The sequence below is a fragment of the Polynucleobacter campilacus genome (assembly GCF_002206625.1).
Taxonomy (GTDB): Bacteria; Pseudomonadota; Gammaproteobacteria; order Burkholderiales; family Burkholderiaceae; genus Polynucleobacter; species Polynucleobacter campilacus.
In genome coordinates, this window is sequence record NZ_NGUP01000001.1 from 1 (window position 1) to 114,308 (window position 114,308).

At 43.7% G+C, this 114,308-nt stretch carries 120 protein-coding genes, 2 tRNA genes and 1 pseudogene (1 of these 123 running past the window's edge); 82 read left to right on the forward strand and 41 right to left on the reverse strand.

The features are described 5' to 3' along the window. Positions 1–265: 265 nt before the first annotated feature. From CBI31_RS00005 to CBI31_RS00035, 7 genes are all read left to right on the forward strand, one after another. On the forward strand, positions 266–1,750 hold the full coding sequence (locus CBI31_RS00005; protein WP_088524388.1) for a mannose-1-phosphate guanylyltransferase/mannose-6-phosphate isomerase: 1,485 nt from the start codon (positions 266–268) through the stop codon (positions 1,748–1,750). A gap of 27 nt (positions 1,751–1,777) precedes the next feature. Further along, positions 1,778–2,920 carry a GDP-mannose 4,6-dehydratase gene (gmd, locus tag CBI31_RS00010; protein WP_088524389.1) on the forward strand — a complete coding sequence of 381 codons (1,143 nt, stop codon included), beginning with the start codon at positions 1,778–1,780 and terminating at the stop codon, positions 2,918–2,920. 23 nt (positions 2,921–2,943) lie between these two features. After that, positions 2,944–3,924, forward strand: a complete 981-nt coding sequence (gene fcl / locus CBI31_RS00015) for a GDP-L-fucose synthase (RefSeq protein WP_088524390.1) — start codon at positions 2,944–2,946, stop codon at positions 3,922–3,924. 96 nt (positions 3,925–4,020) lie between these two features. Next, complete coding sequence (locus tag CBI31_RS00020; RefSeq protein ID WP_088524391.1) at positions 4,021–5,448, forward strand: hypothetical protein; 1,428 nt, start codon at positions 4,021–4,023, stop codon at positions 5,446–5,448. A gap of 56 nt (positions 5,449–5,504) precedes the next feature. Continuing rightward, on the forward strand, positions 5,505–6,782 hold the full coding sequence (locus tag CBI31_RS00025) for a flippase (RefSeq protein ID WP_161491164.1): 1,278 nt from the start codon (positions 5,505–5,507) through the stop codon (positions 6,780–6,782). Between the two features lie 5 nt (positions 6,783–6,787). Then, a complete protein-coding gene (locus CBI31_RS00030; RefSeq protein ID WP_088524393.1) occupies positions 6,788–7,696 on the forward strand; it encodes a glycosyltransferase family protein in 909 nt (302 codons plus the stop codon). After that, positions 7,693–8,493, forward strand: coding sequence for a class I SAM-dependent methyltransferase (locus CBI31_RS00035; RefSeq protein WP_088524394.1), 801 nt, complete (start codon positions 7,693–7,695; stop codon positions 8,491–8,493). Before CBI31_RS00030 ends, CBI31_RS00035 begins: the two co-directional genes overlap by 4 nt. Before the next feature lie 19 nt (positions 8,494–8,512). Here CBI31_RS00035 and CBI31_RS00040 read toward each other — a convergent pair whose 3' ends face one another. Continuing rightward, positions 8,513–9,274 carry a WecB/TagA/CpsF family glycosyltransferase gene (locus CBI31_RS00040; protein WP_088524395.1) on the reverse strand — a complete coding sequence of 254 codons (762 nt, stop codon included), beginning with the start codon at positions 9,272–9,274 and terminating at the stop codon, positions 8,513–8,515. A 209-nt stretch (positions 9,275–9,483) separates the two neighbouring features. Here CBI31_RS00040 and CBI31_RS00045 point away from each other — a divergent pair, with 209 nt between their 5' ends. Further along, positions 9,484–10,356 (forward strand): hypothetical protein, encoded by an 873-nt coding sequence (locus CBI31_RS00045; RefSeq protein WP_088524396.1) that lies wholly within the window; start codon positions 9,484–9,486, stop codon positions 10,354–10,356. A gap of 17 nt (positions 10,357–10,373) precedes the next feature. On the opposite strand, the gene CBI31_RS00050 is transcribed toward CBI31_RS00045, so the two are convergent. Together CBI31_RS00050 and CBI31_RS00055 are read right to left on the reverse strand one after the other, a co-directional pair. Then, a complete protein-coding gene (locus tag CBI31_RS00050) occupies positions 10,374–11,741 on the reverse strand; it encodes an undecaprenyl-phosphate glucose phosphotransferase (RefSeq protein ID WP_088524397.1) in 1,368 nt (455 codons plus the stop codon). A 61-nt stretch (positions 11,742–11,802) separates the two neighbouring features. Next, a complete protein-coding gene (locus CBI31_RS00055) occupies positions 11,803–12,798 on the reverse strand; it encodes a hypothetical protein (RefSeq protein WP_133062472.1) in 996 nt (331 codons plus the stop codon). A 482-nt stretch (positions 12,799–13,280) separates the two neighbouring features. Here CBI31_RS00055 and CBI31_RS00060 point away from each other — a divergent pair, with 482 nt between their 5' ends. From CBI31_RS00060 to CBI31_RS00115, 12 genes are all read left to right on the forward strand, one after another. Then, positions 13,281–14,480, forward strand: coding sequence for a hypothetical protein (locus CBI31_RS00060; protein WP_088524399.1), 1,200 nt, complete (start codon positions 13,281–13,283; stop codon positions 14,478–14,480). 542 nt (positions 14,481–15,022) lie between these two features. Continuing rightward, positions 15,023–15,883, forward strand: coding sequence for a class I SAM-dependent methyltransferase (locus CBI31_RS00065; RefSeq protein WP_161491165.1), 861 nt, complete (start codon positions 15,023–15,025; stop codon positions 15,881–15,883). 30 nt (positions 15,884–15,913) lie between these two features. Next, positions 15,914–17,125 (forward strand): O-antigen ligase family protein, encoded by a 1,212-nt coding sequence (locus tag CBI31_RS00070; RefSeq protein WP_088524401.1) that lies wholly within the window; start codon positions 15,914–15,916, stop codon positions 17,123–17,125. A 1-nt stretch (position 17,126) separates the two neighbouring features. Further along, entirely contained in the window at positions 17,127–18,389 is a 1,263-nt protein-coding gene (locus CBI31_RS00075) for an oligosaccharide flippase family protein (protein ID WP_161491166.1), read from the forward strand. A 5-nt stretch (positions 18,390–18,394) separates the two neighbouring features. Continuing rightward, the gene (locus CBI31_RS00080; RefSeq protein ID WP_088524403.1) at positions 18,395–19,261 is read left to right on the forward strand and encodes a glycosyltransferase; all 867 of its coding nucleotides are present in this window, start codon (positions 18,395–18,397) and stop codon (positions 19,259–19,261) included. Then, complete coding sequence (locus tag CBI31_RS00085; RefSeq protein WP_133062473.1) at positions 19,258–20,214, forward strand: hypothetical protein; 957 nt, start codon at positions 19,258–19,260, stop codon at positions 20,212–20,214. Before CBI31_RS00080 ends, CBI31_RS00085 begins: the two co-directional genes overlap by 4 nt. After that, a complete protein-coding gene (locus CBI31_RS00090) occupies positions 20,215–21,054 on the forward strand; it encodes a class I SAM-dependent methyltransferase (protein ID WP_088524405.1) in 840 nt (279 codons plus the stop codon). Between the two features lie 3 nt (positions 21,055–21,057). Beyond that, positions 21,058–22,260, forward strand: coding sequence for a glycosyltransferase family 4 protein (locus CBI31_RS00095; RefSeq protein ID WP_088524406.1), 1,203 nt, complete (start codon positions 21,058–21,060; stop codon positions 22,258–22,260). 17 nt (positions 22,261–22,277) lie between these two features. Continuing rightward, entirely contained in the window at positions 22,278–23,210 is a 933-nt protein-coding gene (locus CBI31_RS00100) for an NAD-dependent epimerase/dehydratase family protein (protein WP_088524407.1), read from the forward strand. A gap of 1 nt (position 23,211) precedes the next feature. Then, positions 23,212–24,408 (forward strand): non-hydrolyzing UDP-N-acetylglucosamine 2-epimerase, encoded by a 1,197-nt coding sequence (gene wecB / locus CBI31_RS00105; RefSeq protein ID WP_276207115.1) that lies wholly within the window; start codon positions 23,212–23,214, stop codon positions 24,406–24,408. Next, positions 24,395–25,498 carry an NAD-dependent epimerase/dehydratase family protein gene (locus CBI31_RS00110; protein ID WP_088524408.1) on the forward strand — a complete coding sequence of 368 codons (1,104 nt, stop codon included), beginning with the start codon at positions 24,395–24,397 and terminating at the stop codon, positions 25,496–25,498. The genes wecB and CBI31_RS00110 overlap by 14 nt, the downstream gene beginning before the upstream one ends. Before the next feature lie 30 nt (positions 25,499–25,528). Next, positions 25,529–26,533, forward strand: coding sequence for an NAD-dependent epimerase/dehydratase family protein (locus CBI31_RS00115; RefSeq protein ID WP_088524409.1), 1,005 nt, complete (start codon positions 25,529–25,531; stop codon positions 26,531–26,533). A gap of 488 nt (positions 26,534–27,021) precedes the next feature. On the opposite strand, the gene CBI31_RS10270 is transcribed toward CBI31_RS00115, so the two are convergent. Together CBI31_RS10270 and CBI31_RS00120 are read right to left on the reverse strand one after the other, a co-directional pair. Continuing rightward, positions 27,022–27,312, reverse strand: coding sequence for a hypothetical protein (locus CBI31_RS10270; RefSeq protein WP_133062474.1), 291 nt, complete (start codon positions 27,310–27,312; stop codon positions 27,022–27,024). 573 nt (positions 27,313–27,885) lie between these two features. Then, positions 27,886–28,956 (reverse strand): MraY family glycosyltransferase, encoded by a 1,071-nt coding sequence (locus CBI31_RS00120; RefSeq protein ID WP_088524410.1) that lies wholly within the window; start codon positions 28,954–28,956, stop codon positions 27,886–27,888. 205 nt (positions 28,957–29,161) lie between these two features. Between CBI31_RS00120 and CBI31_RS00125 the strand changes: the two genes are divergently transcribed. From CBI31_RS00125 to CBI31_RS00150, 6 genes are all read left to right on the forward strand, one after another. Beyond that, the gene (locus tag CBI31_RS00125) at positions 29,162–29,986 is read left to right on the forward strand and encodes a DUF3108 domain-containing protein (RefSeq protein WP_088524411.1); all 825 of its coding nucleotides are present in this window, start codon (positions 29,162–29,164) and stop codon (positions 29,984–29,986) included. A gap of 27 nt (positions 29,987–30,013) precedes the next feature. Further along, positions 30,014–30,247, forward strand: coding sequence for a hypothetical protein (locus tag CBI31_RS00130; protein WP_088524412.1), 234 nt, complete (start codon positions 30,014–30,016; stop codon positions 30,245–30,247). 225 nt (positions 30,248–30,472) lie between these two features. Next, on the forward strand, positions 30,473–31,762 hold the full coding sequence (locus tag CBI31_RS00135; protein WP_088524413.1) for a serine hydrolase domain-containing protein: 1,290 nt from the start codon (positions 30,473–30,475) through the stop codon (positions 31,760–31,762). Between the two features lie 146 nt (positions 31,763–31,908). Beyond that, on the forward strand, positions 31,909–32,223 hold the full coding sequence (locus CBI31_RS00140) for a hypothetical protein (RefSeq protein WP_088524414.1): 315 nt from the start codon (positions 31,909–31,911) through the stop codon (positions 32,221–32,223). Positions 32,224–32,305: 82 nt separating this feature from the next. Beyond that, a complete protein-coding gene (locus tag CBI31_RS00145) occupies positions 32,306–32,788 on the forward strand; it encodes a helix-turn-helix domain-containing protein (RefSeq protein ID WP_088524415.1) in 483 nt (160 codons plus the stop codon). Further along, the gene (locus CBI31_RS00150) at positions 32,781–33,482 is read left to right on the forward strand and encodes a nucleotidyl transferase AbiEii/AbiGii toxin family protein (protein WP_088524416.1); all 702 of its coding nucleotides are present in this window, start codon (positions 32,781–32,783) and stop codon (positions 33,480–33,482) included. Before CBI31_RS00145 ends, CBI31_RS00150 begins: the two co-directional genes overlap by 8 nt. A gap of 13 nt (positions 33,483–33,495) precedes the next feature. Here CBI31_RS00150 and CBI31_RS00155 read toward each other — a convergent pair whose 3' ends face one another. From CBI31_RS00155 to CBI31_RS00170, 4 genes are all read right to left on the reverse strand, one after another. Then, the gene (locus CBI31_RS00155; protein ID WP_088524417.1) at positions 33,496–33,867 is read right to left on the reverse strand and encodes a hypothetical protein; all 372 of its coding nucleotides are present in this window, start codon (positions 33,865–33,867) and stop codon (positions 33,496–33,498) included. 16 nt (positions 33,868–33,883) lie between these two features. Further along, entirely contained in the window at positions 33,884–34,108 is a 225-nt protein-coding gene (locus CBI31_RS00160) for a hypothetical protein (protein WP_088524418.1), read from the reverse strand. A gap of 64 nt (positions 34,109–34,172) precedes the next feature. Continuing rightward, complete coding sequence (locus CBI31_RS00165; RefSeq protein WP_088524419.1) at positions 34,173–35,084, reverse strand: amidohydrolase family protein; 912 nt, start codon at positions 35,082–35,084, stop codon at positions 34,173–34,175. Between the two features lie 18 nt (positions 35,085–35,102). Next, positions 35,103–36,113, reverse strand: a complete 1,011-nt coding sequence (locus CBI31_RS00170; RefSeq protein ID WP_088524420.1) for a Bug family tripartite tricarboxylate transporter substrate binding protein — start codon at positions 36,111–36,113, stop codon at positions 35,103–35,105. Positions 36,114–36,220: 107 nt separating this feature from the next. Between CBI31_RS00170 and pcaD the strand changes: the two genes are divergently transcribed. From pcaD to CBI31_RS00200, 6 genes are all read left to right on the forward strand, one after another. Further along, complete coding sequence (pcaD, locus tag CBI31_RS00175) at positions 36,221–37,039, forward strand: 3-oxoadipate enol-lactonase (RefSeq protein ID WP_088524421.1); 819 nt, start codon at positions 36,221–36,223, stop codon at positions 37,037–37,039. Positions 37,040–37,077: 38 nt separating this feature from the next. Next, positions 37,078–37,257 (forward strand): hypothetical protein, encoded by a 180-nt coding sequence (locus CBI31_RS00180; protein ID WP_088524422.1) that lies wholly within the window; start codon positions 37,078–37,080, stop codon positions 37,255–37,257. Positions 37,258–37,275: 18 nt separating this feature from the next. Next, the gene (locus CBI31_RS00185) at positions 37,276–39,441 is read left to right on the forward strand and encodes a TonB-dependent receptor (protein ID WP_088524423.1); all 2,166 of its coding nucleotides are present in this window, start codon (positions 37,276–37,278) and stop codon (positions 39,439–39,441) included. A 114-nt stretch (positions 39,442–39,555) separates the two neighbouring features. Then, positions 39,556–40,830: a PQQ-dependent sugar dehydrogenase gene (locus CBI31_RS00190; protein WP_240553603.1), complete on the forward strand. Its 1,275-nt coding sequence runs from the start codon at positions 39,556–39,558 to the stop codon at positions 40,828–40,830. Positions 40,831–40,935: 105 nt separating this feature from the next. Further along, the gene (locus tag CBI31_RS00195; RefSeq protein WP_240553605.1) at positions 40,936–41,436 is read left to right on the forward strand and encodes a c-type cytochrome; all 501 of its coding nucleotides are present in this window, start codon (positions 40,936–40,938) and stop codon (positions 41,434–41,436) included. Positions 41,437–41,480: 44 nt separating this feature from the next. Further along, positions 41,481–42,524, forward strand: coding sequence for an acyltransferase family protein (locus tag CBI31_RS00200; RefSeq protein ID WP_088524918.1), 1,044 nt, complete (start codon positions 41,481–41,483; stop codon positions 42,522–42,524). 193 nt (positions 42,525–42,717) lie between these two features. On the opposite strand, the gene yjgA is transcribed toward CBI31_RS00200, so the two are convergent. The 3 genes from yjgA to CBI31_RS00215 are packed head-to-tail and all read right to left on the reverse strand — an operon-like array spanning position 42,718 to position 43,937. Beyond that, entirely contained in the window at positions 42,718–43,245 is a 528-nt protein-coding gene (yjgA, locus tag CBI31_RS00205) for a ribosome biogenesis factor YjgA (protein WP_088524425.1), read from the reverse strand. Positions 43,246–43,276: 31 nt separating this feature from the next. After that, the gene (locus CBI31_RS00210) at positions 43,277–43,594 is read right to left on the reverse strand and encodes a helix-turn-helix domain-containing protein (protein WP_088524426.1); all 318 of its coding nucleotides are present in this window, start codon (positions 43,592–43,594) and stop codon (positions 43,277–43,279) included. 40 nt (positions 43,595–43,634) lie between these two features. After that, the gene (locus tag CBI31_RS00215) at positions 43,635–43,937 is read right to left on the reverse strand and encodes a type II toxin-antitoxin system RelE/ParE family toxin (RefSeq protein WP_088524427.1); all 303 of its coding nucleotides are present in this window, start codon (positions 43,935–43,937) and stop codon (positions 43,635–43,637) included. A gap of 98 nt (positions 43,938–44,035) precedes the next feature. Between CBI31_RS00215 and CBI31_RS00220 the strand changes: the two genes are divergently transcribed. Both CBI31_RS00220 and CBI31_RS00225 read left to right on the forward strand, forming a co-directional pair. Then, positions 44,036–45,661, forward strand: a complete 1,626-nt coding sequence (locus CBI31_RS00220) for a GMC family oxidoreductase (protein WP_088524428.1) — start codon at positions 44,036–44,038, stop codon at positions 45,659–45,661. Then, entirely contained in the window at positions 45,654–46,556 is a 903-nt protein-coding gene (locus CBI31_RS00225) for an EamA family transporter (RefSeq protein WP_276207116.1), read from the forward strand. Before CBI31_RS00220 ends, CBI31_RS00225 begins: the two co-directional genes overlap by 8 nt. 9 nt (positions 46,557–46,565) lie before the next feature. Here CBI31_RS00225 and CBI31_RS00230 read toward each other — a convergent pair whose 3' ends face one another. From CBI31_RS00230 to CBI31_RS00245, 4 genes are read right to left on the reverse strand one after another with little or no spacing between them, the layout of a single operon-like run. Continuing rightward, a complete protein-coding gene (locus CBI31_RS00230) occupies positions 46,566–46,997 on the reverse strand; it encodes a hypothetical protein (protein ID WP_088524430.1) in 432 nt (143 codons plus the stop codon). Further along, positions 46,994–47,815 carry an FAD:protein FMN transferase gene (locus CBI31_RS00235; protein WP_240553607.1) on the reverse strand — a complete coding sequence of 274 codons (822 nt, stop codon included), beginning with the start codon at positions 47,813–47,815 and terminating at the stop codon, positions 46,994–46,996. The genes CBI31_RS00230 and CBI31_RS00235 overlap by 4 nt, the downstream gene beginning before the upstream one ends. Then, positions 47,812–48,345, reverse strand: a complete 534-nt coding sequence (locus tag CBI31_RS00240) for an FMN-binding protein (protein WP_088524432.1) — start codon at positions 48,343–48,345, stop codon at positions 47,812–47,814. The genes CBI31_RS00235 and CBI31_RS00240 overlap by 4 nt, the downstream gene beginning before the upstream one ends. Positions 48,346–48,353: 8 nt before the next feature. Next, on the reverse strand, positions 48,354–49,268 hold the full coding sequence (locus CBI31_RS00245) for a DUF6662 family protein (protein WP_088524433.1): 915 nt from the start codon (positions 49,266–49,268) through the stop codon (positions 48,354–48,356). Between the two features lie 154 nt (positions 49,269–49,422). Here CBI31_RS00245 and CBI31_RS00250 point away from each other — a divergent pair, with 154 nt between their 5' ends. Beyond that, positions 49,423–49,665, forward strand: coding sequence for a DUF3820 family protein (locus CBI31_RS00250; protein WP_088524434.1), 243 nt, complete (start codon positions 49,423–49,425; stop codon positions 49,663–49,665). Here the strand turns inward: CBI31_RS00250 and CBI31_RS00255 are convergent. Further along, on the reverse strand, positions 49,657–50,682 hold the full coding sequence (locus CBI31_RS00255) for a DNA/RNA non-specific endonuclease (protein ID WP_088524435.1): 1,026 nt from the start codon (positions 50,680–50,682) through the stop codon (positions 49,657–49,659). The genes CBI31_RS00250 and CBI31_RS00255 overlap by 9 nt on opposite strands. A 506-nt stretch (positions 50,683–51,188) precedes the next feature. On the opposite strand from CBI31_RS00255, the gene CBI31_RS00260 reads away from it, so the two are divergent. Then, on the forward strand, positions 51,189–52,178 hold the full coding sequence (locus CBI31_RS00260) for a transglycosylase SLT domain-containing protein (RefSeq protein WP_088524436.1): 990 nt from the start codon (positions 51,189–51,191) through the stop codon (positions 52,176–52,178). Positions 52,179–52,269: 91 nt separating this feature from the next. Here CBI31_RS00260 and CBI31_RS00265 read toward each other — a convergent pair whose 3' ends face one another. Continuing rightward, on the reverse strand, positions 52,270–52,617 hold the full coding sequence (locus CBI31_RS00265) for an FKBP-type peptidyl-prolyl cis-trans isomerase (RefSeq protein ID WP_088524437.1): 348 nt from the start codon (positions 52,615–52,617) through the stop codon (positions 52,270–52,272). A gap of 88 nt (positions 52,618–52,705) precedes the next feature. Here CBI31_RS00265 and CBI31_RS00270 point away from each other — a divergent pair, with 88 nt between their 5' ends. Continuing rightward, positions 52,706–53,722, forward strand: a complete 1,017-nt coding sequence (locus tag CBI31_RS00270) for a DUF6352 family protein (protein WP_088524438.1) — start codon at positions 52,706–52,708, stop codon at positions 53,720–53,722. Here the strand turns inward: CBI31_RS00270 and CBI31_RS00275 are convergent. Then, positions 53,719–54,921, reverse strand: coding sequence for an MFS transporter (locus CBI31_RS00275; protein WP_088524439.1), 1,203 nt, complete (start codon positions 54,919–54,921; stop codon positions 53,719–53,721). The two genes, CBI31_RS00270 and CBI31_RS00275, sit on opposite strands and share 4 nt — an antisense overlap. 235 nt (positions 54,922–55,156) lie before the next feature. Between CBI31_RS00275 and CBI31_RS00280 the strand changes: the two genes are divergently transcribed. The 4 genes from CBI31_RS00280 (at position 55,157) to CBI31_RS00295 (ending at position 60,250) form a co-directional block, all read left to right on the forward strand. Next, entirely contained in the window at positions 55,157–57,391 is a 2,235-nt protein-coding gene (locus CBI31_RS00280; protein ID WP_088524440.1) for an NADP-dependent isocitrate dehydrogenase, read from the forward strand. Between the two features lie 147 nt (positions 57,392–57,538). Then, a complete protein-coding gene (gene msrP / locus CBI31_RS00285; RefSeq protein WP_088524441.1) occupies positions 57,539–58,501 on the forward strand; it encodes a protein-methionine-sulfoxide reductase catalytic subunit MsrP in 963 nt (320 codons plus the stop codon). A 33-nt stretch (positions 58,502–58,534) separates the two neighbouring features. Beyond that, on the forward strand, positions 58,535–59,458 hold the full coding sequence (locus CBI31_RS00290; protein ID WP_240553609.1) for an MBL fold metallo-hydrolase: 924 nt from the start codon (positions 58,535–58,537) through the stop codon (positions 59,456–59,458). Between the two features lie 21 nt (positions 59,459–59,479). Beyond that, positions 59,480–60,250, forward strand: a complete 771-nt coding sequence (locus tag CBI31_RS00295; RefSeq protein ID WP_088524442.1) for an SDR family NAD(P)-dependent oxidoreductase — start codon at positions 59,480–59,482, stop codon at positions 60,248–60,250. Between the two features lie 15 nt (positions 60,251–60,265). Here the strand turns inward: CBI31_RS00295 and CBI31_RS00300 are convergent, their stop codons facing one another. After that, positions 60,266–60,799: a DUF2889 domain-containing protein gene (locus CBI31_RS00300; protein ID WP_088524443.1), complete on the reverse strand. Its 534-nt coding sequence runs from the start codon at positions 60,797–60,799 to the stop codon at positions 60,266–60,268. Between the two features lie 103 nt (positions 60,800–60,902). Here CBI31_RS00300 and CBI31_RS00305 point away from each other — a divergent pair, with 103 nt between their 5' ends. Both CBI31_RS00305 and CBI31_RS00310 read left to right on the forward strand, forming a co-directional pair. Next, on the forward strand, positions 60,903–61,646 hold the full coding sequence (locus CBI31_RS00305; protein ID WP_088524444.1) for a pseudouridine synthase: 744 nt from the start codon (positions 60,903–60,905) through the stop codon (positions 61,644–61,646). Next, positions 61,643–61,936, forward strand: coding sequence for a 4a-hydroxytetrahydrobiopterin dehydratase (locus tag CBI31_RS00310; protein ID WP_088524445.1), 294 nt, complete (start codon positions 61,643–61,645; stop codon positions 61,934–61,936). Before CBI31_RS00305 ends, CBI31_RS00310 begins: the two co-directional genes overlap by 4 nt. 7 nt (positions 61,937–61,943) lie before the next feature. Here CBI31_RS00310 and CBI31_RS00315 read toward each other — a convergent pair whose 3' ends face one another. Further along, entirely contained in the window at positions 61,944–62,159 is a 216-nt protein-coding gene (locus tag CBI31_RS00315; RefSeq protein WP_088524446.1) for a hypothetical protein, read from the reverse strand. A 137-nt stretch (positions 62,160–62,296) separates the two neighbouring features. On the opposite strand from CBI31_RS00315, the gene CBI31_RS00320 reads away from it, so the two are divergent. The 3 genes from CBI31_RS00320 (at position 62,297) to CBI31_RS00330 (ending at position 65,686) form a co-directional block, all read left to right on the forward strand. Then, positions 62,297–62,794, forward strand: a complete 498-nt coding sequence (locus CBI31_RS00320) for a (2Fe-2S)-binding protein (protein ID WP_088524447.1) — start codon at positions 62,297–62,299, stop codon at positions 62,792–62,794. 10 nt (positions 62,795–62,804) lie between these two features. Continuing rightward, positions 62,805–65,033: a xanthine dehydrogenase family protein molybdopterin-binding subunit gene (locus CBI31_RS00325; RefSeq protein ID WP_206075421.1), complete on the forward strand. Its 2,229-nt coding sequence runs from the start codon at positions 62,805–62,807 to the stop codon at positions 65,031–65,033. 65 nt (positions 65,034–65,098) lie between these two features. Beyond that, the gene (locus tag CBI31_RS00330) at positions 65,099–65,686 is read left to right on the forward strand and encodes a protein-methionine-sulfoxide reductase heme-binding subunit MsrQ (protein ID WP_088524448.1); all 588 of its coding nucleotides are present in this window, start codon (positions 65,099–65,101) and stop codon (positions 65,684–65,686) included. A gap of 86 nt (positions 65,687–65,772) precedes the next feature. On the opposite strand, the gene CBI31_RS00335 is transcribed toward CBI31_RS00330, so the two are convergent. Continuing rightward, entirely contained in the window at positions 65,773–66,471 is a 699-nt protein-coding gene (locus CBI31_RS00335; protein WP_133062475.1) for a transporter, read from the reverse strand. A 171-nt stretch (positions 66,472–66,642) separates the two neighbouring features. Here CBI31_RS00335 and CBI31_RS00340 point away from each other — a divergent pair, with 171 nt between their 5' ends. Beyond that, a complete protein-coding gene (locus tag CBI31_RS00340; protein WP_088524450.1) occupies positions 66,643–66,963 on the forward strand; it encodes a hypothetical protein in 321 nt (106 codons plus the stop codon). 50 nt (positions 66,964–67,013) lie between these two features. Further along, on the forward strand, positions 67,014–67,856 hold the full coding sequence (locus tag CBI31_RS00345; RefSeq protein WP_088524451.1) for a peptidylprolyl isomerase: 843 nt from the start codon (positions 67,014–67,016) through the stop codon (positions 67,854–67,856). Between the two features lie 68 nt (positions 67,857–67,924). On the opposite strand, the gene CBI31_RS00350 is transcribed toward CBI31_RS00345, so the two are convergent. Genes CBI31_RS00350 through fdxA form a run of 4 tightly spaced genes read right to left on the reverse strand, consistent with a single transcriptional unit; the run spans position 67,925 to position 70,657 of the window. After that, entirely contained in the window at positions 67,925–68,413 is a 489-nt protein-coding gene (locus CBI31_RS00350) for a dihydrofolate reductase (RefSeq protein ID WP_088524452.1), read from the reverse strand. A gap of 17 nt (positions 68,414–68,430) precedes the next feature. Further along, complete coding sequence (locus tag CBI31_RS00355; RefSeq protein WP_088524453.1) at positions 68,431–69,225, reverse strand: thymidylate synthase; 795 nt, start codon at positions 69,223–69,225, stop codon at positions 68,431–68,433. 35 nt (positions 69,226–69,260) lie between these two features. Next, positions 69,261–70,307, reverse strand: a complete 1,047-nt coding sequence (locus CBI31_RS00360; protein ID WP_088524454.1) for an NAD(P)/FAD-dependent oxidoreductase — start codon at positions 70,305–70,307, stop codon at positions 69,261–69,263. Positions 70,308–70,333: 26 nt separating this feature from the next. Next, positions 70,334–70,657 (reverse strand): ferredoxin FdxA, encoded by a 324-nt coding sequence (gene fdxA, locus CBI31_RS00365; RefSeq protein WP_088524455.1) that lies wholly within the window; start codon positions 70,655–70,657, stop codon positions 70,334–70,336. Between the two features lie 184 nt (positions 70,658–70,841). Between fdxA and CBI31_RS00370 the strand changes: the two genes are divergently transcribed. Then, positions 70,842–71,378: a hypothetical protein gene (locus CBI31_RS00370; protein ID WP_088524456.1), complete on the forward strand. Its 537-nt coding sequence runs from the start codon at positions 70,842–70,844 to the stop codon at positions 71,376–71,378. A 72-nt stretch (positions 71,379–71,450) separates the two neighbouring features. On the opposite strand, the gene CBI31_RS00375 is transcribed toward CBI31_RS00370, so the two are convergent. From CBI31_RS00375 to CBI31_RS00385, 3 genes are all read right to left on the reverse strand, one after another. After that, entirely contained in the window at positions 71,451–73,331 is a 1,881-nt protein-coding gene (locus CBI31_RS00375; RefSeq protein ID WP_088524457.1) for a TRAP transporter large permease, read from the reverse strand. Then, the gene (locus CBI31_RS00380; RefSeq protein ID WP_088524458.1) at positions 73,324–73,992 is read right to left on the reverse strand and encodes a TRAP transporter small permease subunit; all 669 of its coding nucleotides are present in this window, start codon (positions 73,990–73,992) and stop codon (positions 73,324–73,326) included. Before CBI31_RS00380 ends, CBI31_RS00375 begins: the two co-directional genes overlap by 8 nt. Before the next feature lie 126 nt (positions 73,993–74,118). Continuing rightward, complete coding sequence (locus CBI31_RS00385) at positions 74,119–75,234, reverse strand: TRAP transporter substrate-binding protein (RefSeq protein ID WP_088524459.1); 1,116 nt, start codon at positions 75,232–75,234, stop codon at positions 74,119–74,121. A gap of 209 nt (positions 75,235–75,443) precedes the next feature. Between CBI31_RS00385 and CBI31_RS00390 the strand changes: the two genes are divergently transcribed. Both CBI31_RS00390 and CBI31_RS00395 read left to right on the forward strand, forming a co-directional pair. Next, entirely contained in the window at positions 75,444–76,118 is a 675-nt protein-coding gene (locus CBI31_RS00390; RefSeq protein ID WP_240553611.1) for a DsbA family oxidoreductase, read from the forward strand. 61 nt (positions 76,119–76,179) lie between these two features. Beyond that, positions 76,180–77,166, forward strand: coding sequence for a 2-hydroxyacid dehydrogenase (locus CBI31_RS00395; RefSeq protein WP_088524460.1), 987 nt, complete (start codon positions 76,180–76,182; stop codon positions 77,164–77,166). Positions 77,167–77,255: 89 nt separating this feature from the next. On the opposite strand, the gene CBI31_RS00400 is transcribed toward CBI31_RS00395, so the two are convergent. The 5 genes from CBI31_RS00400 to CBI31_RS00420 all read right to left on the reverse strand — a co-directional run bounded on the left by CBI31_RS00400 (position 77,256) and on the right by CBI31_RS00420 (position 83,326). Beyond that, positions 77,256–77,549, reverse strand: coding sequence for a hypothetical protein (locus CBI31_RS00400; protein WP_072583151.1), 294 nt, complete (start codon positions 77,547–77,549; stop codon positions 77,256–77,258). A gap of 12 nt (positions 77,550–77,561) precedes the next feature. Beyond that, a complete protein-coding gene (gene moeA, locus CBI31_RS00405) occupies positions 77,562–78,878 on the reverse strand; it encodes a molybdopterin molybdotransferase MoeA (protein ID WP_088524461.1) in 1,317 nt (438 codons plus the stop codon). Then, positions 78,875–79,480 (reverse strand): molybdenum cofactor guanylyltransferase MobA, encoded by a 606-nt coding sequence (mobA, locus tag CBI31_RS00410; protein WP_088524462.1) that lies wholly within the window; start codon positions 79,478–79,480, stop codon positions 78,875–78,877. The genes moeA and mobA overlap by 4 nt, the downstream gene beginning before the upstream one ends. Beyond that, a complete protein-coding gene (moaA, locus tag CBI31_RS00415) occupies positions 79,480–80,607 on the reverse strand; it encodes a GTP 3',8-cyclase MoaA (RefSeq protein ID WP_088524463.1) in 1,128 nt (375 codons plus the stop codon). Before moaA ends, mobA begins: the two co-directional genes overlap by 1 nt. Positions 80,608–80,701: 94 nt before the next feature. Next, a complete protein-coding gene (locus tag CBI31_RS00420) occupies positions 80,702–83,326 on the reverse strand; it encodes an Rne/Rng family ribonuclease (protein WP_088524464.1) in 2,625 nt (874 codons plus the stop codon). A 462-nt stretch (positions 83,327–83,788) separates the two neighbouring features. On the opposite strand from CBI31_RS00420, the gene CBI31_RS00425 reads away from it, so the two are divergent. The 3 genes from CBI31_RS00425 to sppA are packed head-to-tail and all read left to right on the forward strand — an operon-like array spanning position 83,789 to position 86,477. Then, the gene (locus CBI31_RS00425) at positions 83,789–84,793 is read left to right on the forward strand and encodes an RluA family pseudouridine synthase (RefSeq protein WP_088524465.1); all 1,005 of its coding nucleotides are present in this window, start codon (positions 83,789–83,791) and stop codon (positions 84,791–84,793) included. Between the two features lie 33 nt (positions 84,794–84,826). After that, entirely contained in the window at positions 84,827–85,501 is a 675-nt protein-coding gene (locus tag CBI31_RS00430; protein ID WP_088524466.1) for an HAD-IA family hydrolase, read from the forward strand. Positions 85,502–85,529: 28 nt separating this feature from the next. Further along, positions 85,530–86,477: a signal peptide peptidase SppA gene (sppA, locus tag CBI31_RS00435; protein WP_088524467.1), complete on the forward strand. Its 948-nt coding sequence runs from the start codon at positions 85,530–85,532 to the stop codon at positions 86,475–86,477. A 34-nt stretch (positions 86,478–86,511) separates the two neighbouring features. On the opposite strand, the gene CBI31_RS00440 is transcribed toward sppA, so the two are convergent. Then, positions 86,512–87,282 (reverse strand): SAM-dependent methyltransferase, encoded by a 771-nt coding sequence (locus tag CBI31_RS00440; protein WP_088524468.1) that lies wholly within the window; start codon positions 87,280–87,282, stop codon positions 86,512–86,514. A gap of 21 nt (positions 87,283–87,303) precedes the next feature. Then, positions 87,304–87,900 carry a Maf family nucleotide pyrophosphatase gene (locus CBI31_RS00445; RefSeq protein ID WP_088524469.1) on the reverse strand — a complete coding sequence of 199 codons (597 nt, stop codon included), beginning with the start codon at positions 87,898–87,900 and terminating at the stop codon, positions 87,304–87,306. 53 nt (positions 87,901–87,953) lie between these two features. On the opposite strand from CBI31_RS00445, the gene CBI31_RS00450 reads away from it, so the two are divergent. The 17 genes from CBI31_RS00450 to nagZ all read left to right on the forward strand — a co-directional run bounded on the left by CBI31_RS00450 (position 87,954) and on the right by nagZ (position 103,251). Then, positions 87,954–88,532 (forward strand): YceD family protein, encoded by a 579-nt coding sequence (locus tag CBI31_RS00450; RefSeq protein ID WP_088524470.1) that lies wholly within the window; start codon positions 87,954–87,956, stop codon positions 88,530–88,532. A 102-nt stretch (positions 88,533–88,634) separates the two neighbouring features. Then, positions 88,635–88,814, forward strand: coding sequence for a 50S ribosomal protein L32 (rpmF, locus tag CBI31_RS00455; RefSeq protein WP_011902241.1), 180 nt, complete (start codon positions 88,635–88,637; stop codon positions 88,812–88,814). Positions 88,815–88,897: 83 nt separating this feature from the next. Continuing rightward, a complete protein-coding gene (plsX, locus tag CBI31_RS00460) occupies positions 88,898–89,911 on the forward strand; it encodes a phosphate acyltransferase PlsX (RefSeq protein WP_088524471.1) in 1,014 nt (337 codons plus the stop codon). Then, the gene (locus tag CBI31_RS00465) at positions 89,908–90,894 is read left to right on the forward strand and encodes a beta-ketoacyl-ACP synthase III (RefSeq protein ID WP_088524472.1); all 987 of its coding nucleotides are present in this window, start codon (positions 89,908–89,910) and stop codon (positions 90,892–90,894) included. The genes plsX and CBI31_RS00465 overlap by 4 nt, the downstream gene beginning before the upstream one ends. A 34-nt stretch (positions 90,895–90,928) precedes the next feature. After that, entirely contained in the window at positions 90,929–91,864 is a 936-nt protein-coding gene (fabD, locus tag CBI31_RS00470) for an ACP S-malonyltransferase (protein WP_088524473.1), read from the forward strand. 41 nt (positions 91,865–91,905) lie between these two features. Then, the gene (gene fabG, locus CBI31_RS00475; protein WP_088524474.1) at positions 91,906–92,649 is read left to right on the forward strand and encodes a 3-oxoacyl-ACP reductase FabG; all 744 of its coding nucleotides are present in this window, start codon (positions 91,906–91,908) and stop codon (positions 92,647–92,649) included. Between the two features lie 102 nt (positions 92,650–92,751). Then, positions 92,752–92,991: an acyl carrier protein gene (gene acpP, locus CBI31_RS00480; RefSeq protein ID WP_071464736.1), complete on the forward strand. Its 240-nt coding sequence runs from the start codon at positions 92,752–92,754 to the stop codon at positions 92,989–92,991. Positions 92,992–93,012: 21 nt separating this feature from the next. Continuing rightward, a complete protein-coding gene (gene fabF / locus CBI31_RS00485) occupies positions 93,013–94,260 on the forward strand; it encodes a beta-ketoacyl-ACP synthase II (RefSeq protein WP_088524475.1) in 1,248 nt (415 codons plus the stop codon). A gap of 51 nt (positions 94,261–94,311) precedes the next feature. Continuing rightward, positions 94,312–95,760: a DegQ family serine endoprotease gene (locus CBI31_RS00490; RefSeq protein ID WP_088524476.1), complete on the forward strand. Its 1,449-nt coding sequence runs from the start codon at positions 94,312–94,314 to the stop codon at positions 95,758–95,760. Between the two features lie 136 nt (positions 95,761–95,896). Further along, positions 95,897–97,702 carry a translation elongation factor 4 gene (lepA, locus tag CBI31_RS00495; protein WP_088524477.1) on the forward strand — a complete coding sequence of 602 codons (1,806 nt, stop codon included), beginning with the start codon at positions 95,897–95,899 and terminating at the stop codon, positions 97,700–97,702. Next, complete coding sequence (gene lepB / locus CBI31_RS00500) at positions 97,702–98,505, forward strand: signal peptidase I (protein WP_088524478.1); 804 nt, start codon at positions 97,702–97,704, stop codon at positions 98,503–98,505. The genes lepA and lepB overlap by 1 nt, the downstream gene beginning before the upstream one ends. A gap of 5 nt (positions 98,506–98,510) precedes the next feature. Continuing rightward, on the forward strand, positions 98,511–99,302 hold the full coding sequence (gene rnc / locus CBI31_RS00505; RefSeq protein ID WP_088524479.1) for a ribonuclease III: 792 nt from the start codon (positions 98,511–98,513) through the stop codon (positions 99,300–99,302). A 2-nt stretch (positions 99,303–99,304) separates the two neighbouring features. Continuing rightward, positions 99,305–100,240 carry a GTPase Era gene (era, locus tag CBI31_RS00510; protein ID WP_088524480.1) on the forward strand — a complete coding sequence of 312 codons (936 nt, stop codon included), beginning with the start codon at positions 99,305–99,307 and terminating at the stop codon, positions 100,238–100,240. Positions 100,241–100,246: 6 nt separating this feature from the next. After that, positions 100,247–100,981 (forward strand): DNA repair protein RecO, encoded by a 735-nt coding sequence (gene recO, locus CBI31_RS00515; protein ID WP_088524481.1) that lies wholly within the window; start codon positions 100,247–100,249, stop codon positions 100,979–100,981. Positions 100,982–100,993: 12 nt separating this feature from the next. Further along, entirely contained in the window at positions 100,994–101,734 is a 741-nt protein-coding gene (gene pdxJ / locus CBI31_RS00520; RefSeq protein ID WP_088524482.1) for a pyridoxine 5'-phosphate synthase, read from the forward strand. Between the two features lie 15 nt (positions 101,735–101,749). Beyond that, on the forward strand, positions 101,750–102,142 hold the full coding sequence (gene acpS, locus CBI31_RS00525) for a holo-ACP synthase (protein WP_088524483.1): 393 nt from the start codon (positions 101,750–101,752) through the stop codon (positions 102,140–102,142). 32 nt (positions 102,143–102,174) lie between these two features. Beyond that, positions 102,175–103,251, forward strand: coding sequence for a beta-N-acetylhexosaminidase (gene nagZ / locus CBI31_RS00530; RefSeq protein ID WP_088524484.1), 1,077 nt, complete (start codon positions 102,175–102,177; stop codon positions 103,249–103,251). 80 nt (positions 103,252–103,331) lie between these two features. Here nagZ and efp read toward each other — a convergent pair whose 3' ends face one another. After that, entirely contained in the window at positions 103,332–103,892 is a 561-nt protein-coding gene (gene efp, locus CBI31_RS00535) for an elongation factor P (RefSeq protein WP_088524485.1), read from the reverse strand. A gap of 86 nt (positions 103,893–103,978) precedes the next feature. Continuing rightward, complete coding sequence (gene earP / locus CBI31_RS00540) at positions 103,979–105,049, reverse strand: elongation factor P maturation arginine rhamnosyltransferase EarP (RefSeq protein ID WP_088524486.1); 1,071 nt, start codon at positions 105,047–105,049, stop codon at positions 103,979–103,981. On the opposite strand from earP, the pseudogene uvrC reads away from it, so the two are divergent. The 5 genes and pseudogenes from uvrC (at position 105,048) to CBI31_RS00565 (ending at position 108,407) form a co-directional block, all read left to right on the forward strand. After that, a pseudogene (uvrC, locus tag CBI31_RS00545) lies at positions 105,048–106,969 on the forward strand (excinuclease ABC subunit UvrC). The gene earP and the pseudogene uvrC overlap by 2 nt on opposite strands. A gap of 34 nt (positions 106,970–107,003) precedes the next feature. Further along, a complete protein-coding gene (gene pgsA, locus CBI31_RS00550) occupies positions 107,004–107,579 on the forward strand; it encodes a CDP-diacylglycerol--glycerol-3-phosphate 3-phosphatidyltransferase (RefSeq protein WP_088524487.1) in 576 nt (191 codons plus the stop codon). A gap of 82 nt (positions 107,580–107,661) precedes the next feature. Beyond that, a tRNA-Gly gene (locus CBI31_RS00555) sits at positions 107,662–107,737 on the forward strand. A gap of 49 nt (positions 107,738–107,786) precedes the next feature. Then, positions 107,787–107,860 (forward strand) — tRNA-Cys (locus CBI31_RS00560). Positions 107,861–107,945: 85 nt separating this feature from the next. Continuing rightward, positions 107,946–108,407, forward strand: a complete 462-nt coding sequence (locus tag CBI31_RS00565) for a hypothetical protein (protein WP_088524488.1) — start codon at positions 107,946–107,948, stop codon at positions 108,405–108,407. 59 nt (positions 108,408–108,466) lie between these two features. Here CBI31_RS00565 and lexA read toward each other — a convergent pair whose 3' ends face one another. After that, positions 108,467–109,186 carry a transcriptional repressor LexA gene (lexA, locus tag CBI31_RS00570; protein ID WP_088524489.1) on the reverse strand — a complete coding sequence of 240 codons (720 nt, stop codon included), beginning with the start codon at positions 109,184–109,186 and terminating at the stop codon, positions 108,467–108,469. A 59-nt stretch (positions 109,187–109,245) separates the two neighbouring features. On the opposite strand from lexA, the gene CBI31_RS00575 reads away from it, so the two are divergent. From CBI31_RS00575 to dnaB, 6 genes are all read left to right on the forward strand, one after another. Then, the gene (locus CBI31_RS00575; RefSeq protein ID WP_088524490.1) at positions 109,246–110,295 is read left to right on the forward strand and encodes an asparaginase; all 1,050 of its coding nucleotides are present in this window, start codon (positions 109,246–109,248) and stop codon (positions 110,293–110,295) included. A 134-nt stretch (positions 110,296–110,429) separates the two neighbouring features. Further along, on the forward strand, positions 110,430–110,804 hold the full coding sequence (gene rpsF, locus CBI31_RS00580; protein ID WP_088524491.1) for a 30S ribosomal protein S6: 375 nt from the start codon (positions 110,430–110,432) through the stop codon (positions 110,802–110,804). 59 nt (positions 110,805–110,863) lie between these two features. Then, positions 110,864–111,157, forward strand: coding sequence for a primosomal replication protein N (priB, locus tag CBI31_RS00585; RefSeq protein WP_088524492.1), 294 nt, complete (start codon positions 110,864–110,866; stop codon positions 111,155–111,157). 13 nt (positions 111,158–111,170) lie between these two features. After that, entirely contained in the window at positions 111,171–111,443 is a 273-nt protein-coding gene (gene rpsR, locus CBI31_RS00590) for a 30S ribosomal protein S18 (protein ID WP_028819198.1), read from the forward strand. A 13-nt stretch (positions 111,444–111,456) separates the two neighbouring features. Continuing rightward, positions 111,457–111,909 carry a 50S ribosomal protein L9 gene (rplI, locus tag CBI31_RS00595; protein WP_088524493.1) on the forward strand — a complete coding sequence of 151 codons (453 nt, stop codon included), beginning with the start codon at positions 111,457–111,459 and terminating at the stop codon, positions 111,907–111,909. A gap of 37 nt (positions 111,910–111,946) precedes the next feature. Next, entirely contained in the window at positions 111,947–113,386 is a 1,440-nt protein-coding gene (dnaB, locus tag CBI31_RS00600) for a replicative DNA helicase (RefSeq protein ID WP_420812052.1), read from the forward strand. 78 nt (positions 113,387–113,464) lie between these two features. Here dnaB and CBI31_RS00605 read toward each other — a convergent pair whose 3' ends face one another. Together CBI31_RS00605 and CBI31_RS00610 are read right to left on the reverse strand one after the other, a co-directional pair. Next, positions 113,465–113,728 carry a hypothetical protein gene (locus tag CBI31_RS00605; protein WP_088524494.1) on the reverse strand — a complete coding sequence of 88 codons (264 nt, stop codon included), beginning with the start codon at positions 113,726–113,728 and terminating at the stop codon, positions 113,465–113,467. 112 nt (positions 113,729–113,840) lie between these two features. Further along, on the reverse strand, positions 113,841–114,308 hold the 3' portion of the coding sequence (locus CBI31_RS00610; RefSeq protein ID WP_338047320.1) for a C40 family peptidase. The gene runs 111 nt beyond the window's last position; 468 of the gene's 579 nt are visible here — the last part of the coding sequence; its start codon lies off the right edge, out of view; it ends in the stop codon at positions 113,841–113,843.

Here is a 114,308-nt window from a genome sequence, read left to right on the forward strand (position 1 = left end):
AGAAATTGAGTGGCTTTTTTATTGGGCATACCCAAACTAGCGGTGATCAAAACGATACACTCCAAAATGCTGTAACTCTGATATTTGTCCGCATTCTCTTTATCAGGGATTGGACTATTTTGGGAAAAATCAGCGCTTTATTGCGCTTTTGCTACTAAAAGCCATTTTGTAAGTATTCGGACGCATATAAAGCGATAAAATCTAGGGTTAATTGATATAAAACCGTAAAATTGCACAATACATTCAAAAGGTTAGCTATTTGTCTATGACGCAAGTTTTACCCGTAATTCTGTGTGGGGGGTCTGGAACTCGTCTCTGGCCGCTTTCCCGATCTGGATTTCCCAAGCAGTTTTTGGTGCTCTCAGGTGACGGCTCAAACCAAAGCCTCTTTCAGCAGGCGATTAGTCGAATTCATACAGTAGCTAATCAAGAGATTGGCTTGGGTAAAACACTCATTGTGACTAACGAAGAGCATCGCTTTTTAGCACTTGATCAATTGCGAGAACTAAGGAGTGGCTCCAAAAAGATGGATGCCACTTTATTACTGGAGCCGTCTGGCAGAAATACCGCACCTGCACTAACCCTGGCCGCGCTTTATGCACAGCAATTGGGCGCAGATAACAATAGCGATCCAATTTTGGTGGTAACGCCGGCCGATCAAACGGTTACCAATCCTGCTGCCTTTACCAAGGCACTTCAAAACAGTATCCAAATTGCACAAGAAGGTGCTATCGCCATTTTAGGTATTACACCTACAGCTCCAGAAACAGGTTATGGCTATATCAAGGTGCAAGGTCAAGTTGCTCATCAGGGTTTTACAGTGGAGCGCTTTGTAGAAAAACCAAATGAGGCAACTGCTAAGCAATACTTAGCTGAAGGTGGATACTTTTGGAATGGCGGTATGTTCGTACTCAAAGCCAGCGTTTGGTTGTCTGCCTTAAAAGAATATCGCCCCGATATTTTGGCAGCCACTGAAAAAGCCTGGCAAGCAAAAACAACGGACACCTCTGGTGATGCTGATTTTATTCGTCCGGCAAAAGAACTATTTAATGCTATTCCCAGTGAGTCAGTTGACTATGCAGTCATTGAAAAGTGCCCTGGCTCCCAATACCCCATCAAGATGGTTGAGTTAGACGCCGGCTGGAATGACTTAGGCGCATGGGATGCAGTGTGGCAAGTAGGCAAGCAAGATCACGCTGGAAATGTGACTAGTGGCGATACCTTACTAACTAACTCTAAAAACTCATTAGTGCACGCTAGCAGTCGCTTGGTGAGTGCGGTGGGCGTTGAGAATCTCATCATTGTTGAGACGGCTGATGCGGTTTTGGTAGCGGATCGTAAAAATAGCCAAGATGTGAAAAATATCGTAAGTCAATTAGAGACACAAAAGCGCGAAGAGAAAAACCTTCACCGCAAGGTATCCCGCCCTTGGGGTTGGTACGACAGCGTCGATGAGGGTGAGCGTTTTAAGGTAAAGCGTATTCAGGTTAAGCCAGGTGCTAGCTTGTCTTTACAAATGCATCACCATCGTGCTGAGCACTGGATTGTGGTCAAGGGTACTGCAGAGATTACCAATGGCGATCAAGTATTGCTGCTCACCGAGAATCAAAGTACCTACATTCCGCAGGGTCAGACACATCGCCTTGCAAATCCGGGAAAAACCCCTTTAGAGATTATTGAAGTGCAATCAGGCAGTTATTTGGGTGAAGACGACATCGTACGTTTTGAAGATACTTACGGTAGAAGTTAATTTATAAAAATATAAAGAGTTAAATATATGACAAGCAATAAAACCAATACACAAAAAGTCGCGTTAATCACCGGCATCACCGGCCAAGACGGTTCTTACCTTGCTGAGTTCCTTTTGGAAAAAGGCTACATCGTGCATGGTATTAAGCGCCGCGCATCTTCCTTTAATACTGAGCGTATTGATCATATCTACCAAGATCCGCATATCAATCACCCAGACTTAATCCTTCACTACGGTGATTTAACTGATACCAGTAATCTGGTTCGCATCATCAAGCAGTGCCAGCCTGACGAGATTTACAACCTGGGCGCGCAAAGTCATGTGGCAGTTTCTTTTGAGTCCCCTGAATACACCGCCGATGTGGATGCCATGGGTCCACTCAGAATGCTTGAGGCCATTCGCATTTTGGGTCTGGAGAAGAAAACCCGTTTCTACCAAGCCTCTACTTCTGAGCTCTACGGTTTAGTGCAAGAGATTCCACAAAAAGAAACTACTCCGTTTTATCCACGTAGTCCGTATGCAGTTGCCAAGATGTATGCCTACTGGATTACTGTGAACTACCGTGAAGCTTATGGCATTTATGCTTGCAACGGCATTTTGTTCAATCATGAGTCCAAGCGCCGTGGCGAAACCTTTGTTACCCGCAAAGTGACTCGCGGTCTTGCCAATATTGCTCAAGGCCTAGAGAAGTGTCTGTATATGGGCAATATCGATGCCCTGCGTGACTGGGGTCATGCTAAAGACTATGTGCGCATGCAGTGGCTCATGCTCCAGCAAGATACGCCAGAAGATTTTGTGATTGCTACTGGTGTGCAGTTCACCGTGCGTGAATTTATTATCCGCAGCGCTAAGCAATTAGGTATTACCTTGAAGTTTGAGGGATCTGCTGAGAATGAAAAGGCGATCGTAGCAAGCATTGATGGCGACAAAGCCCCAGCACTAAAAGTAGGCGATGTAGTGGTGCAAATCGATCCGCGTTACTATCGTCCTACTGAAGTGGAAACGCTGCTAGGCGATCCTGCTAAAGCAAAAACAAAGCTCGGTTGGGTTCCAGAAATCACGCTCGATCAAATGATTGTTGAGATGGTGGCCAATGACTTAGATCAAGCTAAGCAACATGCCCTTTTGCAAAAGCATGGCTTCTCAGTAGCGGTTGGTAAAGAAAATTAAAGAAAACTAAAAAGCACGATTTAATGCCTTCAGATTTGAACCAAAAGATTTATGTTGCAGGCCACCGCGGTATGGTGGGTTCTGCCATTGTGCGTAACCTGCAGGCAAAAGGCTATACGAATACTGTTACTCGTACACATGCTCAGATGGATTTAACAGATCAAGCAGCAGTCAAAGCATTTTTTGAGCAAGAGAAGCCAGATCAAGTCTATTTAGCTGCAGCAAAGGTCGGCGGCATTTATGCCAACAATACCTTTCCAGCAGAATTTATCTATGACAACTTGATGGTGCAGAACAATGTGATCCATCAGGCTTTTTTAAATGGCGTTAAAAAACTCCTATTTCTTGGGTCAAGCTGTATCTATCCCAGACAGGCTCCGCAGCCTATGAGTGAAGATGCGCTCTTAACCGGTAAGCTAGAGCCAACCAATGAGCCTTATGCAATTGCCAAAATTGCAGGCATAAAAATGTGTGAGAGCTATAACCGTCAGTACGGTCAATCTCATGGTGTGGATTACCGCTCAGTCATGCCAACCAATTTATATGGCCCTGGTGATAATTACCACCCAGAGAATAGTCATGTGATCCCAGCATTGATTAGAAGATTTCATGAGGCAAAGGTTTCCAATGCGCCTGAAGTTGTCATTTGGGGTACCGGCACGCCTAAGCGTGAATTTTTATACGTTGACGATATGGCTGCTGCATCGATATTCGTGATGCAACTCGATAAGACTGCTTATGATGCGCAAACCGAGCCAATGCAAAGCCACATCAATGTGGGCTTCGGTTCGGATGTGACAATTGCGGAATTGGCAGCTTCTGTTGCAAAGGCGACGGGTTATGAAGGCAAGATTAGTTTTGATACTTCAAAGCCAGATGGTGCTCCTCGCAAGTGGATGGACTCAGGCCGGCTAAATCATTTGGGTTGGGGCCCTAAGGTGCAATTACAGCAAGGACTCAAAGTTGCCTATGAAGAGTTTTTGCAAGAAGGCGTTCGCAGTTAAGCTTGCACACTCATGAGCATAAATTTAGTGAAAATATATTTATTGCTTATCTGTAATAGTGATGTCGACTTCCCTAGGTCAATCTAGAGCTACGCTATGCAGGCTATTTCCAATACAACGCTCCCCAATTTAAATACTCGCTGGATAAGTTGCTTAGGCTTAGTGTTAATTTTGATTAGTAGCGTGCTCTTGGGAATATGGGCTGTAAAAGATACGATCGCTCTGCGAAATATATTGTTAGTGTTGGGTACGCTGATCTCCCTTGTCTTTTTGTATCAATATTTTCAAATTAATAGTATTCGGGCTATTGGCCTCACTGGCTTGCCTTTTGTCTGCATCGTGATTGCCCTTATCTGGGTGCTGTTTCACTACTATTTTTTTTCCCTCAATCCTGAAGTACAGTTGCGTGAGTTAAAGTCAATTTGGCTCAGATCTGCTTTAGCTAGCATTCTCGGATTAGCCACTGGTATTGCGCTGATGAAGCAACCGCGTGCAATTACCCTGTTTTGGCTCGCAATCTTGCTGGGCTTTTTTGTTTTATTCGCACAATATCTGCCGCTAGCCTTGCAATCAGGAAAATTAATTGTTCCTCTCGATCACACCGACTTTAGGCGCTACCTTTTTATTGGAAAAATCAATCCAATGTACTTGGGTGTGCTGCTGATTGCTGGCTCTACGGGCTTATTGCTAGATGCAGTGAATGCCGGTCAAAAAAGTTGGTTACGTATTGCCTGTATTTTTTGGCTTATATGTTTATTAACGGCGATGTATGCCTTTGCCTTTATTGTGAACACACGCTCTGGTATCTTATTAGGGTCTTTGCCAGTGATTGCCTGGTCACTATATGGATTGGTGTATTTATTTATACATCGCCAAGGGCTCTCTATTTTAAGGTCCGCTGCAGCTCGACGTTATATCTACATGCTGGCTCTAGCCTTAGTGCTCACGGGTATATTTGCTTACCAGCAAATCCAGCGGGATTCTGGTTGGCTGCAAATCATTGAAGATGTGAAGATTGGCTATCAGGTCGAGAAGTATCCCAACTGGCAGAACGTAGATTTATATGGATTTCCTAAGAATGAGAGCGGCAATGTTGTTGCTTACAATACTTATGAGCGCGTAGCATGGGCTACCGCTGGAATTAAATCGATTCCCAATCATCCTTATGGTGTTGGTATTCTGATTTTGCCGTTAGGCCTAGCTGCTAAAGAATTATTCCCTGGAGTAACACCAATCTCTACCCATAGTGGTTGGGTAGATTTAACCCTAGCATTTGGAATCCCGTTCATTTGCTTGATGTGGTTAGCCAATGCGAGTATTGCGTATCGCGCAATTAGACAACAATCCCCCTTTAAATACACCTTGATTACGCTATCAATTATTCTGTTTGGCTTATTTTTAGTGGGGGAGCTTAGCAATGGGCATAACCTCGAGATGCTGTTTTATTTCTTTGCATTAATGGCTGGGATGCAGGTTGCTCAGAAGATCACAAGCTTTACTCACTCAGAGTTATCAGCTAAATAATGCGATCCTCAAGTAACCCCCTGTGGTTAAGGTTTCTCCCGGCAGGTATTCGAAACTTGTTAGAGGGAAAAGAGGGTTTGCATGCTGCTATTCATAATAGTGGCTGGATATTTTTTGACAAAATATTGCGGGCACTGCTGGGTGTTCTAGTTGGCGCTTGGGTAGCCCGTTACTTAGGCCCTTCGCAATTTGGTGAACTTGCCTATTGCATTGCGTTTATCGGTATTTTTCAATCGGTTACTAATCTTGGCTTAGATGGGATTGTTGTTCGAGAAATTGCCAATCATCCCCGTCGAGCCAATATTATCTTGGGCACCACCTTTCAGTTGCGATTATTGATCGGGACAGCATCTTGGGCTGTAGCGCTACTCATCTATGGGTTTACCAATAGTTTTGCGGATCAAGGTATTTGGATTATTGCGCTAGTAGGAGCTGGTATGATTTTCCAGGTAGCCGATACTGTTGATCTGTGGTTCCAGGGTAATAGCCAAAGCAAAAGAACGGTATTAGCTAAGGTATCGGCCTATCTTATTTCTAATGCAATTCGGGTAGCGCTAATCTTGTTTGAGGCCCCATTGATGGCCTTTGCAATCGTGATCGCACTAGAAGGAGCCTTGACTGCAATTGCCCTCCATTTTTCATATAAGCGATTTCCTTGTAATGGAATGTGGCAAAAGCATTACCCGGAAGCAAAAAAGCTCTTACAAGAGTCTTGGCCTTATTTGATTTCTGGTTTATCGATCATGCTGTACATGCGTATTGATCAGATCATGATAAAGAGCATGCTGGGCGAACGTGAGCTGGGAATTTTTGCTGCGATTATTCCTATTTCGAGTTTGTGGAATATGATCCCAGTCGCTATTTGCGCCAGCATTGCCCCTATGTTCGCCAGAAAAAGATCCGAAGGTATCGTGATCTTTAATGCAGCAATGGTTAATATGTTTCGCTTGTTTTGGGTGCTTTGCTTGCTGGTCATCGCAGTGACCTGGCTTCTCTCGGGCTTGGTTGTTCAATTAATGTATGGGCAGGCTTATATAGAAGCAATTCCTGTGCTCAATATCTATGTTCTGACTTGTATTCCCGTCTTTATGGGTGTTGGGCAGGGGCTGTGGTTGCTGAATGAGCGTAAGTCTTACTTGTCTCCTATCCAAACTGTCACTGGAGCAGTAGTATCGATCATTACTAATCTTATGTTTATTCCATTGTGGGGGATTGAGGGAGCAGCGGTTGCCGCCGTAATAGCTCAGCTAAGCTCATGTTTTTTAATAAATAGTATTTTTGCAAGAAATCTATTTGTAATACAAATGGGTTTTCATCCAAGAGTAACTGAGTAATTGATATGCTTAGCCCTATTCTTTTCTTAGTCTTTAATCGGCCAGATGTAACGCAGCGGGTATTTGATGCTATCCGCCAGGCAAGACCACCTAAGTTATATATCGCAGCAGATGGCCCGCGTAAAAATAAAGTAGGCGAAGTTGAGCGTTGTGCACTTGTTCAAGAAATTGTTTCTCAAGTAGATTGGCCCTGTGAAGTTAGTAAGTTAATTCGACAAGATAACTTAGGTTGCAAAATTGCTGTATCAAGCGCAATTGATTGGTTTTTCTCGAAAGAACCAGAAGGAATTATTCTGGAAGATGATTGCTTACCGCATCCTGATTTTTTCCCGTATTGCGATGAATTGCTGGAGAGATATCGCAATGATGAACGGGTAGGCATGATTTCTGGCGATAATTTTCAAAAAGGGATCAAGCGCGGAGATGGGGATTACTACTTTAGTCAGTTCTGCCATATCTGGGGCTGGGCATCTTGGGCGAGGGCTTGGAAACAATATGATGCAGATCTTGCTCAGTGGCCAAAGTTAAAAGCCAAAGATTGGCTGGGATCATTAGGTTTTTCGGAGACCGAAACGACATATTGGCAAAAGACATTTAATCGAGTCTATTCTGGGCAGCAAGATACCTGGGACTATCAGTGGATATTTGCTTGCTGGTTTCATAATATGCTGGCAGTGATGCCTAATAGTAATTTAATCAGTAATATTGGCTTTGGGCATCAAGCTACCCATACGACAGCAGAAAGTATCTATGCCAATATGGCAACCAAACCAATCAATTTTCCATTACACCATCCAAGCCAAGTGACTCAAAATATCGACGCTGATCACTATACGTCTAAGCATATGTTTGCCAGATCACTTTGGCGCCGTATTTTTGGAAAGTTGCAAGCACGCTTAGGAATTCGGCTATGAAAGATTGCCCAATTTGTCATTCTGCAATGAGCCCAGCTTTTAAAGAGACAATTTTGTATAAGTATCCAGTGCAATATTTCTTCTGCAAACCTTGTGGGTTTCTCCAAACCGAAAAGCCCTATTGGCTTGAGGAGGCATATGGAGATGCTATAGCCAGTAACGATACTGGTTTAGTGCAAAGAAATTTGCTCTTAGCCTCTAAGCTTGCGGCTTATCTATTTTTGAATTTAAAGCCAAGAGCATCTTACCTAGATATAGCAGGTGGTTATGGCATGTTAACGAGATTGATGCGTGATTTTGGATTTAACTATTTTTGGAGTGATCCGTACTGCAAGAATTTACATGCAGTAGGCTTTGAAAAGTCAGATAGTCAAGAAAAATTTCTGGCGATTAGTGCATTTGAAGTGCTCGAGCACGTAGAAGATCCGGTTCAATTTATTGCAAATCACTTAAAAAGTAATGATTGCAAAACCATCATTTTGAGTACAGATCTATTTGCGGGAGATCAGCCACCTTCATCGCAGTGGGATTACTACTCTTTCTCATCGGGGCAGCACATCTCATTTTTCAGTCTAAAGGCTCTTGAGAAAATAGCAAAGATACTGAATCTAAACTTGTATTCGTTTAATAAACTACATGTTCTTAGTGATCAGCCGCTTAGATTTGGCCTACTTACCAGAATATTGACCAAGAGTTACATTGCCCCCATTGCGGCGATGCTGATTCGTGCTCGATTGGGCACTAAGACTTATTCTGATTCTGAAATCAATATTCAGAGAAATAAGCCCATTGCTTAATTCGCTTTATTGAATCAATTTACTTGCGTTTTACAAGATCAAGAAATGAGTAGTAGATAAAGGCGGTATTGCTTGTGAAGTAGCGCTTCCAAAGTCTTCTGGGCTCAGAGAGTAGGCGATAAAGCCACTCCAAGCCTGATTGCTGAACCCATAGTGGTGGCCGTTTTTTAGTGCCCGCATGAAAATCAAATGCAGCACCCACGCCGATGGCAACAGCATTTAATTGTGGAGCATGATTAGCGCACCAATACTCTTGCTTTGGACAGCCTAAGCCAACAAAGAGAATGCTAGCGCCAGATTGGTTAATGCGCTCTACCAAATCTTCATTAAGCTTGGGTTTTTCTGGCAGCGCTGCTGGTGAATGGGTGCCAACAATCTTTAAATTGGAAAAGCGCTGCAATAGATTTTCAGACAACAATTCGAGAGTCCTTGGGCTTGCACCCAGCAAAAATACTGACAGATTATCTTTTTCAGCAAGTTTGCATAAGTGCAGCATTAGATCTGGTCCACTAACGCGCTGCGCATGAGCAAACCCCTTCTTCTTTTGCGTCCAAACTAAGGGCATACCATCGGGCACAACGAGAGAGGCATTTTTGAGCACTTCACTAAAATGAGGGTCAGCCTTAGCAATGGTGAGCATGTGCGCATTAGCAACGCAAACATAGGCATTTTTTGCTGCTTTTTTGGCGATCCCCACAATGTGATCACCAAGACTCGTAATGCTTCCCACATCGACATCGATGCCGATGACTTGCGAGAGTTGTCGATGGATTAGGGGCATGCGTGGCTAAAGTGATAATAATGGGAGCGCTCTTAGTTTACACGCTCACTATCCTTATAAATTCGACTCGCAGCCCTAAAACTAGCAAAGTAGACCTGTCCAATCCTATAAGCGAGTCTTCTAAGGATTGGGACAGTAAAATAGCATAAGTAAATATGAAATATGAGCGCAAAGACCTCAAGGCGATGACATTAAACAAGGCAGAATAATTGGCTAATAAGCAAAAATCAGAGAGCAATTTTTTGGTGGTTGGGGTCGTTCGCAACTGCGCAAACCAAGTGCAATCTGATGTCAGGAAGATTGAGGATGCTTTAGTGGGCGCTAAAAGTATTAGTTACCTACTGGTTGAGTCTGATAGTAATGATGCGACTTTAGAAGTCTTGGAGCAATTAAAAAATGACATTCCTCGTTTCGATTATTTGACTAAGGGCAGTCTTCGCGGACAGAGGCCAATCCGAACGGATCGACTTGCGTATTGCCGTAATAGCTATTTAGATGCTATACGTACTGATGAAAAATATCGTGATATTGATTACGTTCTAGTTTCTGATTTTGATGGCATGAATACCCACCTAACACCAGCCTCAATCGATAGTTGCTGGGAGCGTGATGATTGGGATGTGTGCACCGCCAATCAAGATGGACCTTACTATGATGTATGGACTATTCGCCATCCCCAATGGTCACCCAATGATTGTTTTGAGCAATATCACACCATGTTAAGTAATCAGGTCAGTGCTTTTAAGGCCTACTACCAGGCGGTATATGCTCGCATGATTACCATACCCTTAGATGCAGATTGGATAGAGATTGATGCAGGGTTTGGTGGTCTGGGGCTCTATAAAAAAGAAGCTTTAATTTGCTCACACTATGCTGGGGTAATTGAGGGTGGTAAAGAAATTTGTGAGCATGTCGTATTAAGCCAAGGCATCAAAAAAGTGGGCTTTAAGATCTTCTTAAACCCGCGATTAATTAATACCAAGCGCTCTGAGCATATCAATAAAGCGATAAAAACGATCATAGCTCTTTTCTTTTTAGGTCACGCAGGACTAGAGCGCCTCAAAAAGATCACAAAGGGATAAAGATCCAACTTTCAGGCTTAATAGACTGTCTTGCCAGTAAAACCGTTGATGATGGTCATAAAGATGATTTTGAGATCAAACCAAATAGACCAATGGTTGATGTAGTAAAGGTCGTAATCAATTCTAGATTTCATCTTGTCTAAGGTATCAGTTTCACCTCTCAGGCCATTGACCTGAGCCCAGCCTGTAATACCGGGTTTGACTTTATGCCTAAGCATATAGCCCTCAATGAGTTGCCGATACTCTTCATTGTGTGCAATTGCATGAGGCCGTGGCCCAACAATAGACATGGTTCCTTGCAATACATTCCAGAACTGAGGCAATTCATCTAAAGAGGTTTTTCGCAAAAAGCGCCCTAATGGTGTGATGCGTGGATCATCTTTGGAAGCCTGAACCACCACTAAGCCATCATCCATGGTTCTCATGGTTCTAAATTTGAGCACTTGGATCACTTCTCCATTGAGACCATAGCGACGTTGTTTAAATAAAACAGGGCCCTTAGAGCCAAACTTCACCGCGATGGCAATCAGCAACATGAGGGGAAGTGCGATGAGAAAAATGATACTGCCCAGTATTAAATCTTCTAGCTTCTTTAGGAGCCAATAACTTCCATAGAACGGGTGATCATTGACGGTAATCATCGGAGTATTGCCGAGTGTTACCCAACCCGCATCAAAGGCGTTATACAGAAAAAGCTGGGGAACAATATAAACCGAGGCAGTAGAGTCAGATAGTCCTGCAATGACCTTGCGGGTGATCTCCGTATTATTTTCTGCATTGGCAATGAATACGTAATCAATGTGCTTTTCATTGATGCGCTCTACTAGCGCATCGTAATTCTCAGTAGTACCCGTATGGGTCAGTCCAGTCCAAGGAGTTTGATTAATTTTCTGCTGGAGCAAGTGACCATTTTCAATGCTGCCAAAAATGATGTAAGTTCTGGCATTCGCTCCTTGCGCCCGCATGATGCGAAGCCCCAGATAAACTACCAGGCGCTCCGTGATCAAAAGGGCGGGAACAATCACTAGCCAGCTAGCAATAATGACTCGAGAAAATACACTGGATGATTTTGTTAAAAACGCTAGAGCAATTAATAGAAAGGCAACGATCAGCCAAGAGCCAATAATTTTTCCTGCGATTTGCAGGTAGCCTTCTAATCTGGCAGAGCGATAAACAGAACGAAACTCAGCTACCAATAAAAATAGAGCAGCACTAATAGCGGAAAGGTTTTGATATAAATCTGCCTGTGCGGGATCAATCGGATAAATCTGACATAAAATTCTCAGACTAAGCCAAATAAGCGCAGCATCTAGAATGCGATTGAGCGAGGACAGTTCACCGCTAAATTGCCGAATCCGCCCTGACTGACCAGATGATGTATTCATAAGAGCCAATTATCACAAATATTAAATGGCGACACGATTTAAATAGGGCCCAAGCAAGTATTTAGGTGTTCACAATATCGTGTTTTGCTACTGGATCGCTATGTGGGGATTTAGATGAGCCTCTATGACGCCCTAGGATGACTTCAGAAATTGCCCCGATCGCTAGTAACAATAGGAATGGTTGCCTTTCGGCTTCTGGCACAACTGAGGTATTCATGATCAAAAAGCAAGGAATCGCGATTGCCATCAAGAATAGGCCCACTCTGCGATCAACCTTAATTAAATAGAGCAGTCTTATAAAGATGTAAGTAACCAGAACTACTGCAGCAAGCAGGGCCCAGAAACCAGAAAGTCTATGGATATCAGCAAAGAAATTATGAAACCATTCTAGATGGGCGTACTGAGAAGGTCCCACCTCAATTCGTTGAAAGGGATTAGCAATAACACGCTCAAACCAATATTGAAGCATCTGAAAACGAGCATCATTAAAAAGAGTTTGATCTAGAGGCCTATGAAGAAAGTGCATTCCCATTACTTGATCTAGCCATCTCAAGAGGGGGTAACTCATCAGTAATATGCAAAGAGCAATGAAGGCGCGCCAAGACCGCAGCAATAGCAAAAAGATGGCTACCAATAAAGGCGCAATAAAAAGTACCACAACAAAATAAGATCGCTGCCCAAGGGCAATACCAGCAATCAATGAGAGCGTAAATCCTAAAATACCAAGCGTCCAAAACCACCGCGGCCGTTGATCAGGTTTTAGTAAAAGGGCGGCTAGAAACGCCATGGGGAATAGGCACAACAAGTTTGCAATACCTGGGGTATTGATAAATTTTTGAATGCCAAAGGGTAGGTAGCGGATGTCAATGATGGATGCGTAAAATGGGGGTTTTTGCAGCCACATAGCAAGAGCAACAGTGGCAAGACAAAACAGTAAGCTACCAAAACACAATAGCCAAATAAAACCAATCAGGTCACCGTCTTTTTCAAATAAGGCCACCCAGAGCAAAGTAAACAGGCATAAACCAAATAAAACCCGAAAATAGGACCAGGGCATGATGAGTATTTCGGGATGGTAGGGCAGATAAAACCCTCTGTAGCAGGCAAAAAAGAGGCCTAAAAGAGTCAAAAAGAGTAAAAAACCTGGCGCAAGCACAGTTTTTTGAAGATTTTTGACAAAAGAGCGCGGTCCAATCCAAAAAATCCCAAAAAGCGCCATAACTAGGGCTGGGATCAAGAGAGGGTAGACCCCAAAACCCAGGGTAAGTGGGATGAAGCCCAAAAGCCCAATCTTGAAGGGCGATAACTCTATTTGAGGGTTTTGAGTAAGAGTCAAGGGCGTTTAGTTTGTAGCCTAGTAAATTAACAAGAATGTCTCAAGTATTTCTAGGGCTTAGATGGGGGCTAAATTCCCTAAATTAGTGCGAGATATCGATATAATTTCTATTATCAATGCTAACGGCGAAAATTAAAAAAACTCTTTCAGACAATTCTAGAAAGATCATTCGTTTAGGCTAGCTTAATCAATAAAGGACGCATGTGTCATATCCAATCGATAACGATTTAACCCAGCGGGAAGCCGAAATCTCCCTATTAGACATCGTCAATTTTGTACAAGAGTCCTGGAAAAAGCTGGCTATCGCCGCCATTGTTGGTGCAGTTCTAGGTTTATCGGGCTGGTTTTTCTTAGGTAGCTACCAGGCCGAGTATGTTTTACTAAATAATAATAATAATAATAATAATAATAATAGCTACGCCCTTGACCTCGTTTCCTGGAAAGCCATCCAAAAGAGCCTGCCCAATTTAGCTGCGCAAATTGAAGATGAGGGCAAAGCACCTGAGGGGCAAGGCTCACTCTATAAGGCTTTGGAAAATGAACAGTGGTGGCAAAAAAATGTAATCCCAAGCTACGCGCTCTCTAAAGCGGACACTAAAGACCTAGCCGCCATTAGTAAAGACTTGGATTTAGCCTCAACCACCATCTTGAGTCTAACCATCAAGGCAGATGGCTCTTCCAAAGAGAAGTCTATCGAGAACGTGCGCGCCGCCGCTAAGTTCTTGCGCACCGGCAGCGCCTACCTGCAACTGCGCAATATTCTTAATGGCTACGAGACCGAGACCATCTCTACCGTAGCCGATTTGCAAAAGCGCATTACCACCACCGAAATTGAGATGGGTTACCAAGTGCAGCGTGCCAAAGCACTAGAAGACTTGCATAAACGCTTCCCGGGGGGTAACAACGTAAGTAATCAAGTGGTTGATCCCAAAGATTCGGGGGCTAAGTATTTACCGCTAGCCACTCAAATCATCGCAGTCAATAACGATATTAATCTGTCGAAAGAAGCTTTGCAGCGCTATAAGGATCGCCTGGCGCAAATCACACAGTTAAAAATATTCTTAGATGAAGCCATGCCTCTAACTGAAAAAACATTTGATGGAATTGTCCTAGGCGATGAGCTCTTAGCAGTTGAGACAAAGATGCGCGCCAAAATGCCTAAAGACGACATCAAGCAGCAAGAAGTCTTGGATCAATTGCGCACTCAACTCCTCTCTGTAAAAAGTCGCTTTACCAAAAGCCTGGATGCCAATACTGCGCCAACCAGCAGTAAAAAGGGCATGATCAAAACGACTGCAGGTGGCTTGGCGGGTGCGTTTTTCTTAATGTTGCTGGTACTCTTGGGCCAAAGAGTTTGGGAAGGCATTAAGGATACACAAAAGGGCAGTAATGTTAGGCTGTGATCAAAACTAAGCAAGCTGTTCGGGACTGGACCTAAGCGATGTTAATTTATAAATAAGAATTTTGGAACTTAAAATTATACTTAATTATATAAATGCACTAGCATCTTTTTGGGGATGAGTATTGAACTTGGGTCTAGCTGGATTCGGGATCATACCTATTTAACTTGCCTTACTAACTTGTGTAGAAAAAATAAATAAAATCAACCCTTATGCAATAAAGGTATGGAGATCGCAGGTAATTTATTAATTATGTAGCTTAGGAAAAAATTAGTAAAAAATATTTAATTAAATAAAATATTTTGAGAGTTCTAGTTAAAAGATTTGTTCCATAATATTTTCACTTAAGAAAGTGTATGGTCTTAACCGTATAAAATTAAAATTAATCAACTTTTGGACTAAAGCAATGGAAAATATTTTGGGCGCTCTATCAAAAGAAAAATTAATAATTTAAAAATAATTGGATCAGCAAACTATTAAATATGAAAAATTCTTGCAGAGTATGTAATAAGAACGCAGATAATCAGGTATTCAGAATACAGGAAATGATGTTTAAATCCGAGAAATTCTATGATTATTTTTTATGCAAGACATGCAATACATTACAAATTATTAGTAATAATAATGAAGACAATAGCACATACCCAAATGATTACTATTCATACAAAAAAACAGATAATAGAATCAAAAATTTTTTGATTCATCAACGTGATAGCTATTTAATGTTTGGTAAAAATATTTTAGGATTTTTTATCCAATATTTTGCAAAAGGACCAGATATCATCGCTCTTGCAAGCATAACTTCAGACAAAAATGCAGGAATACTTGATATAGGTTGCGGTTCAGGTGCCTTTATTAAAAGGCTAAATTCACTCGGTTTTAATAACTGCGTTGGGGTTGACCCATTCATAGATAAAGATATATATGATGCTTCAGGTAAATTAATTGTTAAAAAGGATAATTTATACAGCATAAATGAGATTTATGATGTGATTACATTTAACCATTCTTTTGAGCATATACCTGATTTCCAAGGAACTTTATTACATGCTAATAAAATTCTAGTTGAAAAAGGAGTATGCATAATTAGAATACCAATTTTTCCGTCATTTGCGTGGAAAAAATATAAAGAAAATTGGGTGCAAATAGATGCTCCAAGACATATTAATATATTTTCAATACAAGCGATCGCCAAAATTAGTGAAGAAAGCAATTTTATCATTGAACATATCTATGATGACTCCAATTATTTTCAATTCCTAGGCTCTGAAAAAAGGAATAATTCTGTAGGGATTTCTAAATTAAAATTAATCATAGATAGAGTGTATTGGAATATTAAAGCTTCTAAGCTCAATAGAATTGGACAAGGGGATCAAAAAGTTTTTGTATTACGAAAAAATAATTAACAATCTAAGAAAATTGGCAAGATTATAAGCATGCAAGCATTCAATGCCTTTAATTTATTATTGGGGATGTCCTTGCTAGTCTTCCCCGCTAGGATCTTAGGAGAAATCTCATTATTAACATTAAAAGTACCAGATTTTGTAGGTGAATTCGGTACTGTTTACCCAATTTATTCATTAATAGATTTACTTGCAAGTATATACTTAGTTATTGTATTAATACTTCTTAATATTGAAAAAAATATAAACAGAAAATTATATACAAAATTCGTATTACTTTCATTCATCTCAATTATATTTATAACGTCAAAATTTTTAATCATTAATAGTAATTTGTATTTAGATGGTCTTATTTTTTTGATAAGGACAGTCATTATTTACAACGTATGGATATTATTGCCAAATAATTATAGATACCTTGGAATTTTATTTAGTATTTTAATAGGGGGATTGGTTGCACTTGTTGCGGTGGGGACTAGCACATTTCAAAACGAAAGAATCAACATACCAGGATTTGAAATAACATCATCATCATATGCCTTGGGGGTAATGATTTTATTGGCAACTTCGTATCTAAAGGGACCTCTTAGAGGTGTAGTTATAGTATTGGGTATTTTAATGATGATAGTAACGGCAAGTAGGATAGCATTATTGCTTTTAATGGGAATTTTAATAATACAGTATATTAATTCAATCAAGGGATATAAAAAAATTCTAGTAATGCTAATAGCGCTATCGTTATTTTTTGGTGCAATTGAAATAATTTTTTTGATGAGAGCTGATGATAATAATTATAGTTTCTTAAATATTTACGAATCATTAAGCCAAATTTTAGATTCATATAGCCCATATGAAAAGGAGATAAATCAACAATTCAGCTATGTAAGCGCCTTAAATGGCCGGTTAATTGCAATTTTATCTGGGATTGATTTGGTGCAGGTAAATTTTCCATGGCCTTTGGGGAGTGACTGGGCAGTTCAAGAGGGTCTTCAGCAAAGAGGATTTCCATCCCATACTCATAGTGGCTTTTTGCAATTGTTATTAAAAAATGGGGTTTTAGCGTTACCAATATTTCTAGCAATAATTCAAACCATAAGAACCCAATTTCAATGTAAAAATATATGCAGATGGGCAACTCTATATATTTCAATCAGCTTGTTTTTTGACTACATTTTTTTTGTACCAAGCATAATGGCTATTTTTTTACTATTATGCTCAAGTTCAAATGAGCCAGATAAATTCTAAATTGAATAAAAAAATTACTATTTTTGAGGGGATATTAAGAAGTTACATCATTAGTGCTGTTGGCCTGTCAATACCACTATTAATATCTATAATTTCTATTCCTATAATAATAAGAAGTTTAGGTTTATATGAATTTGGTATATTGTCGATAAATTTAGCAGTAGCAGGATTTATTGTTTTATTCGATTTTGGAATATGTAAAACATTTGTAAACTTGTCATATAGAAGTAAAGATAATAATAAATTAACAAATAAATTGTTTATTAATAGTATATATACTTTACTAATATTAGGGTTTATATTTATATTAATATTTTTAATTATAGAAACAATATCTAATTTATTATCACATGGGACAAATAGCGTAAATTTTCATATTTATATTGAAATATTATTAATATCTCCTATCATTTTAATTTCACAATTTTCAAAAAATTATTTCGAATCAAAATTTGAGTTCGCAAAAGCAACTATGGTTCAAGTTATTAATACTTCGTCAATGTTTATCGGTCCTATAGTGGCAATACATTGTGGTTTCTTAGATATAAAGCACATAATAATTTCTATTGGTTTTTTTAAATTCATTTCTATTATGATTAGCTTTATTTTAATCGCAAATGAAAAAATAAAAAATGAGTTATCATTTTCAGTAAAAATAATTAAAGATCTTACTATTAACTACAAAGCTATGACTATTAATGGAATATCATCTCCTTTTTTAATATCTGCTGACAGAGTTCTTCTAGGATTGCTAAGTGGACCTATAAGTGTTGGAACATTTTCTGCGGCTTCAGAATTTATATCAAGGGTATTTGGCGGACTTGGATCAATAACAAATATCTTATTTCCATACTATTCTGCTATTAATAGTGATAATCACAAAAATGGAATTCTCTTTTACAAAAAAACTTTTTATTTATACTTATTGACGTGTTGTGTTTTATTTTCCATATTATTAATAATAAGTGATCATATAAATATATATCTTTTTAATGAAAGCCGGGATGAGAAGAGTATACAAGTTATTTATATATTAATAGTAGGATTTTTTTTCAACTGTGTTGCTCAGCTACCATGCAGCTATATATATGCAACAAATAAAATTACATTATGGTCTAAAGTTCAAATAGTAGAAGCAATAGTTTACATTCCATTTTTAATTTGTATGATTGAAGAAAAGGGTCTAGTTGGCGCTGCAATTAGTTTAACGATAAGACTTTTTATAGATCTTCTATTATCTATATTTATATCTTTTAAGAAATAGAACAAATGCATAATAGTTATTTACTAATTGTAGTAGTTACATACAAAAGGCCAAATGATGTACTCAAATTAATTGAATCGCTACAATATCAAAGAAATTGTGAACTAAAAATTATAGTAATTGACACATCAGTATCGCAAGAAGACTCCTTTTTTTTAGAGAAGAGAATTCAAAAGAATGAATCATTAATGTACATTGTAGCTAGCTCAAATTTAGGATATGCAAAAGGAAATAATTTTGGTGTGAGGAAGGCCGTAAAAGTCTGGGGTGAACCTCTTTTCGTTATTATATCTAACGATGATATAGAAATAACTGATAATTATCTTTTACATGATTTATCTAGTCTAATGTTGAATAATATTTTCATCGACTGTTTGCAACCAAAAATTAATATGACTAATGGATTTATTCAAGGACCTTATAATAAGGCCAATATTTATATTGAATCATTACAATATTTATTCCCTTTTTATTGGTATATAAATAGATTTATAAAGCAATATAAACTTCATAATATAAAAAAACTCACAAAGTTTTATAGGATCATGGGGGCTTTCTTCATTATTAAATATAAGACTTTTGAAGAAGTAGGAATGTTTGATGAGGCTACCTTTTTAGGAAGGGAGGAAGATATTTTAGCCGGTAAGTTGAATAAAGCTCGTTACAAAACATTTTATTACCCATTAAAAATCGTAAAACATTTGCAACTATCAAAAGAGATACAATGTGTTGATAGTTTTAATGATTCTGATTTATATTATTGGTTACATATTGAAAAGGTAAATATTTTTTCACTTAAATTTTATCTATTCTCAAAATATGTATTTAATAATTTGTACGCTAAATTTTTTAAGTTTAAAATAAAAAAATGAAATTTAAATTATTGTTACTTTGTGAAAGTAAAAGTCCAGGCCTTCATTCACATATTAAATCAATATCGTTATATTTTTCTAATAAGCAATCAGTTAAAATTATTTATAAAATATCAAACACAGGAAGCTTAAAGTTCTTTCTTAGTTCATTGGAATATATTTTTAAAGAGAAATGTGTTGTAATGATTTATTCGATCGGTTTTTTTTCAATTATAATTTTAATTATATCTAAAATTGCAAATATTAAAACATATTATTATTGTCATGAGCCTGGAGATTTTAAATATTATAATTTTAGAAACTCTTGGTTTAAATCTATTATATTATTATCTTTAAATTATATTCTTATCAAGATTTGTAAAGAAGTTGTTATTCCAAATAAAAATTATAAATCGCTATACGGTAAAACTACTTTGTATTGCCCCTTACAATCAAATATAGTTGATTTTGTTAGTGTTATAAATGGTAGCAAAGTATATGATATTGGATACCTTGGTACTATTTCTAAAGAGAGGGGCCTATCAAGCTCTAATTTCCTTTCATATTCAATTGGAGTTTTAAGCAATCAAAAATTTAATTACAAACTACCATCAAATGTAGAGATACTTTCACAACTTAAATTTTCTGATGCTAAAAAAAATCATTTTCTTAAATCTTGTTCAGTTATTTTTAATCTCCGAGATCAGCCGTATAATCAGTCTGGTGTAACAATGGAATGTTTAATGTCAGGAGTTCCTGTTCTTACAACTACTTTTGATTATTATGTATCTACATACTTTAGTGATTTATTACCTCAAATATTACCAGCAGAAATTAACAATATTAGCGATGAAATTATTAAGCAATTAGTTGAAATGGATAGTGAATTAAAAATTCAAATTGCTTTGAGGGCTAAAAGTATTTTTTATAATTACCCTTCAAATTTCTTTATTAATTTATTGGAAAATAATTAAATGTTACCTTTAGAATGCCAAGGCTGTCATTCCCCTATTATTCAGTTTAATAGTGTTAACTTGCAACCATTATTTTCTAGATATTTAACTAAAAAGGATTTAATTAATAATTGGCATCAATGTCAAAATTGCTTATCTGTTTTCCGCAGTTGTTCAAAAACTTCTGATTATAAATATTCAGATAGTGAAATTTATATTCAGAAGGAATTTAGCAAGAGACTTTCTAACATATCTAGAATTACTGAATCAATTGATATTAATAGCATTATTTTTGATCTTGGAAGTGGTCCAGGAATTATTTCTAAAATTCTTTCTGATATGGGTTATCAGGTAATACAGGTTGAGCCAAGTCGAGATTCATTTTTTAAATCTATTCCTCAACTTAAAATTGACATTCAAACTTTTATAAACCAGGAAATTTGGAAGCAGTATCTTAAGCCAATGCAGAAAGCTTCAATCTTATTGATTGATGTTTTAGAGCATCTACCCTTTAGCATTGACATTTTTAAGTTAAACAGTGATTCAAACCTTTCCACTGTTTATATTGAGACAGGTTGTGTCGATTATGCTTTTCCTTCTTTGAATAGATGGTATTATTTGGACTATTCTGATCATATATTCGTTCCCTCGATCAATTCAATTTATTCATCTTTCAATAATAATAATATTTCAATAGAGAGAATTTCAAATTCACTCAATAATTATAGTAAATTAAATAATTATTTTAGAAAGATAATTTATTATATTAATAAATTATCTTATTTAATATTTAATCGTGACATATTTTTAGTCCCAATTCGATCTATGCATGATCATATATCCATAACTATAAAGCCCTAGTTAATGAAAACTCTACTATTTATTTCTGAAGTTTTCTATCCTAGTGAATCTGCTACTAGTGTTTATATGGCTAAGATAGCACTTAAAATGACTTGTACTTTTAATGTTAAAGCTATTTGTATAGATTTTGAAAATAATCTTCCAAGGTTTGAAAATTTTAATGATATAAAAATTGAAAGAATAAATATACGTAAATTCAAAATTAATAACAAATTCATACGTATTATTCGTGGCCTTTATTCATCCTTCCTTCTTTTATGTAAAGCTCTTATAAATATCAGAAAAGATGATATTGTTTTTGTAGTAACAAACCCACCGCTCATCCCTGGTTTTATTGCGTTAATTTGTAAACTTAAAAAAGCAAAATGTATTATCAGAGTTGATGATGTATACCCGGAAGCTTTAATTATTTCGGGGGTCATTTCAAAAACTAGTTTTTTTTTACCAATATTACATTTTCTTTTCCGAGGCTTTTATTTTTTAGCCGACAAAGTAATAGTACTTGGTTCTGATATGGAGCACGTCATAAAATCAGGGCAAGTCAGTACACATTTAAATACTCAGGTTATAAGAAATTGGGGTGATTCTGTTTCAGTTTTCCCATCTTCAAAATTTGAAAATGCAATTTTGAATTCACTTGGTATTTGTGATAAATTTGTTATTTTGATAGCAGGTACTGTTGGATATGTTCAGGGTGTTGATACAATTATTGAATCAGCAAAAATTTTGCAAAAAAAACATCCTGATATATTATTTCTTTTTGTTGGTGGTGGATCTCAAGCTCAGTGGGTAAAAAGTCAAGTTATCGATTTTAGTCTTGATAATGTTATTTTTTTTGGAACATTACCAAAAGCTGAACAAAATATATTTTTAAATGCCTGCGATGTTTCTTTGCTTGCATTGAAAAAAGATATGTTTGGAATTGGAGTGCCTAGTAGATTTTATAATTATCTTGCTGCAGGCAAACCTGTTATTGCATCGGTCGACATTGATTCTGAAATTGCAGTAACCATCTTGGAAAACAATATTGGGTTTGTATCAAGCGCTGGTGATGCTCAAGCTCTAGTTGACGCTATTTTATGCGCCCTTAATCTTTCATCTGATGATTTAAAGTTGATGTCTCAAGCTGCAAGATCTTTGCTGATGAGGAAATATTCTGAAGATGTGATTGTTAATCAGTACAAAAATCTTTTTTTAAACACTTAAACTTTATATTGGATTTTATGAAAAAAATTTTAGTTACCGGTGGTGCGGGGTCGATTGGGACTAATTTGTGCAATGAATTACGTTCAAGGGGTCACACGGTCATTGCATGTGATTTGCTTAATAATGAGAGAAATGATTATATGCGTTGTGATGTTAGGCATATAAGACAGATTGAAATTCTTTTTGATCGGTATGGCCCATTTGATTTTGTTTATCACCTAGCTGCGGAGTATGGTCGTTGGAATGGAGAGGCTTATTTTGAAAATCTTTGGGAAACAAATCTCATAGGCACAAAAAATATTTTAAGAATGCAAGAACGTTTGGGTTTTAAGTTAATTTTTTTCTCATCCGCAGAAGTCTACGGCGACTATAGTGGGGTGATGAATGAGTCAGTTATGGTTGAGAACCCAATTTCCGATACTTACCAGATGAACGACTATGCCATTACAAAATGGGCCGGTGAATTAATGTGCATGAATTCAGCGTCAATGTTTGACTCTGAAATAGTGCGTGTTAGGCCTGTAAATTGTTATGGTCCCCATGAGGAATACACACCTTTTAGAGGCTTTATTCCTAAATTTATTTTTCATGCCCTTAACGACAAGCGGATAACTGTACACAGCGGACATAAACGTATCATTGATTACGTTGGCGATACATGTAGAACTGTAGCAAATATCACTGATAATTTTTTACCTGGAAAGGCTTACAACGTAGGTGGTAAAACTGAATGGGAAAGAAGCATTGAAGATTATGCCCAAATAGTTATTGAGGCGACTGGTGCAAGCAAGTCATTATTGGATATCAAGGACCCTGAAAGATTTACCACGGAGGTTAAAACAATTGATTTTTCTGAATCCATTAAAGATTTAGATCATCAGCCTATTGTAGCCCCTGAGGAGGGTATAGCTAAGACTGTTCACTGGATGAAGAAACATTACGGTATCTAAATTGGTTAAAAAATTTCATGTTTTAATTGTTTTTGGTACAAGGCCAGAGGCTATTAAAATGGTACCCGTCATCAAAGCGCTAAAAGCTGTGCCTACCTTAGAAATAAAGGTTTGTGTAACTGGACAGCATAGGCAAATGCTGGATCAGGTATTAAATTTGTTTGATATAAAGCCAGATATTGATTTAAATATCATGAAGCCTTCCCAAACTCTTTCAGACATTACGGCCTCTATATTGCTTGGGCTTAACGCTGTATTTGCGGATCATCGCCCCGATCTTCTGTTGGTTCATGGGGATACTACAAGTGCTTGTGCTGCAGCATTGGCTGCATATTACTTTCAAATACCAGTTGGACATGTAGAGGCTGGTTTGAGGACCGGCGATATCAATTCACCCTGGCCTGAAGAGGGGAGCAGGCAAATTATCGGACGACTAAGTTCCTTGCATTTTGCCCCTACCAAAAGCTGTAAGGCAAACTTGATGAATGAAGGTATTTCGGAGTCAAAGATTTATGTAACCGGCAATACGGTAATAGATAGCTTATTAATTACTTTAAATGGTTTAAATAAGTCTAAGGAACAGTTATCTAACATTAAAAGTGAGTTGGAAAAAATTTCTCCTGAAGTATTGGAGCGATCTGATGATTGGAAAAGCGGTAAACGTAAATTAATTCTTATAACAGGTCATCGTAGAGAAAATTTTGGAGATGGCGTTTTAAATTTGTGTTCCGCATTAACTCAGCTTACAGCTGCTCATGAGGATATTGATTTTGTTTATCCAGTACATATGAATCCAAATATCCACAAGGTTGTTAACAGCGAACTCCATGGAGTCGGCAATATTTTCTTGATTCCCCCTTTGGATTATTTAATTTTTGTGTATCTTATGTCTCTATCCCACATTATCATAACTGATAGCGGTGGAATACAAGAGGAGGCCCCAAGTTTAGGCAAGCCCGTTTTGGTAATGCGGGATTCAACAGAGAGACCAGAGGCAATTGAAGCTGGCACTGCTAAATTGATCGGGATGCGAGCAGCTAATATTGTGTCGGCTGTTAAAGAATTGCTGGTATATCCAGATAGTTACTCTACTATGTCGAATGCTAGTAATCCATATGGTGACGGTACAACTGGCAAACAAATTGCAGAAATCATTGCAAATTACGCACTTAAAAAGGAAGAAAATGAATTCAAATAATAAGCGACTAGTATGGGTTGAGGAATATTTAACAAAAGCAAATTTTGATCCTGAGTTAAAAAATTACTATTCAGGTAAATCAATCCTTATAACTGGTGGAGCGGGAGGAATTGGAAGTAATTTACTGATAGCTCTTTCTAGTTTGGTTGGCGATGATGGAAAAATTACAGTTTTAGATAATCTATCATCAATTAAGATAAAAAATCCATGGAATGTTTTGCCCTTAAAAAATGTTCAATTTGTCTTAGGCGATATTAGGTCTGATATAGATCTAAAAAGAGTTTTTAAAAATCCTCCAACTATAATTTTTCACCTAGCAGCTTTTTTTGCAAATCAAAATTCTGTTGACTATCCAGAAATTTCTGCAGAAGTAGACATAATAGGACACATCAAGCTATTAGAGTATGCTCAACTTAGTAAAGTAGAGAGGTTTGTTTATGCGTCTTCGGGTTGTGCGATATATGGGAGCTATCCACAAATGCCCTTAAAGGAAGACTTTATTTCAATGCATCTTACAACTCCTTATCAGATAAACAAAATGACGGGTGAAATGTATTGTAATTATTACGCTCACAATTTTGGAATGAATATTGTTAATTGCCGTTTCTTTAATTCATATGGCCCAGGAGAGGTGCCGGGTCAGTACCGAAATGTAATTCCTAATTTTATTTATTGGGCCATGAAGGGACAGCCATTACCCATTACTGGAACGGGTGAAGAAACTAGAGACTTTACTTATGTCTTAGATCTTGTTCAGGGCTTGGTTAGGGCGGGTTTCTATAAGGAGGCTATTGGTCAAAACTTCAACTTAGCCGCTGGCCGCGAAATAAATATTAAGAATATGGCTGAATTAGTTAATGAAGTCACTGGAAATAAATCACCAATTGAATTTATCCCTAGAAGAAAATGGGACACTAAACCACGCTTACTTGCATCTATTGATAAGGCCAAGGATCTACTTGGATATATGCCAATTGCAAATTTTGATGAGGGTTTTCAAGAGAATCTTGAATGGTTTTCTGATAATTGGGAGATGATTCAGGAATACGCTGATTTTCCACCAGGAATTTCAAGTGCACTTAAGGGATGATTATAAATTTGATAATTTTCTGGTCAATCTATGCATAGTGCATCTGTAGCAATCATCGGAGGCAGTGGTTTTATTGGCACTCGATTAGCGTTGCGTTTGCAAGACTCAATTGGTGAAAGTCAGTTTTCTATAATTGATAAAACTGAAAGTAGACAATTTCCAATTCAATTTCGGTATGCTGATGTTAGATCCTTAGTAGATTTAAAAAAGGCTTTTTCAAGCGAACAATGCCTGATAAATCTTGCTGCTGAGCATCGAGATGATGTAAGTCCTAAATCTTTATATTCGGATGTAAATGTTTTTGGTGCAAAAAATGTCTGTGAATTAGCGCGTATAAATGGAATTACTACTATTGTCTTTACAAGCACTGTAGCAGTATATGGTTTTGCTCCCCTTGGAACTAATGAGTCTGGAAAGATTGCCCCTTTTAATGACTATGGTTCTACAAAGTGGGAGGCTGAGCAAGTTTACAAGGAATGGCAGTCTGAAAATCCCCAAAGGCGGACCTTGGTTATCATCCGTCCGACAGTAGTTTTCGGCGAAAGCAATAGGGGCAATGTTTATAATTTACTGAAGCAAATTGCCTCTGGTAAGTTTGTGATGGTTGGCGATGGCTCAAACCGAAAATCAATAGCTTATGTTGAGAATGTTGCTGCATTTTTAGAGCATGCATTAACTTTCAAGCCAGGTGCTTATATCTATAACTATATTGATAAGCCTGATTTCACAATGAATACTTTGGTTGTGCATGTCAATAAGTTATTGGGCAGGTCTACTGCTATTAAATTAAGACTGCCATTCTCTTTTGGTCTTTTAATTGGAGCCTGTTTTGATTTGGTAGTAAAAATTACTGGTAAAAAATTTCCTATTAGCGCAATTAGAGTTAAAAAGTTTTGTGCTAATTCAGTATATGAGTCGGCAGTTGATTCAACGGGTTTCATTCCGCCTGTTCCTTTAATGGATGCAATTGAAAAGACAGTTCGCTTCGAGTTTATTGAAGACCATAAAAACGAACAGGTTTTCTATTCTGAATAGTGATTTTATATATTAGTTCTATCTAAATTTTTTATGTAAATAGACTTAAGCCATAGGATTCCCTTTCTCCACATATCTCATGACTGTATCAGTCTTTGACCATCTTCCGCGCTACATAATGATTGGCATGCTTGCTCTAGAATTGAGTAAATCTTGAGCTGCGCCTACTCGCATCGAGTGACCACTTATCCCCTAAATCTCCAACTCATTTAATCCAGCGTTTCTAGTAATCTTCTTGTAGATGCGATTAATCTGACCTGCCCCAATTTGTTAGCTTATATCTAGGGACCTGTTTAGTCCACAAAAAAGTATTTCCTGCTCTGCTGGAAGTTCTTTCATCCACTCAAGCAAAACTAGGTGAGCCCTTTGACTTAGGTGTAGCCATCTTCCTATGGAGTCTTGATCGGTCTTGCTTTTTCTCAAGAGAATAGATGAGGTCTCAATACCATTTTTAATATTGATTTTGACATCCTTGACTTGAAGCGATATTAGTTCACTACGCCTGCATAAGTATCATATGCAACTAGTAATAGAGCTCTATCTCGAATGGCTCTAATGGAGTCATCGGTAGCTAGTAACATCTTATCTAGATTATAGGCATTGATACTGCCGGCCTGGCTACAGGAGCGTCCTAGTTTCCTATGCATCCTTCGCATCTCAAGCACCACACCTGGATCTTTCGTAGGATCCACAAAACGGATCAGTTTATGAATAGTTGCTAGTTCAGCAATTGATCTGCGAATGCTTGAGGATGATCTACCCTCAACAAATTGACTCAATAAACTTAGTTAAAGTTATTAGGCTGGCAGGTAGAGGATATTGCGCATGCAAAATACAAAAATTTATAAATTCATTAAAGTCGGCCTTATAAGCTCTGATACTAGAGGGGGCATAAGCTCCTTCAATTTTTGAAAGCGTGACAGCCAACATTTCTCTGGGATTTGTCATGACACTTCAGAGCAAATCCGTGCGGCACGTCAAATGATTCGAATGACGGCAGAGTGATTGGCTGTAATTTCGGGTGTAGGGGTAGCCACAATTCGCACGTATGAGCTGATGTTCGTCGTTCCAGCTTGCAATGCCCGATCTGTGTAGGCTGTTCAGAATGCTTTGGAAGAGGCTGGCATTGAATTTGTTGGGACTCCAGAGGATCGTTCAGGCGTCAGACTTCGGAATAAATAAGCGTTATTAGGTAAGTCTTGGTGAGGGCGGCTAGCTCACCTTAAAACGGGGTTGGTGCCACTCACATTCATAACTATATGAATATAATAAACTTCTTTCTGTTTAGACTTTAGGCAATTAATTGGCTTTCTAAATACATATATCAACCTCTGGCTATTCTCTGGTAATGATTACAGATGCATCCAACGTGGCGTCTTAAATTTCACAATCCTCGTGTAAATCCACAGATAAGAAATGATAAATAGTGCGCATGCAGCTATCAGGATAGAAGTTGATTTCCACCATAGCACTGCTGGTGTAATTGATAGCCCTGCTAGGAGCCACAAATAGGGAGCTGTTCTGGCGTTTGCTGACAGTGCACTATCAAAATGCTTGGCTTGCAAGATTCGGCGATAGATCAGTGTATGAAAGTGAATCCCATCAGGCATGCCAGGGCTTTTACCTTGATGAATTCTTCTTCTATAGATGGTAAATAGGGTTTCCATAATGGGATAGCCATTAATCAATAGGGCAAACCAGGGCGATACTTCAGGATGCCTGGCGCATAGCCAGATGCTCAAGGCTGCAATCCAAAAGCCAATCAGATAGGCGCCGCCATCTCCTAAAAAAATGAGGCCTAGCGGATAGTTCCAAATAAAAAATCCTAAGATTGCACCGGCCATCACCAGACTTAGAAAAATAATGGTGGTATCACCCAATACGTAGCCAATATAAGCAATGGCTAATAAGGTGATGATGCCCACCATGCTCGAGAGTCCATTAAAGCCATCAATAATATTGTAGGCATTCGCTAGGCCTGTGATGGCGACAATGGTGAAGACGATGCCAAAAAATGGAATGGCAAATAAGAAATCTAAAAAAGGGATTCCCAAGGAAGTGATCTCTATTCCTAGAAGATATATTGCGCAGGCTGCCGAGACAGCGGTAAACAAAAGACGTTGCCTAACACTAATTTTTTTAGTGAGATCTTCAGTTAGGCCAATTGCAAAAGTAGGGATGGCGCAAAGCAAGAGAATGAGCTCTGTATTGCCTATCCCTAAGTCAAGAGTCTTAATGAGGATGGCGGCAAAAAGACCAGCAGCAATACTCATTCCACCAATTCTGGGGACAACTGTTTTATGAAACTTCTGGGGTCCGAAAAGATCTGAGTCTGCGGTAAAGTGCAGATGTAAATGCTTAAAACGAATAATCAATAGTGTCATCGCAAACGACGTGAGAAAGGCGGCTATTAATCCAGACATATATTTATTATAGAATTAATTAGTATTATTTTTTGTGAATTTCTCCCCCCCCCCGATATTTCAAAAAATACTCTTTTATGAAGGTTTTAGCTAGTTTTCACTATGAAAATGTGTGCCTAAGGGTGTACAGGCAATGCATTAGATGATGGCCCAACAAAGAAAATGCTCTTGGCATTGCCCTGGGACCTTAATTTAAAATACCAATATGAAAATCACTCAATTAATGCTTTATGGTCGCAGTACATTTCTGGCGCTATTGTCCCTCTTGGCGCTACCCGCATTATTTTGTGTCAATGCATCCGCCCAAACCCTTCAATTCGAATACGACCTCAAAATCACTGCTGATCCTGCTAAACGCGCAGCGTACCTAAAGCAGTCTGGTGAGGCGCCTAGTCCTTATGAGCAGGTATTGAGCTTGGTGAAGGGCTCGATGTCAGTGGCTACTGTTGTGGATAAAGTGGATCTTCGTAAAGATCAGTACCACATCAACTCTACTGGCACTTTAGGCACTGTTCTTTCTACAGTACTTGCCGACCAAAAGTTATTACGTGATTCTGTTGGCGCTATTACTAAAGAAGGCTTTGTTAGCAATACCTATCAAGAAAAACGTGGCAATACTGAGTTACTGATTGCCAAAGTAGAAAAGAGTGCTTTGAACTTTTACAAAGTCTCCTCGCGAACACCGCCTGTAGGTAGTACTCCGTTTACTGGTCGTCTCTATGACATGCTCACAGTAGGCTACCAGTTCATTGGCCGTGATTTACCCGGTAAATCGATTACCTTGCCAGTGACAGATGGCCGCTCGCTAAAGACCTATACCCTGATTCGTGGTGAGCCGTGGGAGTTTCCTTTTGATGGAGGTAAGGTCAAGGCAATACGCTACTACAAGACCACATCAAAAGATGACCCCGCTACTTTTGAAGTATGGTTCTCTGAAAAGGAGCACATTCCGCTGCGCTCAGTGATTGGCTTAAACGCCCAATATGGCGCTACTATTCAGATTGATTTGAAAAAAATTCCTAAGATGTAATTTGAATTCCTGATCTAGGCCTATATTTTGCGATCAATCTTAATCACTATCATTGCTATCACCTTAATTGGATTTATATTGTTTCAGGGTGCTGTCAGCTTACTTTGCGAGCCCCAGAAGGCCAATTCAGTTGCTGCGGTGATGTCCAATGTGATTCCTTCGGGTGAGCCTGCAAAGGAATCACATAAGCCAGATCCGCTCTCATGGGATCCGGTACTTCATCGTTTGCTCAATTTCTTTTCAAAGGCATGCCCACATTAATTGCCTTTACTAAAAACCTTGCTGGCATTAGCTTGGGGTGCCAAGCTTAAGAACAGGCCTAGAGCATGCAATATTGCTATCAATGCCCAATGCTCAAAATTCGTTTCCATATAAACTTTAGCTATAAAGAGATTGAAGGTCCGTCCAGAACTCAAAAGTCTGCTTCAATAGCTTTGAGGGGTAATCAAGCCCCATAGAACAAAAAATAGAAAACTCGGAGAGATTATGAAGAAATTACAGGCTATTGGCCTCATTGTTGCCCTTGGAGCTGGCTTATTGACTAGCTCAGCTCTTTTTGCAGCAGATGCTGCTAAACCTCCCTTACCCCTAAGTAGCACTCCAGGCCAAGGCTTTACACCAGATGGTCTCAAAAGAATTGATGCATTCTTTGCCGATCAAATTGCAGGAAATAATATGTCTGGCGCAGTATTGGCTGTCGCTAAAAATGGCAAGTTGTCAATCTACAAGCCATATGGTTATTTAGATAAAGCCAATAATAAGCCGATGACTACTGATGCCATTTTTAATCTGGCATCGATGACCAAAGTGATGGCAACAGTTGGTGGCCTCACCTTTTATGAAGAAGGTAAATTACCTCTTAATGCGCCAATCTCAAATTGGCTTCCTCAATTTAAGGATATGAAAGTAGGGCAGGTAGATGCTGACGGTAATCTCAAATTAGTGCCTGCAAAAAATCAGATCACCATACAAGATCTGATGCGCCACACCAATGGCTTAACTTATGGTGGCCGTGGTGCTACACCGGTGCATAAGTTATATCCAGCCGGCTCTGCGCCAGCGGCTGTTCAATACAACGCTCAAGAATTTATTGATAAGTTATCAAGTGCGCCATTGCTCTATGAGCCAGGGACCGTATGGGATTATGGCTTTGGCTTAGATGTACTTGGCATCATCGAAGAGAAGATTGCTGGCAAGCCGCTGGATGCAGTATTAAAGGAGCGTATTTGGAGTAAGGTCGGAATGCCCAACACTTCTTTTGAGCTGGCAGACAAAGATCGTCCGCGCCTAGCCCAACCTTTACCAATAGATCCGCTGACAGGTAAGCCACAGAAGGTCGATATTCTGACGCAGAAAGTGAAATTTGATTGTGGCGGGTCTTGCGCCTATTCCACTGCAGGGGACTACATTCGTTTTGGTCAAATGTTGCTCAACGGTGGCAGCCTTGAGGGCAAGCGCGTATTAGGTCCACAGACCTTAGCTTTTATGACTTCTAACCACCTCAATAAAGATATTAAAAATAATGTGGGTGCTACGGAGCCAGGCCGCGTAGGTTATGGATTTGGTTTGGGCGTAGCTGTGCGAACAGACAGAGGTTTATCTTCCATCAACGGTAACGTTGGCGACTTCACTTGGAATGGCGCTTATGGCACTGTATTTTGGGCAGACCCTAAAGAGCAAATGGTAGTGGTCATGATGGGCGTTGCCCCAGGAGAAATCCGCAAGGTACATCGTGAACAGCTTAATGCTGTGATTTATGGAGCGCTGGAAAAATAGTTATGTGAGTACTCATTGTTAGAGTGTGGTTTTATAGCTCTTTAAAATAAACGCAGTCAATAAACATGACTGCGTTTTTTATTGTTCAAATTTTTTCGAAGGATCGACATGATGTAACTAATTAATCAAAGTATGAGGAGTTTGTGATGTCGAGAACTTTTAGACGTAAAAATCAACGGCATGAATATGTCTGGGTATTAAAAAACTGGGATGTATTTTTTAATGGCGGGACAACCATTCGTCATATCCCTAATTCTGACGCTGGAAGAAAGGCAATTGCCGTCTTTCATTCAGATGCACAAGTAACCATGGGTAGCTCGGCACCTCGGTGGTACCGTAAGGCTTTTGAGCATCGTCGCCGCACAAGAAATAATAGGGTAATGAGGCTTTGGCTTCAGGGGCTGGGCGATCCTATTTTTGAGGCACGTCATAGACATGATGCAAATTGGTCATGGTGGTGATTTAAGGGGGTTAATAGGTATTATGTGAATAATGTTTCTTATAGTTTACAAAATTAAGTATTTGTATATAATAAGAAACATTATGAACAAAAAAGCCAATTTACCACCAACCAAAGACCTGCCTTCATTGGCTCGTTTGGGCGCTCAAATTACGGCCAGAAGAAAGGTTTTGAGAATCCGTGCGCAGATTTGTGCTGAGATGGCCGGCATCTCAAGGGTGACCTTACATCGAATTGAAAAAGGCGAGCCCACAGTGAGCATCGGTGCGTATCTTCAGGTTTGTGAAGCTTTGGGTTTGTATTTCGCTCTACTGCCTTTAGTTGGCCAAGAGGCGGATATCAAATTGCATGATCCTGAAATGCCCCACATTCGTATAAAGGACTATGCACAATTAAAAGCACTGGCATGGCAGCTAAAAGATGATGAGTATTTAACAGACGCAGAGGCAATGGCAATTTATGAGAGGAATAAGCGTTTTTTGGACTTAACCCATCTCGATGAGCGCGAGAGAAATCTGATGCAAAGATTGATAGACACAAGAGGAATGGAGCAATTACTTGTTTAGGCGAAAACACCATCAGTTGATTGGTAGCATCCTGCAGCAACTTAATGGTGATCTACTAAGAGAGCGCCATTGTTACTTTGGCGGCGGGACAGCGATAGCCCTGTTGCAAAATGAATATCGAGAATCTGTTGATATTGATTTTCTTGTCTCAAACAAAGAGCACTATCGTGAATTGCGTAATTTATTGACAGATACAGCTGGCATTTATGCAATTGCTAAAGAGGGTGCTAAGTTGGTGTTGGCCCGTGATATTAGGGCAGATCAGTATGGCATCCGCACAATGCTCCAGTCGGGAGATGTGGCTGTTAAATTTGAAATTGTCTTAGAGGGCCGCATTGAGTTTGATAGCCCAGGCCCAACTAATTCTATTAAGGGCATTACCACACTAACAAGATTAGATTTATTAGCGAGCAAGTTATTGGCCAACTCAGATCGTTGGAACGATACAGCTATTTATAGCAGGGATGTTATCGATTTTGTGATGTTAAACCCAAGCAAAATTGAATTGAAAGCAGCTCTGACTAAAGCCCATTCGGCTTATGGAGATAGCATACATAAAGATCTTCATAAGGCTATCAATGCATTACTTATTCGCGATGAACGGCTTGAGGTGTGTATGAAAATGCTGAAAATCGAAATTCCAAAAGCGCTCTTGTGGCAGGGCTTAAGAGATTTATTAGGTAAGCTTGAGTAAAGCTCGTAATAGCCTAAAACCGAAATTCCCGATAGTGCCTATACAAATTGGCAATCGATGCAAAGCCCAGAACAACAATCAAGATTGCAAAGACATAATCAATCGTTAAATAAGTAAAGATGCCAAGCTGAATGAGGATTGCTGCTCCAACAAAGGCTGCCATCGATCCAAAGGCCACTAGCTTGAAGTTGGGAATAAAGGCGCCCAGGGTAATGGCAATAAAGACAATGTAAAGATCTGATACCAGTTGATCAGCAGTTACAAAAATAGCATTCGTAAATTGCGGACTGGTAAATTTACCAACAACCGCAAACGCCAGAATGCTGGCCAAAATTGCAAAATTGAGTTTTGCTTTGCTAATAATTTCTCTGAGCTGATCATTCATGATGAGTTACTCTGTTTTAAGAACCATTGCCACTAAATACGAGGGTCATGCAAATCCAAAGCAGGATGAAGGCAACCAAAATAGTAAAGCCAATTTTCTTGAGAAAATATTCCAAGCTATCCATATAGGCTTCATCGTTACGACCAAACCAGCCATCAAAACGTTTCCAAACTAGGCGTCCTACCACTAGCGGTAGGAGCATGCCAACAATGCCGAGAACAACGGTGAGGGTGGTATCCATTGGTTGATTTCTTTCTTACTCAATACTGTTTGTACTGCTTATGTGCTGTTTAATGAGCGCTTACTTATGAATTTAGTGCCGCAAAGTCATATAGGATACAGGGGTTATCGACCAGGATGGATTTTCTGAGATTTTCATCTAGAACCCAGGAACCCAATAGATCGCACAGATCAGCATCGTGGGGCATTTGCTTTTTGACCATGACATGGGGCCAATCCGTACCCCAAACCAGCCTATTGGGGTTTGCCTTGATCACCGCATCATTCAATGGCCGCATATCGGCATATGGAAGATCACCATCGCAAATCCGATAGGGTCCGGTCATCTTGACCCAGGCTTGTTCATTCTTCAGAAGCTCTAATAGTCCCTGAAAGCCTTCATTCTTGACCCCATGTTTTGCATAGGAATAACCAAAATGCCCAAAGACTAAATCTACCGGAAAGTTTTCAAACACTTTGTCTAAGTTTGGATATTCATTCACATGCATAAGCAACTCTAAATGCCAGCCAAAAGGTTTAATGCGGTTTGCTAAATCTTTTAGGTTTTGGATTGGTAGTCCAGCAGAGGGATCGGCAACATCAACAATATTGCAGCGGATACCGCGCACACCAGCTTGATGTAGTTGCTCTAATTGAGCATCGTCAATCGCATTGACCTCATTTGGAATGACTGCCACCCCTCGTAATTGCTTTGGATGGGCTTTGAGTGCAGATAGCATCGCGCGATTATCGGTGCCATAAACACTAGGCTGCACCAGTACTGCCCGATCCACTCTGAGCATCCTCAGTAAAGCTTGGTAATGCTCTAGCGTGGCATCAGGTGGTGTGTAGATGCGCTCTTGCGCATACGGAAATTGACTAGCTGGCCCACAAACGTGCGCATGGCAATCAACCGCCCCAGATGGAAATACGATTTTGGGAGATCTGATTTCTGGATCTGGGGCTTGGCACAGCGGTGCTGATGGATGGCTAGTCAATGGTTTTAGTGCGTCACTTTATTGCGGTTCGATATTCGCTTCTTTGGCAATCTTTTGGTACTTGGCCATTTCATCACGAACAAACTTAGCAAATTCAGCAGGACTCATGGGAGTTGCTTTAATCCCTTTAGTTTCATAAGCAGTTTTAACTTCCGGATCTTGCATTGATTGATTGATATCAGCATTGATCTTTTTAATTACGGCAGCTGGAGTAGCTGCGGGAGCCCACACACCAAACCAAAGTCCAATTTCAAAAGTGGGATAGCCTTGCTCAGCAATACTCGGAATGTCAGGCACAACCGCATTACGGATTTTGCTCGTAACGCCTAAGCCTCGTAACTTTCCACCTTTGAGTTGACCAATCGCTGTATCAAGTGGCGCCATATAAAAAGCAGTGCGACCAGACATCGTGTCAGAGATGGCCTCTGGAGATCCTTTGTAGGGAACATGAATGAGTTTGATGCCCATGACCTGATTGAAGTACTCAGCAGCCAAGTGAGAAGAGCTACCAACACCAGCTGAGGCAAAGGTGATTTCACCAGGCTTGGATTTTGCCGCAATCACCAAATCTCGAATACTTTGATAAGGACCATCTGCTGCAGTAATCATCACATAGGGAGTTTGCCCAAGAATAGCCACATCGACCAAACTTTTGAGTGGGTCATAAGGCAACTTTTTATAGATTGCTGGATTAGCTGCATACGATGCTGATTGCACGAGCAAGGTATAGCCATCGGGTTCAGAGTTGACAACCACACCAGTGCCAATGAGTCCCCCAGCACCAGGGCGATTTTCAATAATGACCGATTGCTTCCAGGTTTCTGTAAGACTCTTGGCAACCAAGCGACCAGCGATATCAGCGCCAGATCCGGTTGTTAATGGCACCACCATTTTGACGGTACGGTTAGGGTAACTTTGTGCGTGACCTTGGGTATAGGTCAGACTTGCCAGAGCAAGAAAGCTTAAGGCGAGCAATGACTTTCCAAGTTTGAGAGCGCGCTGGCGCTGATTGCGTAATCTTAACATCATGTCTCCTGAGTGTTTTAATCATTTTTTATAGTTTCATCGGATAATCTAACATGCTCTAGTCAATAGATAAATAGCAGCACTTAGAAATCAAGAAAAGGTAGAGACAAATGACACAAATGCACGATGCCCAGACCGCAAAGGTGAATGGGGTAGATATTGCCTACCGATTTGATGGCCCCAAAGACGGACGTGTTTTATTGGTCGCCAACAGCTTAATGGCCAATGGCAGTATGTGGGACTGGAATGTGCCGGCATTGGCTGATCGCTATCGTGTATTGCGCTACGACAAAAGAGGGCATGGACAGTCTGGCGTTATTCCTGGGCCTTACACCATTGCCCAATTAGCTGATGATGCAGTTGGATTATTGGATGCACTCGGAATTGCCAAAGTCCACTTTATGGGTTTATCTATTGGCGGCATGATTGGTCAGCAATTAGGTGCCCGTTACCCTGAGCGCGTTTACTCTTTATCACTTTGTAATACCGCTTCTGAAATGCCGCCACGCAGTTTGTGGCAAGAGCGTTTTGACATTGCCAGCACACAAGGCATTGCTGGGTTAGTCGATGGCACGATCAAGCGTTGGTTCACTGCACCTTTTATTGAGCGCAGTCCAGACGATATTGAAAAAGTACGCCAAATGATTTTGGCTACCAATGTAGATGGCTATATGGGCTGCGGTAGTGCAGTACGTGATATGGCGCAAAGCACGATGCTACTCAAGATCAAAACACCCACGCTGGTACTTTCAGGAGAACACGATCCTGCCTGCACGGTTGATCAAGGCACTGTTTTACATCGACTGATTGATGGATCTAAGATGGTGGTACTGAAGGATGCAGCGCACTTATCTAATATTGAGCAGCCCGCTGCATTTAATCGCACAGTACGCGAATTTATCGACTCTGTTGATAGTCAGTTGAAGTAATTAAGCTATAAAGGCCATCAGCACAGAAAGAATTTCGTATGTCAATGAAAAAAACCGACCTGTACAAGAACTTAGCTCTTACGACTGCTCAGCGCATGAAGAATGCTGCTAAGACTCCTAAGCTTGGGGTTGCTGAAGCAAGGGCGAAAACTAAAAAAGAGCTAGCAGAGGCAAACCCAATGCTAGCTTCTTTAATGGGTAAAAAGAAAACGAAGTAGTGCGCTTAGATTAAATGTATGAATCACAGATTGATTTTTAGTCGGCATGCTATTGCACTCTGCCTTGTATCTCAAGCAGTAATGACTTGGGCGCAAATTGCGCCACCACCAAACTACGATCAAAAGCTTGGCGATGTAGTGGTCAATGCAACCCGTTCAGATACTCCTCTAGATCAAATGTCGCTCAATACAACCATTCTGACTAAAGAAGTGTTGGAATCATCGCCTGAGCAAACTATTGATCAAGTACTCAAAAATGTACCGGGTGTCTTTTTAAATGATGTGCCTTACTATCAAAAAGATCCAACGGGTCAAAGTATTAACGTTCGTGGTTTAGGCTACGGCCGCACTCTGGTGCTGATCGATGGCTTGCCAGCCAATGATGCCTTCTATGGAACAGTCCAATGGAATTTGGTTCCCATGTCTTCCATTGAGTCAGTAGAGTTTGTGCGGGGTGGCGTTTCGAGTTTGTATGGCAACTATGGCATGGGCGGTGTCATTAATATCAACACAAAGACACCCAAAAATAGCTCGCAAGAAGTATCTGCCAGTACCGGATCTTTCTCCACAGGTAATGTGGCTGCTTCAAAAGATCTGATTGTTTCAGATTCAATGCAAATGCGCTTTTCTGCCGACTACTTCTCCAGCGAAGGGTTTCAGAACTACGCAACGATTTCTCCAGCATCACCTAGCAATATCAAAAATGGCATGGGTACCGATGCGGTTAAGAATTCCAATGTTCGTCTCCAAAATTATTTTAAGCCTACCCAAGATACCAATGCATTCTTTCGCGTGGGTTACAGCACAATGGCAGACCTCAGTAATAACTACGCCATTGCCCCCAATTTGATTCAGACGGCAGATGTAGCGGGTGGATCTACTACTAATTTAGACGTCAATAAAAAAGTGCAGGTGAACGTCTATTATCAGAACACCAACTTTTATAAGCAAACTGCCAATAATTTGACTGCAGCACCCTATAAGCCTTATATCAATGCTAATTACACTGACCCCTATTCCACTACTGGGGCATCGGCCCAATACACACATGATTTGAAAGTCGCTGGAGTAGATCAATACATTATTGGCATCGATGCCAGAAACATCTCCGCATCCAATAAAACGAATAATCTAAGTACTGCAGGGGCTGTGAGCTCTGTGAGTTATGCACAAGGCCAGCAAAATTTTTATGGTCTTCTAGGTCAAATCAAATCGAGCGCTAGCGCTATTCCGCTTGAAGCTACTCTGGGTGCTCGGGTGGATGCTTGGAATAGTCAAACTCCAAACTCTTATAACGCCGGCGCCAATGGATCAAATCCAGTCTATCAAGGCATTCCAAATCAGAATAAAACCCAGCTCAGCCCAACTTTAGGCTTGTTATATAAAGCAAATAAAAATTGGGATTTGCGGAGCGCTGCTTATCAAGCCTTTCATGCACCTAGTATGAATAACACTTTACGAAGTTACGGTAATTCTGTAAGTGGCTACTCTTTAGCGAATCCTAATTTAACGCCAGAAACTATGACAGGTTATGAAGTGGGAACAGACTACCGCTGGAAGAGTGGCTTTGCGCAGTTAACTGCTTTTAATAACTATATTCAGAATGCAATTGCTAGTTACAAAATTACCACTGCCAATTGGGCTACTGCCAGCAGCCTTTGTAGTACGTCCGGCTTGTCAGGTTGCTCTGCAACGAGTTCAACTTCTGGATACACCAATGTCAGTTACTTTACTAACCAACAAAATCTACAGAGTCGCGGAATTGAGTTGCAATACCACCATGATCTGAATGCACAATGGGCTGTAGACGGCGGTTACTCCTATACACGTACTGTGCTGACTTGGACTGCAACCACTGACCCTATTAATACCCAAGTAGGCGGCGTTCCGATGAATATGGCAAATGCTGCTATTACTTATTACCCAGTACCGCAGGCAAGCCTGACAACAACCGTGCGTTATGTGGGCAACTCTTGGATGGCTACTGGCACATTGCCTGTACCTGCTTACGCAGTAATTGGCTTAAAAGCTAATTATCAAGTGACGCCTCAAGCTGCGGTGTTTGCTTCTGTGGTGAACTTATTGAATCGACAATACGTCACCTTCAATATCGCTTCACAGGCAACGGCTTATCAGGCAGGTATGCCACAGGCGATCACGGTTGGCGCCCGAATTACCTTTTAAACACACCCAATATAGGGCATTACCCTAATTAAATGGTCTAGCTCCCTGGGCAAAAGAATGATTAAATAAGCGTTGAAGTCAAAATAAATACTATGAAATACGGGAGAAATTGAAATGAAAGCCATGAATCAGCCGGTGATGAATAAGCTCATCCCATTGGCCACTGCATTATTAGCATGCTTAGTAATGGGTTTGCAGGGTTGCTCTACTGCGACAACTCCTGTTGCTGAGGCTCCTAAGCCAGCAGCAGCACCAGCGCCAGCACCTGCTTGGAAGCAAGGCATGGGCGCAGATATGTCGACCTCGAAGTTAGCGCCGATACCAGGTAAGTTGACTGTCACTCCAGCTAATGAAATTCCGCTGAACACTTTGAAATTACCTCCTGGTTTTAAGATTGAAGTCTATGCAAGTGGTATCCCAGGTGCACGCGAAATGGCGATGGGCGATAACGGCAAGATTTATATCGGTACCCGTGCAATTGGCCGTGTTTATGAAGTGAGTGACAACGGCAAAGAGCGTACTAGTCGCGTAGTGGTTGATAAATTAGTTCAACCTGCTGGCGTCGCTTACAAAAATGGATCTCTGTATGTCATGGCGATTGATAAAGTCTTGCGCTACGACGGCATTAGCAAAAATCCCAATGTGGCACCTGTAGATATGACCTCTAAGTTCAATCTGCCACCAGAGCAACACCATAACTGGAAATATCTTGCCTTTGGTCCTGATGGCAAGTTGTATGTGCCTTTTGGAGCGCCTTGCAATATTTGCGAACTTCCAACTCCTGAATATGCTCAGCTTCGTCGCTACAACTCAGATGGTTCAGGAATGGAAGTCTTAGCAACCGGCATTCGAAATACACTAGGCTTTGACTGGCATCCAGTGACTAAGCAAATCTGGTTTACAAATCATGGGCGTGACTGGATGGGTGATGACAAGCCTAATGACACTCTGAACATCCTCACCAAAAAAGGTGAAAACTTTGGCTTTCCTTATTGCCATGAAGGCAATATGCCTGATGACAAGATCACCAAGGCAAATCCTTGTGAGGGCGTGACCAAGCCGATTGCTTTATTGGGTCCTCATGCTGCTGCAATGGGTCTCACGTTTTATACCGGCAATATGTTCCCAGCGGAATATAAAAACGTGGCTTTCATAGCACGTAAAGGCTCATGGAATCGCAATATCAAGACAGGTTATGACGTGGTTACTGTGAAAGCAGATGCAAATGGCAAAAATGCCAAGATCACTCCTTTCATAACCGGTTTTATGAACTCTGCTGATCAATCATTCTGGGGACGTCCTACCTACTTTATGCAAATGCCTGATGGATCGATGTTGCTTACAGATGAACAGTTGGGCGCAATCTACAGAATTACTTACAAGAAATAAGTATTGGTATAGCAAGCATTGGCTTTAATGAGATTGGTAAAAATAGCGGCGTTACTCTCGGGTATTTGTTTCTCGATAGTTGCGCCGCTTTCTTATGCTCAGGACATGAGCGCCAAATTAGTAGTTTGTGGTGCTTGCCACGGTTCCGATGGCAATTCAAGTATGGCGGGTTCACCCTCTTTAGCAGGGCAACCTAAAATATTTCTTGAAAACAATCTGATTATGATTCGCGAAGGTATTCGGGATATTCCAGTCATGAAGGGTCAGCTAGATGGATTGAGTGACCCACAAATCATTGCTTTGGCAAAGTTTTACTCTGCACAGGCTTTAAAGCCAGCAACTGGCAAGCGGGATGAAGTGCTTTATGAGAGAGGGCAACTGCTTTCAAAACAAGCACTCTGTGGAACCTGTCACTTGCCTGATTATGTGGGTCGTGAGCAAATGCCTAGGCTAGCTGGGCAGCGTGAGGATTACTTACTCCATAGCATGCGTCAATTTAGAAATAATCAAGCCACTGGGCGCGATACGATTATGGCAGCCTCTTTATATGGTATGAATGATGATGATCTGAGGGCTATCGCGCAGTACTTATCCCAATTAAAATAAGGTTTTAATAGAGCACTTCATTGCAAGCAAAAAACCAATTTTTAATGATTGATTCTTTAAAGGTCTTTGCAGCCCTTTTAATTATTCTTCACCATTTATCTAGCTACGGGCAAATTGCGCAGGACGCAGGCACAGTATTACCAAGACTCATGACTTGGCTCTTTGAGTATGGTCGTTATGCAGTACAAATCTTTTTGGTGATGGCGGGTTATTTGGCTGCCCAGTCATTGACGCGCTATGCCAATGTGAAATTTAGCGCTAATGGGCTGCTTAAAGTCATCCTCAATCGTTATTTGCGTCTCTTTGCTCCCTATACCGCCGCATTAATCTTGACAATCGCTTGTGCTTACATAGCCCGGTTTTGGGTCAATGATGAATTTGTTGGGGAAACGGAGACTCTCTCACAATTTTTAGCCCATCTCTTTTTTATTCAGGGGATCTTGGGGTTAGATTCTATTTCGGCAGGCGCTTGGTATATCGCCATTGATTGGCAGCTGTATTCTGTCTTAGCAATCTTGCTCATTTCTTTTCCAGGATATCAAGCAGTGATCTGGGTGATCAGCGCCTTAGCAGTAGCTTCACTCTTATTCTTTAATCGCTCAGGACTTTATGAGGCTTACTTCATTTATTTCATTGGCTCTTATGGTTTAGGTGTCTTAGCCTACTTAGGCAAGTGCTTTGATAACCAGAGTGTGAACCGCTTGGCCAAGATTGCACTAGTACTGATCGGACTCATCATTGCTATTTCTTCGTTTCAGGAAATCTGGCTCAGAAACTTCTTAGCTTGGTTTGTGGCGATCGCATTGCTATTGTGGGGACATAAAACATATCCCCTGATGGAGGGTAGTGGGAACAGTCCAATGCTTAAAGTCATTGCTTGGGGAAGTCAGCGTTCTTATTGTGCGTTTCTGATTCACTTTGCATTGATCTTGCTCGCCAACACACTGTACATTGCAACTGGCATGCACGCACATGAAAGCGGGGTGCTGGCAATTGCTTTAATGCTAGGAGTGGTGGCTTGCAGTACGATTGCTGCAAATTATTTATATCGCTGGATTGAAGTGCCAGCACTGAGGTTGAAGATCTAAGCCTCATTTTTTTGACTCATAAATTTTGAAGGCTATTTTTACTTCTAAATAAATTGGTGTATAGTTAAACACACGGCTCACCCTATAACCGTTCGTAATTACGAATGCTTTTAGGGCGACAGGCCACCTTCGGGTGGCTTTGTCTTTTTTAGGATGTTGAAATTATTATGTCTGAATCTTGGTAAGCAATCTCTTAGAGACCCATATCCTTTAGAACACGAAAGATCTCGCGATAAGCCTTAGGCGGCTTGTTCAGTTCTTTTTCTCTACGGGCATTGCGAATGAGTGTGCGCATATTCTGAATATCCATATCGGGATATTGCTCAATCATTTTGGTGAAGGCTTCGTCATTGGCAATGAGTCTATCGCGATAGCTTTCTAAAAAATGTAGCTTGGCAGTCTCTGCCTTGCTAACGCCCTGAATCGCATCTAGGCGTTTCTGAATAGCATCTAGTTCTTCTACATCTAAAAAACGCATGAGCTTGCCAAGGTATTGCTTATGGCGGCGAATCGCTTCAAAACTCTTGATTTGGTTAGTTTCTGCAATCGCTACTTTGATGGCCTCATCTAAAGGGATGGTTTTGAGAGCATCGCTACTTAAAGCTGCCAATACTTCCGCCAATTTCTGGCGTTCGGTCATTTGGCGCTTAAGCTCAGACTTGCTGGGCCCTTCATCGGCCTCAACAAGCTTGGGTGTGCGATTCTTCTCATTAATGTGCATGTCCTCATTTTAGACGGGTATTGGACTTTAATTACTCTTTGTTGATTTTCTGCTTTAGTAGTTTCAGATCGGCGCTAGAAAATAGCTGGCTTCTTCCAATGATTGATGTGGGCTTTAATCTACCCCCCTGAACATATCTGCGTAAGGTTGGAAGTGAGACCTCTAAAAATTCTGCAGCCTCTTCTGCTGAAAAGGTCGCATTTCTTAGATGCCCAAATACTTGCTCGTGCGTATATTCAGTTTCCTGGAAGGCGTTTATTGCAATTAAAGAGAAAAATTTAATACGCTCTTTTGACGGCATTCTTCGAACGTGAGCAAATAGATCCTCTGCACTCATGTATTGAGTCATATATAGACCTCACTTTCTATATTGAAGTAGCTTGAAATTATCATTTGAACCGGATAGATTTTTTTAATTGTGTATAAAAATTTTCATGGGGTCCGATTTGGGAAAATTCAATCCAGGTTATTTCGGTGACACCTGCAAAATGATCAAATTGATAAGCCATCAAATACTCCTGTGTATTAAAGCGAAATTTATAAACAAACACTCCCTGGAGGTCACCATGCTTCTGTTGACCTATCCTGGGGTTATTACAAACTTCAGCAACCTTGATTTCAATTACTAACTGCAAAGGCTTAGAGGCCTTTTTTACAAATTGGGCAAAAGCTTTTTTAAAGGTGGTTCTCATGATCTAATATTAGATCAAAATTGATTCTATAACAAATCAACAAAAGTAACAAGAAATACCTGATTTTTAGTATTGGTAAATAATAGGTATAACAGCTCATGACTCAAGCAAATACCTACGACTACATCATTATTGGGGCAGGCAGCGCCGGCTGTATGTTAGCCAAGCGTTTGACTGAGAACCCCCAGAAGAGAGTCTTACTGATTGAGGCCGGTAAGAGTGATAACTACATTTGGATTCATATTCCAGTGGGTTATCTGTACTGTATTGACAATCCAAGGGCAGATTGGCGTTTTAAGACCGCTGCTGAAAAAGGCCTCAATGGCCGTTCATTAATCTATCCACGTGGCAGGGTTCTGGGTGGATGCTCTTCCATTAACGGTATGATCTATATGCGTGGCCAAGTGGGCGATTATGACTCTTGGGTGAATGCAACTGGGGATGATGCTTGGTCTTGGCAAAATGCGCTAGCCCGTTACAAAAAGTTTGAGGATTACCATGGCGCTGCTAATGAGTGGCATGGCAAAGGTGGTGAGTGGACAGTATCTTTACAACGCTTGCGTTGGCCGATCATGGATAGGTTCAGAGAAGCTGCTGTAGAGGCTGGCATCCCTGCATTGGATGACTTTAATCGAGGCGATAACTTTGGTGTGGGCTACTTTGATGTGAGTCAGCGCGCTGGTTGGCGATTAAATACTGCCAAAGCATTTTTAAAGGATGCAGCCAAACGCAGTAATCTGACCGTGATTACTGAGGCAATAGTCACTAAACTCAAAATTGATCCCGCTACCCACAATTGCTATGGAGTGGAGTATCGCAAGGATGACATTCTCAGCGAAGTCTTGTGCGCAATTGAACAGGGCGGTGAAGTGTTACTCAGCGCAGGCTCTATCGGCAGTGTGCAAATACTAGAGCGCTCTGGGATTGGCGCTGCTAGCCATCTTTCTGCTTTGGGCATCCCGGTGATTGCGGACTTACCAGGTGTTGGCGAGAATCTGCAAGATCATTTGCAACTGCGTATGGTTTACAAAGTCGATGGTATTAAGACTCTCAATACTAAAGCCAATTCTTGGTTTGGCAAGATGATGATTGGTTTTGAATATCTCTTCAAGCGCTCTGGACCGATGTCGATGGCGCCTTCCCAATTGGGCGCATTTGCCTATAGCTCGCCAGCGCAAAAGAGTGCCAATGTGGAGTACCACGTACAGCCTTTATCACTTGAGAAGTTTGGTGAAGACTTGCATTCATTTAATGCCTTTACAGCCAGTGTTTGTAATTTACGCCCCACATCCCGTGGCAGCGTGCATATCAATTCCATTGACCCTGAAGCGCCCCCCGTCATTGCACCCAATTACTTGGCGACGGAAGAGGATCGTAAGATTGCAGCTGAGTCATTGCGCCTCACTCGCAAGATTGTGCAAAGCCCAGCTCTTAAACCCTACTCGCCTCAAGAATTTAAACCTGGTGCGCAGTATCAAACTGATGCAGAGTTAATTAAAGCTGCCGGCAATATCGGAACAACCATTTTTCATCCAGTGGGTACTTGCAAGATGGGGCGCGTGGATGATCCGATGGCAGTACTGGATTCTCAACTTCGAGTCAGAGGTATTCATCATCTACGGGTAGTCGATGCCTCTGCTATGCCGACTATCACTTCGGGTAATACCGCCGCTCCAACCATGATGATTGCAGAGCGTGTGGCGGAGTTACTTACTGGTGAATAGTTACAAAAGCAATCAATTACCTCTAAGTCATCTTTTACTTGCCTTAGCCATTATGGCGGTGTGGGGTACCAATTTTGTAGTGATTAAGGTTTCTTTAGATGCCTTTCCGCCATTCCTATTTGCAGCGCTGCGCTTCACCTTCGCCTTTTTGCCTCTAGCATTTTTTATACCAAGGCCAAAGGTTTCTTGGGGCAATCTTTGTGCCTATGGTGTGGCTATTGGGGTTGGTCAATTTGGCATTTTGTTTTTTGCAATCGATGGAAGAATTTCTCCGGGATTAGCTTCATTAGTCGTCCAGACGCAGGTCTTTTTCACCATCGGCCTTGCGATGTTTTTTGCAAAAGAGCGTTTAAGGCTCTATCAAGCACTAGCTGTCTTGGTATCGATGACTGGCCTTGCAATTATTGGGCTTCATACAGACGCAGATACGACATTTATAGGAATGGGATTGGTAGTGTTTGCAGGGCTCTCATGGGGTATCGGAAATACAGTGAGTCGTCGTGCCGGCTCAATCAATATGCTCTCTTATGTTGTGTGGGCAAGCGCTTTTTCACTGCCACCACTCTTGCTAATTTCTTGGATTTTTGAAGGTGGCTGGGAGCAGATGAGCGCTTCAATCATTTCTGCGCCAATGGGTGCTTGGGCTGGAGTCTTTTGGCAATCGTGGGGTAATACCGTCTTTGGTTATGCTGCTTGGGCATGGCTACTCTCAAAACATCCTGCTGCAGTAGTAGCACCAGCGCCATTATTAGTTCCAATATTCGGGATGGGGGCGTCGGCTTATTTCTTAAGTGAGCCATTGCCCTTGTGGAAGATTTTAGCAGCGAGCTTAGTGATTGCGGGCCTGGTTGTGAATCTATTTTGGCCGAGCCTGGAGAAGTATTTTAGAAAATAAGAGATATTTTTATAGGCTAATAATAGCTTTTGATGCCCTTGTCCTCGCAATACTATGCAACAAGAAGATGGCAAAGAACATGAGCCCCACCACCCAATGGATGATCACAACATCTTCTCGAATTTCTACGGGTCCGTAATACAGTAAACCACCAGTAGTTAATAAGATGGCCAAAAAGCTCAGTTGGCTAAAGCCGCTCACCCATTTCTTTTTTGATTTAAGCCCAGCTTTTAAATGAAAGGGCAGGACTGAGCCTAGGGCTAGAGTTGCAATCATGGCAAAGATTCCATGGATAGCTAATACATTGTGATTTCCCAAGGTCGATCTTTGAATCTCAAATTCATGGCCAAGTAAATATAGGCAGCCACTGATGGAGCAGGCCAGCATGCCGCCAACCACAAATGATCTTTGCCAAGCAGGCATTTTCCCCAAACGACTCATGCAGTAATTCGGATGGCTTTAGCAGAGAAGTGATTTAAGCAAGGATGATCAAGTGCGCTCGTGAGGGCAAGCACTTTAGTAAGAGCATCTGCATAAACACATTCATTTGCCAGAATGGAATAGGAGCCTGAGAGGTGAATATGCGCTTCAGATTCATCTTGCGCAAAGGGATTAATGATGTGGCTTTGCTGCTGGTCTCGATTATTAAAGTAGAGGCCACTCGTAGCGATAGCCCCATTTTGTAGTGAGCCAATATCGATTAACTGGCTCGGCAGATTTGGATTGCGAATTTGTATTGACCTTGGGGGTTGTCCAAACACCCGAAGATCGCCTCCCGCATTGACACAGCCAGATGCGATTCCATCTGCAATCAAACTCTCTACTGCTTTATCCACTGCAAACCCTTTAGCAATTCCCCCAAGATCTAGGCAGAGGGGTTTGGAGGAGGTAATGAGTTCTGAGTCTAGAAAATGAACATCTACGATTCCGCCTAGTTGGTATTTAGATAAATCAATGTGACGTGGCAATAGGCCTGCACTGACTAGTCGATGACCAATGCCGCAATTGAATAAACCATTGGATTGTTTATGAACCTCTTGAGCAATTCTGAGAACCTGTGCGGTCCACGGATGAATCTTGAGTGGCACTTGATGAGCCCAGCGATTGATTTGACTGAGCTCACTCAGAGGGTAATGAAAGCCCATGAGGTCTTGAATCTCTTTTACTACACCAAATGCTTTATTAACCGCTTGACTGTCGTCTTGATCAATAGAGATCTCAACAAATGTTCCCAAAAGAGCTTGGCAGCGCATCATCATTTTGCTTTTAATGCCAAGTCATAGAGAGTTAGTACTCGTTTCACACCATCAGTCAGATGTTTGCAAGAAAGGGTTGCGCCTCCAATATTCTGAATATCTTGATTGAGTTTGATGGGATCTTTTATAGTCTTCCCGGCAAATTGCTGACGCCAATGGGCTTCTGCTATCTCATAGCCATAAGATTCAACGTATTCCAAAATCTCAACGCCTAAAATACTGCCGTTGGGGGCAATCCCCACGGCATACGTAATCGTTTCGTGTTTACCTACTACTTCATCAATGATCAGCCAACTTCCATCGGCAGCCTTCCAGATGCGCTCCCCTTGAAAGGGGTAGCGAATGCTAGATGCCACCCGCATTCTTTCTTGTAGGTCATCGGTAATGAGGATGGGTGCTTTTGTGAGCTGCTTATTGGGAAACAGAATTTTCTGCGCTTGCTCAGCACTTACATAAATTTTTGCCTGAGCAATGATGGGTGTACTGATCATTGCTAGCCCAAGGATTGCAAAAGGGTTGGGTTTCCAGTTCATGACTCTGTTTAGTTCAATGGAAAGCCAACTTTGACAATAAATTCATTTACGGTATGGCTGTCCCAGACTCGAGCGTTGGAGCATTCTGCTTCGCCTCCACCCATACAGTTGCCACCCGCAAGTTGATAGCGCCAAGCACCCGTCACCCACCAGTCTTTGGAAGCGTAGTGCATATTGGGACCAACAAAGGTAGCGCGTTGCACTTGGTTGCGAAGATTGAGTTCTGAGTAATCGTTATGAAAGCGAGCCTCTACCCCAGCCGACCACTTCGGAGCAAAGCGATAACTAGCACCCACTAAAAAATCGAGCATAGACTCAGGTACATTACCGTTCTCAATAAACTTCAGGCGCTCGTTTGCGACTACGACGTTACCAGCAAGTATGAGGCGGTCATCCATGAAATTGGACTGCAACAAGAGTCTAGCTGCGAGCTCATCTTTATTTTTACCCCAGGTAGGCTCGAAATAAAAGCCAACGCCAACAGGTGATGTCACTGGATTGGTGAGTCGATAAATAGCTTCGAGTGAGACACCTTCAATACCGCTCTTTCTGTATGCGGTAGCAGGATCGTGCGAGGAAGGTACTGCATAGCCGCCAGTGCAAGTGGGCTCGTCGCCGCAGGCATCAGGGTTAGTGTAGTTCTGACTGGCATTGGTGTAATACGAATTGATATAGCCCGCGACTTGCAAATCATTTGTTAGGCCATATTCCAATTCTGATCTGGCGGTCCAGGCTTCGTAAGTTCCTGCTGCCTGCTGTTGATTGAGCTGAAGGCGCTGTTCAAATTCCAGCTTGCCTTTGGGTTGAAGATCTAGCGTATAGATCCAGCCAAATACTCCTTCGCCTGCATGGGCAAAAGAGAAATGAAGGGCAGTTGCAAGGATGAAGCTAAAGGCGATCAGTCTTTTGATGGTTATTTTCATAGTCGTATCAGGTAGGTGGTTGAAAAAATCTAAATGAGAATGGTTCTTAATATATCACTAAATGAGAATGATTCTCAAATAGAAAAATGACCGAGTTCTGATAAATGGTTTTACTTATGGGGTTTATCGACTTTGCTTGTAAGATTTCAGTTCAATGAATGCAGAATCCCTCGAGAAACTGGTCTTAATGAAAATGCCGTATGGCAAACATGCTGGGCGCGCTCTAGCAGAGCTGCCAGGAAATTATTTAGCCTGGTTTGCGAGAGAGGGATTTCCCAAGGGAGAGTTGGGTCAGTTACTAGAGCTCATGCACACGCTAGATCACAATGGCTTGCGTGGGCTTCTGGCGCCTATTCAGCGAGCACATGGTTTGAAAACTAGACTGTCATTATTTTGATCGAACGATCGCAGTGACTCGGTTGCGCTCATAAGTCACTGTTGCAGAATCAGGCGGACTACTTTGAAGCAAGCTAGGGGTAATTGAAGTTTGGGATCCAATTTGGACGGCAATTTTTTGAGCTAGATCACTATTGCGGTCATATTGGATCTCAATGCTCGCTACCCGACCTTCTTTAATGCTATTGATGAGTTGATCTAGCTTCGTAGGCGAGTATTCATCAAAAAAGACCGGGTACCAGCCCCCCATCCTGGCCTTGCTTAACTTGACCTCAGAAGATATTGCTTTGGATGCGGCTACTCCTAAATTCAGTGGTAGATGAAAATCAATCCCGGTTTTCTGAACGATCTCTTGATAAGAGATCGGCGGACTCATCTGGGCTTCGTTGGTATTTTCGATCCAATAGGCCCATGCTAAGTTCTTGCCTGGGTCATATACCAATTTAAATAAATGACTTGGAATAGTGACGCGACTACTGCCAATACTCCCACTATTACCAGTAGAGCCGGTGTACACATAAACATCACCAGTCACTCTTTTGACATAGAGTCGAGTCGGCTCCTCCACATTCTTAACCCAAATACCCTGATTATTTTGTCTAGCCTGAGGCATCATGTTTGCCAATGAGAAGGACTGGGCCATTGACCGCTCATCAGTCATATCTCCCGCTGGGGCGTTATGGCCACGGTCATAGCCGCTGCCACGGTAGTCTGAGAGCAGTGAGCGCTCTGCTAATGGCAATCTAGCCTCCTCATAAAACTGATTGCTTCTTTTGGGGTGAGGGGCTGATAGTTGTTCACGACTGAGCTTCTCCACTGTATAGATGGGCTTCTTATCTTTTGGTGAGTAATAAATCGCAAAGCTATCAAAACAGAGGTCTCGCCCCACTTCTTGGGTGCTAGGGATTTGCTGCTGGGGAAACAGATCCTTGCATTCCTCAAATACGGCAAAGGCGCTAAGGGGGCCGAGCAGACCTAGAAGGATGGCAAGGGTAAGAAGCTTACGAAGAGTTTTCATAGGATGTCAGTTTAGGGCGAGCCAACAAGCTCTTACTTCTTTTTCATCCAGGCTAGCTGTAGAGCTAATCAGAATGAAGCCTCAAGAGAGTAATTTTCATTTGGTAAAGGCTGCCTTTAGCCTAGAAGGTGCCTCGAAAATAGTGCCTTGCAGCAAGCTGGGATGACTACTACCGGTAGAAATAAGTCTGCCTTCGAACACTAGATGTATGGTTTTTGGGGATGATTTTTCCTGTTAAATCATAAAAAAATCGGAATTTACTCATTTTTTTGCAGTGTGAAATTAGTACCTCCTAACTTTTATAAGTGATTGATTAAAATAGATTAAATATCAATATTCAAAGACATCTAGGGGAGATCCCGTATTTTGAGATCAAAAAGTTATTGAAATAACCTTTGTTATGCTTGACTTGATATAAGAACTTTTTTAGGATGACCCATGTTTTTAAGATATTGCGCTGCAACATAAACTAGTAGTTAAGTTTCAGGGGTGCCGCAAATAAATAGATGAATAAATGGTTAACGAACAATTCGAGTAATTCGCAAGATCAACAGTCGGCAACTTTGGCGGCTAAAGATCTTCTAGCGCATGCTATGACTCCGGTTTACCGAGTCATTAATAGCGTACTCGTTGTTGCTGTATTTATGGTGGTGGGACTTTGGCTTTCTGGTAACGGTACAAATGCGGGAGCCTTTGATTTGGCTCGCATCTTGGTTCCAGATGAAGCGCGTCATATTGTCTGGAGTAATGGCTTTGGCATGCTCGAGCAATATAAGGCTGCAAACGACAGCCCCACCCAAATGGCTGATTCTGAAATTGCCGCGGTGATCTACAGCAACAAATTAAATCCAATCCCGGCTAGTTTCAATAGTGCTAAGCAGCAGACAGTTGCTTTGTTGATGCCATCAGTTGGGCAGATCCAGGTTAAGTCGATTTCCCATTTGGCCGATCGTATTCCAGCCTCCAAGGTTGACCCCCAAGCGCTAGACAGTAACTTGATGAGCTCAATTCAGAATCAACGTGCGGTTGCTGATTTCTTTGAGAAGAAATATAAGCTTGATCGCACCAAGATTGAAGAGTATGTTTCGAAAACCATTTTGGTTGCAAAAGAAGTCAAGATTGATCCAGTACTTTTATTGGCTGTGATTTCAGTGGAATCAAACTTCAACCCAAACACCAAGAGCCATGCTGGCGCTGAAGGTCTCATGCAAGTCATGACCTCAGTACATAAAGATAAATATGAGTTATTTGGTGGCACGACTGAGGCAGTCAAGCCTGAAGTGAACATTCGGGTGGGCGCCTATATTTTGAAGTATTTGATCGCCACCGCAGGCTCATTGCGCAACGGTTTGAAGTACTACGTAGGCGCTGCCAATGCAGAAAATGATGGTGGTTATGCCGACAAAGTCATGGCCGAAAGAAATCGTCTGATTAGTCTTTGCCAGACCGGCTCTACCAATCGTGTGACCTTAAATGGCAAAGATTTACGCTCTTGATTTAATGAGCATCTCCATAGACGAATAAACAAAAAGACCACCCTAAGGTGGTCTTTTTACATTCTGCTAAATGGGGTGGATGGGATGGTTTTTAATTGACGCCATGCAATTCAACATCAAATACTAAAGTGGCATTTGGTGGGATCACGCCACCTGCACCACGGGGACCGTAGCCCATATCAGAAGGAATGATCAGCGTACGTTTGCCACCAATCTTCATGCCAGCAACGCCTTCATCCCAACCCTTGATGACATGACCAGCGCCCAAAGGGAAGCTGAATATCTGGCCGCGATCTAATGAGCTATCAAATTTTTGACCTTTATGATCAGCTGCTTTCTCATCAAAGAGCCAGCCCGTGTAATGCACATCCACGTGATTGCCGGCCACCGCTTCTTTACCCTCGCCTACGACGGTATCTATTTTTTTGAGTTCAGTCATAATATTTTTCCTATTTCACACAAATTGACTGGCTAGTATATTCTGAGCTTTATTAATTCTGATGGAGAGCCTCATTTGGCACCATTACATGACAAATTATTGGCCCAATTCCGCATACAACACCCTCTCAGTTAGCCCAGATCATCAGCTTTTGGTGACCGATGACTTTTTACGTACCTACTTACATAGGCCTGAGCTGAGCTTAGTTCCAGAATCTTGCGCCATCGAGCAATCCCTCCATCAGCGTTTGATGCAAAACCCTCGTGCCGATATTACCGATCATGAGATCGCTACTATGGCCGATGAGGATATCCAAGAAAACTACCGGGTCTGGTTACGCTATCGAACACGCCTATTAGCTGCAAGCTCCCTAGAGAGTTTTTATATGAGCTTATTTAAGGGTGAGGGTGTTGATGTGCCGCCTCTATTTGTTGCCCAATTGGCCCAGATCTTTGTAAGACATATATTGGGGGATCAAGCTCAGCCACTGGAAGTGCGCATGGGTGAATTGTTCTTCAGAACTCAAATGATTACTGTGCTCGAAGATGCGATTGTGATGGGCGCAGATGAGGAAATAGTGTCCCGTAACGCCCAAGCTGGTGATACTGGAAACATTATGGATTTACTCAAAGGTAAATCCATGACTATGAGGTCGGCCGATTTAGATGTCTTGCATGAAGAAAACGCTACTGAGTACTGGGCTCGAAACGAGGATTTTGATTTTGCAGTACAGCTGAACTTTGGACATGAGCCTATCAATCACTTTTGCCGTGTACTGGAAAAATGGATTGAACATTTTCTGGGGGTCAAGGTACGTATTACCCCCATGCAGCAAATCAGTGATCCAAAGTGGTCATGGCATGTTGGTTTAGATGCTGTAGCGACCGAGATTCTGAATAAGCTTTACAACAAAGAGCCTGTTGAAGCCGATGAGTTAGAGAAAGTGATCTGCCTGTTTCGTCTTGATTTTATTGATGAGGCAGCTCTAGCCAAAGCGCAGGCTGGTAAGCCAGTCTATATGGCGATTGCCATGAATGAGCAAAAGCAACTCAAACTCAAACCCCAAAATCTTTTATTTAATTTACCGCTCGCAAAAACTTCTTAAGCTGACAACGCTTTTTTCTGTTTTCTATTCTGAAAGGCTAGCCATAACAAAGCTGCGCCAGTCACCACGACAGGGAAGAGCGATCCCAGGTTGAGGAAATTCCAGCCCTGTGAGGTAATGAGAGCCCCGGATCCAAATGAGGTGAAGGCCATGGTTCCGAAGACAAAGAAGTTAATTGCTGCTTGAGCTTTGTCTCGTTCATTAGGCTGGTAGGCAGTCATTGCTAAAGAGGTGGAGCCAGTAAATAAAAAGTTCCAACCAACTCCCAGTAAAAAGAGTGCAATTAGAAATTGGTGAAGGTCTGTACCAGTTAATGCAATCAAGATGCAAATAAAATTGAGGATCACACCAACACCCATAATCTTAAGGGTGCCAAAACGTTGAATCAGAGATCCAGTAAAAAATCCTGGTGCGAACATGCCAATCACATGCCATTCCAATACCAAGGCTGTCTCTGAGAAAGGTAGCCCGCAGATTTGCATCGCTAGAGGCGTTGCTGCCATGAGCAAATTCATGACGCCATAACCCAAGGCAGCTCCAATGATCGCAACCATAAAGACAGGTTGCTGCAGGATGGCCTTCAGGGGTCTGCCATCTGACAGTGCATGTTGAGTCTTAAATTCTTCTGGAAAGTGAATCCGCTGCATGACAAAAATTCCCAATAGGCCCGCTATTGAGAGCGTGAGGTAGGCGCCTAAAAAAGCAGTATCAAATAGATCGCGCGTCCAAGAAGCTAGGTTGGGCCCGACGACTGCGCCCAAAATGCCTCCAGCTAAAACCCAGGATACAGCCTTATCTCGCTGGCTAGCATCCGTCAGTTCAGCGGCAGCAAAACGGTAGAGTTGCCCATTGGCGCTATAGTAGCCAGCAATAAAAGTCCCCGTGACCAGCAGCCAGAAATTTTGAGTGATCGCTGCATAGGCGCATAAGAGTGCCGACAGCACCGCTACCAATAGGCCTAACTGAAAAGAAATCTTCCGGCCAAAGTAATTTTGGGATTTAGCAACAATCGAGGTGGAGAAGGCGCCGCCTACGACATAACCCATCACTGGCAAAGTAGCCATCCAAGCGACAGGGGCAAGGCTAAAGCCAACCAAGCCATTAATGGCAATAAAGGTGACGTTATTAGTCAGGAATAGACCCTGGCAAATAATGAGGAGCACCAGGTTTTTGTTGAGCAAGGGGTGCTTGTTGGTCATGGGATGCAGTTTACGGGGAATCTGGGAGGCCTAGCTGATTTATTGGTTTCCCTGAAATTGGGCATCTTGAGAGCTTTTGGCTTTAAATCTCACAATTTTGCTAAGCCTGATGCTTTAAAATAGAGGACTCCCCTCATTGGCAATGGGTGCGCTAAAAGCGGCTTGCAAAATGAGGATGTGAGACTGGCTGGGTAAAAACCTGGCCTTGTCATTTTTAAATATTGAGGAAACATTCATGGCTGCCGAGAAATCAAAGATTATTTACACCCTGACAGATGAGGCGCCACTCTTGGCAACTTGCGCATTTCTGCCAATTATTCGCACCTTTACAGCACCTGCCGGCGTTGAGGTTGTGAAGAGTGATATTTCTGTTGCTGCCCGTATCCTAGCGGAATTCTCTGATTGCCTGACAGCTGAGCAAAAAGTACCTGATAACTTGGCAGCACTTGGCAAGATGACTTTATTGCCAGATACCAACATTATTAAGCTGCCTAATATCAGCGCTTCGGTACCTCAATTACTTGCAGCTATTAAAGAATTGCAATTAAAGGGTTACAAAATCCCCAATTTTCCAGACGATCCTAAGAGCGAGGAAGAAAAAGTAACTCGTGCTCGCTATTCCAAATGCTTGGGTAGTGCAGTAAACCCAGTCTTGCGTGAAGGCAATTCTGATCGCCGTGCACCTAATGCAGTGAAGCAGTTTGCTCGTAAGCATCCTCACTCCATGGGTGAATGGAGCCAAGCTTCCCGCACTCACGTATCTCATATGCACGGTGGCGATTTCTACGCTGGCGAAAAGTCTATGACGATGACTAAGGCATGCGATGTAAAAATGGACTTGGTAACCAAGAGTGGCAAAACCATACTCCTAAAACCAAAAGTCTCTTTAATCGCTGGCGAAATCATCGACAGTATGTTTATGAGTAAAAAAGCATTATGCGAATTCTATGAAAAAGAAATCGAAGATGCTTATAAGACCGGCATGATGTGGTCCTTGCACGTAAAGGCCACCATGATGAAGATCTCTCATCCGATTGTATTTGGTCACGCTGTCAAGATTTTCTACAAAGATGCTTTTGCAAAACATGCCAAGTTGTTTGAAGAGTTAGGTGTTAATGTCAATAACGGCATGAGCAGCTTGTATGAAAAGATCAAGACCTTGCCTGAGTCTAAGCGTGAAGAAATTATTCAAGATGTACACGCTTGTCATGAACACCGCCCAGCATTGGCCATGGTGGATTCGGCTAAAGGTATTACAAACCTTCATTCTCCAAGCGATGTGATCGTAGACGCTTCGATGCCTGCGATGATTCGTGCGGGTGGCAAGATGTGGGGTGCTGACGGTCGTTTGCATGACACCAAGGCAGTGATTCCAGAAAGTACCTTTGCACGTATCTATCAAGAAATGATTAACTTCTGTAAGACGCATGGTAACTTTGATCCAACCACTATGGGTACCGTGCCTAACGTGGGTTTGATGGCTCAACAGGCTGAAGAGTATGGCTCACATGACAAGACTTTTGAAATCCCTGAAGCTGGCATAGCTCGTATTGTTGCTGATGATGGCATTGTATTACTCGAGCAACATGTAGAAGAGGGCGATATCTGGCGTATGTGTCAACTGAAAGACGCACCGATTCGTGACTGGGTGAAGTTGGCTGTTAATCGAGCTCGACTCTCCAATACTCCAGCAGTATTCTGGTTGGATGAGTACCGTCCACATGAAGCAGAGTTGATTAAGAAGGTGAATACTTACCTCAAAGAACATGACCTTAAAGGTGTAGATATTCAGATCATGTCTCAGACTCGTGCAATGCGTTACACACTTGAGCGTGTGATTCGTGGCAAGGACACCATCTCTGTCACTGGCAATATCTTGCGCGATTACCTCACCGACTTGTTCCCTATTATGGAATTAGGAACTAGTGCGAAGATGTTGTCGATTGTTCCCTTGATGGCAGGCGGCGGTCTCTTTGAAACGGGTGCTGGAGGCTCTGCTCCAAAGCACGTTCAGCAGTTAGTTGAAGAGAATCACTTACGCTGGGATTCCTTAGGTGAGTTCTTAGCTCTAGCAGTATCCCTAGAAGATATGAGCGATAAGACAGGTAATCCCAAGGTGAAGATCTTGGCTCGCACTTTAGATGAGGCTACTGGAAAATTGCTACTGAATAATAAGTCGCCTTCTCCACGTACCGGTGAGTTGGATAACCGTGGAAGCCAGTTTTACTTAGCAATGTATTGGGCAGATGCTTTAGCCACTCAAACTGAAGATAAAGAATTACAAGCTTATTTCACGCCCTTAGCTAAAACACTGCAGGCAAATGAGCAGAAGATTGTGGATGAGTTCAAGGCGGTTCAGGGTAAGCCAGCCGATATTGGTGGTTACTTTGTGATGGACACAGAGAAATGCAAGGCAGTAATGCGTCCTAGCGCTACTTTCAATGCTGCCTTAAAGGCGGCTAGAGCTTAATCAATCAGAGCTGCTAAGAGCTTCTGGAGCTCGATTTAAAAGGCAAACTTTCGGGTTTGCCTTTTTCTTTGGGGGTTTATGAAGATCGATAAGCAATAAATTCTGATCAGTAGCAAAATAAGTAAATTACCTTCATTGGGCTATCCCATGCGATTTATTGATAAGACAATTCTTCCAGGCGACATCACCCCTCAAGCCATTTTTGAGAATCGCCGTAATTTAATTAAGGCTGCCGCTGCCGGCAGTTTTGGTATGGCCTTGGCTCCTTGGTTTTCAAGAGAGGCTTTAGCGGCTAATCCAGAAAAACTCAGTGCAGTGTTGAATCAGGCTTATGCATCCAAAGACGGTCTCACGCCTTATAAGTATGTAACGACCTATAACAACTTCTATGAGTTTGGAACGGATAAAGCAGATCCAGCTGAGTATGCACATACCTTACAAACTCGCCCATGGACTATCTCGATTGAAGGCTTAGTCAAAAAGCCTGTGACCTTAGATATTGATGCTTTATTAAAGCTTGCGCCGATGGAAGAGCGTATCTATCGCATGCGTTGTGTCGAGGGTTGGTCAATGGTGATTCCCTGGGATGGTTACTCTTTATCCAAATTGATCAATCAAGTCGATCCACTCGGTTCTGCGAAGTATGTCGAATTTATTTCTCTGGCAGATAAAGTGCAAATGCCAGGCTTGAAGAGCAAAATTATTGATTGGCCTTATCGTGAAGGCTTGCGCATGGACGAGGCCATGAATCCACTGACTCTTTTGACCTTTGGTTTGTATGGCGAAGTCTTGCCCAAGCAAAATGGTGCCCCAGTACGCATTGTGACGCCTTGGAAGTATGGCTTTAAGAGTGCGAAGTCAATTGTGAAGATTCGTTTCACAGAAGAAATGCCAAAAACGAGCTGGAGTCAGTTTGATGCCCGTGAATACGGCTTTTATTCCAATGTAAATCCTCAGGTAGATCATCCGCGCTGGAGCCAGGCGATGGAGCGTCGTATTGGCGATCCTAAAGGAGTATTTGCACCGAAGATTAAAACCCAAATGTTTAATGGCTATGCTGAGCAGGTTGCCAGCATGTATGCCGGCATGGATCTCAAGAAGTTCTATTAATCACCATCAAAAAGTCTGCTCCTAAAAATTAAAGTGCCCACCGGTTTATTGCCTCCAGGAATTGAAGTCTTTGAAAGAGGCTGGCTTTCTGCGAATAATATTTTTCACTTTAGTGATAGTGATGTTTCTCTAGTGGATAGTGGTTATTGCGCACATGGAAGTATGACGGTTGATTTAGTGTGCAATGCGCTGAAGAAACATGCATTACCTAGCCTAAATAAAATCATTAATACGCACCTTCACTCTGATCATTGTGGAGGTAATGCTGCTTTAACTGAGGCATTTGATTGTGAAATCCTGATTCCTGCTGCTGAAGATCTGGCAGTCGCCGATTGGAATGAGGATGTATTGAGTTATCAAAACCTAGGGCAAGAGTGCCCACGATTTACACATCACGGCTTACTGGTTCCTGGACAAGAAATATTACTTGGTCGCTATGTTTGGCAGATTTTATCGGCTCCAGGGCATGATCCCCGCTCAATCATCCTCTACCAGGCAGAGCATCGCATTCTGATTTCTGCGGATGCGCTTTGGGAAGAGGGTTTTGGTGTTATTTTTCCAGAGATGTGGGGGGAGCCTGGCTTTGAAGAAGTTGCCCAGACCTTGGATTTGATTGAAAGTCTACCAGTTAGCCTAGTCATCCCAGGACATGGCAAACCCTTTACAGGCATTGCTCGTTCAATTGCTACAGCACGGTCAAGACTAGATTATTTAGCCTCTGATCCAGATCGGAATGCTCGTCATGGCGCCAAAGTTTTATTGAAATATAAGCTCATAGAGTGGCGCACCCAAGATATCAGCTTAGTCAATCACTGGATTGCTAATACACCTGCAATGAATAGTGCCGCTAAGCAATTGAACATGGATTTAGAAGACTTCGTCAAATGGTTGCCCCAGGCTTTGGTAAAGTCAGGGGCTGCTAAGCTTGATGAAAAGAACTTAATAGACTTAGCTTAAATAAATGGAGTGAATGGAAATATGGAACATACTGTTTTAGTTACTGGCGCTACTGCTGGATTTGGTGAAGCAACTGCAAGACGCTTTTTAGCTCATGGCTATAAGGTCATAGCCGTCGGCAGAAGGATGGAGCGTTTGGATGCACTTAAAGCGTCACTACCCGCAGATCAGCAAAAGAAACTTTTTACACTGGCATTGGATATCTGCGATAGCGCTAAGGTTGACTCCCTAGCGGCAAGCTTGCCCGTAGAGTTTTCCAAGCTAACTATTCTTGTGAATAACGCTGGACTCGCATTGGGTTTGGAGCCAGCGCATCAAACGAGTATTACTGATTGGGATCAAATGATTGATACCAATATCAAAGGATTGGTCCATATGACTCGCGCCTTTTTACCGGGCATGGTTGAGCGTCAATGCGGTCACGTGATTAATGTGGGCTCTGTTGCAGGCCTTTACCCTTATCCCGGTAGCAATGTATACGGAGCTAGTAAAGCATTTGTGAAGCAATTTAGTCTTAACCTGCGTGCCGACTTGACGGGTACCCGTCTGCGCGTCACTTGTGTAGAGCCAGGCTTAAGTTCAGGTACCGAATACTCCAACGTGCGATTCAAAGGTGATGATGCCAAGGCGGAGAAGGTATATGAAGGTGTGCAAGCTCTTAGTGCTGATGATATTGCCGAGGCCATTTTTTGGTCTGCAACTTTACCTGCGCATATGAATATCAATGCCGTTGAGATTATGCCAATAGCGCAATCATTTGCTGGTACTTCTGTGTATCGGGGGGAGCTCTAAGAAGCTCAAGAGAGCTTATTTTTTCCATTGGTAAAACTGGGGATACACGCGCATCACTACAGGGCCGTCAAAATCCCAAGACTTGCAGCCTCCAAGATATAAAGGAGGCTTGTTTTCATCAGGATCAAATAGCGCACCGGGGATAGATTGGTAAGCTGCGGTAGCAATATTATTGAGTAGCTCACGCAGATGAGTGCAGCCTTTAATGCCACCTAAGTGGGTCTCGATGATTTTGCGCCAACCTTTCCCAATTCGCGCTCCAATTAAGGCATCCATTGGCGGGATCACTAAAGGACATTCTGGGTGAGGATGGCTATCCATCGCTACTTCAATATCCTGAATAGTGAGTTGATCATCGAGAGTCACTCGTATCCACATATCGTGAATAGGTTCGCCCGGGGCCCAAGTCTTTGAGCCCGTTACAAACGGGTGTGACTTAGTGTCTTTGAGATGACCTTCAATATCCCAGAGGCCATCTTCTCTCGCATACCCGCTAAAAGTCACTTCGCGGGTGTGTAATGGGGTACGGGCTGTTGGTTCAGGAAGCATGGCAGATTGAGTTCATCAGTGAGAATACTTAATCATAATCAATTGAGATTCAGATAGTCTTGATGCTCAAAATAGGGCCTCTCTATAGTATTCTGTGCAGCATATGGCAAAACCCATCTCCCTAGAAAAAATCCTCTTTAGCCAAGGCTTTGGAACGCGTCGCTACTGTAGTGATCTAGTGTTTGCTGACTTGGTGAAAGTCAATGGCACTTTGGTACAAGACCCCGATGAGCGTATCGCAACCGAAGGCCTGGTTTTGAATGTGGAAGGGCAGAATTGGGAGTATCACGAAAAGGCTTACATCGCATTTCATAAGCCAGCCAATTACGAGTGCTCGCATAAAACTACTCACCATCCCAGTGTCTATAGTTTGCTGCCTCCTCCTTTTGTAGAGCGTGGTTTGCAATGTGTAGGGCGCTTAGACTTTGACACTACTGGACTTTTATTAATTTCAGATGATGGTCAGTTTATTCATAAAATGACGACGCCTAAAAAGAATATTGGCAAAGTTTATGAGATTACGACACCAGAACCTATTACGCAGGTTCAAATAGATCATCTCTTAAATGGCGTAGTTTTAGATGATGATCCAAAACCGTGTTTTGCTGCTGCATGTCAGCAGCTTTCAGAAAATAGACTGGCAATGACAATTGTTGAGGGGCGTTATCACCAAGTCAAGCGCATGATGGCTGCAGTGGGGAATCATGTTGCCAAACTGCACCGTGTAGAAATCGGTGCCTATGTCATGCCTGCTGATTTAAAAGAAGGCCAATGGCGTTGGTTGTATCCAGAAGACTTAAAGCAACTTTCGCAAAGTGTGAGCTCTGAAACGAGGCCCAGCATATGAAGAATGCATTACTACCAGATGATTTTGATTTTCAGAACAGCATCCCATTGTGGACACTAGACCCATCTCGAAAAATCATCTATCGTGAATTTATTTTTAAAGATTTCAAGCAAGCTTTTCGGTTTATGACCCTGTGTGCGCAGCATGCCGAGGAGATTGATCATCACCCCGATTGGTCAAATTCTTGGAATAAGGTAGCTGTGCACCTCAGCACCCATTCAAGCAAAGGACTAACTGAATTAGATATTGATATGGCTAGGGCGATGGATGTATTTGCACTCCAGGCCTAGCTAGAAATTAATGCTCGTCACCCTCGTGCTCTTCTTCATTCATGCTCATTAAGATTGTTGCAAGTAGGCCGTAAACTACTTCAGTGGAGATCATGCCATCTTCATCAAGCTCATCAATTAAGTCGTTCAGACAATCTTCCGTAGGCTCGTTGAGCAAAGTCATTGCGCATTCGCAGCCATAGTCAAAATCTTCGTCATTTTGGTTTTGGTCGTTGTCGGTCATATTTATCCTTAATTGAGGCTTCAGGATAGCAAATTACGGTCAAATTCGCTGGTTTTTTCATTGGGTGAAATGCTTGTGCTGTTGCAGTAAGCAAATAATCATTTATAGTGATTTGATAATAAAAAAGAGGAGGCAGTATGCAGCTAAATGTAAATGGTCAAATTCGTAATATTGATGTCGAACCTAATATGCCCTTGTTATGGGCGATACGTGAGAGCCTTGGTCTTACTGGTACCAAGTATGGCTGTGGTGTAGCCCAGTGTGGCGCTTGCAGCGTATATCTCAATGGGGAGTTAGTCCGTTCCTGCTCAATACCGGTTTCTGCGGTTGGCTCTGCCAAAATCACCACCATTGAGGCACTTTCAAAAGACAATTCACACCCCGTTCAAAAAGCTTGGATTGCACTAGATGTTCCACAGTGTGGCTATTGCCAATCTGGCCAAGTAATGGCTGCCGCTGCTTTATTAAAAAGAATTCCGAAACCTAGCGATGCTGATATTGATAGTGCGATGGCTAATGTGTGTCGTTGCGGTACTTATCAAAAGATTCGCGATGGTATTCATGTTGCTTCTGGTCAGAAGAAATTGGCAGACGTCTTAGCGCAGTATGACGCCACTCCTGCGACACGTGGTTAAGGAGAACGGCATGACAACAAATAATCAAAATATGACATTAGAGAATATTGCGCGCCGTGATTTCATTATTAAGGGTACGCTCCTTGGCGGCGGCTTGATGCTAGGAATTGGTACCGTACCAGATTTAGCTTATGCAGCAGGCGTTCAATATGATCCGAACACACCAACGAAGTTTGGTGATGCTGAAGTGAATGCTTGGGTCAGCATTACACCGGATGAAACTGTCTACATCAGAATTGCTCGCTCAGAAATGGGGCAGGGTACTCGTACTGGCTTAGCCCAACTCGTGACTGAAGAGTTGGAATGCAATTGGAAAAAAGTTAAAACCCAATCTGCAACGCCTGGCCAAAGCTTGGCTCGTAAGCGGGTATGGGGTGAGCATGGTACTGGCGGGAGTCGTGGTATCCGAATTTCTGAGGACTATGTGCGGCGTGGTGCAGCGGCAGCACGCATTATGCTGCTAGAGGCAGCAGCGCAGCAATGGAGTGTGCCCGTCAGTGAGCTTAAAGTAGAGAAGGGCGTCATCACCCATACCCCGACTGGTCGCAAAACTACTTACGGGAAGGTTGCGCAATTAGCATCTACCTTAACTCCTCCAGACCCTAAGTCGATCACTTTACGAGACCCTAGAGAATGGAAAGTTGCTGGACAGCCCTATGCTCGTCTTGACACTGCCAATAAGGTTAATGGTAGCAAGGTATATGGCATTGATTTGCAGCTGCCGAATATGCTGTGCGCTTCAGTAAAAGCCTGCCCTGTATTTGGTGGTAAGTTAGTTAGTTACGATGAGGCCAAAATCAAAGGTATGCGTGGCGTTAAGGGCGTTGTCAAAATTAATGACAAGACGCTTGCTGTTGTTGCAGATACCTGGTGGCATGCCAATACTGCGCTTAATGCTTTACCCATTGTTTGGGATGAGGGTAAAAACGCAAATACTTCACAAGCTGGTATTGAGAAAATGCTACGTGATGGCTTGGATGAGCAAGGTGATTTTTGGCAGCGCAAAGTGGGCGATGCACCGGAAGCCATTAATACTGCCAATAAAAAAATAGAGGCAATTTATTACACTCCATTTAGAGCTCACGTCACGATGGAGCCTATGAATGCTACTGTCAAAATTACTGGCAATCGCGCAGAAGCCTGGGTTCCAACGCAGAATGGTGAAGGCTCGCTTGCGGCCTTGTCAGAGGCTACTGGGATAGCACTTGCTAACTGTGAAGTGTATAAATTAGACTCAGGTTGTGGTTTGGGTCGTCGTGGGTCCACGCAAGACTTCACTACTTTTGCTGCAAAAGTAGCGCAGCAATATCCGGGCATACCAGTCAAAGTGGTTTGGAGTCGTGAGGAGGATTTAACACAGGACTACTACCATCCGATTGCAATGGCGAAGATGAGTGCTGGTTTGGATAGTGTTGGTAATTTAACTGGTATGCATATCAAAGTAGCAGGCCAGTCTATTAATGCTACTCTCGCACCACAAAACATTAAGAATGGTAAGGATGAGCGTCAATTGCAGGGGCTTTATGAGAAGGGTCCTGATGCGCAATTGGGTTACACCTTCCCAACTCTGCTAACAGAATATGTGATGAAGAACACGCATGTTCCTGTTGGCCCATGGCGCGGTGTTAATACAAACCAAAACGGCATCTTCATGGAATGCTTTATGGATGAGTGTGCTAAGGCAGCCGGTAAAGATCCAGTGCAATTTAGACAAGCTTTGATGCAAAGCCATCCAAAGCATTTGGCAGTGTTGAATGCTGCTGCTAAGAAAGCAAATTGGGATAAGCCACTGCCTGCAGGTACCTATCGGGGTGTTGCCCAGTTTATGGGCTACGCTAGTTATTCTGCTTGCGTAGCTGAGGTATCGGTAAAAAATAATGTCGTTAACATTAGCCGCTTAGTTTTCGCATTAGATTGCGGTCATGTGGTTAATCCGTATTTAACGCGTGAACAGATTGAGGGCTCTGTAGCAATGGCGTTAGGGGCTATATTTGATCCTGAGATTACAGTGGAGAAGGGTCGGATTAAGCAGCAAAACCTCGATACTTACCCACTTCTCAAATTGGCATCTACTCCCAGAATTGAGACTGTTTTAGTGCCGACTTATGACTTTTGGGGTGGTGTAGGTGAGCCGACCATTTGCGTGGTTGGTCCTGCAGTTGCTAATGCCATTTCTGCTGCTATTGGTAGGCCAGTACGCAGCTTCCCCCTCAGCAAAGAGGGTTTGAGCTTAGCTTAGAGTCTTAGTGTAAGTTCCTGCTAAACGACCCATCCTTTAAACGGTGGGTCGTTTAATATGCACTGATGAAGTATCTCAAGAGCCTCCTATTTTTCATTTCGCTATTACCATTGGGGCGCTTGGTATGGCTTGGCTTTCAGGATGATTTAGGGGCTAATCCCATTGAATTTGCCACTCGCTCTACTGGCACTTGGGCGCTAGTATTTTTGTGTATCACACTAACAATGACACCAATGCGTCTTCTGACTGGCTGGAGTGCCTGGATTGGCTGGCGCCGAATGTTTGGTCTATTTTGTTTCTTCTACGCTTGTATCCATTTTTCAATTTGGTTTTGGCTTGATCAAGATTTAGATCTTCAGGCGATGTGGGCTGACGTAGTGAAGCGTCCTTTTATCACGATGGGCTTTGCCACATTTGTGCTATTAATTCCTTTGGCTCTGACATCCAACAGGTGGGCTGTACGTGCTTTAGGTCGGCGCTGGACCCTGCTCCATAAACTCATTTATGTGCTTGCCTGTACAGCAGTGCTCCACTATTGGTGGCACAAGGCGGGGAAGAACGACTTACAGACAGTCTCTATTTATGGATCAGTTATTTTGCTATTACTGTTGTGCCGCTTACCTTGGCTAAGAACCTATTTGCAAAAGAGGTGATTTGACCTTTAAAACTCAGTCGTATAGCGAAGAATAAAGCGACGGGTTTCTACAAAACCATTTTTGATTTCCATATCACGCCCATATTACAGGCTGATTCTGCCAAACGGATAATAGGCCAAGGCGCTCAGTAAATACCGTTGAGTATTGATAACGTTATTTTGATACGTATTACCAAACGTTGTTGCACCCCCGGCAACATAAAAATATGAGGCGCCAACAGTGTAGGTTTGATCGATTTTATAGATCGGACCTAGCTGAGTTGATGTTAAAGGTTTCTGATTTAAAGAAGTATTAGTTGTCATACCGCATGCGGCAGCACATTGGCTATTGCCACCAAACCACATGGTATCAACCGCAACCATCCCATCGAGATTGCCAATAATAGGCTGTTGATAACCCATCTGAATATCCGATTTATAACGGTTTTCACCTGTATTAAAGGGCTGTTGACTGTTATAACTTCCAGTGGGCACGGATAAGTAGCCTGCAACACCAAAATAGCGTCTATTGACTCTATCCGAATAAGGCCAAATGGCACTCGCTAGCGTTAAGTCTCCAGCCCCAGTTGCTGTTGGATACATGGCTAAAGATCCTGCAGGCTTAATACTTCCATAGGGCATCTGAATAAAAGAGACTGCCGGTAAACCTTTGACGTTATAGGAGGTTACTAAACGAAGGATTGCCGTTTGTGTACTAACATCAGGGCTGGCATAAGGTCTAGAGCTCACTACAGAACCATTTTTATAGTAAGTAGTGTTGTTAGTATTGATATAACTAATCATTGCATGATTTTTATCAGGCAATGGGGCAACAATATCGTTAGGTTATAAATCGACCGCCCATACAGCCAAAGGCTGAATGAGAGTACACAATATGAGGCGGCGATAAATTTGCATGGAATTATTGTAGTTAAATTATCAGAAATCAGCTGAAGGCTCGCATACAATGGTCCAATGAATATCCCACTAAAGCTCACTCTCTGTCTTGTATTGGTAGGGTGCTCAACAGCGCAGCAAGGACCACCGCCAAAAGGATCTCAGACTTCTGCTGTCTATACACCAGAGCAATTAAGAGAATTTAATAATCAGCCGGTTGCACTAAGCGAAGGGCCATTTGGCCCAGTTGCCACTCCACCTCCAAAACAGGGTCTGACAAAAAAGTCACCCGGGGAATCAAAATACTTCAGTCAGCAAAACGGTGAGCAAGAGGCAGAGGCTATTGAAACCCAATCGGCTGATCCTTATACGCCCAGTACCCCAGTTTATCGCTTCTAGCTTTAGGCTACTGTTACCATTAAGGCTCATTTTTAGAAAGATCAAGCCTCATGAATCTATTCACATTCCTATTTAAGTCAAAGTTAAATGTTTTTCTGGCCGTTAGTTTTTTATCGGTAGTATTGATGGGCGCTGCAAACGCTCAGCAAAGCGGTTTACCCATTAATGCAGCAGCTTCTGTGAATGGTGCCATCATTACCAACGATATGGTAGAGCAGGGCATCAAGATGGCGATCTCACAAGGGCAGAAAGATGGTCCTGAGTTACGTCAAGCCGTTGTGCAGAAATTTATTGAAGTATTGCTGCTTTCACAGCGCGCAGAAAGTAATGGTTTAGCAAATTCTGACAAGGCAAATACTCAATTGATGTTGATCCGTCAAAATTATTTAGCAGATCTTCAGTTATCTACTTTTATGGCGCAAAATCCGATTAGCGATGCCGATATTCAGGCTGAGTACAACAAAGAGATTGCCTCTCTTGGCCCTCAAGGGATGTTAGTCGAATATAAGATGAGTGATATAGCGCTTGCTACTGAGGCAGATGCGCAAGCAGCGTTGAACCGCATCAAAAAAGGTGAGCCATTTGATAAGGTGGCAAAAAGCGTTTCTCTTGCACCTAATAAAGTTCAGGGCGGTGCTGTTGGCTGGGTTCAGACAGGACAAGTTCCCCCACAAATTTCAGCAGTTTTGGTCAACCTCACTAAGGGTCAAGTATCCCAGGCTCCAATTCAGTTGCAGCAAGGCTGGTATTTAGTGAAGTTAGAAGATAAGAGAAGTAGCAAACCGCCTACATTAGATCAAGCGAAGGTTGCGATTCGCAATGGCTTAGCGCAAAGAAAGCAATTTGAGTTTCTATCTCAGATCGCTAAAGAATCAAAGATCGTCATTCAGTAAAATATTTGCAAGATTAAAAAAGAGCTCTACGGAGCTCTTTTTTCTTTAAGCATTACTTAAATACATTCTTATTTGCGCTCAAGGGTCACAAAGTTGAAGGTGATATCGCCTTCAGCTCCTGGGGTACGCTCTACCTCTTTCCAGGAATCTGCATCAGGAACTTCAAAGAAGGTGTCGCCATCACCGACATCAATGTCTATTTCAGTAATGTAAAGACGATCTGCTTTAGCAAAAGCTTGCTTGAAAAGTTGTTCGCCACCAATCACAAAGACCCGTGGGGCTTCGCTTAGACGATTTAAGGCTTCATCTAGTGAGCCTGCAAGTTCTGCACCCTCTAATTTGAACTGCGCATTGCGACTCACCACAATATTGCGACGGCCGGGCAGTGGGCGGCCTATGGATTCCCAAGTCTTACGCCCCATAATGACTGGGTGGCCCATAGTCACACGCTTAAAGAATTGCAAATCAGCCGAGATCTTCCAAGGCATCTGGTTATCACGACCAATAACATGATCACGCGAGCGCGCTACGATCATGGAAATAGCAGGTTGGGTCATCAAACGCTTTCTGATTCTTAGATAGCTACTGGAGCTTTAATGTGTGGATGTGACTCGTAACCCAGGATTTCAAAATCCTCGAACTCGTAATCAAAAATAGATTCTGGTTTACGCAAAATATTAAGTTTTGGTAGCGGGAAGAAGTCCCTTGATAGCTGGAGATCTACTTGCTCCAAATGATTGCTATAGAGATGGCAATCACCACCAGTCCAAATAAAGTCACCTACCTCTAAATTGCATTGCTGCGCCATCATGTGTGTAAGCAGGGCATAGCTAGCAATGTTAAACGGCACACCTAAGAAAATATCGGCACTACGTTGGTAGAGTTGGCAAGATAACTTGCCGTCAGCAACATAAAACTGGAAAAAGGCATGGCAAGGTGCTAAAGCCATGCTGGGAATATCGGCTACGTTCCATGCAGAAACAATAATGCGACGTGAGTCTGGATTTTTCTTGATGGTCTCTACGACTTCAGAGATCTGATCAATATGTTTGCCATTGGGCGCAGGCCATGAGCGCCACTGATAGCCATAGATAGGGCCAAGTTCGCCATCGGGGGCTGCCCATTCATTCCAAATTGATACACCACGCTCTTTAAGCCAATTGTTATTGGTACTGCCTTTGAGAAACCAGAGTAATTCATAGATGATGGATTTGAGGTGAAGCTTCTTTGTCGTAACCATCGGAAAGCCATCGGCCAGGTTAAATCGCATCTGGTGCCCAAATACCGAGATAGTGCCAGTACCGGTCCTGTCGGACTTTTGGACGCCCTTGGCAAGGACTTCTTTCATGAGATCGTGATATTGGCGCATATAAATATTGGCAAAAATGAGTTATTAGGGATAGCTTACTCGAATGTGGGCGAACTTACTCCAAGAACCTGGTGAAGCTTAGTTGAGGTGGTGGTGTACTGGAGCTGGATATGTTTTTCTGGGTTGAGATAGGCCGCTGCAGCAAAGGCTGCCAGGGCTGCCTCATGAAATCCTGACAAGATCAGCTTTTTCTTTCCCGGGTAAATATTGATATCCCCCACGGCATATATTCCAGGAATACTGGTCTGAAATTTTTCGGTATCGACACTGACTTGCTTACGCTCGATATCTAAACCCCAATCGGCAATTGGCCCAAGCTTAGGTGAAAGACCAAAAAAGATCAGGAGATCGTCTACTAATATCTGATGATCTTTGCTCTCAATGTCAGTGACAATAATTTTTGAGATCTGATCATGCTCAACTTCATAGTGAGTAATCTGCCCAATCAATAATTGTATTTGCTTGTTTTTACAAAGCTCACGCATTTTGGTAATAGATGCAGGAGCCGCTTTAAAGTCATCACGACGGTGAATGAGAGTGATGCTGGCAGCCTTACCCACGAAATGCAAGGCCCAATCTAAAGCGGTATCACCACCACCACAAATAACGATCTTTTTGCCGGTAAATTGTTCTGGATTTTTAACGCTATAAAAAATCTGCTTACCCACATAAGCCTCAATGCCATCTAGATTAAGGGTGCGAGGCTGAAAGGCCCCTACGCCACCAGCAATAAAGACCGTCTTGCTCAAGAAGTGTTGGTCTTTTGAGGTGCTAATTAAAAAACGGCCATCAGCTTGTTTCTCAAGCTGAGTCACTTCTTGCCCCAAATGAAATTGAGCACCAAAGGGTTTGATTTGTTTTAGTAGATTTTCAGTAAGCTCGCGTCCAGTGCAGACGGGAATGGCTGGAATATCGTAGATGGGTTTATCTGGATACAGTTCGATGCATTGTCCACCAGCTTCTGGAAGAGCATCAATAACATGCGCTTTGATTTCTAGAAGACCAAGTTCGAAGACTTGAAAAAGGCCCACAGGTCCGGCGCCAATAATGATAGCGTCGGTTTGTGTGGGTGAATGCAGCACGAATTCTCGAAAAGGGAATTAAGGTATTACTTGATTAACTGATCGAGTTTATTTTTAACATCTTTCCACTCATCCGCATCCGGAAGGCCAGATTTGGACTTGGTAATAGAGTCCCAGGTCGGGGAAAGATCAGCATTGAGTTTAATAAAAGCCTGTTGATCACCGGGAACATCATCTTCAGCATAAATAGCATTTACAGGGCACTCAGGAACACAGACGGCACAGTCAATACATTCATCCGGATCAATGACTAAAAAATTGGGGCCTTCACGAAAGCAATCAACTGGGCAAACATCAACACAGTCGGTATATTTGCAGCGGATGCAGGATTCGGTAACAACGTAGGTCATGGTCTTTAATCTAAAGAGCCCTAACTAGGGCTGTTAAGTTATAAAACCCCAATTTTAGCCGAAATGGCCAGGTTTTCAGGCAAACCCTTATTTAGGGCTTAGAGGCTGTTTTCCTTAGCTAAACCCCTAATTGATTACACTTTAGGCATTGGCATCAATAAACCCTATTAGGAAAGAATGGATTATGGAAGAGTATCGGTTACAGATCGATAAAACAGCAAAACCTTTGATGATTATCGATTACACCTTTGGGGGCGATCGAGCTCTGGAGTTGATAAAATCCACCAACCTGCCTACTGCCTTGCAAAACGCTAAGGTGAAGACAGAGTTTGATTTAGCCCACGCCTGGAGTGATTTTTCTCGCAAGTATTTAGAGTCTACAAAAGAGATCGCAGGAACGCCCTTATGCTGGAGTGGACATTACGATCAACTGGGCAGGGTAATGCTCGAAATGATGCGCTTAAGTCGAGATAAGCAAGAGATGGTAGATACAGAAGTCTACGAAATCATCCCCCACCTTGAAGAGATCTCTTTTGTGAGTAGGCCCGCTACGCTTGAGGATAAGATGTTTTGCCGTATCTGGCTTTCTTTAATCCGCCATCCTGCTTTTATTGAGATGGAGTTAGACGAGGATGAGTTGGCAGCATTTAACTACTGGCAAGGTCTTTTTACGATTGCCTTAGGTAAGACCAATACTGAACTCCTAAAGCAGACCGCTTAGTTCGTTTCAGAGGCAGGCATAAAAAAAGCGCTCCGTGAAGAGCGCTTTTTCTTTTAGCAAAACTACCAGCCATCAACCTCCGTAGAGGAACTTCGGTAGCCACAATGTCATGCCTGGCCAGATATACATGAAGGCCATGCAGGCAATCACGATGAACATATAAGGCATCATGCCTGCAAAAATCTGGTTAAGCGTAACGCCTGGTGGCGAGACACCTTTGAGATAGAACGCTGACATCGCCACTGGCGGTGATAAGAACGCTGCTTGCAAGTTCACGAACACCAAGGTGCCCCACAGAAGTGGATCGATGTTGAAGTGAGCTAACAAAGGCAAGAAGATCGGAACGAAAATCACAATAATTTCAGTCCACTCTAAAGGCCATCCTAAGAAGAAGATGATCGCTTGCGAGAGCAGCATGAACTGAATTGGAGTGAGGTCCAGCATGAGTACCCATTTTTCGATGATCGATTGACCGCCCAAAATAGTAAACACAGCCGAGAAGAGCGCTGAACCGACGAACAACCAGCACACCATCGATGTTGTTTTCGCTGTCAAGAAGACTGCCTGTTTGGTGCGCTCAAAGTCTAAAGTACCAGCTTGAAGTGCGAGGATGAAAGCGCCCAATGCACCCACTGCAGCAGACTCAGTAGCAGTAGTAATGCCGAGCAAGATTACAGCCAGCACTAAAAGTGTAAGAACGCCCAGTGGCATAACCGACTCAATCAATAGTTTGAGAATTTCAAACTGCTCCTCATCAAACTTGAGATAGTAATAAATCAACAGTAGGCCAAAGAGTATGCATGTCAAACCAAAATACAGTTCGAAGTTTTCTGGTGGGCCCGCTGCAGCTTCTGGAGCAGCGCCATCGGCTGAAGGAGCATCGCCAGCGGCAGCATCTAATGCAACTAAAGGCGCATCTTCTTCAACTACCTTAGATTTAATCTTGCTAGAGGTAGCATCAATAGCTACGAGCTCTTCCTCTACTGGCTCAGCGGCAGCGCTAGTAGTGGCTGAAGCAACTTGGGTCGCTACAGGAACAATTTGCGCATCTCTTTCATTTTGTTGATGAATGATGACGTACCACCATACACCCCACATGGTCAGCGCAATCAAAAATAATGGCGTTAATGCTGCCAGTACATTTTTGAAAATACCTTTGAAAGAGACTCTTGCATCAGTTGGTGCATTGAGTAATTTAGCAGGAGAAAACAGGGCCTTGAATGTGGCAAGCAACATATTTCTGGAGTAGTGCTCACCCAAAAAGCGAATCGGCGCCGGAACTGGCACGATCAGTTGCTCGGCAGGAAGCTTAGGCGCAACCTTCGGGTTAATTAAAGCCCAGCCGATGATGTAGACCAAGTACAAGAAAGCAAGGAAGAAGCCTGGCACCATTGCAGCAGCGTAGAGCTTAACCACAGATTGGCCTGCAACAGCGGCATACACAATGATCATGACTGAAGGCGGGATCAAGATACCCAAAGTACCACCAGCGGTAATGACGCCAGCAGCGAGGCGAGTATCGTATCCAGCATTTAGCATCGGCTTCATGGCAATCACACCCATCAGCACAACAACAGCGCCAACTAGACCGCTTGCAATACCCCAGAAGGTACAAACAATTAGAGTTGCTACAGCTAACGAAGCAGGTACACGACGGAATGCTAACTGGATACTGTAGAACATCTTATCTACCAGTGCCCCTCGTTCCATCACATAGCCCATTAATACAAAGAGCGGAATGGATAGCAGGACATCGTTTGTCATACCCCCAAAAGTTCTTTGCACCATGAGAGTAAATACTTTGTTTGCAGTCCAGCTTTGAGATGGGTCGTAAAAGGCTACAAAACCAAACATCATGCCTAAACCCATTAGGGTAAAAGCAGTTGGGAAGCCCAGCATGATTACAAAAATAATCAAGCCCAGCATGACTAGGCCAAGAATTGGATCACTCATGATTTATCTCTTTAGTTTGGCCAATACGATGATGTGCTGCTTCATCGATAGATTTGGCATTTTTGATTGCTTGTTGACGTGACTCATCATCAACGTGAGTAGATGCAGCCAATTGCTGTTCAATCACATCAATTTCTTCAGCATCTTTCAAGCGTGCTGGCCATTCGCCTGTTTTGAGGCAGATAACACAACGCATGATCTCAACAACGCCTTGCAGGAGTACAAACGCTCCTGCAACCGGAATAATGGTCTTGAAAGGATAGAGTGGTGGGCCGTTCGCAATCTGAGTTGTGTGCTCACCAATGCGCCATGATTCTGCGGCGTAGGTATAGCCTGCATAAACCAAGGCAGCGATTCCTGGAAGGAAAAAGGTGACGTACAGAATTAAGTCTAAGGTAGCTTGTGTACGGGGTTTCATTGACCCATAAAGGAAGTCGCCGCGAACGTGGCCATTTTGTGCCAAGGTATATGCGCCGCACATCATAAATAAAGTGCCATATGCCATGACAGACAGCTCACCAATCCATGCGGACGGGGAATTAAATGCGTAACGCCTCACGACGTCTGTAAATACCATCAGCATTAGTAGAACGACAAGCCAAGCGGCAGCCTTTCCTACGAAGGTGCTAATTTCATCTACTCTTAGCATGAATTTATCCATAACAACTCTCCTAAGACAGCTAACTATTTCCCTAAAGAAATATAAAAAAACCGGACGGGGATGCCGTCCGGTCAAGATGTGCATTGGGGCACATTATTACATAAGCCAATACGGCTTTAAAGGGGTTTAGCCCTTGAAATAATGGTCGTAAGCAATCTTCATATCCACATTTACCAGCAAATCCCAACGAACTGCGCGTTGAGCGAAGGCTTTTTGTGAATCAAGCACTTTCTTGAACATTGGGAGTTCAGCGGCCTTTTTAGCAATAATCTTGTCCCAAGCATTCAACTGGGCTACCAAAATAGACTTCGGTGTAGCGTAGAACTTGACCTTGTCTTTGGTTTGTAGCTCAGAGAAGTCTTTGGAATAGCGATCAATCGCTTTCCAGGACATGTCCGCAGAAGCTGCTTGGGTTCCGTATGAGAGGATAGCCTGAAGATCTGCTGGCAAGGAGCTAAATTTCTTCTTATTGAAGATAATTTCAAACTGCTCTGATGACTGGTGGAAGCTTTGCAGCATACAGATTTTAGATACGTCTGGGAAACCAAGGATGCGGTCTGAGGTTGCATTGTTAAATTCAGCTGCATCGAGAACGCCACGGTCCATTGCTGGAATGATCTCACCACCAGGCAATGCCTGAACTGATGCGCCCATGTCTGTAAAGATCTCAATAGAGAGACCAACAGTACGGTACTTCAAGCCCTTCAAGTCATCCGCTTTTGCGATTGGCTTTTTAAACCAACCCAATGGCTGTGTTGGCATTGGGCCATAAGGGAATGAAACAACATCGAGCTTAAGGTCGTTATAGATTTCATTGAGCAATTGCTGGCCACCACCGTATTGGTTCCAAGACAGGAGGGTGTTAGCGTCCATACCGAAAGCAGGACCTGATCCCCATAATGCTAGTGCTGGGCTTTTGCCATACCAGTAAGCCAAAACGCCATGGCCGCCATCTAATGTTCCGCTAGATACAGCGTCCAACATATCGAAAGCTTTGACAACTGAACCTGCAGGCAGTACTTCAATTTTGAGACGGCCGCCTGACATCGCATTTACTTTAGTGGCGTAGTCATTAGCGTACTCGTGGAAAATATCTTTAGCTGGCCAAGTAGATTGAAAGCGCAAATTAATTGTTTGTGCGCTAGAAATCATTGGGAAGCCCATTGCAGCTGCGCCGGCGCTACCAACTGCAGCGTTCTTTAGGAACTTGCGGCGAGGGCTAGTGTTTTTTGTATCTGACATCTAAATCTCCTAAGGTCATTTTTATAAAATTAACTACTGGATGAAACAAATCCTACACAAAGCTTATTCTAAATTAGGGTAAATAGGGTTGAGGGTTTCCCCTCGAGTAAGAGGGATTTATATTGTGCACTGCAGCAATAAAAACTCGATCATTTCTTGGTTTAAGGATAGATGTGCCGCTTCAAGCTTCTGGTGCATGAGTACACTACATGAGCATGAAACCCACCATCAAAATCCATTTTGTATCCGATATAGGCTGCCCCTGGTGCGCGGTTGCCCTTGGAACCTTAGAACAAGCAATGGAGCGCCTCAAAGACCATGCGGATTTCGAAATTCATTTTGAGCCATTTGAACTCAATCCTCAGATGAGGGTGGGTGGTGAGAATGCGATTGAGTATCTTGGTAAAAAATACGGTATTTCTGAGCAACAGGTCAAAGCCAATCAAGCCAACATTCGAGAGCGCGCTGCAGCCGCAGGTTTCAACTTTCATCCCGAGGGTCGAAAAAAGATTTACAACACCTTTGATGCCCATCGTTTGTTGTATTGGGCTGGGCAAGAGCATGGCTTAGCTAGTCAGCACAGGCTAAAGAGAGAATTCTTTAGTACTTACTTTTGCCTCGCAGCTGATTTTGATAAACGTGAGAATTTATTAGATGCAGTACAAAGGGCAGATTTAGATCAAGGCGCAGCAAACCAAGTTTTAGAACAAGGACTCTTTGCTAAAGAGGTGAGGGCGCAAGAAGCTTTCTATCAAGCTCAGGGTATTCATGCGGTGCCAAACCTGATCCTCAATGGCGAGTATTCATTGCAAGGGGCACAACCCTTAGAAATTCTCGAAGCTTCTCTCAAAGAGGTGATCGCAAAATCTTCCCAAGTCACATAAAATTGATGCGGTGAGATTGTCAGTTACCAAATAAATACAAGCAATAAATACAAGGAAAGAAATGAGCAATAAACCTAAAGTTTTAGTAGCAAGAGCAATATTCCCCGATTTATTGGCTAAGTTAGAGGAGTCTTTCGAGGTTCGCTCTAATCAGGCCGATGAGGTCTTCACGGCAGAAGAGTTGCAAAAAGAACTTTCAAGCGCAGCCGGTGCATTGGTGACTGGAAGCGAGCGCATTGATGCGACAGCTTTAGCCAATGCTAAAAATTTAAAGATCGTAGCCAATATTTCAGTGGGCTATAACAATTTCGATGTACCTGCCATTACTGCAGCTGGTGTGATGGCTAGTAATACGCCAGATGTATTAACTGATAGCACTGCTGATTTTGGTTTTGCGCTATTAATGGCAACAGCGCGGCGTGTGACTGAGTCTGAGCGCTGGATTAGAGACGGCAAGTGGGATAAGTGGTCGATTGTGAGTAACCCTCTGGGTATGGATTTACACCACACTACGCTAGGCATTATTGGCATGGGGCGCATTGGTCAGGGCATCGCAAAGCGCGCCTTAGGATTTGGAATGAATGTGATTTATCACAATCGCAGTCGTCTGCCTGAGGCTGATGAAAAAGCCTGTGCAGCGAAGTATGTCTCCAAAGAAGAGTTGCTCCGCACCGCCGATCACGTCGTCTTGGTATTGCCATACACAGCAGACAATCATCACACCATTGGCGCCAAAGAAATCGCTCTGATGAAGCCGACCGCCACCCTAGTCAATATTGCGCGTGGTGGCATTGTGGATGATGCGGCATTAGCCCAAGCACTCAAAGAGAAAAAGATCTTTGCTGCAGGTTTGGATGTATTCGAGGGTGAGCCTAAGGTACATCCCGAGTTACTCAAGCTAAGCAATGTGGTCTTAGCCCCGCATATTGCTAGCGCAACTGAAAAGACCCGTAGAGCCATGATCGATTTAGCAGTGGAAAACTTACGTGCCGCACTGGCCGGCAAGAAGCCGCCGAGCTTGATTAATACCGAAGTATTTAAAGGTTAGTAAAAATAAAACTCAAGCAAGTAGAGTGATAAAAATAAAGCCGAGCAATGCTCGGCTTTATTGATTTATGCGCACTGAAGTTTTATTGCTTACTCAGCATCAATTTCTTCTGGCAATTCACGCAAGGCTAGTTCGATACCGCCAAATTTTCCAGCAACCCAGTTGTAGACCTTGCAGGCAATCCACAATAAGCCAAAGCCTAATAAAGCGTTCAGAATGAGTGCGGATAAGACCGTAAACCCTGGAATGGCGCCATCACGAATGAAGGCAACAAATAGCGCCAATAAAACGATCGGAACGGAGAAGCAGAGATAAACCAAAACCAGTGTTTTGGCGGTATGCATCGGGTCGAGAAAGACGAGTTCTTTTTTGCTAAGTTTCATAATGACGCAATCTTAAAGCAGTCCATCAAAAAGCGCTATATCTACCCAGTCACCAGCGGCAATATTTCCTTGGTCGTGAGCAAGGATCACAAAGCAATTTGCCTCGCTCATGGAGCGCAGAATGCCCGCTCCCTGACTGCCTGTCAGCCTGACGCTTGGGCGACCTGCAGCGTTCCGTCCCAAGATGGCACGTTGAAACTCGGTGCGGCCAGGTTTTTTACGAATCGACGCCTCAGAGATTGCTTGCATGATTGGCGGCTCAGTCTGGTTTGCACCATTGAGTTGTAAGAGCGCACCTCTCACAAACTGATAGAAAGTCACCATGACTGCCACTGGGTTGCCAGGTAGACCAAAGAACAAGGTTTTGCGCGCAGGTGATTTGCCCGCCACGGGTTTCAGAATCCCAAAAGCCATTGGCCGACCAGGTCGCATTGCAATTTTCCAAAAGCCAACATCGCCCAACTCTTGCATGATCTGCTTGGTGTAGTCTGCTTCGCCAACCGAGACCCCACCAGAGGAAATTAAGACATCCGCTTTGGTAGTGGCATCAATAAATGCTTGTTTAAGAGATGCTGGATCATCACGCACGATGCCACAATCAATAATCTCGAGGTTGAGGCGATTGAGTAAACCAGTCAGGCTGTAGCGATTGCTGTCATAAATACTGCCTGCGTCTAAGGTTTGATCTAAGGATCGCAATTCGTCTCCAGAAGACAGAATTGCCACCTTGAGTTTGCGCTTCACTGTGAGGGTAGAGATCCCCAGTGATGCAGCTAAACCTAAATCTGAAGGGCGCAATAAACGACCAGCACTAATGGCGGGTTTACTTTGTTGGAGATCTTCGCCACGCAAGCGACGATTCTCACCAGGCTTTAATTGGTTTTGAGGAAACTCAATCTGCGTTTCTGTTTGAGTGCTCGTCAACTCTTGCGGAATCACGGTATCGCAACCAGAAGGCATTACTGCGCCAGTCATGATCTTGAGGCATTCGCCGGGGTTAATCTTGCCTTCATAAGGCTTACCAGCAAAGGCAGTCCCTATTATTTTCAAGGAGACGGTGGCATCACTGAGGCCCAAACATTTGCCGTCAAAGGCATATCCATCCATCGCTGAGTTATCGGCCGCTGGAACGTCAATGGGTGAGAGTAAATCGTTCGCAAGGATCCGATTGATGGCTTGATCTAGAGAAGCGGTTTCGATATCAGCTAAATCGCCAATCGCTTGGGATTCTTCAATGAGCTCATTGACTAATTGAGAGATGGCTTTACGAGCTTCATCAACATGTAGTGATGAAGTGAGAAGGATTGGGTTATTGGGTGAGTGCTTCATGCAGAGGCCTCCTCTAAGCGTTTTAATTCTTCTGGAGTATTGACGTTAGCAAACACTTGCGCATCATCAAAGACAACAGTGCTGCAACGCAATTCTTTAAACCAACGATCAATTTTGAGATCGCCTTTTTGTAAAAAGGTTTTCAAAGACTCTTGAAGATCAGTGCGCATTAAACAAAAAACGGGCTGCGCCCAGATTTTGCCGTCTGCCTCTTTGCTCGAGGCATATACCAACTGAAAGTCGCCACGGATCATTTCAGTCGCTAGTTTGAGACCTAAATCCGTTGGGAGTAAAGGTGAATCACAAGGGGTGGTGAGTAGATAAGGGGTATTACAAACTTTGAGGCCAGCTGCAAAGCCTGCGAGCGGTCCTGAAAAATCAGGCGTCTCATCCATGATGACGGGAAAGCCATAGCTAGCGTACTTCGTAACATTGCGATTGGCATTAATAAAGATTGGGCCAACTTGACTTTTGAGTCTTGTAATAGCAGATGCAATCAGAGGTTTGCCGTTAAAGGGAATAAGTCCTTTATCGATGCCACCCATGCGTTGGGCGCGTCCGCCAGCCAGTATGAGGCCAGTGATTTGCTCTGGGGAAATCATTAGCCACCGATATAAGACATTTCGACTTTACGAGATCCAGTCGATTGGTTTGCAGTATGGGAGCCGCGGATTTCAGAGTAATGATCATCGCGGGCAGCCCAAGTATTCATAATGGCATTAGCGATTTCTAAATCACTCTTTTCGGAACGTAACATCGTTTTGAAATCAAATCCTTCATTCGCAAAAAGACAGAGATACATTTGACCATCAGTAGAGATACGAGCACGAGTGCATTCGTGACAGAAGGTTTGGGTGACACTGGAGATCACACCTACTTCACCTGAGCCATCGACATAGCGCCAGCGCTGGGCTACCTCGCCTGAGTAATTGGCTTCGATCGCTTCCAACGGAAATACTGCATTGATTCTGGCAATCACTTCCTTGGAGGGTAATACCTCTGCCATATTCCAACCATTAGAGCTACCTACGTCCATGAATTCAATAAAGCGCAGAATGACGCCACTACCCTTGAAGTGTTTTGCCATCGATACGATCTCATGATCGTTTGTGCCTTTTTTCACCACCATATTCACTTTGATATTTTTAAAGCCGACTTCTTGAGCAGCAGCAATGCCATCTAAAACATCCGCCACTGGAAACTCGACATCATTCATTTTCTTAAAGATGGCGTCATCTAAGCCATCTAAGCTAACAGTAAGCCTTTGTAAGCCAGCAGCTTTTAGAGCAGCAGCTTTCTTGCGCAAAATACTGCCATTGGTTGTTAAGGTGAGGTCAAGCGCTTTACCGTCTGGGGTGCGTACTTGCGCCAACATTTCAATTAGCACTTCTAGGTTCTTACGAAGGAGGGGCTCTCCACCAGTCAAGCGAATCTTTTCAATACCCAATGTAGAAAAGATGGAAGTGAGGCGAGTAATTTCTTCGAAGCTCAGAAGTTCTTTGTGAGAAAGATAAGGATAGTTTTGATCAAAGACTTCTTTAGGCATGCAATAAGTGCAGCGGAAGTTACAGCGATCAGTGACGGAGATGCGCAAGTCACGCAAGATGCGCCCGCGTTTGTCTTGAGTATTGCCGTGAGGTGCAATCAGTTGGGACTCAATAGACGGCGCAAGGCCTTTGCCTTCATCAATGCGGATTGGGATTACTTTTGGGATTGCTTTTTCAACCATATTCTCAATTATGGCGGTGAAACGGGCTTTCTGCCAAACCGCCAAATATCCTTATGGGATAAATGACGGTCTGGAGAAAAAGCTTACATGAGGCTTAAACCGTTTTTTCCTGGCCGCCGGTTTCAACTAAAACCATTGGGCCATCCTGCAGGCTTGCTGCAGGTTTAGGAGCTCGGCCTAAGTTTGTTTGCTCAGGCTGAATCTGACCTTGTGCTTCTGCATGCTTAGAAGCATCAGTAGCAACCCAGATCATTCCAGCAGATTGCACAACGCTGTGCAAAGGAGTTTCTTCAAGCGCCTTGAAGGCAACCTTTGGAAGCTCTGGTGCAGATTTAGCAATCACTTCGATAGAAGATACTGCTGCGACGGTCGCAGCAGTCGGGACTGCTGTCATTGGTGCTGCCGCTGCGGTGTTCTGAGTATCTTGCGCTGGACGATTTGATGGACGTGGAGCGCGAGGTGCTCTTTCGCCCCGTTCTTGTCTTGCGGCAGGCTTTGCATTACTAAAGCTATTCGCAAGATTCTGAATCGGCATCGATGCGGATGCGCCTGCCATGCCTACTGGAGGACCTGCAAATGGACTTGCTGATACTGCAGATCCATTGGCTACATCACCCTCAGTACGCTCATTTCTACCGCGACCACGACCACGACGGTTGCGACCACGACCACGCCGCTCTTCACCATCAGCAGTTGGTGAAGCTTCAACGCCAGGAGCAGCTTCAGTTGCAGGAGTTACTGCAGCTGGGTTTGCTTGACGCTCAGGCTTTGGACCATTTTGATTACGATTGCCATTGCGGTTATTGCGGTTATTGCGGTTACCGTTATTACCTTCAGCAGCGCCTTCAGCGGCATTCGCTGCTGGACGCTCAGCACGTTCGCCATTGCGATCGTTACGCTCGCCACGACGATTACGACCACGGTTACGATCATTACCATTGGCATTACGACCTTGATTACGACCACGTGTATTGTTTTCTACTGGCTTCTCTTCAACTGCAGGAGATGAGGAGAACATCTTCTTGATAAATCCAAATAAACCACCAGAGCTTTCAACTTGTACTTTTTCAGTACGAACTGGGCGTGGCTGGCTCACTGGCGCAGGTTGAGCTGGTGTAATGCCTTTGACTGCCGCTTCAGGGCGTACCTTCACATCAGCATCCTTGCGGCTTACTGTGGTGTCGGTCTCAAGCTCACGAGCAGCCTCTTCAGCCATTACATAGCTAGCCTTTTGATCATCAAGACGTGGATCATCATGACGCAAACGCTCTAACTTGTAATGCGGAGTTTCTAAATGCTTGTTTGGAACCATCAAGACGTTCACTTTGAAGCGAGTCTCGATCTTAATGACTTCAGCACGTTTTTCATTCAAGAGGAAGGCAGCCACTTCGACTGGCACCTGTGTATGAATCGCAGCTGTGTTCTCTTTCATTGCCTCTTCTTGAATGATGCGCAGAACTTGCAATGCAGAAGACTCAGTATCACGAATATGGCCTGTGCCATTACAACGCGGGCAAGTGACATGACTACCTTCAGAAAGGGCAGGGCGCAAGCGCTGGCGTGACATTTCCATTAAGCCAAACTTGGAGATCTTACCCATCTGAACGCGAGCACGATCATGACGCAGAGCATCGCGCAGGCGATTCTCAACATCTTTCTGAGCTTTGCTCGATTCCATATCAATGAAGTCGATCACGATCAAGCCACCCAAGTCACGTAAACGTGCTTGACGTGCGATTTCATCGGCAGCTTCTAAGTTAGTACGAGTAGCGGTTTCTTCAATATCAGAACCACGGGTTGCACGGGCAGAGTTCACGTCCACAGAAACTAAAGCTTCAGTGTGGTCGATCACAATCGCGCCGCCAGATGGCAGTGGCACGGTACGTGAGTATGCAGTTTCAATTTGATGCTCAATTTGGAAACGTGAGAACAAAGGCACATCATCTTGATAGCGCTTTACTCTTGGCAAGTTGTCCGGCATTACAACGGACATAAATGCAGCAGCTTGCTCGTAGATATCATCGGTATCGATGAGGATCTCGCCGATATCCGGCTGGAAGTAATCACGGATTGCGCGAATCACGAGACTCGATTCGAGGTAAATCAATAATGGCGCTGAATTGCCTTTAGCAGCCTCGTCAATCGCTTTCCATAACTGCATGAGGTAACTTAAGTCCCATTGCAATTCTGTAGCGTCACGACCAATACCAGCGGTACGAGCAATGATGCTCATACCATCAGGGATGTCTAATTGGGACATGGCATCACGGAGTTCTTGACGGTCTTCGCCCTCAATACGACGAGACACACCGCCTCCACGAGGATTATTGGGCATCAATACCAAATAACGGCCAGCCAAGGAAACAAAAGAAGTTAGAGCTGCGCCTTTTTGGCCGCGCTCTTCTTTTTCTACTTGAACAATGATTTCTTGACCTTCGCGCAGGGCATCCTTAATGGATGCATTGCGAACGTCTATACCTTCTTTGAAATAGGCTCTGGCAACTTCTTTAAATGGTAAAAAGCCATGACGCTCTTCACCGTAGTTGACAAAGCAAGCCTCCAGGGAAGGCTCAATACGGGTAATAACACCTTTGTAAATATTGCCTTTGCGTTGTTCACGACCGGCAGCTTCGATATCAATATCGATGAGTTTTTGACCATCTACGATGGCAACTCGCAACTCTTCTTGTTGAGTTGCATTAAATAACATGCGTTTCATAACACTCTCCTATGGGGGAGGATGTCGTTGCGCGCTGCGTAGGAGACAAGTTAGGTGCCGCTTCAGGCATAGCCTATGGCGGTTTAATAGTGTGGATCATGCAAATCTGAGCATCTTTTGCTCAGTTCACCCAGTTAACTGTTGGTTAATTCGGTGCCACACTTGACGATCGCCGCAGAGACCTCCTTTAGGTCATCAATGCAGGCGCGCGCCTGAAAACTGTCTTCTAATCGCGGTTCGCGGCATACGGCACACCAACCCTGCGCCTCATTACAACGGGGGAGGGGCAACCCCGGGAGTCTTTTAAAGGGCGACTCCAAGCTCCACGATTTAAACCTGAATCAGGCTCGTCTCGGGCCAATAAATTGGCTAGAGCGTTGATTATACGGCACAAGTTGAATGACAATGGGGTATTGTTGAGTCCCTTGTCGTTCTCCATGGAGCTGGCAAGAGAGATAAATCATGAAATCCGACCCTATATTGACGCCAAAAGCAGTTTCAGGCCGCACTCCAGCCACAGTTCTTCTTCAGACTATTGGTCCTGAGGAGGCTGGCCAACGCTTGGATAACTATTTGCTGCGCTGGGCCAAAGGGGTTCCTAAAAGTCACGTTTATCGGATTATTCGTTCTGGCGAGGTGCGGGTTAATAAGAAGCGCGCCGAACCAACTACCCGTTTGGTAGAAGGCGATATCGTTCGAGTTCCGCCAGTCAGACTGGCTGAACCCGCCCAAATGGCAGAAGTCAATAGTGCCCACACTAAATCTCGGGCCCACGGCTACTCAGACAAAATGCCCATTCTGTTTGAGGACGAGGCGCTGTTAATCGTAGACAAACCTCCTGGCTTAGCAGTCCATGGTGGCTCCGGAATTGCTTTAGGAGTGATTGAGACTTTACGCATCACTCGCCCAGAATTGAAGTTCTTAGAATTAGTTCACCGCTTGGATCGAGATACCTCTGGCGTATTGCTGCTGGCAAAAAAGCGCAGCGCCTTAGTCGAGCTCCATCGCCAAATTCGTGAAGGTCAAACGGATAAACGATATTACTTATTAGCTCATGGTGAAATTGCGCAAGGCGCCCAAGTGATGCAACTGAAGTATCCGCTCCATAAATATCTCTTGGCTAATGGCGAGCGCAGAGTGCGCGTCGACCCAGAGGGCTTACCAAGTCACACCGCCTTGCGTGTTACCAAGGCGATGAAGCGTGATGAAGTCGCGATTACTCTGGCGGAGGCGCAACTCAAGACAGGGCGCACTCATCAGATTCGGGTGCACCTTCAAAAACTAGGCCATGCCATCTTAGGCGACGATAAATATGGCTTTGAAGATCAAGATAAATTGATTAAATCCAAGCGCCTGTATCTTCATGCTCACCTGGCTGGCTTTACACATCCACGCACTGGTGAAAAGATGCGGATCGAATCCCCATTGCCGCCTGAATTTGCGGCCATGATGAAAAAATTTGAGTAGTTAACGAAAATAAAAATAGCACGTAAAGCGAAGATGATTGACGAGAACAAACAAGATCGCCGTTATGACCTGATAGTCTGGGATTGGGATGGAACGATTATGGATTCCACGCCCACTATCGTGGACTGTATTCAGCAGGCCTGTCGTGACTTAGGCTTTAAAGAGCCTGATGATGCATTGGCGAGCTCAGTCATTGGTTTGGGTATACAGGACTCATTACGCAGAGCGGTTCCTTGGATTGAGCCAGTGCATTTTCCAAAATTGACGGATCGTTTTCGTTTTCACTATCTAGCAAAAGATCATGAGCTTGATTTATTTGTTGGTATTCGTGAGCTCTTGGAAAAGCTTCGGGCCGATCAATATCTCTTAGGCGTGGCAACTGGCAAATCCAGAGTAGGGTTGGACCGCTCTTTAAAACACCACGAGATTGGCCATCTTTTTCATGAAACGCGTACAGCCGATGAGTCTTTCTCAAAACCCCATCCTGGGATGTTGCTAGAGCTATCGGATCTCACTCAAGTACCTACTCGCCGGATGTTGATGATTGGGGATACCACACATGACTTAGATATGGCAGCCAATGCCGGAGTCGATGCGCTAGCCGTGACCTACGGCGCTCACCCACCAGATACTCTGAAGACCTCCAAGTCATTGGCGCATGTTGATAATGTGGCAGAGCTGTCACAATGGCTTAAACATAATCTGTAACTGTATAGGCAACACTAAGGAATCGATCATGGAAAACAATCCAAATCCTAATTGGGAGCGACAAGCTCTTGAGCATTTGCTTTTAGAGAATTTGAAAGAGACCCGCAAGGCACGTCGCTGGAAAGCGGTGCTGCGCGTTCTCACTTTAGTGGTGATTATTGGAGTGATTCTTTCAGTATTTGATTTTCATCTTCCTGGGCGCGGTATGGGCACAGAGAAGCACACTGCAATGGTGACGCTAGAAGGTGAGATTTCATCGAGCTCTATGGCCAATGCCTTAGATATCAACTCTTCACTGCTCTCTGCTTTTGAAAATGAAAACAGTGCCGGCGTTGTTCTGCGGATTAATAGTCCTGGTGGTTCACCAGTACAAGCAGGCATGATCAATGATGAGATTCATCGTTTGCGCAAGCTCTATCCGAAGAAACCGTTTTATGTCGTGGTTGAAGATATCTGCGCCTCAGGCGGTTACTACGTGGCAGTAGCCGGGGATCAGATCTTGGTGGATAAAGCGAGTTTGATTGGTTCTATCGGAGTAATCATGGAAGGCTTTGGCTTCACAGGCCTGATGGATAAGTTAGGCGTGACCCGTCGCATGATTACCTCGGGATCAAATAAAGGCATGCTCGATCCTTTTAGTAAGGAAGATCCTAAGCAGGTTGAGATGGTCAAGACCATGATCAATGAAATTCATCAGCAATTTATTGCGGTAGTGAAAGAAGGTCGCGGCGCACGCTTGAAGGAAAGCCCAGATTTATTTTCTGGTCGTATTTGGAATGGCGAGCAGGCTGTCAAAATTGGTTTGGTAGATGGTTACGGCACAGTAGAGTCGGTAGCACGCGATATCTTTAAGGCGCCGGATATTCTGGACTACACCATGAAAGAAAATTTTGCAGAGCGTGTGGCTAAGCGCTTTGGTGCAGAGGCTGGTGCAGCTGCTGGCAAGGCTTTAGTGAAGGCACCAGATCTGAAGTAAAAATGAATACCTAAATAAAACGAAGTATCAAATCTTAGGCCAACAGTAGAAATACGGTTGGCCTGTTTTGTAATGGAGCGCATGCAGCCTCATTTGGATAGCGCTTACGCCAATCTGTTATCGAGAGCGTGGTGATCATTTCTGATGGAAGACTCAGGTCTACTCCTAAGCAAAGCAAAGATTGGGGTGCTAATGAATTCAAGCAGGCCATCAGCATTGCAGTATTGCGATAGGGCGTCTCAATCCAAATTTGGGTTTGCTGTAGTTTTCGAGATTCTGCTTCAAGTTGCTTGAGTTTGGCACTTCGTTCATGGGTGTCTTGCGGTAAGTAGCCCTGAAAAGCAAAGCGCTGACCGTTAAGGCCGCTAGCCATCAGGCCTAATAAGATGGAGCTTGGCCCAACCAAAGGTTTTACCCTCGCACCCAGTTGATGTGCTGCTAGAACTAGTTCTGCACCAGGATCGGCAACTCCCGGAACACCTGCTTCAGACATTAAGCCCATGTCATTACCAGCAAGCAGTGGCTTGAGTAAATCTGCAGGCTTCACAGCATCACCATACTTTGCATTGCGGGCTACACCACGCCATTCACTCATTTGCATTTCTTGAATAGTGCATGCAAGCGGAGAAATACTATCGACAGCTTTTAATAGTGCGCGCGCTGTTTTAGCATCTTCCACAACCCAGTGTTTAAGTTTTGCTGCTTGAGTGATAGTTTCAGTGGGCAAGACCCATGGCAACTGTTCGCTGCGCGCATCATCCCCTAAGGTATTGGGAACTAGATAGAGTGTGCCTAACTTTGCCATGAATAATTTTCTATTGTTCTCTTAATTCTTCACTGGAATGACAAACCCAGCATCACGCAATAAACCCGTTAGGGCAATCAGCGGCAAGCCAATGAGGGCTGTGGGATCATCACTCTTGATCGACTTGAGAAGGCTGATACCAAGCCCTTCTGATTTAGCGCTACCGGCGCAGTCATAAGGCTCTTCTGCTACTAAATAACTTTTTAAAACATCATCTGGTAATTTTCGAAAAGTGACTTCAGTCGGAACGTTCAAGGTAGTTTGTGCATCCCCCTTCATTAAACAAAGCGCTGTATGAAAGGTCACTGTTTGCCCTCGCATCATTTGTAATTGCGCCAATGCTTTCTCGAAGTTACCTGGTTTGCCAATTGCAGCGCCACACAAATCTGCTACTTGATCAGAACCAATCACCCATGCATGAGGATGTGCTTTTGCAACAGCTGCTGCTTTTGCCTTTGCAAGGCGCAGCGCTAAGTCGAGAGTGTTCTCACCGGTCAGGGGTGTTTCATCTACTTTTGGAGAGATCACTTCAAACGGAATACGTAAGCGCTGCAATAGCTCACGACGGTAAACCGAGGTGGACGCTAATATGAGCGGTGGATTTTTGGGTAAATTCATTAAGTTACTCATTGCTACTGACTTTCGAGGATGCCTTGATTTAGACTGATGCCATGAATCGTAATCAAGTTTTACCTCAAGTCCAGCTATCGGCTGAAGCTATTGCTCTAAAAAAGGTCGACTTTTGTGCTCCACAGTCGTATCAGGGGGCTGGTTTTTTGACTATGACTGATATGCCTAGGCTTGCTAAGGAGGCTTCAAGCGTTAAGCCCGGGGATGGCTTTGCCTGGCAAATGGAGACCCATTTTGAGGATTCGCCTGGAATCGAGCCTCGCCAAATCTTGGATTTAGCCTTAAAAGGCTGCCTTCACTTGGTTTGCCAGCGTTGCCTGCAGGATTGCGCGGTCAATCTAGACGAAAAACGGCGTTTTGTCTTTGTGGCTACTGAGGCTGAGGCAGATGACTACCCTTTGGAGGATGAAGTGCAGGAACCCTTGGTCGCTAGCCAGCATTTCAACCTCCTGGAGACCATTGAAGATGAGGTTTTATTGTCTTTACCCTTAATTCCAAAGCATCCAGAGGGCTTTTGTGAGCCTCATGCCACAGTATTTGGGCTTGAGGATGAAGATGAGGGGTCCAATGAGCCTGAAAATCCCTTTAACATATTGAAAAATATGAAGAAAAACTCATAAACGGGGATTTTTCGGCCCTGTTGTTTTAAGAAGGCTTGATCGATAAATCAAGCATTTAGACGCTTTCTCATGCTAGAATGTCGCCTTGCTTAGGAGTTCAATATGGCCGTCCAACAAAATAAAAAATCACCTTCCAAACGTGGCATGCACCGTGCGCACGACTTTTTGACCGCACCTGCTACGGCTGTAGAAGCCACAACTGGTGAGGCTCATTTGCGCCACCACATTTCACCAAACGGCTACTATCGTGGTCGTAAAGTTGTTAAAACAAAAAACGACTAATTCTTTAGTCTAAATAGATCGAAGCGGCTCCCAAAAAAGCCGCTTTTTTCTTAGATAAATCACTTGCAGCAATCAATGAGTTTATGAGCGTTACTCTTGCTATTGATGCCATGGGCGGAGATCATGGGGTCGTTGTGACGGTTCCTGCTGCCTGCGATTTCCTAGAAAAACATTCTGATGTGAAGATTGTCCTCGTGGGTGATCCTGATTTAATCAAGCAAGTCTTGGATAAATCTTCCAATACTCACATGGATCGCATTCAAATTATTGCTGCGAGCGAAGTGGTATTGATGGATGACCCCATCGAAGTTGCTTTGCGCCGCAAAAAAGATTCGTCGATGCGTGTGGCCATTGAGCAAGTCAAAGAGGGCGCTGCTGATGCGGTGATCTCCTCTGGTAATACGGGCGCGCTCATGGCCATTTCCCGTTACATTCTCAAAACTTTGGATGGTGTTGACCGTCCAGCGATTGCAACTGCTATTCCAAATGAGTTGGGGCGCGGCACCACTATGCTTGATCTAGGCGCAAATGCAGATTGTGAGCCAATGCATCTTGTGCAATTTGCGCAAATGGCTAGTGTGATGGTTCAAGTGGTGGATGGTAAGCAGAACCCTTCAGTTGGTCTTCTCAATATTGGTGAAGAGGTGATTAAGGGCAATGAAGTCGTGAAGCAGACTGGAGAGTTGCTGCGTCAAACCAATTTAAACTTTTATGGCAACGTAGAAGGTAATGATATTTTTAAGGGCACCACGGATATTGTGGTGTGTGATGGATTCGTGGGCAATGTGGTTTTAAAGGCCAGTGAAGGTTTGGCCAAAATGATGAGTGGCTTGATTCGCTCAGAATTTAATCGCTCCTGGCTCACCAAATTGATGGCTGTATGCGCTATGGTGCCATTGCTGCGTGTCCGTAAGCGCGTAGATCATCGTCGATATAACGGTGCTGTATTGTTAGGTCTACGCGGTTGCGTTATTAAGAGCCACGGCTCAGCCGACCGCTTTGGATTTGGTTTTGCCTTAGATCGTGCCTATGAAGCTTCCAAAAATCGCATGGTTGAGCGCATTGCTGCAGCCTTTGCGGTGGAGACAAAAGAATGAATATCTTTGCAAGAGTAGCCGGAACCGGAAGTTATCTTCCCGAGCAGCGCTTAACTAACCAAGATTTGGTGGAGCGGTTGGCGAAGAGTGGATTAGAAACTAGCGATGAGTGGATCAGTACTCGTAGCGGAATTTCTGCACGTCACTTTGCTGCTGAGAATGAACTCACTAGTGATCTAGCAGTGAAAGCTGCGCAAGCTGCATTAGCGAGCGCAGGCATTACTTCCGAAGATTTAGATCTGATTATCTTGTCAACTTCTACGCCAGATCATTTGGGCGGCTTTCCAAGTACTGCTTGTGTAGTCCAAGATAAGTTAGGTGCTCACACTGCCTGTGCCGCATTTGATGTGCAAGCAGTGTGCGCAGGGTTTACCTATGCCCTTGCTACGGCAGATGCGTTTATTCGTTGTGGCTCCTATAAAAAAGTCTTGGTCATTGGTGCCGAGACTTTCTCCCGCATTCTAGATTTCCAAGATCGTGGTACTTGTGTGTTGTTTGGTGATGGGGCTGGTGCTGTCGTGCTTGAAGCCTCGAATGAGCCCGGCATTCTAGCTACCGCTTTGCATGCTGATGGTAGTCAGCGCAACATATTGTGTGTCCCTGGTCGTGCCGGTAATGGCGAAGTCCATGGCTCCCTATTTATGACGATGGATGGCCAAGCGGTATTTAAATTGGCAGTCAAAGTATTAGAGCAAGTAGCTCATGAGGTTTTAGAAAAAGCCCATCTCAAGCCAGAGCAAATTGATTGGTTGGTACCGCATCAAGCCAATATCCGAATTATGGAGGGTACCGCTAAGAAAATGGGTATGTCCATGGATAAAGTGATCGTGACAGTGCATGAGCACGGCAACACTTCTGCGGCATCGATTCCTTTGGCGCTAGATACTGGCGTGCGCTCTGGTCAGATTCAGCGTGGCCAATATCTCTTATTAGAAGGTGTTGGCGGCGGCTTTGCTTGGGGTGCAGTTGCACTCAAGTATTAAAACCATTCTTTTCATTACTTCGTAAATTAATCACATGACATTTGCATTCGTATTTCCTGGCCAAGGCTCTCAATCGGTAGGTATGCTCAATTCTATTTCTGAGCGTCCTGAAGTGCGTGCAACGTTACAAGAAGCTTCAGAAGCTTTGGGTGAGGATGTTGCCAAGTTAATTGCCGAGGGCCCTGCAGAGGCGCTATCGTTAACTACCAATACTCAACCAGTGATGTTGACTGCTGGCGTGGCTTTTTACCGCGCTTGGTTAGCTGCTGGTGGTCTCGCACCGCAGGTGATGGCTGGCCATAGTCTTGGTGAGTACTCAGCCCTAGTTGCTGCTGGTGTTATCTCTTTTAAAGATGCGGTTCCTTTGGTGCGTTTTCGTGCACAGGCAATGCAAAGTGCTGTACCAGTAGGTACGGGCGGCATGGCAGCTATCTTAGGTTTGGATGATGCAACCGTTATTAAAGTCTGCGCAGAAGCGAGTGCTGCATCAGGTGGTGTAGTTGAAGCTGTGAATTTCAATGCACCTGGTCAAGTCGTGATCGCGGGTGCAAGTGATGCTGTCACTAAAGCTTGTGAGTTGCTCAAAGCTGCGGGCGCTAAACGCGCATTACCGCTACCGGTATCTGCACCATTTCATTCTTCTTTGTTACAGCCCGCTTCCGAAAAACTGAAGGGTTACCTAGCCAATATTGAATTCAAAGCACCAACAATTTCCGTGATTAATAACGTGGATGTTCAAATCTTAAATGATCCCAGCGCAATTAAAGATGCTTTAGTGCGTCAAGCTGCTAAGCCAGTACGCTGGCAAGAAACGATTCAAGCGATGGCTACCCAAGGCGTTACTCAAGTAGTAGAGTGCGGTCCTGGTAAGGTGTTGGCGGGATTAACCAAGCGAATCAATGATCAGGTGACAGGCATGCCTGTATTTGATGAGCCTAGCCTAAATGAAGTGTTGGCTACCTTAAAATAAGCACTATTGATCAACATCAATCGATATAGCGAAAGATAAATATGAATCTCGACCTCAGTGGACAAATTGCTCTGGTAACAGGCGCTTCGCGTGGTATTGGTCAGGCGATTGCAGATGAATTGGCTAAGTGTGGCGCTAAGGTGATTGGTACTGCTACAACAAGTGATGGTGCTAAAGCAATTGATGCGCGCTTAAAGCCTTCGGGTGGTTGCGGTTTGGTTTTGAATGTCACTGCTCCCAATGCATGCGAAGAAATGATTGATCAAATTGTGAAGGATCATGGTGGCATCAATATCTTGGTAAATAATGCTGGCATTACTCGCGATAACTTGGCGATGCGCATGAAGTCCGAAGAGTGGAGTGATGTGATTGATACGAATTTGAGTTCAGTGTTTCGGTTATCCCAGGCTGTTTTGCGCCCAATGATGAAGGCACGTGGTGGCCGAATCATCAACATCACCTCTATCGTAGGTCACATGGGTAACGCAGGACAAGCAAATTACGCTGCTGCAAAGGCAGGCGTTTCTGGAATGACTCGTGCCTTAGCTCGTGAAATTGGCAGCCGGAATATTACCGTCAATTGCGTGGCACCGGGATTTATTGATACCGATATGACCCGCGCTCTGAGTGAAGAGCAGCAAAATGCCCTAAAAGTGAACATTCCTTTGGCTCGCCTAGGTAGCCCCGAGGATGTAGCCCAGGCAGTGGCGTTTTTAGCCTCTCCAGCGGCTGGATACATCACGGGCAATACCCTACACGTCAATGGCGGGCTCTATTTAGCCTAAGCCAAAAGCAAGGATTTCATCATTTTTGGGCGAATTTGCTAGATTGCTCGGCCAAGCTGATAAAATTCTTCAATCGTTTTTTTACAACCCCTGGGGGACTTAATGGATAACATCGAACAACGCGTTAAGAAAATCGTCGCTGAGCAATTGGGCGTCGCTGAAGGAGATATCAAAAATGAATCTTCTTTTGTGAATGACCTAGGCGCTGACTCTCTTGACACTGTTGAGCTGGTAATGGCTTTGGAAGATGAATTTGGCATCGAAATTCCTGATGAGGAAGCCGAAAAAATCACCACAGTTCAGCTCGCGATCGACTTCGCTCAATCAAAAGCTCAGGGTTAATTCCCTAGCCTAGGTATTACTGTGTCAGCATCAAATGGCCGACGCCGGGTAGTAGTTACCGGTCTTGGCCTTATCTCACCCGTTGGTAATTCCGTTGATGTAGCCTGGTCTAATTTGCTTGCTGGCAAATCAGGCATTGCTACCATCACGAAATTCGACCACGCACCGCTGAGTGTTCATTTCGCGGGAGAGGTGAAAGATTTCAACGTTGAAGAATATGTTTCGGCCAAAGAGGCACGCCATATGGATACCTTTATCCATTACGGCATTGCTGCAGGTACGCAAGCTATTCGTGACAGCGGTTTAGAAATTAATGAGCAAAATGCCGAGCGCGTAGGCGTGATGGTTGGTTCTGGGATTGGCGGCTTGCCAATGATTGAGGCAACAGGGGCTGAGTTATTGGCTCGTGGTCCACGTCGTATCTCACCATTCTTTGTGCCCGGCTCAATCATCAATATGATTTCTGGGCACCTCAGTATTTTATTTGGACTTAAAGGCCCAAACGTTGCGGCAGTGACTGCCTGTACTACTGGCTTACATAGTATTGGTTTGGCAGCTCGCTTAATTCAGTATGGCGATGCCGATGTCATGGTCGCTGGTGGCGCTGAATCTACTATTTCTGCTTTAGGTGTTGGTGGCTTTGCTTCTGCAAGAGCGCTTTCAACTCGTAACGATGATCCAGCAACTGCTTCACGTCCTTGGGATAAAGACCGTGATGGTTTTGTTCTTGGAGAAGGTGCTGGGGTTGTAGTGCTCGAAGAATATGAGCACGCTAAAGCACGCGGCGCAAAAATTTATTGCGAGCTACTCGGCTTTGGCATGAGTGGTGACGCGTATCACATGACTGCACCCAATATGGATGGCCCACGTCGTTGCATGGTGAATGCGATGCGCGATGCAGGCTTAAATCCAGATCAAATTCAATATCTCAATGCCCATGGCACCTCTACACCTTTAGGTGATAAGAATGAGACCGACGCCATTAAAGCAGCTCTAGGCGATCATGCTAAAAAGACTTTAATTAACTCGACCAAGTCGATGACTGGCCACCTTTTGGGCGGCGCAGGCGGTTTGGAGTCTGTTTTCACTATTCTGGCTCTCCACAACCAGAAATCCCCACCCACCATCAATATCTTCAATCAAGATCCTGAGTGTGACTTAGACTACTGCGCTAACACTGCTAGGGACGTCAAGATTGAGCATGCCGTCAAAAACAATTTTGGCTTTGGGGGTACTAACGGCACCTTGATTTTTGGCAAGTTGACCTAATATTCTCCTTATCTCCACTTTTTGGTTTTTACCAAGTAGGTCTATAGCATTATGAAAAAGTACCTGATTGCGCTCTTGGCTATTTTGAGTCTTGGGCAAACTACATTTATACCGAATGCTTTTGCACAAAATCCCCGTGTAACTCTTCCGGATTTTGCGGATTTAGTTGAACGTGCGAGTCCGGCTGTGGTGAATATTCGCACCACTGAAAAGGTCATGGTTCAGCAGTCTCAAGGCGGCATCCCAGGATTACCTGACGATCAAGCAGAATTTTTCCGCCGTTTCTTTGGTGTGCCTATTCCTGGCATTCCAAATAGCCCTAAGCAAGCGCAACCAAATTCAGGCAAGCCACAAGAAGCAGATCGTGGAGTTGGCTCTGGTTTCATTATTGAATCTAATGGTTTGATTTTGACAAATGCGCACGTCGTAGAGGGGGCAACAACGATTTATGTCACCTTAACGGATAAGCGTGAGTTCAAAGCGAAGTTATTGGGCTTGGATAAACGTACTGATGTAGCAGTAGTCAAAATTGAAGCGCGTGATTTACCAAGGCTGCCATTAGGTGACTCTTCAAAGGTGAGAGTGGGCGAGTGGGTTTTAGCAATCGGCTCTCCTTTTGGCCTTGAGAACACCGTAACAGCAGGCATTGTCTCGGCGAAGAGTCGTGACACTGGTGATTACTTGCCCTTTATCCAGACTGACGTTGCAGTCAATCCTGGTAACTCTGGCGGCCCATTATTGAATACTGCTGGCCAAGCCGTTGGAATTAACTCTCAAATTTTTAGTCGCTCTGGTGGCTATATGGGAATCTCCTTCGCCATTCCAATTGATGAGGCGATGCGTGTAGCAGAGCAATTGCGCACCAATGGAAAAATGACGCGCGGTCGTATCGGTGTTGCCTTAGGGGAGATGACAAAAGAGATTGCTGAGAGTTTAGGTTTAGGTAAGCCTCGTGGTGCTTATGTGCGTAATGTCGAATCTAATGGTCCTGCAGCAGCTGGTGGCATTGAGGCTGGTGATGTGATTTTGAGTTTCAATAGTCGTGAAATTAGTAAGTCTACGGATTTGCCACGCGTTGTTGGTGACACTAAACCAGGAACTACGGCTACTGTGCAAGTTTGGCGTAAGGGTAGCCCTCGCGACTTAACGGTCACTGTTGCTGATACTGATACTGCGCAAGCCGCCGCTAAAAAGCCAGAGACTCCGGCTGCAAATGGCAGCACTACAAGTGCCTTTGGGGTGGCGGTAGTGGACTTATCAGATGTCAAAAAGAAGGATCTCAATATTAAGGGTGGCGTTGAGGTCACCAGTTTGGGGGATGGTCCTTTGGCAAGAGCGGGTGCGCGCCCTGGCGATGTGATTATTCGGATCGCTGATACTGACATCACTGGGGTAAAGCAATTTGAGGCTTTAGTTAAAACCCTTGATGCCAACAAGGCCGTTCCAGTCTTTATTCGTCGTTCTGACGGCACTTTAGTCATTCCTGTAAAGCCAAAATAAGCCCTTTTTAGGCTAAAAAATGGGGTTTGGGGCCTTTTGGGCTCCACCCATTACAATCTCTCTAAGACATCTTTTTGCAGCGCATCATTGTGGTGCGTTCTGACAAGGCGTTTTTTGAATGACCTATTAAGACGCTATGGATTTAATCCGCAATTTTTCTATCATCGCCCACATTGATCACGGTAAATCTACGCTTGCCGATCGCATTATTCAACTTTGTGGAGGTCTTTCTGATCGCGAAATGGAAGCGCAGGTTCTCGACTCTATGGATATTGAGCGCGAACGGGGCATCACTATTAAGGCCCAAACTGCGGCACTCAATTACAAAGCCAAAGACGGCAAAATTTATAACCTCAACTTGATTGATACCCCAGGGCATGTGGACTTCTCCTATGAGGTCAGTCGCTCCTTATCGGCTTGTGAAGGTGCTTTATTGGTAGTCGATGCTAGTCAGGGTGTTGAGGCACAAACGGTAGCGAACTGCTATACCGCAATTGAACTTGGTGTTGAGGTGGTCCCAGTTCTCAATAAGATAGATTTACCGCAGGCTGATCCTGAGCGCGCCATTCAAGAAATTGAAGACGTGATTGGGATTGATGCGACGGATGCTGTTACTTGTTCTGCTAAGACTGGTCTTGGTGTGCACGAAGTGATCGAAGAAATGATCCGCCGAGTACCGCCACCAAAGGGTGATGCTACTGCCCCACTGCAGTGCCTCATCATTGACTCTTGGTTTGATAACTATGTTGGTGTGGTGATGTTAGTTCGTGTTGTGAACGGCACTCTCAAACCTAAAGATAAAATTACTTTGATGGCCAATGGCTCTACTCACTTAGTTGAGCATGTCGGCGTCTTTAGCCCTAAGTCGGTGGATCGCCCTGAGCTGAGTGCTGGCCAGGTGGGCTTCATCATCGCAGGCATTAAAGAATTAAAGGCTGCAAAAGTAGGTGATACCGTGACACACGCTGTCGGGCAAGTAGGCCGTACACCTGCGACTGTGCCATTGCCTGGATTTAAAGAAGTGAAGTCTCAAGTGTTCGCTGGTTTATATCCAGTGGAAGCGAGTGAATATGATCAACTGCGTGAATCCCTTGAGAAGTTAAAGCTCAATGACGCTTCTCTCTTGTATGAGCCTGAGGTTTCCCAAGCGCTTGGTTTTGGATTCCGCTGCGGTTTCTTAGGCTTACTACATATGGAGATCGTACAAGAGCGTTTAGAGCGCCAATACGGGATGAACCTGATTACTACTGCGCCAACCGTGGTGTATCAAGTGCAGCAATCTGATGGGACGATTTTGAATGTGGATAACCCATCAAAGATGCCTGAGACCAGTAAGGTTGAAACTATCTTAGAGCCTATTGTGACGGTCAATCTCTACATGCCTCAAGAGTATGTGGGTTCCATCATCACGCTATGTGTTGGTAAGCGGGGTATTCAGACGGGCATGAACTATTTAGGTCGCCAAGTGCAGCTGACTTATGAGTTACCGATGGCAGAGATTGTGATGGATTTTTTCGATCGTCTGAAATCCATTTCACGGGGCTATGCTTCGATGGATTATGAATTCAAAGAATACCGCCCGGCCGATGTAGTGAAAGTCGATATTTTGATTAACGGCGATCGAGTGGATGCGCTCTCAGTGATTGTCCATAGAAGCAATAGTCAACACCGTGGTCGAGAGGTAGTTTCTAAGATGCGCGGCATTATTCCGCGACAAATGTTTGATGTGGCTATTCAGGCTGCGATTGGTAGCAATATTGTTGCGCGTGAAAACGTCAAAGCCTTACGTAAAAACGTTTTAGCGAAATGCTATGGTGGAGATATCTCTCGTAAGCGCAAGCTGCTCGAGAAGCAAAAAGAAGGTAAAAAGCGTATGAAACAAGTGGGCAATGTGGAAATCCCACAAGAAGCTTTCTTGGCTATTTTGCAGGTGGAAGATTAATGAACTTTGCACTCATTCTTTTGATCTTGGCGTTTGTTACCGGCATTGCTTATGCCGCTGACAAGTTTTACTTTGCACCACAAAGACGCTTGGCCGGTATTGATCGCATGCCTTTGTGGTTGGAATACACCGCTGGTTTCTTTCCAGTAATTTGCGCGGTGTTTGTCTTGCGCTCTTTCATTGTTGAGCCCTTCAAGATTCCATCGGGCTCCATGATTCCCACCTTACAAATTGGCGATTTCATCTTGGTAAATAAATTTACCTACGGAATTCGCTTACCGGTAATCAACCAAAAGGTAGTTGAACTAGGTACTCCAAAGCGCGGAGATGTCGTGGTCTTTCGTTATCCACGCGATGAGTCTATTGATTACATTAAACGCATTGTGGCGCTACCTGGCGATGTGATTACCTATCAAGACAAGCGCCTGACGGTTAATGGACAGCCATTGCAGTATGGTGGTGGTGAGTCTTATCTTGATCCCGAGAATATGCGCTATGCAAAACTTTATACAGAGGCCTTCCCTGTAGACTTGGGTGGTAACCGTCATGAGATTTTGAATGACCCGGACCGTCCTAGCGTATTTCCGACAGAGCGCTTTCCAGGTTTCGATTTTTGCCAATATCAGCAGTCGGGCTTGACTTGCACAGTACCCCCAGGACATTACTTTGCTATGGGTGATAACCGTGATAACAGTGCCGATTCTCGTTACTGGGGTTTTGTGCCCGATAAAAATATCGTGGGTAAGGCCTTCTTTGTCTGGTTGAATCTGGGCAATCTGGGTCGCATCGGCGGCTTCGAGTAAAGATCATGAACGCGCGCGCCGTTATTGAAACCGCACCACTACAAGAGCAGCTTGGCTATACCTTTAAGAAGCCTGAGCTCTTGCATCAAGCCTTGACTCACCGTAGTCATAGCAAGAAGAATAACGAGCGTTTGGAGTTCTTGGGTGACTCGATTCTCAATTGCGTAGTTGCAGATTTACTGTATGAGCGTTACTCCGATTTAGATGAGGGTGATCTCTCTCGCGTTCGGGCTAATTTAGTCAAACAGCAAGCCTTATATGAGATTGCACAAACTCTGTCCTTATCGGATTATTTGCGTCTGGGTGAGGGGGAGCTCAAGAGCGGCGGCTTTCGTCGCCCCTCCATTTTGGCCGACACTTTAGAAGCAGTAACTGGCGCTATCTTTTTAGATGGCGGATTTGATGCAGCAAAAGGGTGTCTGCGAAAGTTGTATTTGATCATCCTTGCACAAGTTGACCCAAAGACTCTAGGTAAGGATGACAAAACACTCTTGCAAGAATGTTTACAGAGCTATCAATTACCTCTACCTACTTATAACGTCACTGGCACTACTGGCGCTGCTCATAACCAGCAATTTGAAGTGGAATGCTTGATTCCGAGTTTGAAGGTATCAGTAAAAGGTGGTGGCGCATCTCGCCGAGCGGCTGAACAGTCTGCTGCTAAAGCTGCTTTACTAGCAGCCCTAAAGGCTTTGCCACAGGAATCTCGTAAGCCTAAGAAAACTCGGTCCGCTAAGAAAAAAGCAGCTAAAAAAGAAGTGGCCGAAGAGCAGTTAAATTTGAAGCTGAAGGGCTAATCGTGTTTAGATGCGGCACTATCGCCATTGTTGGGCGTCCCAATATGGGCAAATCAACACTGCTTAATGCTTTGGTTGGTCAAAAGATTAGCATTACTTCTCGTAAGGCTCAAACAACACGCCACCGTATCTTGGGGATTCAGAATCGTGAAGAGGCGCAATTTATTTTTATTGATACGCCTGGTTTTCAGACGCGTTTGATAAATACCCTTAACAAGGCGCTGAACCGCACAGTGACAACTGCCCTGCAGGACGTCAATGTGGCCTGCTTTGTGGTTGAGGCTGGATATTTTGGTGAAGACGATAAAAAAGTTTTACAACTACTACCAGCTGATTTGCCAATAGTGCTGGTTCTAAATAAACTTGATCTTTTTAATAGCCGCTTTCAGACGCCGTCTGAGCGTGACCAAGCTTTACTCAACTTTATGAAGGATATGTCGCGGCCATGGCATGAGTTAGGTGGCCACGAAGATCAAAAGTCGGAATTTTCAGAAATTGTGCCAATGAGCGCTAAAAGCCCTGGCGATATTCAAAGACTCTTAGATGTCTTAGAGGAGTATTTGCCTGAAGCACCAGCTGTCTACGACGGCGATACTATTACTGATCGTAGTGAGCGTTTCCTCGCCGCGGAAATTCTGCGCGAGAAGGTCTTCCGTTTCACTGGTGAAGAGTTGCCTTACACCAGCACAGTAGTGATTGATCAATTTAAGATGGATGGCAAGATGCGCCGTATCGCGGCAACTATTTTGGTTGATCGTGATAGCCATAAAGCGATGATCATTGGCGCCAAGGGTGAGCGATTGAAGAAGATTTCTACGGATGCCCGGATTGATATGGAAAAGCTCTTTGATGGCAAAGTCTTTTTAGAGACTTGGGTCAAAGTGAAGCGGGGCTGGGCAGATGATCGCGCTGAATTACGGGCGCAGGGTTTAGAGTAAATCTTCATGGCCTCGATTCGTATTGCTGACGAGCCTGCGTTTGTATTGCATAGTATTCCTTATAAAGAAACTAGCTTAATTCTGGATGTCTTTACACGGCAGTATGGCCGCATGGCCCTAATTGCTAAGGGCGCGAAGCGTCCACACTCCACATTGCGTCCAGTATTGCAACGCTTTCAACCCCTCTTGGTTTCTTGGAGCGGCAAGTCAGAGCTACGCACACTCACTAAGTCTGAGTGGGTGGGTGGGATGCCTTCATTAGTCGGCGATGCATTGCTTTGTGGTTTCTATCTCAATGAATTGCTTGTCAAGTTTTTAGCGCGTGAAGACGATTACGAAAAACTCTATGATCGATATACAGAAACGATTAATGCCTTATCGAATCTCGAATTTGAATCTAAGGGCCTAGAAGAAATTTTGCGCCCATTTGAGTTATCACTCCTGCAAGAGACGGGTTATGCAGCTGCTTTGGATCGCTGCGTTGAAACCAATGAGTTGCCCGATGCTAAAATCCAGTATGTTTATCAGCCTGAGCGTGGGATTCGTCCAGTTCAAGGGGATGATCCAGGGCATTGGCCAGTCTTAACCGGCAAATCTTTGCTCGCTATTGCAGCTGGGGATTTTTCAGACCCAGAAACATTGTCAGAGAGTAAGCAATTGATGCGTTTCCTGCTTGGTTTGCATCTACAAGATCAGGTTTTGACCACCAGGCAAATTCTGATTGATCTCAAAAAAATCTAGTAATCTACAGCTATGACAACCCAAGCCCTAGAACTCGGTATCAATATCGATCACGTAGCCACCTTGCGTAATGCCCGTGGGACAGTCTATCCAGATCCTATCAAAGCAGCACAATTAGCTGAAGAGGCTGGCGCCGATTTAATTACTCTGCATTTGCGTGAGGATCGCCGTCATATTAAAGATGCAGATCTATTCGCGCTGCGTCCACTTATCAAAACGCGCATGAACCTCGAGTGCGCAGTGACTCCTGAAATGATTAGCATTGCTTGCAAAGTAAGGCCACACGATGTGTGCTTGGTACCGGAGAAGAGAGCGGAAGTGACTACTGAAGGTGGTTTAGATGTATTGGGATACTTTGAGGCGGTGAAGGCTGCTACAAAGCAATTGCAAGAGGCGGGTATTCGGGTATCGCTATTCATTGATCCAGAAGAAAAACAAATTCAAGCGGCAAAAGATATTGGAGCCACAGTAGTGGAATTGCATACTGGTCGTTATGCTGACTTATCTGGCGCAGATCAGGCGACAGAGTTAGAGCGTATTCGTAAGGCAGCTCAGTTTGGGAAAAGTATCGGGCTGCGAGTCAATGCTGGCCATGGTCTTCATGAAAGTAATGTCATGTCAATTGCAGCTATTGCCGAGTTGTCCGAGCTCAATATTGGTCATGCCATTGTGGCTGAAGCCTTGTTTAAGGGGTGGCAAAAAGCCATTACCGATATGAAGATCCTGATGATTCAGGGTCGAGCTAACTCATAAGTTAAAAAAGTAAACATGATCATTGGCATTGGTACAGATATTCTGCAGATCGAACGCTTACAAGCGGCTTACGATCGGACTAATGGCCGCTTAGCTGAGAGAATTTTGGGTCCTGATGAGATCTTGGTATTTAAACAGCGCCTTGCCAGAAATCACAAGCGAGGCATTGCTTTCTTGGCGACTCGCTTTGCTGCTAAAGAGGCTTTCTCTAAAGCTATTGGCCTGGGAATAAGAATGCCTATGACCTGGCGTTCATTGCAAACCTTAAATGAGCCAAGTGGTAAGCCGGTCACTTCTTATTTGGGTGCGCTGGCCAAATTTATGGCAGAAAAGAATTGGGAAGCTCACGTTACTGTGAGCGATGAACAGGATATGGCGATTGCCCATGTCATCGTTACTCAAAAGTAAACATCAGACATTTGGAATATACAGAGGAAGAGATGAGTAAATCTACCATGAACCCAGGCCCAGTCACATTAGATGTAGTGGGCCAGGTCTTAAATGCTGAAGATCGTCGTCGTATCTTAGATCCTTTGACTGGTGGCGTCATCTTATTTGGCAGAAACTTTGCCAACCGTAAACAACTGACCAAACTCACTGCTGATATCAAAAAATTGCGCCCTGATGTATTGATTTCTATTGATCATGAGGGTGGTCGAGTGCAGCGTTGTAAGGCTGATGGCTTTACCTATCTTCCAGCAATGCGCAAGCTCGGCGAGCTTTGGGGTGCTAAGAGTAATTCGAGCCATGCAGCCGAGTCTGCTGCGCTTGCGATGGCGGCTGCTACTGCCTGTGGCTATATTTTGGCTGCCGAGTTGCGCGCTTGTGGTGTGGATTTTAGTTTCACGCCAGTTTTGGATTTAGATTTTGGTCGCAGTAGGATCATCGGCGATCGTTCATTTAGTCGTGATCCACAAATTGTGTTTGCCTTAGCAAAGAGTTTGAACGAAGGCTTGCGCTTAGCTGATATGGCCAATTGCGGCAAACATTTTCCAGGGCATGGTTGGGCAGAAGCAGATTCTCATGTGGCTATTCCGGTAGATGAGCGGTCTTTGGCCCAGATTCTGAACGATGATGCCAAGCCTTATGAGTGGTTAGATCTCAGTCTGGCAGCCGTCATGCCCGCGCATGTGATTTATCCTAAGGTAGATAAGAATCCTGCGGGATTTTCTAATGTCTGGCTACACTCCATCTTGCGTCAAGAATTGGGATTTGAGGGTGTGATCTTCAGTGATGATCTCTCAATGGAGGGCGCTAGTGTTGCAGGCTCTGTAGTGAAGGGTGCTGAGTTGGCCCTCAATGCCGGTTGTGATGCTGTCCTCATTTGCAATCGCCCAGATTTAGCGGATCAATTGCTTGAAAAACTTAAGGTCTCTAAAGCCAAACAGTCTGAATCTGCTACTCGCCTGAATCGCTTGATGCCAAAGTCGGTTGCTTTATCGTGGGATGAGTTACAGGATGAAGCGGAGTATCAACACGCTAAGGGATTACTCAAGCAGATGAAGTTAATTGCTTAAGTGCTCCTCACCTTCATAGAGAAATAAAAAAGCCCGGCGTACCGGGCTTTTGTTTTTGAGTTTGCTACTCAATATTTTACTTAGTTAGCGCGGCTACGATATTCACCGGTGCGAGTATCGATCTCGATCTTGTCACCAGTGTTGCAGAACAAAGGAACTTGCAATTCATAGCCAGTAGCCAGTTTTGCGTTCTTTAGTACTTTACCTGAGCTGGTATCGCCTTTAACAGCAGGTTCTGTGTAAATGATTTCACGAACGAGTGAGTTTGGCATGGCTACTGAAAGTGCCTTACCTTCGTAGAACACTACTTCACATGGCATGCTTTCTTCGAGGTAATTTAATGCATCACCCATGAATTCAGCTTCAACTTCATACTGGTTGTAGTCACCATCCATGAATACATACATTGGATCCGCGAAATAAGAATACGTGCAGTCTTTCTTTTCGAGAATGACAACATCAAACTTATCATCGGCTTTATAAACACCTTCATTCGGTGCGCTAGTTAATAAGTTTTTAAATTTCATTTTCACAACTGAGGAGTTACGTCCTGAGCGGCTGTATTCGGCTTTTAAAACGACCATGGCATCGCTGCCGATCATGACTACGTTACCAACGCGGAGTTCTTGTGCTGTTTTCATCGTGCTATTCCTGGGTGCAGAGTGATTTTTCTGCGGTTTTTATCAAAAACAAGATTGTAACCGCCCGTAGGCCTTTATTGCTGCGCTTAGACTATAAAGCGCACTAGGCGTGCGGCTAGACCGCCATCCCCCTGCGTTTTGAGTAAGTGCGCACGCCAGGCTTTGGAATGGCCATGCCAGTCATTTAGGGATTTAAACCATGAACTAGGCATCGCCCAGGTCATTGCCGCAATAGTGGCTAATTTGAGTTCTTGGCTAGCATTATTGAGGTACAAATCTAAAAAGGCTGCCAATTTGACTTCGTGAGCTCGATCTTCTTGGGGGTAGATATGCCAAATAAATGGTTTGCCAGCAAGTTGGGCGCGGATAAATGAATCTTCACCTCGCACAATATTGAAGTCGCATTGTGAGAGTACCCAGTCATATTCATCTTGCGATACAAATGGCATCGAGAAGAGTTGGATGTTTGCAGGTAGTTCAAGCGGTTTTTCACTATAAAAATTAATTAGCTCTGCATGACCATGGGCAAGTAATACATCAACACTTTCTCCAAGATTGCCTAAGTCTTCAAGCCATTTACGTAAGGGAGCTCCAGGGTAGCAAAAAATACTGATGCGTTTTGCTTGGGGGCGTAGTTTTAACCAGATCGATTTTAGGCTCTTGGGAATGAGATGGGTAACCTCTGATCCATCGGGAGGAATGGGGTCTAGTAAGAGTCCACCAACATCATCTTGAAAACCTGGGAAGAAAAAATACTTTGGAATACCGTGTGATTGTGGTGATGCCTTTGCATGAAATTCGCTAATCCAGGGTTCGGCGCTGAGATACTCTAAATTGATAATGATCGGTTTTACAGGAGCAATGAAGAGCCCTGCAAGGTAGCGCTCTGGTAAATCACAGCCAAAAGCTTCAATCACGACATCTGGGGTTTGCACAGGATGCCTTGCATTGCTATAGCTTGCCTCCCAGGGTTGTAGATCAATTTTGTGAGCTAGCGCTTCATTACTGCCAGAAGCGAGTAAATTAAGGGTTGGCAAGTCATTGCAGAAAATGCGTACTTCTTGGCCATGAAGACTTGATAAGCTTCGGGCTAGACGCCAGCAAATACCGGCATCACCATAGTTGTCTACGATTTGGCAGAAAATATCCCAACGCATGAGTAATTCTTCTTTTGAAAACCTTCAGCAAGACGTTAAACGGCTACCCGGATTGCCGGGGGTGTATCGCTTCTTTGATGAAGCAGGGCATATTCTGTATGTCGGTAAAGCTCGCCACCTCAAAAAACGGGTTTCTAGTTATTTTCAGAGCAAACAACTTTCTCCACGCATAGCACTCATGGTGGGCAAAATCGCCCGCTATGAAACAACAGTAACACGGACCGAAACCGAAGCACTCATTCTAGAGAACAATCTCATTAAAGAATTAGCTCCACCATTCAATATTCTATTTAGAGATGATAAGTCTTATCCCTATGTGATGTTGACGGGCCATCAGTTCCCTAGGCTGGCTTCTTATCGTGGCAAGACAGATAAGCGCAATCATTATTTCGGACCTTTCCCAAATTCTTGGGCAGTACGTAATAGTGTGCAGATTTTGCAAAAAGTGTTTCGTCTACGAACCTGCGAAGACTCTGTCTTTAAGAATCGAAGTCGCCCTTGCTTGCTTCATCAAATTCATCGTTGCAGTGCCCCTTGTGTTGGCAGGCTGAGCGTAGAACAGTACGGTCAAGATGTGGCTCAAGCAACCCGCTTTTTAGAGGGCGACCATAGCCGGGTGCTATCAGAGCTTGAAAAAGAAATGCATGTCCACAGCGAAGCCATGGAATTTGAAATGGCAGCCGTGCTACGAGACCGCATTACTGATCTCTCGAGTGTTTTGCAGCAACAGGCTATGGATACCGTAGCTGAAGGTGAGTGTGATGTTGATGTGATTGCTGTTGCACAAATGGAGGGAATGGTTTGCGTGAATTTGGCCATGGTGCGAGGTGGTCGTCACCTGGGCGACAGAGCTTACTTCCCCAAGGGATTGCGAACCACCTCTGGCGAGTTGCCATCACCCCCAGAAATTCTGGAGGCCTTTATTGCACAACATTATTTAGAAGAAAATATGGATGAGGCGGCTACTGGAGCAACGACGCATTTAATTCCACCCGTACTCGTTTTAAATCATGCCCTGCAATCGATCAGTGATGATGTCTCTAAGCTCAGTGACGCACCTCCTGAAGGTTTACATGAGTTATTAAATGCACAAGCTGGCAGAAAAATCACCTTCTTACATCAACCCCAAGGACAAAGGCGGCACTGGCTCGCAATGGCTGAGGGTAATGCCAAGATTGCCCTGACTAAGCGCTTAGTTGAGACTGGTGGCCAGTTAGCGAGAGCGCGGGCGTTAGCAGATATTTTGGCGCTAGATTTAGAAAGCCTTGAGCAATTGCGAATCGAATGTTTTGATATTAGCCATACCTCTGGTGAGGCAACTCAAGCCTCTTGTGTGGTTTATGCAAAGAATGCGATGCAGTCTAGCGAGTATCGCCGTTTTAACATCACCGACATTACCCCGGGTGACGACTACGCTGCTATGCGACAAGTATTGCAAAGACGCTATGCCAACTTTCAAGAGCTTCCGGTAGATAGAATCCCGCAAGTCATTTTGATTGATGGCGGTAAAGGGCAGGTGGAGATGGCAAGACAAGTTCTCACAGAATTCGGGATGGATGTAGGTCTCATTGTGGGAGTAGCTAAAGGTGAGGGGCGTAAGGTAGGCTTAGAAACACTGATCTTTGCCGATGGGAGAAAAGCCTTAGAGCTCGGAATTGATAGCGCCGCTTTATTATTAGTTGCGCAGATTCGAGATGAGGCCCATCGTTTTGCAATCACTGGAATGCGTGCTAAGCGAGCCAAGGCAAGAACAGTCTCTCGCTTGGAGGAGATTGAAGGTATTGGTGCCAAGCGACGTCAAAAGCTATTAGCCCGTTTTGGCGGATTAAAGGGGTTGCTAATGCGAGTATCGAAGAGATTGCTAGCGTGGAAGGAGTCTCACTCACTCTTGCCGAGCAAATCTATCGCCAACTCCACTAGTAAATTTGTCACCCACTTAGTTTATCCTTGATATATGCCATTTAATCTACCCATTGCCCTAACCTGGTTACGAGTTGCAGCAATTCCATTGCTCATTGCAATCTTCTATCTCCCCGGGACATGGTTAACACCTCTCGAGAAGAATGTCATCGCAACTGTGATCTTTGTCTTTGCTGCGCTCACCGATTGGTTGGATGGATTTTTGGCGAGGCGTATGCAGCAAGAATCTGCCTTTGGACAATTTTTAGATCCGGTTGCAGATAAACTCATTGTGGCGGCAGCATTATTGGTTCTGCTGAACATGGATCGTGTTCAGGTCTGGGTTGCCCTCATCATTATTGGACGAGAAATTACGATCTCTGCTTTGCGAGAGTGGATGGCTTTATTAGGTGCTGGCAAAAGCGTGGCAGTTCATATGGTCGGGAAATTAAAAACGACAGCGCAATTGGTGGCCATTTCATTTTTATTGCTCAATGACACCTTATTTGGGTGGTTGGACTGCGCCAGAATTGGTACTTGGCTGATTTGGGTGGCTTCGTTTTTAACACTCTGGTCCATGTTCTATTACATGAAAAAGGCCTTGCCACAATTGGCTGGCAAGATTGATTAAATTCTAAAAAGCCCAGCCAGCTAAGCCTTTTAAGGGAATAATGCTTTCTCTTCGATTGTTTGTTAAACTGTCGCCCTGTTATGCGGGAATAGCTCAGCTGGTAGAGCGATACCTTGCCAAGGTATAGGTCGGGAGTTCGAACCTCCTTTCCCGCTCCAAGTTCGATGGGAAGCCCTGAAAAGCTTCCCATTTTTGATTTAAGTATCTGGCGCGTTGGCCGAGTGGTTAGGCAGGAGCCTGCAAAGCTTCGTACGGGGGTTCGATTCCCTCACGCGCCTCCAGTAATTTCGCTTGACGAAATGGGGGCATCCCCTAAAATACTTTCAAGTAATGTAAGCAATACTCATTCACTAGGTAAAGCAAAAAATGATCAATCTTCATCATCTTAAAGTCGGAACGCTGGCATTGTGCTTGTCTGCCTTTCTAGGCGCTTGCGCCAGCTCTGGAGACTCTCCTACTGGAACTGCTAATGAGGTTCAGGAGACTCAGACTCAACTTCTAGGCGATATGCCATTACCAGCCGCTTCAAAGATTATTGGCTCAGATTCTTTAATCATTGGTCGTGGCGATAACTGGGTAGGTCGTGTGTTGTTATCTGGTGTACAAACACCAACCGATATTTATGCGTTCTTTCAATCTGAATATCCAAGGGCTGGTTGGACAACGATTAGTGCAGTGAAATCTAAAACGAGTATTTTGGTTTTCACCAAAGGTGATCGTACCGCTACAGTAGAGATTAATGAGGGCCCTTTCACTGGACCCAAGACCTTGATCATCATTACTTCATCTCCGAAGAATGCAAACGTAGTAGCTCCAAGCCGTAAGTGATTTAAGCTCGCTTAATAAAAAAGGCCTCCAGTGGAGGCCTTTTGCTTTATGGGGGCTGCTTAAAGCCCACCAGCCCTAATGAGTCCAACGGCCTGACCCTCAATAGCGAAGTTAGGTTGACGGCTATCTACGAGAATATTTTTAAAGTCAGGGTTCTCGGCCTGTAGTTCTATCACCATACCGTTAGCAGTTTTCTTTTGATTCCAGCGCTTCACGGTGACCTCATCATCAAGGCGTGCAACCACAATATCGCCATTGCGCACTTCAGTAGTTTTTCGAACGGCTAAATAGTCGCCATCCAAAATTCCGGCGTCACGCATACTCATGCCCACCACCTTCAATAGATAATCAGCACTTTTGCTAAATAAGCTCGGATCAACGGGAATTTGTTTTTCAATATGCTCTATGGCCATGATTGGCGAACCAGCAGCAACGCGGCCAATTAAAGGAAGAGTGAGTTGTTGTAGTGCACCTGACGGCAATGACATCTGGCGATACTGATTGGTGTGATGCGTTTGATTGAAACGTTGTGGAATCCGAATGCCGCGAGAAGTGCCTGGTGTTAATTCGATATAACCTTTTTTTGCAAGCGCACGAAGATGTTCTTCAGCGGCATTAGCAGAGGCAAAACCCAATTGGGTTGCAATTTCTGCGCGAGTGGGTGGTGAGCCACTCTCATCGATCGCTTTGGAGATTAATTCTAAAATCTCACTCTGGCGTGAGGTGAGTTTGGGGAGGGCAGTCAGCTCCTCAGGAAAATCGACTGTGTTTATGTCCATACTGGGATTGTATACAGCACTATTTGATATTTCAAGGACTTTTGGCGGTGGATAATGGAATGGTGAGTTCAAATCAAGTTAAAGCCGAAAATTCTCCCCATATCCTGGTTTTGGGCATGGGCGGAACCATAGCTGGTTTAGCCTCAAACCCAACTGAAAATCCAAGCTCTTACAAGGCGGGCGAATTAGGAATTGAGACCCTGTTGGCGACGATCCAAGAGTCAATTCCAGGACATTTAAAGTTGCTTGCTCAGCAGGTCGCCAATATCAATAGTCGTGATTTAGGTGAGGATTTACTAACCCTTTTAGGTAATCTGGTAAAGACTTCTCTGGAAAACCCAGCTGTTCAAGGGATTGTCATTACCCATGGCACAGATACGATTGAGGAGGCAGGATTTTTCTTGGCTGCAACCTGCGGCAAACTTGCTGAAAACTTAGGCAAGAGAGTCGTTTTGACTGGAGCCATGCTCCCAGCCAATGCACCGCAGGCTGATGGCCCCCTAAACCTTTTAGATGCCCTGAAGTGGGCTGCAACTGCCCCAGAAAACTGTCCTGGAGGGGTCTTTGCCGTATTTGCAGGCAAGGTCTGCCTAGCTCGAGATCTGGCAAAACGCCACACTTCAGCCCTCAATGCACCCTTAATGGACTCCCCATCTAGTCCAGTAGGCTTGGTTAATCCGTCTTGGATGTCTAGGGTAAGGGCGATTCAGAAAGTATCTGGCGATGATTTAACTATTCCCCAGGATCTTTGGCCCTGGGTGGAGATTTTGACTAGCCATGCAGGTGCTCGTTCCGAGACTATCGAGTTTTTGACCAACAAGGGGATCCAAGGCTTAGTTCTTGCTGGAACAGGCCTGGGAGGCTTTCATCAAGCCTGGGACGAGGCTTTAAAGCTGGCCCAAGACAAAGGCATTGCCATCATCAAAACCACTCGCACTGGTGCAGGCAAGATTGAAGAAGAGTCCGCCTTGGGTTTGACTGCAGGCAACCTTTGCGCCCCTAGGGCACGAATTGCTCTTCAGCTGGCATTAAATGCCGCAAAGGCGGATAAATCCCTGACTTGGCAGGATTTTTTTGCTAGAATGGCGGTCTTGCCTGATATTAGGTAAGCGCTGAAAAGCGGCAGTAAAAGCGTTGTAGCAGTACTTACAATTTGTTACTACCTTGTCACACTGGCGCTAACTTCAAAAACCATCGGAAGTTAGCAAGACGCTCAGGTGACTTTATCCTTAAGGAGTGTTAGATGCGTCATTATGAAATCGTTTTTATCGTCCATCCGGACCAAAGCGAGCAAGTGCCCGCGATGATCGATCGCTACAAAGCTACATTAGCAGCTGCAGGCGGCAAAATTCATCGCATGGAAGATTGGGGTCGTCGTCAGATGGCTTACATGATCGACAAGCTTGCTAAAGCCCACTACGTTTGCATGAACATTGAGTGCGACCAGAAAACTCTGGAAGAGCTCGAGCATGCGTTCAAATTTAATGATGCTGTTTTGCGTCACCTCATCATCAAGACTAAGAAGGCTGAAAGTGAGCCATCTATCATGATGAAAGAAGTGCAACGTGAAGAAGCGCGCAAATCAGCTCAATCCGAAGCTCCTGTAGCAGCGGAATAAGTTAGAAATTTGAAGAGGAATACACAGACTAGAAAACGTATTAGAGAAGCGGAGCGGCGTTGAATCATTTCACCCTCACTGCAATCTTGGTATCTAAAGACGCAATTCGATTTACACCAGCAGGAATACCGGTGATGCATTGCCAGCTAGAACATAGCGGCCAAGCAAGCGAGGTAGGAGTGGCAAGGAAAATCCTGATGAGCGTTGAAGCCATAGCAATTGGTCCGATACAAAAGGATCTAGAGCAAATGGATTTAGGAGCTGAGGCAGTGTTTGAAGGATTCTTAGCACCCAAGACTCTACGTAATCAAAGACTTGTTTTCCATATTAACCATATTCAATTGAAAAATTAAAGAGGAAATCATCATGGCGTTTGGAAAGAAACCCGATTTCAAAAAGAAACCAGCTCAGAACCCATTGTTCAAGCGTAAGCGTTATTGCCGTTTCACAGTTGGTGGCGTTGAGCAAATCGACTACAAAGATGTAGACACATTGAAGGACTTCATTGGTGAGAACGCCAAGATTACTCCTGCTCGTTTGACAGGCACAAAAGCAAAATATCAGCGTCAGTTAGATACTGCTATTAAGCGTGCTCGTTTCTTGGCTTTATTGCCATTCTCCGATCAACATAAGAAATAATTGGGAGCCCTCAATGCAAATCATTCTTTTAGAAAAAGTAACAAACCTGGGCAACCTCGGTGACGTAGTTCGCGTTAAAGACGGTTTCGCTCGTAACTTCTTAATCCCACAACGTAAAGCCCGTCGCGCTACCGAGGCAGCTATTGCTGACTTTGCAGTTCGTCGTGCTGAGTTGGAAAAATTGGCTGCTGAGAAATTGGCTGCTGCGCAAGCAGTTGGCGCAAAGCTCAAAGACTTGGTTCTTGAAATCGGTCAAAAAGCAGGCGTTGATGGCCGTTTGTTTGGTTCTGTAACCAATCATGACATCGCTGATGGCTTGAAAGCTAAGGGATTTACGATTGAGAAGTCTTCAATTCGTATGCCTACTGGCCCGTTGAAAATGGTTGGTGATCATCCTGTAGCGGTTGCTGTTCATACCGATGTAGTGGCTGATATCACCATTCGTGTAGTTGGCGAGCAAGCTTAAGTTTTAAGTCTTAGGTTCTAGGAACTTCGCTAGCCTCATGGCTGAATCCCGTTCACGTTCCGTTACGCTGAATCCCGGCATGGCGGGCTCTGGGGATGCAGTCGTGCAGGCTTTAAAAGTTCCGCCGCATTCTGTAGAAGCCGAGCAATCATTGCTCGGCGGTCTACTGATCGATAACACTGCTTGGGATCGCCTAGGTGGTGTATTAAGTGATATAGACTTCTACCGTCCTGAACATGCATTGATCTACAAGGTCATTACCCGTTTAGTAGGTGACAACCATCCTGCTGACGTTATCACTGTTCATGACGCTATTAAATCTGAACAGGGTGGCGATCTAGTTAGCGTCGATTACCTCAATTCTTTAGCGCAAAACACCCCTAGCTCAGCAAACATTAAAGGCTATGCCGATATTGTTCGTGATCGCAGTATTTTGCGTCGCTTGATTGAAGTCTCAGACAGCATTGTCAACTCCGCTTTTGTTCCTGAAGGCCGCTCTGTGAGAACGCTTCTAGATGAAGCTGAGTCTCGTATCTTGCAGATTGGTGAAGAGGGAAGTCGTAAAGCCGATTACCTCGAGATTGAGCCACTTTTGCGCTCTGTCGTTGCGCGTATTGATGAGCTCTATAACCGTCAAGGCGGTAGCGATATCACTGGCATTGCCACAGGCTTTATTGATCTGGACAAACAAACTAGCGGCTTACAAAAAGGCGACTTAGTGATTGTGGCTGGAAGACCTTCGATGGGTAAAACAGCGCTGGCACTCAATATTGCAGAGAACGTTGCGCTTTCTGAAGGTTTGCCAGTCGTGATTTTCTCAATGGAGATGTCTGGTGAGCAATTAGCATCGCGTTTACTCGGCTCAGTAGGGCGCGTTGATCAAAGTCGTATGCGTACCGGCAAGTTACAAGATGATGAGTGGCCACGTGTGACTGATGCCATTGCCCGTTTAAGTAATACCCAAATTTTGATTGATGAGACTGGCGCTTTATCTAGTCTTGAATTGCGCGCACGAGCACGTCGGATTGCTAGAAATTTTGGCGGCACTCTTGGCTTAGTGGTGATTGACTATTTGCAACTGATGAGTGGCTCTGGTTCAGAAAACCGTGCAACCGAGATTTCTGAAATCTCACGTTCTCTCAAGTCACTTGCAAAAGAATTACAGTGCCCAGTAGTAGCACTCTCTCAGTTAAATCGTGGCCTAGAGCAACGACCTAATAAGCGCCCAATTATGTCGGACTTGCGAGAGTCAGGTGCGATCGAGCAAGATGCAGACGTCATTATGTTTATCTATCGTGATGAGGTTTATCACCCCGATACCACCACCGATAAAGGCATGGCTGAGATCATTATCGGCAAGCAGCGTAATGGCCCGATTGGTACGATCAGATTAAGTTGGCAAGGCCCATATACGAAGTTTGATAATTTGGCCATGGGTTCGGTTGGGTACTCTTCTGGTGGTTACGAACCGTTCTAATAATCAAGAGCAAGATGAATAAATAAAAAGCCTCGCATTGCGAGGCTTTTTTACTGACGTGAAGCAAGTCGCAAAATATTATTTTTCACCTTTGCACTTCTTAATTGATGCTGCTTTTGCTGCGCCATAGAGTGGCTTGCCATCTTTGCTTACGGCTTTAGCTTCGCAATCATTCGGTTTTGCATCGCCCAAGCATTTCTTGATAGAGGCTTCTTTAGCAGCTCCATAAATTGGTTTGCCATCTTTACTCACTGCCTTAGCTTCGCACTCCGCCTGAGAGAATGCAAATGCTGGAGCGGTAAAGCTAAGAGCAAGACCAAAAGCAATAATTAATTTTTTCATATGGATCTTTCTTGGGTAAACGTTTCATTAAAAGAACTCTTAATATGTACTTTAATTAAATCTAAGCTCTTTGTGAACATAGGGCAAATGCTAGGTGCCCCAAGGCGAAGATCTATTTAACCCTTCTTGCTTCAGTAAATTTAGCGGCCCAATAGGGCGAGGTAATGTAATCAAGTCGCACGGTTCCACCTGCGCTCGGGGCATGTACAAAACGCCCTTGTCCCACATAGATTCCGGCATGCGAATATTTTTCTCCAGTGGTATTAAAGAACACCAAGTCGCCCGGAGCAGGGGATTGACCATCAATACTATTGCCTTGACCACTCATCAGCTGAATAGTCCGCGGTAACTTAATACCCGCAGCTTTGTTGTACACATAAACAATCAGTCCGCTGCAATCAAATCCGCCTTTAGGAGTATTGCCTCCATATCGATAGGGCACATCTACTAAGCCAAGTGCTGCAATAGAAATATCTTCAGTACCTACGCTGGTATCTTGCTTGAACTGCGCAATTTTCGGGCTTGGTGATTTATTTCCAAATGTACTGCAACCACTCAATATCACTAGAGTACAAATAAA

Bases quoted from the DNA above. Each gene is read 5' to 3' on its own strand.
- CBI31_RS00210 (WP_088524426.1), bottom strand. From the start codon at position 43,594: ATGACTCAATACATGAGTGCAGAGGATCTATTTGCTCACGTTCGAAGA.
- CBI31_RS00230 (WP_088524430.1), bottom strand. From the start codon at position 46,997: ATGAGTCGTTTGGGGAAAATGCCTGCTTGGCAAAGATCATTTGTGGTT.
- dnaB (WP_420812052.1), top strand. From the start codon at position 111,947: ATGGCTGAATCCCGTTCACGTTCCGTTACGCTGAATCCCGGCATGGCG.
- lepB (WP_088524478.1), top strand. From the start codon at position 97,702: ATGAACTTTGCACTCATTCTTTTGATCTTGGCGTTTGTTACCGGCATT.
- CBI31_RS00310 (WP_088524445.1), top strand. From the start codon at position 61,643: ATGAAGAATGCATTACTACCAGATGATTTTGATTTTCAGAACAGCATC.
- CBI31_RS00240 (WP_088524432.1), bottom strand. From the start codon at position 48,345: ATGAACTGGAAACCCAACCCTTTTGCAATCCTTGGGCTAGCAATGATC.
- CBI31_RS00185 (WP_088524423.1), top strand. From the start codon at position 37,276: ATGAATCACAGATTGATTTTTAGTCGGCATGCTATTGCACTCTGCCTT.
- CBI31_RS00220 (WP_088524428.1), top strand. From the start codon at position 44,036: ATGACTCAAGCAAATACCTACGACTACATCATTATTGGGGCAGGCAGC.
- CBI31_RS00400 (WP_072583151.1), bottom strand. From the start codon at position 77,549: ATGAAACTTAGCAAAAAAGAACTCGTCTTTCTCGACCCGATGCATACC.
- CBI31_RS00430 (WP_088524466.1), top strand. From the start codon at position 84,827: ATGATTGACGAGAACAAACAAGATCGCCGTTATGACCTGATAGTCTGG.
- CBI31_RS00260 (WP_088524436.1), top strand. From the start codon at position 51,189: ATGAATAAATGGTTAACGAACAATTCGAGTAATTCGCAAGATCAACAG.
- pgsA (WP_088524487.1), top strand. From the start codon at position 107,004: ATGCCATTTAATCTACCCATTGCCCTAACCTGGTTACGAGTTGCAGCA.
- CBI31_RS00440 (WP_088524468.1), bottom strand. From the start codon at position 87,282: ATGGCAAAGTTAGGCACACTCTATCTAGTTCCCAATACCTTAGGGGAT.
- CBI31_RS00160 (WP_088524418.1), bottom strand. From the start codon at position 34,108: ATGGATACCACCCTCACCGTTGTTCTCGGCATTGTTGGCATGCTCCTA.
- CBI31_RS00575 (WP_088524490.1), top strand. From the start codon at position 109,246: ATGGTGAGTTCAAATCAAGTTAAAGCCGAAAATTCTCCCCATATCCTG.
- CBI31_RS00565 (WP_088524488.1), top strand. From the start codon at position 107,946: ATGATCAATCTTCATCATCTTAAAGTCGGAACGCTGGCATTGTGCTTG.
- pcaD (WP_088524421.1), top strand. From the start codon at position 36,221: ATGACACAAATGCACGATGCCCAGACCGCAAAGGTGAATGGGGTAGAT.
- CBI31_RS00070 (WP_088524401.1), top strand. From the start codon at position 15,914: ATGCAAGCATTCAATGCCTTTAATTTATTATTGGGGATGTCCTTGCTA.
- plsX (WP_088524471.1), top strand. From the start codon at position 88,898: ATGAGCGTTACTCTTGCTATTGATGCCATGGGCGGAGATCATGGGGTC.
- yjgA (WP_088524425.1), bottom strand. From the start codon at position 43,245: ATGCACATTAATGAGAAGAATCGCACACCCAAGCTTGTTGAGGCCGAT.
- CBI31_RS00425 (WP_088524465.1), top strand. From the start codon at position 83,789: ATGAAATCCGACCCTATATTGACGCCAAAAGCAGTTTCAGGCCGCACT.
- CBI31_RS00065 (WP_161491165.1), top strand. From the start codon at position 15,023: ATGATGTTTAAATCCGAGAAATTCTATGATTATTTTTTATGCAAGACA.
- CBI31_RS00335 (WP_133062475.1), bottom strand. From the start codon at position 66,471: ATGATTAGTTATATCAATACTAACAACACTACTTACTATAAAAATGGT.
- CBI31_RS00005 (WP_088524388.1), top strand. From the start codon at position 266: ATGACGCAAGTTTTACCCGTAATTCTGTGTGGGGGGTCTGGAACTCGT.
- efp (WP_088524485.1), bottom strand. From the start codon at position 103,892: ATGAAAACAGCACAAGAACTCCGCGTTGGTAACGTAGTCATGATCGGC.
- CBI31_RS00115 (WP_088524409.1), top strand. From the start codon at position 25,529: ATGCATAGTGCATCTGTAGCAATCATCGGAGGCAGTGGTTTTATTGGC.
- CBI31_RS00040 (WP_088524395.1), bottom strand. From the start codon at position 9,274: ATGCCCCTAATCCATCGACAACTCTCGCAAGTCATCGGCATCGATGTC.
- CBI31_RS00345 (WP_088524451.1), top strand. From the start codon at position 67,014: ATGAATCTATTCACATTCCTATTTAAGTCAAAGTTAAATGTTTTTCTG.
- mobA (WP_088524462.1), bottom strand. From the start codon at position 79,480: ATGATTTCCCCAGAGCAAATCACTGGCCTCATACTGGCTGGCGGACGC.
- CBI31_RS00445 (WP_088524469.1), bottom strand. From the start codon at position 87,900: ATGAATTTACCCAAAAATCCACCGCTCATATTAGCGTCCACCTCGGTT.
- CBI31_RS00235 (WP_240553607.1), bottom strand. From the start codon at position 47,815: ATGATGATGCGCTGCCAAGCTCTTTTGGGAACATTTGTTGAGATCTCT.
- CBI31_RS00080 (WP_088524403.1), top strand. From the start codon at position 18,395: ATGCATAATAGTTATTTACTAATTGTAGTAGTTACATACAAAAGGCCA.
- earP (WP_088524486.1), bottom strand. From the start codon at position 105,049: ATGCGTTGGGATATTTTCTGCCAAATCGTAGACAACTATGGTGATGCC.
- CBI31_RS00420 (WP_088524464.1), bottom strand. From the start codon at position 83,326: ATGAAACGCATGTTATTTAATGCAACTCAACAAGAAGAGTTGCGAGTT.
- sppA (WP_088524467.1), top strand. From the start codon at position 85,530: ATGGAAAACAATCCAAATCCTAATTGGGAGCGACAAGCTCTTGAGCAT.
- CBI31_RS00275 (WP_088524439.1), bottom strand. From the start codon at position 54,921: ATGACCAACAAGCACCCCTTGCTCAACAAAAACCTGGTGCTCCTCATT.
- CBI31_RS00250 (WP_088524434.1), top strand. From the start codon at position 49,423: ATGAATGCAGAATCCCTCGAGAAACTGGTCTTAATGAAAATGCCGTAT.
- CBI31_RS00170 (WP_088524420.1), bottom strand. From the start codon at position 36,113: ATGATGTTAAGATTACGCAATCAGCGCCAGCGCGCTCTCAAACTTGGA.
- rpmF (WP_011902241.1), top strand. From the start codon at position 88,635: ATGGCCGTCCAACAAAATAAAAAATCACCTTCCAAACGTGGCATGCAC.
- CBI31_RS00030 (WP_088524393.1), top strand. From the start codon at position 6,788: ATGCTTAGCCCTATTCTTTTCTTAGTCTTTAATCGGCCAGATGTAACG.
- acpP (WP_071464736.1), top strand. From the start codon at position 92,752: ATGGATAACATCGAACAACGCGTTAAGAAAATCGTCGCTGAGCAATTG.
- CBI31_RS00280 (WP_088524440.1), top strand. From the start codon at position 55,157: ATGGCTGCCGAGAAATCAAAGATTATTTACACCCTGACAGATGAGGCG.
- lexA (WP_088524489.1), bottom strand. From the start codon at position 109,186: ATGGACATAAACACAGTCGATTTTCCTGAGGAGCTGACTGCCCTCCCC.
- CBI31_RS00605 (WP_088524494.1), bottom strand. From the start codon at position 113,728: ATGAAAAAATTAATTATTGCTTTTGGTCTTGCTCTTAGCTTTACCGCT.
- pdxJ (WP_088524482.1), top strand. From the start codon at position 100,994: ATGACAACCCAAGCCCTAGAACTCGGTATCAATATCGATCACGTAGCC.
- CBI31_RS00490 (WP_088524476.1), top strand. From the start codon at position 94,312: ATGAAAAAGTACCTGATTGCGCTCTTGGCTATTTTGAGTCTTGGGCAA.
- CBI31_RS00090 (WP_088524405.1), top strand. From the start codon at position 20,215: ATGTTACCTTTAGAATGCCAAGGCTGTCATTCCCCTATTATTCAGTTT.
- CBI31_RS00215 (WP_088524427.1), bottom strand. From the start codon at position 43,937: ATGAGAACCACCTTTAAAAAAGCTTTTGCCCAATTTGTAAAAAAGGCC.
- fdxA (WP_088524455.1), bottom strand. From the start codon at position 70,657: ATGACCTACGTTGTTACCGAATCCTGCATCCGCTGCAAATATACCGAC.
- CBI31_RS00385 (WP_088524459.1), bottom strand. From the start codon at position 75,234: ATGTCAGATACAAAAAACACTAGCCCTCGCCGCAAGTTCCTAAAGAAC.
- CBI31_RS00120 (WP_088524410.1), bottom strand. From the start codon at position 28,956: ATGTCTGGATTAATAGCCGCCTTTCTCACGTCGTTTGCGATGACACTA.
- moeA (WP_088524461.1), bottom strand. From the start codon at position 78,878: ATGAAGCACTCACCCAATAACCCAATCCTTCTCACTTCATCACTACAT.
- CBI31_RS00200 (WP_088524918.1), top strand. From the start codon at position 41,481: ATGATTGATTCTTTAAAGGTCTTTGCAGCCCTTTTAATTATTCTTCAC.
- CBI31_RS00325 (WP_206075421.1), top strand. From the start codon at position 62,805: ATGACAACAAATAATCAAAATATGACATTAGAGAATATTGCGCGCCGT.
- fabG (WP_088524474.1), top strand. From the start codon at position 91,906: ATGAATCTCGACCTCAGTGGACAAATTGCTCTGGTAACAGGCGCTTCG.
- CBI31_RS00355 (WP_088524453.1), bottom strand. From the start codon at position 69,225: ATGCGCCAATATCACGATCTCATGAAAGAAGTCCTTGCCAAGGGCGTC.
- CBI31_RS00265 (WP_088524437.1), bottom strand. From the start codon at position 52,617: ATGACTGAACTCAAAAAAATAGATACCGTCGTAGGCGAGGGTAAAGAA.
- CBI31_RS00380 (WP_088524458.1), bottom strand. From the start codon at position 73,992: ATGGATAAATTCATGCTAAGAGTAGATGAAATTAGCACCTTCGTAGGA.
- gmd (WP_088524389.1), top strand. From the start codon at position 1,778: ATGACAAGCAATAAAACCAATACACAAAAAGTCGCGTTAATCACCGGC.
- CBI31_RS00180 (WP_088524422.1), top strand. From the start codon at position 37,078: ATGTCAATGAAAAAAACCGACCTGTACAAGAACTTAGCTCTTACGACT.
- CBI31_RS00035 (WP_088524394.1), top strand. From the start codon at position 7,693: ATGAAAGATTGCCCAATTTGTCATTCTGCAATGAGCCCAGCTTTTAAA.
- CBI31_RS00140 (WP_088524414.1), top strand. From the start codon at position 31,909: ATGTCGAGAACTTTTAGACGTAAAAATCAACGGCATGAATATGTCTGG.
- CBI31_RS00100 (WP_088524407.1), top strand. From the start codon at position 22,278: ATGAAAAAAATTTTAGTTACCGGTGGTGCGGGGTCGATTGGGACTAAT.
- CBI31_RS00350 (WP_088524452.1), bottom strand. From the start codon at position 68,413: ATGACCCAACCTGCTATTTCCATGATCGTAGCGCGCTCGCGTGATCAT.
- CBI31_RS00145 (WP_088524415.1), top strand. From the start codon at position 32,306: ATGAACAAAAAAGCCAATTTACCACCAACCAAAGACCTGCCTTCATTG.
- CBI31_RS00315 (WP_088524446.1), bottom strand. From the start codon at position 62,159: ATGACCGACAACGACCAAAACCAAAATGACGAAGATTTTGACTATGGC.
- CBI31_RS00255 (WP_088524435.1), bottom strand. From the start codon at position 50,682: ATGAAAACTCTTCGTAAGCTTCTTACCCTTGCCATCCTTCTAGGTCTG.
- CBI31_RS00095 (WP_088524406.1), top strand. From the start codon at position 21,058: ATGAAAACTCTACTATTTATTTCTGAAGTTTTCTATCCTAGTGAATCT.
- CBI31_RS00395 (WP_088524460.1), top strand. From the start codon at position 76,180: ATGAGCAATAAACCTAAAGTTTTAGTAGCAAGAGCAATATTCCCCGAT.
- CBI31_RS00300 (WP_088524443.1), bottom strand. From the start codon at position 60,799: ATGCTTCCTGAACCAACAGCCCGTACCCCATTACACACCCGCGAAGTG.
- CBI31_RS00020 (WP_088524391.1), top strand. From the start codon at position 4,021: ATGCAGGCTATTTCCAATACAACGCTCCCCAATTTAAATACTCGCTGG.
- CBI31_RS00125 (WP_088524411.1), top strand. From the start codon at position 29,162: ATGAAAATCACTCAATTAATGCTTTATGGTCGCAGTACATTTCTGGCG.
- CBI31_RS00110 (WP_088524408.1), top strand. From the start codon at position 24,395: ATGAATTCAAATAATAAGCGACTAGTATGGGTTGAGGAATATTTAACA.
- CBI31_RS00135 (WP_088524413.1), top strand. From the start codon at position 30,473: ATGAAGAAATTACAGGCTATTGGCCTCATTGTTGCCCTTGGAGCTGGC.
- CBI31_RS00370 (WP_088524456.1), top strand. From the start codon at position 70,842: ATGGAAGAGTATCGGTTACAGATCGATAAAACAGCAAAACCTTTGATG.
- lepA (WP_088524477.1), top strand. From the start codon at position 95,897: ATGGATTTAATCCGCAATTTTTCTATCATCGCCCACATTGATCACGGT.
- CBI31_RS00295 (WP_088524442.1), top strand. From the start codon at position 59,480: ATGGAACATACTGTTTTAGTTACTGGCGCTACTGCTGGATTTGGTGAA.
- recO (WP_088524481.1), top strand. From the start codon at position 100,247: ATGGCCTCGATTCGTATTGCTGACGAGCCTGCGTTTGTATTGCATAGT.
- CBI31_RS00375 (WP_088524457.1), bottom strand. From the start codon at position 73,331: ATGAGTGATCCAATTCTTGGCCTAGTCATGCTGGGCTTGATTATTTTT.
- CBI31_RS00190 (WP_240553603.1), top strand. From the start codon at position 39,556: ATGAAAGCCATGAATCAGCCGGTGATGAATAAGCTCATCCCATTGGCC.
- rpsR (WP_028819198.1), top strand. From the start codon at position 111,171: ATGGCGTTTGGAAAGAAACCCGATTTCAAAAAGAAACCAGCTCAGAAC.
- CBI31_RS00390 (WP_240553611.1), top strand. From the start codon at position 75,444: ATGAGCATGAAACCCACCATCAAAATCCATTTTGTATCCGATATAGGC.
- CBI31_RS00465 (WP_088524472.1), top strand. From the start codon at position 89,908: ATGAATATCTTTGCAAGAGTAGCCGGAACCGGAAGTTATCTTCCCGAG.
- CBI31_RS00050 (WP_088524397.1), bottom strand. From the start codon at position 11,741: ATGAATACATCATCTGGTCAGTCAGGGCGGATTCGGCAATTTAGCGGT.
- msrP (WP_088524441.1), top strand. From the start codon at position 57,539: ATGCGATTTATTGATAAGACAATTCTTCCAGGCGACATCACCCCTCAA.
- rnc (WP_088524479.1), top strand. From the start codon at position 98,511: ATGAACGCGCGCGCCGTTATTGAAACCGCACCACTACAAGAGCAGCTT.
- fabD (WP_088524473.1), top strand. From the start codon at position 90,929: ATGACATTTGCATTCGTATTTCCTGGCCAAGGCTCTCAATCGGTAGGT.
- CBI31_RS00305 (WP_088524444.1), top strand. From the start codon at position 60,903: ATGGCAAAACCCATCTCCCTAGAAAAAATCCTCTTTAGCCAAGGCTTT.
- CBI31_RS00270 (WP_088524438.1), top strand. From the start codon at position 52,706: ATGACAAATTATTGGCCCAATTCCGCATACAACACCCTCTCAGTTAGC.
- nagZ (WP_088524484.1), top strand. From the start codon at position 102,175: ATGAGTAAATCTACCATGAACCCAGGCCCAGTCACATTAGATGTAGTG.
- rplI (WP_088524493.1), top strand. From the start codon at position 111,457: ATGCAAATCATTCTTTTAGAAAAAGTAACAAACCTGGGCAACCTCGGT.
- moaA (WP_088524463.1), bottom strand. From the start codon at position 80,607: ATGGTTGAAAAAGCAATCCCAAAAGTAATCCCAATCCGCATTGATGAA.
- CBI31_RS00155 (WP_088524417.1), bottom strand. From the start codon at position 33,867: ATGAATGATCAGCTCAGAGAAATTATTAGCAAAGCAAAACTCAATTTT.
- CBI31_RS00085 (WP_133062473.1), top strand. From the start codon at position 19,258: ATGAAATTTAAATTATTGTTACTTTGTGAAAGTAAAAGTCCAGGCCTT.
- rpsF (WP_088524491.1), top strand. From the start codon at position 110,430: ATGCGTCATTATGAAATCGTTTTTATCGTCCATCCGGACCAAAGCGAG.
- CBI31_RS00055 (WP_133062472.1), bottom strand. From the start codon at position 12,798: ATGCCCTGGTCCTATTTTCGGGTTTTATTTGGTTTATGCCTGTTTACT.
- CBI31_RS00450 (WP_088524470.1), top strand. From the start codon at position 87,954: ATGAATCGTAATCAAGTTTTACCTCAAGTCCAGCTATCGGCTGAAGCT.
- fcl (WP_088524390.1), top strand. From the start codon at position 2,944: ATGCCTTCAGATTTGAACCAAAAGATTTATGTTGCAGGCCACCGCGGT.
- acpS (WP_088524483.1), top strand. From the start codon at position 101,750: ATGATCATTGGCATTGGTACAGATATTCTGCAGATCGAACGCTTACAA.
- CBI31_RS00330 (WP_088524448.1), top strand. From the start codon at position 65,099: ATGAAGTATCTCAAGAGCCTCCTATTTTTCATTTCGCTATTACCATTG.
- CBI31_RS00340 (WP_088524450.1), top strand. From the start codon at position 66,643: ATGAATATCCCACTAAAGCTCACTCTCTGTCTTGTATTGGTAGGGTGC.
- CBI31_RS00195 (WP_240553605.1), top strand. From the start codon at position 40,936: ATGAGCGCCAAATTAGTAGTTTGTGGTGCTTGCCACGGTTCCGATGGC.
- CBI31_RS00320 (WP_088524447.1), top strand. From the start codon at position 62,297: ATGCAGCTAAATGTAAATGGTCAAATTCGTAATATTGATGTCGAACCT.
- CBI31_RS00245 (WP_088524433.1), bottom strand. From the start codon at position 49,268: ATGAAAATAACCATCAAAAGACTGATCGCCTTTAGCTTCATCCTTGCA.